We start from the raw sequence: 111638 nt of genomic DNA, 5'->3' as shown, positions 1-111638 counted from the left end.
AAGCCGAGCAGTTCCGCCAGGCGCTTGCGATCCACCGGAAAGCTCGACGTCCCGAGCGCCGCCGCGCCCAGGGGCGAGAGGTTCAGGCGCGCCCAGGTCTCGCGCAGGCGGTCCGCGTCGCGCGCGAGCGCCCCTGCATAGCCGAGGAGATAGTGGCCGAGGGTCGTCGGCTGGGCCTGCACGCCGTTGGTGTAGGCGGGGATGATCGTATCCGCCTCGCGCTCCGCCACCGTGAGCAGGGCCGCCCGGGTCGCATCCAGGGTCTCGGCCAGGGCGAGGAGGCGGTCGCGCTGCTCCAGCTTCAGCACCGTCGGGATGATGTCCTGGCGGCTGCGGCCGGAATGCATCCGCGTGGCGTCCGGACCGGCGATGGCGGTGATCAGCGGCTCGATCCGCAGGTAGTCGTCCGGACGCTCGGCCCCCGGCTTGGCGCCATCGGCGGCGACCTGATCGAGGGCGCGGGCGATGGTCGCCCCAAGGCTGCGCGGGACGATGCCGGTCTCAACCGTCATTACCAGCGAGGCGCGGTCGATCGCGTCGATGCGGGCGAACGTGTCTCGGGGCTCGGCGCGGGCACCGGGGGCGAGCAGCGCCAGAATCGCCCAGATCGTCGTGCGCCGCATCAGTCAGCTCCGTGGGTTTCGCGAAGGCCTGATAGACCGTTTTCTCGCCTCGTTCCTATTCACACCCTCTTGTTGAGGTGCTGCGTGAGCCGCCGCGAAGGAGGGTGTCGTCGGGAAGGCCATGCGCGTCGCCTGATCGGCCGGAACGCAGCGTCTCACGCCACAGCATCCCCGTCGCGGCAGGCCGCCGTGCCCGGGGGCGCATGCGCGCGAAAGAACGCGGCGAGGTTCGCCAGTCCGGCGGCGCGCGGGTCGCTCGCCCGCCAGACCAGCGCGATGGTCCGCCCCGGCCCGTCGACGTCGAAGGCCCTGGTCACGGTCAGCCCGGTCGGATCGGGGCCGGAGGGCACGGCGAGGGCCGGGAGCAGCGTGTAGCCCGCACCCGCCGCCACCATCGAGCGCAGGGTCTCCAGGCTCGTGGCGTGCCGTCCGACCGATGAGCCGGCGCCGCAGGCCGCGATCGCTTGATCGCGCAGGCAATTGCCCTCGTCGAGGAGCAACAGGTCCGGCCCGGCGATCTCCGTCGCCGAGAGTGCGCCGCCCCGGGCGAGGGCGTGCTCGGCCGGGCAGGCCAGCCAGAACGGCTCGACGAAGAGCGGCGAGACGGCGAGCCCGTGCAGCGGCAAAGGCAACGAGATCAGCGCCGCATCGATGCGGCCGTCGCGCAGGCCCTCGACGATCTCGGCGGTGCGCGATTCGGACAGCGACAGCATCAGCAGCGGGTACTGCTCGCGCAGCGGACGCAGCACCAGCGGGAAGAAGTAGGGCCCCAAAGTCTGGATCGCCGCCAGGACCAGCCGCCCCGTCAGCGGCGAGCCCCGTCCCTCGCTGGCGAGCGCCAGCAGACGCTGCGCCTCCGACAGGACCACCCGCGCTTGCCGGACGATTGCCTGCCCGGCCTCCGTCAGCAGGACCCGCCGATTGGAGCGCTCGAACAAAGTCAGGCCCAGCGCGGTTTCCAGCTTACGGACCTGCACGCTGAGGGTCGGCTGGCTCACGTTGCAGCGCTCGGCGGCCCGGCCGAAATGCCCCTCGTCCGCCACGGCGACGACGTATTCAAGGTCGCGGAGCGACAAGCCGGCGAGATTCATAGGCTGCGCCTATCACAACCTTTGCGACGATGCATTTGCCTCGGGGTCACGCCGGGGTCATAACCATTCACCAGAACGGTTCCAGGTTGGCCTCGTCGTCTGCCGAGAGCCTTCGAAATGGAGAGACGGAACGCATGAGCGATCAACGCCCGATCCTGACCACCCGCCAGGGCCATCCGGTCCGCGACAACCAGAGCACCCGCACGGTCGGCGAGCGCGGCCCGGCGACGCTCGAGAACTACCAGTTCATCGAGAAGATCACGCATTTCGATCGCGAGCGGATCCCGGAGCGCGTCGTCCACGCCCGCGGCGCCGGCGCCCACGGCTACTTCGAGGCCTACGGCAAGATCGGCAACGAGCCGGCCTCCAAGTACACCCGCGCCCGCGTGCTGAACGAGACCGGTGTGAAGACGCCGATGTTCGTGCGCTTCTCGACCGTCGCCGGCGCCAAGGAGAGCCCGGAGACGGAGCGCGACCCGCGCGGCTTCGCGGTCAAGTTCAAGACCGTCGACGGCAATTGGGACCTCGTGGGCAACAACCTCAAGGTCTTCTTCATCCGCGACGCGATCAAGTTCCCCGACATGATCCACGCGTTCAAGCCGGATCCGGTGACGAACCGTCAGGAGGCGTGGCGCTTCTTCGACTTCGTGGCCCAGCACCCCGAAGCCATCCACATGGTGACGCACCTCAAGTCGCCGTGGGGCATCCCGGCCAATTACCGCGAGATGGAAGGCTCGGGCGTCAACACCTACAAGCTGGTTAACGACCAGGGCGAGGCGGTGCTGTGCAAGTTCCACTGGATCCCCAAGCAGGGCGTCCGGAACCTGACCTCGCAGCAGGCGTCGGAGATCCAGGCCAAGGATGTCGGTCACGCGACCCGCGATCTGTACGACAACATCAAGGCCGGCAATTTCCCCGAGTGGGAATTTGCCGTGCAGATCATGCCGGACGGCCCGAACGATCACCTGTCGTTCGATCCGCTCGACGACACGAAGCTGTGGCCGGTGGACCAGTTCCCGCTGCTGCCCTGTGGCCGGATGGTCCTCGACCGCGTGCCGGACAACTTCTTCGCTGAGGTCGAGCAGTCGGCCTTCGGCACCGGCGTGCTGGTCGACGGCATCGACTTCTCGGACGACAAGATGCTGCAGGGCCGGACGCTGTCCTACTCGGACACGCAGCGCTACCGCGTCGGCGCCAACTACCTGCAGCTGCCGATCAACGCGCCGCAGCCCGGCGTGAAGGTCTATTCCAACCAACGGGACGGCCAGATGACCTACGGGGTCGACGGCACCGGTCCGAACAAGCACATCAACTACGAGCCGTCGACGCTGGCCGAGGGCCTGCGCGAGGCGCCCAAGCCCGCCAAGGACTACCATCAGCCGGTCCAGGGCAATCTCGGCCGGTATCAGACCTCGCGCACCGAGGACGATTACACCCAGGCGGGCGTGCGTTACCGGTCCTTCGAGGATTGGGAGCGCGAGGACCTGATCGCCAACCTGGTCGGCGACATGAAGCAGTGCCCGGAGCCGATCCAGCTGCGGATGGTCTGGCACTTCTGGCACGCCGACGAGGATTATGGCCGCCGCGTTGCCGAGGGTGCCGGTATCGATCTGGAGAAGGCCAAGGCCCTGCCGCCGCTGCCGGGCCGCGCCGCCCCGGGCAAGCGTCTGCAATCAGAGACCTACTCGGACGGCTCGCAGGCTCATAAGGTCGCCGCGGAGTAAGCCTCGCGGTCTCGACCGCCTGAAGAATGCCCCGCGCGGTCACCCGGCCGCGCGGGGTTCTTGTTTGGAGACGGGGCGAGGGCGGCGATGGCGAGTCTCGTGCACCACGGCCCGGGGCCGGACGCCGTCATCGGCGGGATGCGGATCACGTATCTGGCGCGCAGCGACGAGACGGCCGACGGCCTCGGCATCTATCGGGTCGACATGGATCCGCATGCGCCGGGCGCCGGGCTTCACCGCCACGCCCGGCTGACCGAGACCTTCGCGGTCGAGGCAGGCCGGCTCGCGCTCCGCGTCGACGGTGCAGATCACGACCTCGGGCCCGGCGATTTCGCGCTGATCCCGCCCGGCGTCGCGCACGCCTTCGCCAATCGCGGCAACCGGCCGGTGCGCTTCACCCTGAGCTTCGCGCCGGCGCTGAGCCGCGAGGGCTTCTTCGACGGCTTGGCGCGGCTGGCCGCGGAAGGCCGCCTCGCGGATCAGGCCGCGATGACCGACCTGATGGCGCGCTACGATCAGGAACCGCTGGCCGGGTTTGCCGGCTGGAGCGAGGTCAGCGGCTGAGCCGATGCGCCGTTCGGCGCCGGCTCGACCGCGTTGACCTTGCGGTCGCGACCGGCGGCTTGACCGATCAGGATTGCCGCCGTGGCGATGCCGACGAACAAGGCCCCCGGCACGCCCCAGCCGCCCGTGGCGTCATGGGCAAGGCCGAAGACCAGCGGGCCCAGGCAGGCGCCGGTATAGCCGATGCCCTGCGCCATGGCCGAGAGGCCGGCGGCGCTGGCCGCGTCGGCGGCGCGGAGCACGATCAGGGTCAGCCCGAGGCCGAAGCAGCCGCCGATCCCGAAGCCCAGCGCGCCGGCAGCCGGGATGCGCAGCCAATCCGCCCCGAAGGCGAGGACCAGGAAGGCCGCGGCGGTGAGGCCCGGGATGGCGACGATCCAAGCCCGTTGATCCCGGGCGCGGGCGGCCAGCATGGCGGTCAGCAGCGCCCCGGGCGCCTGGACCAGCGTCGTGAGCGATGCGTAGAGCCCGGCATCGAGTGGACTGAGGCCGCGTCCCTGCAGGAGCAGCGGCAGCCAGCCGAACAGGATGTAGGCGAGCGACGATTGCAGGCCCATGAAGCCCGTCACCCACCAGGCCAGCGGGCTGCGGAGCAGCCGCCCGGCGGAGGGGGCCGCGCTGGACGCCGTCCGGCGGGCGAAGGGAATCCACAGGAAGGCGGCAGCGAGCGCCGGCAGCGACCAGATGGCGAGCGCCGAGGGCCAGCCGCCCGCGAGCGCGTGCTCCACCGGCACCGCCGCCCCGGCCCCGGCGGCCGCACCGAGGCAGAGGGTCATGGTGTAGAGGCCGGTCATCAGGCCGCCGCTGGCGGCGAAGTCGCGCTTCACCAGCGCGGGCAGCAGAACGTTGTCGAGCCCGATGCCGATGGCCGCGAGGGCCGTTCCGGCGAAGAGCGGTACCAGCCCGCCAAGGCCGCGGAGGGTGAGGCCGGCCGCCAGGATCGTCGAGCCGGCGAGGACCGCGAGGTCGGGACCGATCCGCCGGATCAGCGGCGCCGCCAGCGCGCAGGCGATGCCCAGGCACAGGACCGGCAATGTGGTGAGAATGGCGGCCCCGCCCGCACTCAGGCCGGTGCCGTCCCGGATGGTGACCAGCAGCGGGCCAACCGTGCTCAGTGCCGGCCGCAGGTTGAAGGCGACCAGCATCAGCGCGACGCCGAGCAGCAGCCGGCTCGACGTTGCGCGGCTCGGGGCGGCGCGGTTCGGGGTCACGGACGCCGCCGCGCGATGAGAGCGCCGCCGAGACAGGCGGCAAGCATCAGCGCGAACGCCGCGTCGCCGAACCGGCCGTACAGCGTACCGCCGGGGATCCGGGCAGGTAGGTCGGCATCGAGCCAGGTCTCCTCGTCGAGGGGCGTGCGGCCGAGGATGCGACCGTAGGGGTCGATCACCGCGGAGATCCCGGTATTGGCGTCACGGACAAGCGGTAATCCCTCCTCGACTGCGCGCAGGCGGGCCTGGGCGAGGTGCTGGCGCGGGCCCGGCGTGTCGCCGAACCACGCGTCGTTGGTCACATTCAGGATCAGTCCCGCCGGCTCCTGCGCCAGGGCCGCGTGGCCGGCGGGCAGGATCGCGTGCGGGAAGATCGCCTCGTAGCAGATCGTCGCCGCCACCGGCGGCAGGTCGGGCACCGACAGGATCCGCTGGGCGGCGAGGGAGCCCGGGGAGAAGCCGCCCGGGATCGCCACGAACTGGCGCAGGCCGAGCGCCCGAAGGGCGGCGTCGAGGGGCGCCGGCAGGTACTCGCCGAACGGGACGAGGTGGACTTTGTCGTAGCTGTCGGAGATCCGGCCGTCCGGCCCGATCACCATCACGGCGTTGAAGTAGCGCAGGCGCTCGCCGGGCAGGGGCTCCTCGGCGCGGGCCGCGCCGGTGATCAGGTGCTGCCCGGGCTTCAGGCCGGCTGCCACCTTGGCCAGGGCATCGGGATCGCGCTGGATCAGGAACGGAAAGGCCGATTCAGGCCAGACGATGTGGGTCGGCTCGGGCGCGCCGGCCTCCACGGGCCGCTGACTCAGCTCGATGTAGCGGTCGACGATGTCGGCCCGGTTCTCGGGCCTGAACTTGGCGTCCTGCGGCAGGTTGGGCTGGACGAGGCGCAGGCGAACCCCGGCCACGACCGGATCGGGCGGCCCAAGGCGCTCGACCCCATAGGCAGCCATGCCGGCGAGGAGGGCGGCGGCGGCGGCAGGCGGACCGAATCGGCCGAGCGGACGCGGGCCGGTGGCGAGCGTCGCGGGCGCGGCGCAGACGAGCACCGCCAGAATGGTCAGGCCGTAGAGCCCGATCAGCGCGGCTCCCTGCATGAGCCAGAGGTTCTGGGCGAGCGACATCCCGAGGGTGTTCCAGGGAAAACCCGTGAACAGGTGGCCGCGCAGCCATTCGGCGGCGGCGATCCCGAAGGCGAGGGCGGCGATCCGCGCCGCTCCAGGGCTCCATAGCAGGCCGGCGGCGCCGAAACCCGCGCCGTAGAATAGGCCGAGGGCGAAGGGGAGGCCGATCACGCCGAGCGGCAGGGCCCAGAGGAACTCGTCGGCCTCCACCAGGAAAGCCTGGCCCAGCCACCACAGGCCGGCGGTCAGATAGCCGAAGCCCCAGGCCCAGCCGATCAGGAAGCAGGGCCAGAACCGCCGCAGCGGGGTTTGGCCGGCCGCGGCGCCGTCCTGCAGCCAGACCGCAACCGTCAGCGACACGGCCAGAGCCGGCACGATGCCGTAGGGCGGCATCGCCAGGGCACCGAGCGCGCCGACGAGCCACGCGAGCCCGAGCCGGCGCCAGCCGGTCAGGCGCGCGATCGCCAGGACGGCGCCAGGCACGGCCGCGCGGCCGGGTTCAGGGTCCCGTACCGGCGCGCTCGGAACCGCAGCGGACCGTGCGTAGCCGTCCACCAACCGCGTCACGCCGGGACCGTCACAGATGCGGTGTCTCGGCGGCTGGCGGGTTCGAAGGCGGGGGCAGGGCGAGAGGCACCACGTTGCCGATCCGCGCCGCGCCCTTGTGGAAGCGCAGACGCTTGAGGCGGCGGGGATCGGCGTCGAGCACTTCGAATTCCAGATTGCCGGGTCCGGCGATCAGCTCGCCGCGGGACGGCACGCGGCCGACCAGGGTCACGATCATGCCGCCCAGCGTGTCGATCTCCTCGGCCATCTCGCCGACCGCGGCCGCGAGATCGACGCCGGTCGCCTCCGAGACCTCCGCCAGCGGCGTGCGCGCATCGGCCACGAAGACCTCGTCCTCGCCCTCGACGCGCTGGACCTGCTTGTCCTCCGCGACGTCGTGCTCGTCCTCGATGTCGCCGACCACCACCTCGATCAAATCCTCGATGGAGATCAGCCCGTCGGTGCCGCCATACTCGTCGATGACCAGCGCCATGTGGGTGCGGGTCGCCTGCATCCGCACCAGCAGGTCGATCGCCGGCATGGATGGCGGCACGAACAGCACCGGCCGTTGGATGCGAGCGGCCGCCAGGGTCGTCGACAGGTCGACCTTGCCGAGATCGAGGCTGCGCGGCAGACGCGCCGACGGCCGCCGCGGGCGCGCGGCGGCGGACACATCCGCGGCGCCATCCAGGGCCGTGTCGGCGGGTTTCGCCGCGACCGGCGGGCTGCGCCGGGACGGCTCGGCCTTGGCGGCGATGTGGTCGACGAGATCGCGGATGTGGACCATGCCGCGCGGGTCGTCGAGGGTCTCGCCGTAGACCGGAAGCCGCGAATGGCCCGCGGTGCGGAACAGCTTGAGCAGTTCACCGAGGCTGGTGTCGTTGGACACCGCGACGATGTCGGCCCGGGGGACCATCACGTCGTCGACGCGCACCTTGTGCAGGCCGAGGACGTTCTTGAGCATCACGCGCTCGAGCGGGGTGAGGCCGCTCTCACCGGCATCCGGCTCCGCGAGCGCCTCCTCGAGACCTTCGCGCAGGGAATCGCGCGGCTTGAGGTGCAGCGCCTGGAGCAGGCGATCGTACCAGGGCTCCCGGTTCTGGGATTCGCCCTCGGTGGAACTGGGCGCGGCCAGGGCCGCGCCGCGACTTCGATCGTTGGTCATGTCTCTCGGATCTGGGAGCGTTCGGGCGTCGTGCGCTCAGGCGTAGGGGTCCGGGATGCCGAGGGTCGCGAGTGCCGCGACCTCCAGGGCTTCCATGGCGTCGGCCTCGGCCTCGCCGATCTCGTGGTCCTGACCGAGACAATGCAGGGTGCCATGGACGAGGAGGTGAGCGAGGTGATTCTGGAGCGGCTTCGACTGCTCCGCACTCTCGCGCACCAGGGTCTCGTACGCAAGGACCACGTCGCCGAGGGGCGTCGCGGCTTCGTCATGCCGGGGCTGCCGGGCGGCCGGGAAGGACAGGACGTTGGTCGGCTTGTCCTTGCCGCGCCACGTCCGGTTGAGGTCCTGGACGGCGGCATCGTCCGTCAGCAGGACGCTGACCGCGACGGGGCCGTCGGGCTTCTCGGGGGCGATGGCGAGGCCGGCTTCCACGGCGCGCGCGACCAGGGCTTCGAGGCCGGGGATCGCGGTTTCCCACCGCGCGTCCTCGACGGCGAGATCGATCTCGTGCGGCATGCTCACGCCAGCGGCCGGCGCCGGGGATTCGGGTTGCGGTCGGCCTCGCCCTCGCCGTGCGCGGCGCGCTCGTAGGCGGTGACGATCCGGCGCACGAGGTCGTGGCGCACGACGTCGACGTCCTTGAACCGCACGCGCCCGATGCCCTCGACACCGTCGAGCACGTTCACGGCCTCGACGAGGCCCGACTTCTGGCCCGGCGGCAGGTCGATCTGGCTGGGATCGCCCGTGATGATCATGCGGGATCCCTCGCCCAGGCGGGTGAGAAACATCTTCATCTGCATCGAGGTCGTGTTCTGCGCCTCGTCCAGGAGCACCACCGCGTTGGTCAGGGTGCGCCCGCGCATGAAGGCCAGCGGCGCGATCTCGATCGTGCCGGTCTGCAGGCCCCGGTCGACATGGCGCGCCTCCATGAAGTCGTAGAGGGCGTCGTAGATCGGCCGCAGGTAGGGATCGACCTTCTCGCGCATGTCGCCCGGCAGGAAGCCCAGGCGCTCGCCGGCTTCGACGGCGGGACGCGACAGGATCAGCCGCTCGGCATGACCCTGCTCGAGCAGCGACACGGCATGGCCGACGGCCAGCCAGGTCTTGCCGGTCCCGGCAGGCCCCTCGGCGAAGACCAGCTCGTTGGTGCGCAGGAGCTTGATGTATGCGTCCTGCGCCTGGTTGCGCGCCCGCACGGCGCCGCGCTTACGGGTGGCGATCTGGTCGAAATGCGGCTTGTCGGCCTCGGCAGCGACCTCGGCGGCCGGGAACAGGGTCGCCTGGGCGGTGGCCTCGCGGATCGCGCCGTCCACGTCGCCGAGCGTCAGCGTGCTGCCGCCGGTGCGCACCCGGGCGTAGAGCTTCTGGAACACCCGCCGCGCGGTCTCCACCGCGTCGGCTGGCCCCTTGATGACGAGGTGGTTGCCGAGCGCCGTGGCAGTCACCTCCAGCCGGCGCTCGATATGGGCGACGTTCTGGTCGTACTGGCCGAAGACGAGGCTCGCGAGGCGGTTGTCGTCGAAGGTCAGCGGCACCTCGACCGCCTCGTCCGAGCCGGCCGGCCGCGCCGCCGGGCCGCGACCCCGCAGGGCGCCACGCGCGCCCGCACCGTCCGATGCGCTCAAGCCCTCATCCTCGCCATCTTCCTCTCCGTCACGCAGCCGCGGCCTCCGGGACAAGCTGCCCGAACAGGCTGTTGGAGCCCGACTTAATGATCCGCACAGGCACAACCTGTCCGATATGGTGAGACGCGGCGTCGAACTGCACCGCGAGCAGGTGCGGCGTCTTGCCCGCGACCTGCCCTGGATGCCGCCCGGGCTTCTCCACCAGCACGTCGAACACCTGGCCCTCGGCCGCCCGCTGGTAGGCGTGGCGCTGGCTGTCGAGAAGCGCCTGCAGCTCGGCGAGCCGGGCTGCCATCACGGCCTCCGGTACCTGATCGGTGCGGTCGGCGGCCGGCGTGCCGGGGCGCGGGCTGTACTTGAACGAGAACGCGCTCTCGAAGCCGACATCGCGCACGAGCCGCAGGGTCTCGGCGAAATCCGCGTCGGTCTCGCCGGGGAAGCCGACGATGAAGTCCGACGACAGGGCGATGTCGGGCCGCGCGGCCCGGACCCGGTCGATCAGCCGGCGATACGCGTCGCCGGTGTGCTTGCGGTTCATCGCGGCGAGGATCCGATCCGAGCCCGACTGCACCGGCAGGTGCAGGTAGGGCATCAGGGCCGGCACTTCGGCATGGGCCCGGATCAGCGCGTCGTCGAAGTCGTTCGGGTGGCTCGTCGTGTAGCGGATCCGCGCGATGCCGGGGATCCGGGCCACGGCGCGCACCAATTCGGCGAGCCCGACAGGGGCATGATCTGGGCCGTCCCCGTGATAGGCGTTGACGTTCTGGCCGATCAGCGTGATCTCGCGCACGCCCGCTTCGGCGAGCTTCTCGGCCTCGGCGAGCACGGCCGCGACCGGCCGCGAGACCTCGGCGCCGCGGGTGTAGGGGACGACACAGAAGGCGCAGAACTTGTCGCAGCCCTCCTGCACGGTGAGGAAGGCCGACGCCCCGAGGGTCCGCCGCCGAGGCAGATGGTTGAACTTGTCCTCGATCGGAAATTCGGTGTCGACGACGCGGCGCTCGCGGGACCGGGTCAGCAGGTCCGGCAGGCGGTGGTAGCTCTGGGGGCCGACCACGACGTCGACGGCGGGCTGGCGCGCCTGGATCTCGGCGCCCTCGGCCTGGGCGACGCAGCCGGCCACGACGATGCGCGTGTCGAGTCCCTTCGCCTTCCGCTCGCCTTTCAGGACGCGCAGGCGGCCGAGTTCGGAATAGACCTTCTCGGCGGCCTTCTCGCGGATGTGGCAGGTGTTGAGGACCACGACATCCGCATCCTCGACCGCGTCGGTCGCCATGTAGCCCTCAGCGCCGAGGACGTCGGCCATGCGGGCCGCGTCGTAGGCGTTCATCTGACAACCGTAGGATTTGACGAAAGCCTTCTTCAACGCGCGCCGTCCTGAACCAGTCCGCTTTGATCCTCACGGCCGCCCCGCGAGGGCAGGCCGGCGGTGGCCTGTAGCACGGATCGCACGGGCCGTCGCGGAGGATGGACATTTGGGGAGCGGCGATCGCGGAGCCGTCGGCTTGGGGGTGCGCGGAACCAATTCACCCCGTCATCCCGGGGCCGCATAGCGGAGCCCGGGAACCATAATCACCGCCGTGGCAAGTCCTCGCACCGACGGCGGCTCTGGATTCTGGGCCCTGCTTCGCTGTCCCGGAATGACGTGGTGACAGGGCGAGGAAACCGGGCGGGGATCCGTCTTGCGAAAACGTTTCTGCTCCCGGGCAGTCACGCCGGCCGCCCGTGAGCGACCGGCGTGACCCGTTTTGCTTCAGTGGGCTGCCGGCGCCGCCGTGGGCAGGTCGATGACCATGTTCTGGAAGAACGGCACGTAGGCCTGCAGCATCACGAACAGGCCGACGAGGCAGGCGAGCGCGATCGAGTGCCAGAACACGAAGCGCAGGATCTTGCCCTCTTGGCCGAAATAACCGGTGGCCGTGGACGCGACGACGATCGACTGGGCGTCGATCATCTTGCCCATCACGCCGCCCGACGAGTTCGCTGCCGCCATCAGCACGCCCGAGAGGCCGAGCTGCTCGGAGGTGATCCGCTGCAGGCCGCCGAACAGCACGTTCGAGGCCGTGTCCGAACCTGTGAGCGCCACGCCGAGCCAGCCGAGCAGCGTCCCGAAGAACGGGTAGAGGATGCCGGTGCCCGCGAAGGCGAGACCAAGCGTGGCATCGACGCCCGCGTAGCGGGTGAGGACGCCGAGCGCGAGCATCGCCGAGATCGTGATCAGCGAGTAGCGGAGGGCCCAGATCGTCTCGAAATAGGCCGTCACAAGGCGCAGCGGCGAGAAGCGCATGATCAGGCCGGAGATGATCGCGGCGATCAGCACGCCCGTGCCGGTGAACGACATGTAGGTGAACAGGAAGACCGCGCTTTCGGGAGCCGGCTTCGGCACCACCGGCGGCACCTTCATAATCACGTTGTGCAGGCCCGGCACCTCGTACTTCCAGGTGAAGAGCGGGTTGACGATGCCCTTGAACCAGCCGGTTCCCCAGACCGCCACGATGACCGAGAGGACGATCCACGGCACCCAGGCCATCAGGATCTCGCCCTGCGACGCCGTGCGGGCACCAACATGAACCGGGGGCGTGCCGGGCACGCCGGCGCCGAGCGCAACCGGACGGGGACCGGCCACGGCCAGCGACGGATCGTGGCCGCGCAGAGCCGGCGAGGTCCAGATCTCGCGGGGCTGCCAGACTTTCAGGAACAGGACCAGCGCGAGCATCGAGGCGAGCGAGGCGCCGATGTCGACGATCCACGGGTTCACGTAGTTCGAGATCAGGAACTGCGCGACCGCGAAGGTGGCGCCGCAAACCAGGATCGGCGGCCACACCCGGATCATGCCGCGGAAGCCCGCAAACACCCAGATCAGCCAGAACGGCACGATTAGCGAGAACAGCGGCAGCTGCCGGCCGATCATCGCGCCGAGGATCTCGGGCGGGTAGCCAGTCACCGAGGCGAGGCCCTGGATCGGAGCGCCGAGCGCCCCGAATGCGACCGGGGCGGTGTTGGCGATCAGCGACAGGCCCGAGGCGGCGAGCGGCGAGAAGCCGAGGCCGATCAGGATCGCGCCGGTGACGGCCACCGGCGTGCCGAAGCCGCCCGCACCCTCGAAGAAGGCGCCGAATGCGAAGGCGACCAGGAGCAGTTGCAGGCGCCGGTCAGCCGTGATTCCGGCGACCGATTGCTGCAGGATCGCGAACCAGCCCTTCTCCACCGTCAGCCGGTAGAGGAAGATGACGTTGAGGATGATCCAACCGATGGGGAAGAAGCCCGTGACCATCCCGAGGATGGCCGCCCGGGTGGCGAGTTCGGTCGGCATACCGAAGCCGACGATGGCGACCAGCATGGCCAGGCCGAGGGCGATGACGGCCGCGATGTGGGCTTTCACGCGCCCGCTGGCGATCATGGCGAGCAGTGCGATGACCGGCACTGAGGCGGCGATCGTCGAGAGCCAAGCGCTCCCGAACGGATCGTAAACCTGATTCCAGGTTTGCAACGGGCGTCCTCCACAATTCCCGACTGTTCCGGGTTGCGGCCTAGCTAGCAGAGCGGTTCAGCCCGCTCAATGCGCTGCATCATGTATTTCGAGGCCATTTCTACGGAGCTTCGCAGGTACAACCGGATCTAGACACCGGGTTCAGTACGGCCTCTGCCCCTGATCACCGCAAGCGCGGACCTGCTCGGGCACGCGCATCTTGGCCAAACGACAGCTGTCGGCTTTGCTGTAACCTTCGATTGCGACGCGTCGAAAGCCCGGAAGTGCTGCAGGAGCGGCACGATTTTCGAGGGTTACGACATGCGCAGCTGGATCCGTCTCTCCTCCGCCACCCTGCTCGCCGCCGTGGTTGCCGCAGCGCCGGCCCTTGCCGCGGAGGGCCAGGGCCAGGACGCCATGAGCAGGAACGCCATGAGCAAGGACAGCATGGCCAAGGACTCGATGCACAAGGGCAGTTCGGGGAAGCCTGATGCGATGGGAAAGACCGACGCGATGGACAAGAATACCATGAGCCGGAGTGACGGTTCGAAGAAGTAGCGCCGCGCAAGCGCGACGGGAGCAGGTGCGGTCGGAGGACACTCCGGCGCGTCTCGACCTGCCGTGTCGGGCGGGAGGGGGAGCCCGCGCGCAGCGTCAACGTGTGGCCCGCCGGCCCCGGTCAGATCGGCGCGACCTCAGCGCCGCGCAGGCCGAGGTCGGAGGACGCCGGCCTGGTGCCCGGCGCGGGCGCATTGTCTCCGGTCGCCGCACCGACGCCCCGCAGGGCGGCCCGCACCTCGGCCTCGGCGGCGGCCGTGGCCGCCTTCCTGTCGGTGCTGGCCTCGAAGGCGATCGGCGCCCCCCAAACCACATGCACGTCGATGGGACCGCCCTGCACGAAGGCGGCGACGTGCGGCGCGAGCTCCATGTCGCCGTACCAGGCGATGTCGACGCGCTCGGCGCGCGTCACCGGAAGGCCGTTGCGTCGGGGATAGGTGATCGCCAACGGCTGAAGGCGGACCCGACCGCGGCCGGCCTCGGCCTGCAGGGCAGCCCGGGCCGCGCCGACCAGGGAGGAGCGGAACGGCAGGAGCCGGGTGCCATCGCCGGTCGTACCTTCGGCGAACAGCACCACCAGCTCGCCTTCGGCCAGGCGATGTCCTATCGCCGTGCTGACCGCGGCCGTCGCGCCGCGCCGCTGCCGGTCGATGTAGATCGTGCGCTGCAGCGCCGCGAGCGCGCTGATCACCGGCCAGCCGGCGATCTCCGACTTCGCCACGAAGGAGAGCGGGCGCAGCGAGCCGATCGCGACGATGTCGAGCCAGGACACGTGGTTGGCGAGCACCAGAGCCGCCTCGCCGGAGGCGGGCGGCGTCCCGCTCTGCGTCACCCGGACCGAGAACAGGCGCAGGAACACCCGGTGGAACAGGATCGGCGCCAGGGTCGCGCGGCGGCCCAGGAACCGCAGGGCCAGCCAGTGCGGCGGTCCCAGGACCGCGAAGGCGAAGGCGAGGGCCGCGACGCGCCAAGCGATGCCGAAACGGCTCACGGCGTCACAGGTCGGCGCTCATCGTCAGCGCGGTCGCCCGGCTGCCGTCGGCCTTGAGGTAATAGCCGGTGCGCGCACCGACCTGCCGGAAGCCGTTGCGGGCGTAGAGCCGCAACGCCGGGGCGTTGCCCTCGTCCACCTCCAGATGGACCCGCGCGACGCCGGCGAGCGCGAGGCTCGACAAGTGCTCGCGCAAGAGCTTGCGGCTGTGTCCGCCGCCGCGGAGCGCCGGAGACAGCACGACCGTCAGGATCTCCGCTTCGTCGGCCGCTCGACGCGAGAGCACGAATCCCTGCAGAGTCCCGGTCCGCCATAGGCCGTGTGCCTGGGTCGAGCGCTCGCAGAGCATCCGCTCGAACTCATGCGCATCCCAGGGCCGGGCGAAGGCCGTGGCGTGCAGCCGGGCGAGGGCAGGGGCCTGCGCGGCGTCCGTCAGCGGCGCCACGTAGGGCTCCGGGGTCAGCGCGTCCCACCACGCGAACCACCAATCGAAGGGCCAGAACGGAAGCGGACGCGTCATCGCCGGGCGATCCGCGCGTGGTCCTGGGGCCGCGCATCGGGGCCGCGCAGGTAGAGGGGACGCGCCAGCGCCTGAGCCGGATCGGCCACGAGGCCGAGCGATGCGACGGCGGCGATATCCGGGCCGCCGACACCGGCGACACGGGTGGTCACGCCGCGCTCGGCTAACGCGGTCGCGAGGATCGGCGCTCCAGACCCGGTCAGGACCACCGGCCCGCGTCCGAGCCGCTCGGCGGCCTCTTCGACCGCCAGATGAGCGGGCGCCAAGCCCTCGCCGTGACCCAGCGCCTGGACGTAGACGGCCCCGTGCCGGGCATCGATCGCGGCCGCGATGGTCCCCTCGAAGGTCTCGGCCAGAAGCGGCGCGAGCAGCGCCGAGAGCGTGCCAACACCGACGACAGGCTTTCCGGTCGAGAGCCCGATGGCTCGGGCGGCCGAGAGGCCGACACGCAGTCCGGTGTAGCTGCCCGGTCCGACCGTGACGGCGACGCGATCGATCGCCGCGAAACCACCTTCCACACGGGCGATGACCCGCTCGATCAGCGGCAGCAGGGATTCGGCGTGGCCCCGCGCCATCGGGAGCGTCTCGGCGGAGAGCGGCGCCTCGGCATCGTCTGCCGTTACGCAGGCGGCGCAATGGTCCAGCGCCGTGTCGATGGCAAGAATACGCACGCTCACTCCCGCATGCCGGTCCGGACCGGCCGCCGCCTCCCTGCGGCCCCGAGGGGCGCGAAGAGTCTCAAGCGTTAGAGCAAAACGGCCGTCCCGTCAGCGTCGCGGCGGCGGCAGCACCTGCATCTGCGGTGGAGTGTTGCCGGCTTGCGCCGGTCGGCGCGCCTCTGAGAGGCGCGCCTTCGCGAGTCGCGGCGGTCGCGGATCCCGACGCTCTGGTGACGCAGGGTCCGATGCCGAACCGCCGCGCGGCGGCCGCCTAGATGGCCTGGACTTCGCGGATCTCCGGCAGGAAGTGCCGGAACAGGTTCTGCACGCCGTGCCGGAGGGTCGCCGTCGAGGACGGACAGCCCGAGCAGGCGCCCTTCATCTCCAGGTAGACCACGCCCTCCTTGTAGCCGCGGAAGGTGATGTCGCCGCCATCGCCCGCCACCGCCGGCCGGACACGGGTTTCGAGGAGATCCTTGATGGTCACGACCGTGTCGTGGTCGGCCTCGTCGTAGAACTCGTCGCCGGCCTCGATCTCGCCGTGGCCGCCCTCGGCCATCACCGGCGCGCCGGACTGGAAATGCTCCATGATCGCGCCGAGCACGGCAGGCTTCACCTGCGCCCAGTCGGATCCGTCCTCCGCCTTGGTGACGGAGATGAAATCGTGCCCGAAATAGACGCCGGACACGCCCGGCACGGCGAACAGTGCCGCCGCGAGCGGCGAGCGGGCGGCAGCCTCGGCGTCACGGGCTTCGAAGGTCGCTTCAGCGAGGACCACGCGGCCGGGCAGGAATTTCAGGGTCGCCGGGTTCGGCGTAGCTTCGGTCTGGATGAACATGATGGGCTTCACTCCGCTGCGCCGGTTCAAGGCCGGCCGGGACAGGCGCCGCGAGGCACCGCCTCTCATGTGGACCGGCGACCGGATTTTCTCAACCTGGACGTGGGGCCGGGAGAGTGGACATTCCGCCGATCCCACGACAGGACGGCACCAATCATGGTGCCAGAGGAGCCGGCTTTGGATGTGACCGGGGACGAGACGCGCGCGCAGGACCTGGCGACAGAGCTGCGCGCGGTTCAGGCCAGGCTCGAGGCCGCCCTGGCAGAGGCGGCGTCCTTGAAGGTGCTGCTCGCCGTGCGCACGCACCAGCACGATCAGACCTGGCAGGCCAGACAGCGCCTCGCGGCGGAACGCGACGCCGCCGGCGCCCAGGTGGCCGCGCTTGCCGCGGAGCGCGAGGCGGCCGCGTCGCGGTCCGCGGAGGCCGTGGCCGAAGCCGACGAGCGCGCCGAGGCGGTCCGCACGGTTCTGAGCGCCGTCCTCGCGAGCATCGGTGCACGCGCCCTCGATCGCCGACGGTTCCAGGATCTCATCGCCCGCGCCGGGCGTGAGGCGCCCGATGAGGGTCCCGGCGCCGCACGGCATGCCGTGCTGCTGACCGAGGCGCGTCGCGTCCTGGGGATCCCCAGCCAGGGATCCTGAGACCGCACGATGGCTTGCGCGTGTCGGGCGAGCCCTCGTCACCACGGGGGACCTGAACCCGCGCCGAGGCCATTGGACGGGGAGGTGTTCCGGCACGTAGTCCCCGCGGCGTTGTCCGTCGGCGGAAGCACTCGCGGTGCTGCTCCGTACCCTGCGTCGCGCGGCGAACAGCAGGGTTAACCGACGCTTAACCCTCGCCTCCCATCGTTGCATGCGGGACGTTGAGGAGATCACCGCATGCAGATCAGCGAGCACCACGTGCGCGAATGCGCGTACTACATCTGGGAGAACGAGGGCCGGATTCACGGGCAGGCCGCCGCGCATTGGCTCCGCGCCGAAGCCGAGCTGCGCGCCAACGCCATGCTGGCGGCCGGCGTCGCCGCCGAGGCGACCGTGAAGGCTGCGGCCCCGAAGGCTGCCAAGTCCGCGACCAAGACCACGACCAAGACCGCCGCCAAGGCTCCTGCGAAGGCCGTCGCGTCCAAGGACACCGCCGCGAAGGTCGCCGCACCGAAGCCCGCCCCCAAGGCAGCCGCCAAGCCGGCCGCGCCGAAGCCTGCCCGGGCCTCCAAGGCCGCCGTGACGGCGGGCCTCGCCGCCAAGGCGAAGCCCGCGCGCGCTCCGGCCTCGATGCACTGAAGCGCCCGCGCTTCGGCGCGACCGAGCATTCAACGGAAGCCCGCCCTGCGACCCGGGGCGGGCTTCCGCCGTTTAGGCGGTCAGCGACGGAACAGGCCGGTCTCCATCCGGTTGATTGCGCTGATGCGGGCGCCGTGCACCGCGATGAGGCTGCGATGCGCGCGGTGATCTTCGACATCGATGGGACCTTGCTCGACAGCGTCGATCTGCACGCACGCGCCTGGGTCGAGGCGTTCGCGCATTTCGGCGTGGAGACCGACCCGGCGGAGGTCCGCAGCCAGATCGGCAAGGGCGGCGACGAGTTGATGCCCGTCTTCCTTCCGCAGGCGCGGATCGACCGTGAAGGGAAAACGATCGAGGCGTACCGCTCGGACCTCTTCAAGCAGAAGTACCTGCCCGAGGTTCGACCGTTCCCCGGTGTCCGCGCGCTGTTCGAACGGATCCGCGAGGCCGGCTTGAAGATCGCCCTGGCGTCATCGGGCAAGCGCGCCGAGGTCGAGCGCTACACGGAGATTTTGGAGATCGGCGACCTCGTCGACGTCGCCACCAGCTCGGACGACGCGGACCGCTCGAAGCCACATCCGGACATCTTCGAAGCGGCGCTGAAGAAGCTCGACGGGATCCCGCCAAGCGCGATCATCGTCATCGGCGACACCCCGTACGACGCCGAGGCAGCCGCGAAAGCGGGCCTGCGCACGATCGGCGTGCTCTGCGGCGGCTTCCCGGAAGCGGACCTTTCCGCCGCGGGCTGCGTGGCGATCTACCGCGATCCGCAGGATCTGCTCGACGGGTTCGAGCAGTCGTTGCTGGCAACCGACTGAACGGCCGCCCTGGCAAGCCACCGCCGCGCTTTACGCACCGTCATCCACAGTTTCCCGCCTCGCTGTTGCGCTGCGGTAACGGAGCATGATGCCGGCTACGCAATTCGACGAAAGGGGCTGGTGTCACCCGGCCGAAAGGCGTAGCGAGCCGCCCGCCAATCTGGATCCTTTCGAAGGACGAGCGCCTCGTATGCCCCAGACTCACCAGGCCAGCCCGGCCTTGCGCTTCGTGCCGGGAGCCAAGACCCTGCCGGAGCAGATCGCGGAGGCGGTCGGCAGCCGATCAACGCCCTTGAGCCAGCTCCTCCGCCTGATGGCGGCGCTGGAGGCGGAGGGCGGCAACGAGGCGCTGCGCCTTCAGCTGCGCGCCCGGATCGGCGCGCCGCTCAACGCCTGAATGCAGAATCCCGCGCGTCAGTGCCGCCGATGTCGGTGACGATGTCGGCGGCCTGATCGCCGCGCGGTCTGGACCGAGGCTGGGCTGATCCGCTTCATGCAGGTGAAGTAGATCTGCCGCCCGACCTCCTCAATCGCCAGACCGCTTGGATTCGGCGCGGAGAAGACCTTCGCGCGCGCCTCCATCCGGCAGGCCGCGTCCTCGGGACTGCGGATCGGCGGCTCGGCATGCGCCGACCCGACCCACAGGATCGATCCCATGAGGATCCCGGACGCGATCGATGCGGGACGCGTCCCTCTCCACCAAATATTCGGCATACGGAATGCTGTCCTCACGCGGTCGAAAGGCAGAAATAGAGCACCTTTGCGACCCGTGAAGCTTCGTCAGACTGCTGGCCTGGGTCGGCGGGCCCGCCGTGAGCCAGGATCACGGCACGATCCAGAGGCACCGGCCCGCGCCGGCAATGGTCATGCATTCATAGGGTGCGCCGCCGATCATCGCTCGCTGTTCCACGGTCCCGATCTCGCGGCGCGCGATCCGGCGGCATCCGGCCTCCGACGGGCCTTGGTGCCCCGACCCGGCAGCATCGATCCGGCGCGCGGCCAGCAGGGTGTCGCAGGCCGTGACGTCTGCCGCCTGAGCGCAGGCGCCGCTCGACCAGAGCACGACAGGCGCGATCACCAGAACCAGTCGGGACATCATGTTGGTCTCGTCGGAGGGCCGCGTCGGCTGTGGTCAACCTTGCAGCGGCCCTCAACGCAGGGGCATGCGCGAAGGTTGCCGATCGCACAGCTCCGCAAATGCAACGACGCCCGCTTTGTGGGCGGGCGTCGTTTGATCGCGAGACTTCGCTGGATGCCGATCAGCGCTTGATCTTGGCCTTCGCCTTCCGGGCGGCGTAACGGGCGTCGCGCTGCGCCTTCTTGGCCTCAAGGTCAGCCGACTTGCGCTCCTGCGCGGCGGCGAGTTCGGCCGCCTCGCGGGCGAGTTGCGCGGCGAGCTCGGCCTCCTCGCGCTGGCGCTTCTCCTCGGCGGCCTTCAGCTCGGCGGCGATGCGAGCCGCCTCGCGCTCACGGGCGCGCTCCTCACGCGCCTGCGCGACCTCGGCCCGAGCCTTGGCTTTGGCAATCACCTCCGGGTCATCGGCCGGCGGACGAGCCTTGAATTTGGCCAGCAGTGCGGCCTTGGCATTCTGGGAGTTCTGGCGACGGTCGTCGAAGTTCCTGTAGTCGAATGCGCTCATCTGACCTTTCTCGGTTAATACGCTTGGCGTGTCTCAGGGACTTCCGGCACAGCCGGTCACGTCGTCTCTGCAAGCCCCCATGGCGTCCCTGGCCATTGGAACTGCACCGATCCATCGATTCTACCGATGGTCAGACCCGAGCGCTGGCCCACGCCGGAGCGCTCGGGTCTGACCACATGCCGAAAACGGAAAGCCCTTAACCAGAGCGGCGTGTCCTACGCAATCGCGTCGATCCGCGCCCAACGGGTGCAATGCGACAATCCTGGCGATCTCTGTATGGATTTCGCAGACCGGTGCCGAAAAACCTCAAGGCATCCAGGGCACACCTGTCGGGAACAGAGTACGAGGTCATGCCGCTCTCTGATTGCCATCTTCAGATAGGTCGCCCAAGGATGAGCGGCAAGGTTGAAGGGCTGTCTCACCAGCGCTGCTCGATGCGTACAAAGGTGAGCCCGAGCCCGATGCGGGATTGCGGACACGCTCAACAGCAAAGCGCTGTGGCCGCAGCGCATTCGCAAGCAGCAACCCACGTCTGCAAATTTCACATCGGATATTTGATCGCTGTACAAGCCATTGATCGCTGCTGGCTGCCTGTGATGTCGATCGACCCTCGCCCCGGCTTTCCAGGCGACGGGCGGCATCTGGGGCGGAGCTGACCGTGCAAGCACGAACGCCAGCCACATGGTTGGCCCAGTCAGGCCGCAGGTGGACCTGAAAGCGGCGTGGCTCCAGGAAGCCTCAGAATAATCGGCCGCCAAGCCAACAGAGGAACGCCGAGCGAACGCCTACGAAATAGGCAAACCGCGGTGGTGGTTCCATCTCGCTCGAAGGGCGCGCTATTCTGCTGCAAAATGAGGCATACTCGGTGAAAGTCCGAAAAACGCCGTCGGCGGCATGAGCCCTGCTAAAGATCAGTCCCGGCAGCGTACCGAGGACAGCGCGAGAACCCCGATGCCCGACCCATCCGCCACCTTCGATCCTGAAGCTTATGCCGCAGCCGCGACCCCGCTGCTCGGGCTGTCCCTCGATCCACGCTGGATGGATTCCGTCACCGCCAACCTCCGCGTTCTGGCGAAAGCCGCCGAGCTGGTGAGCGATTTCCCGCTTGCCGACGAGGTCGAAGCTGCGCCGACCTTCGAGGCATGAGCGCGCCCCAGCCCCTGAGCGCGGTGGCGCTCGCCAACGCGGTCAATCGTCGGCAGCGCAGCGCGCGGGACGTCGTGACCGAGGCTCTGGCTCGGATCAGGCGCCACGACCCATCCGTCAATGCCTTCACCGACCTGCTTGACGGGCGTGCGCTGGCGCAGGCGGACGCGCTCGATGACGCCCTGAACGGGGGCGGCCTGCCCAAACCGCTCGCGGGCGTGCCCTTCGCGGTGAAGAACCTGATCGACATCACGGGCCTGCCGACCCGTGCAGGCTCGAAGATCAACCGGGAGCGACCGCCGGCCAGCCGTGACGGCACCCTTGTTCGGCGCCTGGAGGCGGCCGGGGCGATCCTGGTCGGCGCCCTCAACATGGGGGAATACGCCTACGACTTCACCGGCGAGAACGTCCACGACGGTGACGCGCACAACCCGCACGCCCTCGGTCACATGACCGGCGGCTCGTCCGGGGGCTCCGGAGCGGCCGTCGCCGCCGGGATGGTGCCGCTGACGCTCGGCTCCGACACGAACGGCTCGATTCGCGTTCCCGCCGCCTTCTGCGGCTGCTTCGGGCTGAAGCCGACCTATGGGCGGCTCAGCCGCGCGGGGAGCTTCCCCTTCGTCGGCAGCCTCGACCATCTCGGTCCGATGGCCCGGAGCGTGAGCGACCTCGCGCTCGCCTATGACGCCATGCAGGGTCCGGATCTGGACGACCCCGTCGCGACGACCCGACCGCCGGAGCCCGCCATGCCGGCCCTTGAAACGGGGATCGACGGACTGCGGATTGCGGTGGCGGGAGGCTACTTCGCGCGCGGCGGCGATCCGGAAGCCTTCGCCGCGGTGGCGCGCGTCGCTGAGGCCCTCGGCGTGCACCGCACCGTCGAACTTCCCGAAGCGGCACGCGCCCGCGCGGCCGCCTACCTCATCACCGCCGCCGAGGGTGCGACGCTCCATCTCGACCGCCTGCGCACCCGACCGCAGGATTTCGACCCGGCCGTGCGCGACCGGCTGATTGCCGGGGCGATGCTACCTGCGCCCCATGTCGAGCGGGCGCAGCGATTCCGCCGCTGGTACCGGGCGCGCGTGCTCGACGTGTTCGACGCCGTCGATGTGATCTTGGCCCCGACCACGCCGTGCCGGGCACCGAAGGGTGGCCAGACGCATTTCGTCCTCGACGGCGTGACGCTGCCCGTTCGGGCCAATATCGGTGTGTTCACGCAGCCGATCTCGTTCATCGGCCTGCCCGTGGTGGCGGCGCCGGTCTGGCTCGATGACGGGTTGCCGCTCGGCGTGCAGGTGATTGCCGCCCCCTGGCGCGAGGATCTCGCCCTGCGCGTCGCGCGCCATCTCGAACGGACCGGCATCTGCACGGCACCCATCGCGGAGCTCGCCTGATGATCATCGACGATCCCGCCGTCAGAGCCGAGGTCGAGGCCGCCTTCCGGTCCTACGAGACTGCGCTCACCACCAACGACGTCCCGACCCTGGAGGCGCTGTTTCGGGACGATCCGCTGACCATCCGCTACGGGATCGGCGAGAACCTGTACGGCATGGACGCGATCCGCGCCTTCCGCCGGGCCCGCTCGCCGGTGGGCCTGGAGCGCGTTCTGGCGCAGACGCAGATCACCACCTACGGGCGCGACTTCGCCACCGCCATGACGCTGTTCACCCGCACCAGCGTGCCCGGAAAGATCGGCCGGCAGAGCCAGACCTGGGTCCGCTTCCCGGAGGGCTGGCGGGTGGTCGCCGCCCATGTGAGCCTGATCGACGCCGAATAGGCGCCGGACAGCCCCGGCACGCGGTGCGGACTGACTGGCCGCGGGCTTGCATACGGTCGAGCGTATCCCGGGTCCGATAGGCCCGGACCAACGCGAGTACCCGACCCAAGATGCTGTCCCGTTTGAGAAATCTCGGTGCCCGTGCGGCGCTGGCCGGTGTCCTGGCGCTCTCCGCGAGCACCGCCGCCCTCGCGCAGGGAACGCTGCGGATCGGCATGACCGCCTCCGACATCCCGCTGACCACCGGCCAGACCGACAATGGCGGCGAGGGCATGCGGTTCCTCGGTTACACAGTCTATGACGGCCTGATTAACTGGGACCTGTCGAGCGCGGAACTGGCCTCCGACCTCGTGCCGGGGCTGGCCACCAGCTGGATTGTCGACCCGAACGACAAGACCAAGTGGACCTTCAAGCTCCGGCCGGGCGTCAAATTCCACGACGGCTCCGACTTCACCGCCGACGCGGTGGTCTGGAACCTCGACAAGCTCCTGAAGGCCGACGCGCCGCAATACGACCCGCGCCAGTCCGCGCAGGGCAAGACCCGCATCCCGGCCGTGGCCAGCTACCGCGCGGTCGATCCCATGACCGTCGAGATCACCACTAAAGCCCCCGACGCGACGCTGCCCTACCAGATCGCCTGGATCATGATGTCGTCGCCGGCCCAATGGGAGAAGCTCGGCAAATCCTGGGACGCCTTCGCGAAGCAGCCCTCGGGCACCGGCCCGTGGAAGCTGACCCTGTTCGCCCCGCGCGAGCGCGCCGAGATGGTGCCGTTCAAGGAATACTGGGACACGAACCGCGTCCCGAAGCTCGACAAGCTCGTGCTGATCCCGCTGCCCGAGGCCAATGCCCGGACCGCGGCCCTGCGCTCGGGGCAGGTGGACTGGATCGAGGCGCCGGCACCCGATTCTGTGGCCTCCCTCAAGAGCGCCGGCTTCACCATCGTCACCAACGCCTATCCGCATAACTGGACGTGGCACCTGTCGCGGGTCGAGGGCTCGCCCTGGAACGACATCCGCGTGCGCAAGGCCGCCAACCTTGCCATCGACCGCGACGGGCTGAAGGAGCTGCTCGGCGGCCTCGCGATCCCCGCCAAGGGCTTCATGCCGCCCGGCCACCAGTGGTTCGGCCACCCGACCTTCGACGTGAAGTACGATCCCGACACCGCCAAGAAGCTGCTCGCCGAGGCCGGCTACAGCCCCGCCAAGCCGCTGAAGCTGAAGGTCGCGATCTCGGCCTCGGGCTCGGGCCAGATGCAGCCGCTGCCGATGAACGAGTTCGTCCAGCAGAACCTCGCCGACGTGGGCATCCAGGTCGATTACGAGGTGGTCGAGTGGAACACGCTGATCAACATCTGGCGGGCCGGTGCCAAGGCCGACATCTCGCGCGGCGTCTCGGCGATCAACTACTCGTACTTCATCCAGGATCCGTTCACCGGCTTCATCCGCCACCTGCAGTGCAACTTCGCCCCGCCGAACGGCACGAACTGGGGCTATTACTGTGATCCGGCGATGGACAAGCTGTTCGATCAGGTCCGCAACACCTTCGACAAGACCGAGCAGACGAAGGTTCTGGAGAAGATCCACGAGAAGTACGTTGACGATGCGCTGTTCATCATGATCACGCACGACGTAAACCCGCGGGCAATGAGCCCCAAGGTGAAGGGCTTCGTTCAGGCGCAGAACTGGTTCCAGGATTTCTCGAAGATCACCATCGCGACGGCGGGGCGGTAGTCGGACCAGAGATCTCTCCTCCCCCGGCGATTCCGGGCCTGCCCGGTTTCGCTCAAGCTTGCGGGGAGGAGCAGAAGGTGGAGGTGATGCAGGATCGCGCGATCGGGTTCCTTGAGCGCCACTCCCACCCCTGACCCCTCTCCGCAAAGGGGAGGGGAGTTGCCTCGGCTGTGTCGACAACAGGTCCTTGAATGCTCCTCTACATCCTCAAACGACTGGTCTACGTGACCCCCGTGGCGTTCGGGGTCAGCGTCGTCTGCTTCCTCCTCGTCCACCTCGCGCCGGGCGATCCCCTGAGCGCCGTGCTGCCGGCCGACGCAACCCAGGCCACCATCGACGAGATGCGGGCCGCCTACGGCTTCGATAAGCCGCTGCCGGTCCAATACCTGATCTGGCTGTGGCACGTGCTGCATGGCGATCTCGGGGTCTCGATCGCCACCGGACGGCCGGTGCTGGGCGAGGTCAGCCGCGCCGTGGTGAACTCGCTGATCCTCGCCTCGGTGGCGACCGTGATCGGCTTCACCTTCGGGACGCTCTTCGGCTTCGTGGCCGGCTATCACCGGAACTCGCTGGCAGACCGGGCGGCCTCGGCCCTCTCGGTCTTCGGCGTGAGCGTGCCGCATTACTGGCTCGGCATGGTGCTGGTGATCGTGTTCTCGGCCACGCTCGGCTGGCTGCCGCCGACCGGCGCCGGGCCCGATGGCTCGGGCAATTGGCGGCCCGATTTCGATCATCTGCGCTATCTGATCCTGCCCGCGGTCACGATGTCGGTGATCCCGATGGGCATCATCGCCCGCACGGTCCGGGCGCTCGTCGCCGACATCCTGTCCCAGGACTTCGTCGAGGCGCTCCGCGCCAAGGGCATGGATGAGCGCGGCGTGTTCCGGCACGTCGTGCGCAACGCCGCCCCGACGGCGCTCGCCATCATGGGCCTGCAGCTCGGCTACCTGCTCGGCGGCTCGATCCTGGTCGAGACCGTGTTCGCGTGGCCGGGCACCGGCTTCCTCCTCAACGCCGCGATCTTCCAGCGCGACCTGCCCCTGCTCCAGGGCTCGATCCTCGTGCTGGCGATGTTCTTCGTGGTCCTCAACCTCCTGGTGGACGTGATGCAGACCGCCCTCGACCCGCGCATCGAGCGCGCCTGAGCCGGAGCCCGATGATGACTGCTCCCGTCACCGCGGCCTCCGTGGCCCTCGACGGCGGCGTGCTCGCCGCCGAGGACGTGACCCACGGTCCCGAAGCCGCCTTCGCCCCCTCCCGCGGCTTCTGGGGCCATGTCGGCCACCGGCTGGTGCGCGACCCCGTCGCCATGGGCGCCGGCGCCCTGATCCTCGCCGTCGCGATCATCGCGATCCTGTCGCCCTGGATCACCCCGATGGATCCCTACAAGGGCTCGATGCTGCGCCGGCTGAAGCATGTCGGCGACGCCACGTACTGGCTGGGCTCCGACGAGCTCGGGCGCGACATGATCAGCCGGCTGATGCTGGGCTCGCGGCTGTCGCTGTTCATCGGCGTCACCCCGGTGCTGATCGCCTTCGTGATCGGCTCGGCCATCGGCATCCTGGCGGGCTATGTCGGCGGCTGGACCAACACGATCCTGATGCGCACGATCGACGTGTTCTTCGCCTTCCCGTCGGTGCTGCTGGCGATCGCCCTCTCGGGGGCGCTCGGCGCCGGCATCTTCAACTCGATCGTCTCGCTGACCTGCGTGTTCGTGCCCCAGATCGCCCGCGTGGCCGAGAGCGTCACCACGGGGATCCGCCGCCGCGACTACATCGACGCCGCCAAGCTGTCGGGGGCCTCGGCGCTGACGATCATGCGCGTGCAGGTGCTCGGCAATGTCATCGGCCCGATCTTCGTCTACGCGACCAGCCTGATCTCGGTCTCGATGATCCTGGCCTCGGGCCTCTCGTTCCTCGGCCTCGGCGTGCGCCCGCCCGAGCCCGAATGGGGCCTGATGCTCAACACCCTGCGCACCGCGATCTACGTCAATCCGGTCGTGGCCGCTCTTCCAGGTGTCTGCATCTTCGTCGTCTCGATCGCCTTCAACCTGTTCTCGGACGGCCTGCGAGCCGCCATGGAGATTCGCCAGTGAGCGTCATCCCGGACGCCTCCGATCCGTTCGCCCGCGACCGCGGCGGACCCGCCCAGCCGCTCCTGTCGGTCTCAGGGCTGATCAAGCACTTCCCGGTCCGCAAGGCCGGCGGCAAGAAACAGGTCGTGCGCGCCGTCGACGGCGTCGATTTCGACGTCCTGAAGGGGGAGACGCTCGGCATCGTCGGCGAGTCCGGCTGCGGGAAGTCGACCACCGCCAAGCTGCTCATGGGCCTGATCGCGCGCGATTCCGGCGAGATGCTCTACGACGGCCAGGCGATCGGCGAGCGCGCCATGCCGTGGCGGGCCTACCGCCGGCAGGTCCAGATGGTGTTCCAGGACAGCTACGCCTCGCTCAACCCGCGCATGACGGTGGAGCAGTCGATCGCCTTCGGCCCGAAGGTCAACGGCGTGCCCGGCCGCGAGGCGGTGGAGCGGGCCCGTGCGCTGCTCGCCCGGGTCGGCCTGGAGCCGAAGCGCTTCGCCGGCCGCTACCCGCATGAGATCTCCGGCGGCCAGCGTCAGCGGGTCAACATCGCCCGCTCGCTCGCCCTCGAGCCGCGGCTGGTGCTGCTCGACGAGGCCGTGTCGGCGTTGGACAAGTCGGTGGAGGCGCAGGTGCTCAACCTGCTCCTCGATCTCAAGGCCGAATTCGGTCTGACCTACATCTTCATCAGCCACGACCTGAACGTCGTGCGCTTCATCTCCGACCGGGTGATGGTGATGTATCTCGGTCGGGTCTCCGAGATCGGCCCGTCCGACACGGTGCTCGACGCGCCGGCCCATCCCTATACCGGGGCGCTGCTCGCCTCGATGCCGTCGCTCGATCCCGACAACCGCACCCAGGCCGCGCTGCTGCAGGGCGACCCGCCGAACCCGATCGACCCGCCAACGGGGTGCCGCTTTCATCCGCGCTGCACCCTCGCGGAGGGGATCTGCAGCCAGAAGGAGCCGCCGCTCGACGCGATCCAGCCGCTGCATCGCGTCGCCTGCCTCGCCCGGCAACCCGGCTCCGGCCATTCCGCGGCACCGACCCAGGCGCTCGCGGCATGAGCAATCCGATGTCGCCTTCAGAACCCGCGGTCGCCCTCAGAAACCTCCGGGTCGCCTTCGGCAAGGTGCAGGTCGTCGACGGCGTCGATCTGACCGTCGAACGCGGGCAGGCCCTGGCGCTCATCGGCGAGTCCGGCTCGGGCAAGAGCGTGACGCTCCGCTCGATCCTCCGCCTGTTCCCGGAGGGGCGCAGCCGCATCGAAGGCCAGATCCTGGCCGCCGGGAAGGACGTGCAGGCGCTGACCAAGCGCCAGCTCGCCGACTTCCGCGGCGGCGCGGTGTCGATGATCTTCCAAGAGCCGTTGCTCGCCTTCGACCCGGTCTACACGGTCGGACGGCAGATCACCGAAGCGATCCTCCGTCATGAAAAGATCTCGAAGGACGAGGCCCGCAAGCGCGCCCTCGCTTTGTTCGAGCGGGTGCGGATCCCCAGCCCGGAGCGGCGTCTCGACAATTACCCGCACGAGATGTCGGGCGGCATGCGCCAGCGCGCCATGATCGCCCTGGCGCTCGCCTGCCGGCCGCAGGTGCTGCTCGCCGACGAGCCGACCACGGCGCTCGACGCCACGGTGCAAATCCAAGTGCTCCTGCTGCTGCGCGAATTGCAGCGCGACCTCGGCCTGTCGATCGTGATCGTCACGCACGATCTCGGCGCGGCCGTGGAAGTCGCCGACCGGATCGCCGTGATGTACGCGGGCAAGATCGTCGAGACCGGGACCGCCCATCAGGTGGTCCTGAACCCGCACCACCCCTACACGATCGGCCTGCTGCGCAGCCGGGCCGAGGGGGCGCTGGCCAAAGGCTCCCGCCTGCAAACGATCCCGGGGAGCCCGCCCGATCTCGCCAATCGCCCGCCGGGCTGTCCCTTCGCGCCGCGCTGCTTCCTTGCCGAAGAGCGTTGCCGCCGGGAGATGCCGCCGGTGGGCGAGATCGCCCCCGGCCATCAGGTCGCGTGCTGGCGGACCGAGGAGGCATCGGCCGCCTACCGCGCCGGCCCGACCCCGGTCCGTGCCGCGGAGCCGGTCCCGGCCTGAGCCGCCTCGCCGCGCGGATCGGGTTCAAGAACCCGGATCCGGCGCGGCGCGCCGTGGCCGGCGTCATTCCAGGGCGCGGCGGGGCAGCCCCGGGATAAGGTCGCAGGATCCGGCGATCCCGCCGTCGTCACACCTTCAGCACGGGTTCGGCGATGTCGCCGCCGCCGCCCCGGGCCTTCAGGTAATCCGGCTGGAACAGGCACATCCGCACGGCGTCCCGATAGCGCCCGTTGACGAAGAATTCGTCCTTCAGCACACCTTCGGGCCGGAAGCCGCAACGCTCGTAGATCCGCACCGCCCGGGCATTGTCCCGGTCGACGTGCAGGTAGAGCTTGTGGATGTTGAGCACGCTGAACGCGTAGTCCATGGCGATCCGGGTCGCCTGCCAGGCGTAGCCGCGCCCCTGGAAGCTCGGGTGGATCGCGATCTGGAACTCGCAGCGCCGGTGCAGGTGATTGATCTCGACGAGCTCGATCAGCCCGGCCGGCTCGCCGCCGGGATCGGCCACGATGAAGCGGCGCTCGGTCTGGTTGTGGATGTTGCGCTCGTAGAGCTGCTGCAGTTCGGCGAAGGACTCGTAGGCCTCCTCGAACCAGTAGCGCATGATGCTGTCGTTGTTGTTGAGCTGGTGGACGAAGCGCAGGTCCTCCCGCTCGAGCGGCCGCAGCTTGATGGTGATTCCGGTCACCGCGTTCATGACGCATAGGCCTCGATCAGGTTGCGCAGGAACCGCTCGCCCTGGCCGAAGGCGTCGAGGGTGATGAACTCGTCGGGCTGGTGGGCCTGCGCGATGTCGCCCGGCCCGCAGACCACGGTCGGGATCCCTGCGGCCTGGAACTGCCCGGCCTCGGTCGCATAGGGAACCGCGATGGTGCGGTTGCGCCCGGCCAGCCGCAGGCAGAGCCGCTCGGCCTCGGATCCCGGCTCGGGGGCGAGGCCAGGAATGTCGACCTCCTCCAGGGTCTCGATCCGCCCGAACGCGCCGTAGCGGTTGAGGCGCTCGCGCGTCACCCGCTCGACCTCCGCCGCGAAGAGCCGCGGGATCTCGGCCGGGTCGAGGTCCGGCAGGCCGCGATACTCCCAGTGGAAACGGCACTCCTTGGCCAGGATGTTCCGGGCGGTGCCGCCGTGGATCGTCCCGACATGGACCGTGGTCGAGGCCGGGTCGAACCGCCCCGACGGGTCGCCGCGCTCGATCATCAGATCGGCGATCCGGTTCAGGCCGGCGACGAGCTCGCAGGCCGCCGTCACGGCGTTCGCCCCGAGGGCGGGCCGCGCCGAATGGGCCTCATGCCCGTGGACGGTGGTGAGGCAGGTGACGATGCTCTTGTGCGCGTCCGCCACCTCCATGCCGGTGGGCTCGCCGACGATCACGGCGCCCGGCCGTGGCAGGTCGGCCCCGAAGCGGGCGATCGCGTCGATGGAGCCCAGGCAGGTCGTCTCCTCGTCGTAGGAGAGCAGGATGTGGATCGGCCGCTTCAGGTCGGCAGCCAGCATGTCGGGCACCAGCGCGAGCGCCAGGGCGTCGAAGCCCTTCATGTCGACGGCGCCCCGCCCGTAGGCCCGGCCGTCGGCGACACGCAGCGTGAACGGGTCGCCGGTCCAGGCCTGCCCCGCAACCGGCACCACGTCGGTATGACCGGACAGGACGACGCCGCCATCGACCACCGGGCCGATGGTCGCGAGAACGGCCGCCTTGTCGCCTGCGGCGTTCGGCAGGCGCAGGTACGGAACGCCCCAGCCATCCAGGTAGCCGCAGACGGACTCGATCAGCGCCAGATTGGACTTGTCGCTCTCCGTGTCGAAGGACACGAGGCGGGCCAGCATGTCGAGCGTGCTCAGCCGCTCGCCGGTCGCAGGCATGGATTCCTCCGGAGCGGGGCCCCGGGCCGGGGCCTCAGTGCAGGCTGCGGCGGACGTGCGGGCTGTCGAGGGAGAAGGCGGGGATCTCCGCCTCGAAGCTCTCACCGGCCACCGTCGCCATGGTGTAGCTGCCGGCCATCAACCCGTCGGGCGTGTTGAGCGGGCAGCCACTCGTGTAGCAGAAGGTCTCGCCCGGCTCCAGCACCGGCTGCTTGCCGACGACTCCGGTGCCGCGCACCTCCTGGCAGGCACCGTGCCCGTCGATGATGCGCCAGTGGCGGGAGCGCAGCTGCACCTGTTCGCTGCCGTTATTTACGATCTCGACCGTATAAGCGAAGAAATACCGGCTCTCGTTCGGCGAGGATTCCTCCTCGACGAAGCGGGACTGGACCGTCACGCTGATTCCCCGAGTCTCGGCCTTGTACATCGCCCTAATAGGCCTTTCTTCGGACGGTTCGATTCGCTGAAGCCGAACGGAACGCGCTTCACCCGGGGGTGGTAGTTGGCGCCGGAATCCCCGTCAATCGCGGTGGACTACCTCGCGGGACGCCGATCCGCCTCGCAGGCTCCGCCGCGCACGGGCCGCGGGGTGCGGCACGATGAGGCGCGGCGCGGGTTAAGCCCGCATTAGCCAGTCCCGGCGGAAAACGGGCGAGGGACGCGGACCTGCCGGGGCGCGCGAAGGAGTCAGGCGCGATGAACGCGGGCGCACGCAGAGGAGCCGCCGATTCGGGCGTGAAAGGCAGCGCCGGGATCCTGCCGGCCCAGGCGATCGCCGAACTCGCTGCGGCGGGCGGCATCCGCACCGCGCGCGCCTTCGCGGTCGATCAGATCCAGCCGGCAAGCCTCGATCTGCGCCTCGGCGACAAGGCCTACCGCGTCCGCACGAGCTTCCTGCCTGGGTCGGGTCGCACGGTCCAGGCCTGCGTCGAGCGGCTGTCGCTCCACGCGATCGATCTGCGCCCCGGCGCGGTCCTGGAAACGGGCTGCGTCTACATCGCCGAATTGCAGGAAGGCCTGGCGCTTCCGGCCGACCTCGCGGCCGCGGCGAACCCGAAGAGCTCGACCGGGCGCATCGACGTGTTCACCCGGGTGATTACCGACCGGGGTGAGGCCTTCGACCAGGTCGAGCCCGGCTACACCGGCCCGCTCTACGCGGAGATCTCGCCGCGCACCTTCCCGGTCCTGGTCCGCACCGGCTCGCGCCTGTCGCAGATCCGCTTTCGCCGCGGCGCGCCGCGCCTGACGGAAGCCGAGCTCGGCCTGCTCCACGCCCGCTCGGCGCTGGTCGATGCGGGCAGCCCGTCCTTCCAGGGCGGCGTCGCGGTCTCGGTCGACCTGTCCGGATTCGACGGGCTCGTCGGGTATCGCGCCAAGCGCCACACCGGCCTCGTCGACGTGGACGCCCCCGGGCGCCACCGGGCCGCGGATTTCTGGGAGCCGCTCGCCGCCGACGGCTCGGGCAGTCTGATCCTCGATCCGGGCCAGTTCTACATCCTGGCCTCGAAGGAGTCGGTGCAGGTCCCGCCCGACCACGCCGCCGAGATGGTGCCGTTCGATCCGCTGGTGGGCGAGTTCCGGGTTCACTACGCCGGCTTCTTCGATCCGGGCTTCGGCTATGCTGGGGCCGGGGGCGAGGGTGCCCGCGCCGTGCTGGAGGTCCGCTCGCGCGACGTGCCGTTCCTGCTGGAGGATGGCCAGATCGTCGGCCGCCTCGTCTACGAGCGGATGCTCGACCTGCCGGAAACCCTCTACGGGGCAGGGGCCGGCTCGAACTACCAGGCCCAGGGCCTCAAGCTCTCGAAGCACTTCGTCCTGTAGGCGGGGTGCGGATCCACCGACGGGAGCCTCGATCGCATGGATGCGGTGGACCGAAAGATCCTGGACATCCTCCAGCAGGACGCGACGCTCCCGGTGGCGGAACTCGCCGAGCGGGTCGGCGTCAGCGCGGCCCCGTGCTGGCGCCGGGTGAAGAAGCTGGAAGCGTCCGGCGTCATCCGCCGCCGGGTGGCGCTGGTCGATCGCCGCAAGGTCAACGTGCCGACGACGGTCTTCGTGGCCGTGAAGGCGCCCCGCCACGCCGCCGACTGGTCCGACGCCTTCCGGCGGGTCGTCGCCGGTTTCCCCGAGATCGTCGAGGCGTGGCGCCTGACCGGCGAGATCGATTACCTGCTGCGCATCGTCGTGCCCGACATCGAGGCCTACGACGCGGTCTATCAGCGCCTGATCGCCAAGCTCGAGTTCTCGAACCTGTCCTCCTCCATCGCCATGGAAGAGATGAAGTACACGACGGCGGTCCCGACGATCTACGTGGCGTAGGCGGAGACGGGCTCGCCCCGATCTGGCGCTCGCACGGTGGGACCCGCGGCCGTCACCCCGCCGCGACCGCGTAGGTGCGGTGGATCGACGAGGCCTGCACCCGGTGGTCGTACCCGTAGACGTGGATCGACACGGCCGCCTCGGGCCCGTCATTGGCGATCCGGTGCAGGTTCGGGCCGGACGGCATCATGCAGGCCACGAAGCCGGGCGTGCGGACCGCGTCCCGGGTCGCCACGGCATGCGTATCGCTGATCGCGCGGTACCAAGTCTCGCGGAGGTTTCCGCGGAGCAGGCCGAAGCAGCACGAGCAATGATGGTCGTGAACCGGCGTAATGGCCCCGGGTGCCCAGACCATTGCCCAGACACTCAACGCCTCGGTGCCGAACAGCAAGTTGCGCGAGAGGCCTTCGCCGTGCGCCGTCAGCCGCGACGGGTCGAGCAGCTCCGGCCGGGCCAGGAGGCGCAGAAGGGTCGCGCGGGCCGAGGCGAGATAGGCGTCCGGTGTGCGGCGGGCCGAGACGGCAAGATCGGCCATCATCGCCGCTACTTCGGCCGAGACGGTTGGCTGCGTCATCACCACGCTCCGAGCACGTTTTGAGGCTGCGCGGAGCGTAGCGCACAGGGACCGCCACGCGTTTGCGAAGTTCGCCGCCATTCCGCTCGCCGGCGCAATCTGATTGCGCATGAGAGGCGAAAAGCGAAATCGGCTGCCGAGGGTCCAATAATTCGCGAAACGATGGCTTCGACCGCCGGCCGCGGGTGCGGCGGCGCTCGTCATCGGCGCTCAGTCACAGGATAGAATGGGCCGCACCGCGGGCTCAGGAGCTGGCGACGGACCGCTCGAAGGCGCGCACCAAGTCGATGTCGAGCTTGCCTTCCATACCGTAGAGGATCTCCATCGCCTTCGCGGACGGCATGGGCGCCCGGTAGGGGCGGCGCTCCACAAGGGCCGCGTAGACGTCGCAGACGGTGATCAGGCGGACGATGTCGCGGATGGCCTCGCCTTTCAGCCCGTCCGGGTAGCCCGAGCCGTCCAGCATCTCGTGATGGTGGCGCACCACCGTGAGGACGGTCTCGTCGAACCCGCCGGCCTTGACCAGGATCTCGTGGCCGAGGGCCGCGTGCTCGCGCATCACCGCGCGCTCGCCAGGATCGAGGGGCCCGGGCTTGTTCAGGATCGACAGGGGGATCTTGGCCTTGCCGACGTCGTGGACCAGGGCGGCGCGGACGAGGTGCTCGCGATCCGCCGTCGAGAATCCGAGGTCGATCGCGAAGGTAGCCGCGAGGCCCGCAACCAGCAGGCAGTGCTGGTAGGTCGCGTCGTCATAGGCGCGCACGGTCTCGAGCCAGGCTTTGAGGCCGCCGGTGCCGATCGCCCCGAGGATCGGCTCCAGGGTGGCGTCGATGACGGCCGCGTCGACGGTGCCGTGGTCCCGCGCCGAGTCGAGCAGGTTGGCGATGGCGGCGCTCGCTCGGCCGGCGGCCTGGACGACGACCGGGCTGCCCGTCACGGGCCGGCTCGGCGTCTGCGGCGCCGCGGGCCGGAGTTGCGTCTGCAGCGCCTCGACCACCGTGGCGACCGGCGTATCCATCGGCAGGCACAGCCGCCCGCCGAGGTTGCGCGCCACCGACAGGCTGCGCTGGCCCATGCTGCGCATCAGGAAGACGCGGGGGAGCCCAGGGTTCGCCGCGATGAGGTTCCGCAGACCGGTGAGCGGCGAGGGCAGCAGGTCGAAGTCGATGACCACGCCAACGCATGGGCCCGGCGGTGGCGGCTCGGAGGCGCTGATCACCGTGCAGGGGGCGATCTGCGCGAGCGCGTGCAGCAGATCGGCGCGGCTGTCCGGCTGGTCGGTGTAGAGGACGAGCGTGCCCGCGCGCATCTGGGTCTTGGCGAGGAAGGACACCGCCGGGTTCGGCCGGGGCATCGGGTTCCGTGTGTTAGCACACGGATCTTGCCAGAGCTTTACGGGCGACGCGCGTCAGCCGGCAGCCGCCGCGTCGAGGAGCCACGCCACCTGGCCTGCGCTGGTCACACGGCCCGCGGGGAGATCCGCGCCCGCGGCGAGGCGGGCGAGCGGCGCCCGCTTGCCGGCACCGGTCACGAGGAACAGCACGTGCCGGGACGAGGCGAGCGCCGTGAAGGTGAGGGTGATCCGCGGCACGAACGGCGCCAGCCCGGCCTCCGGCACGGGCGCGACGAGCCGCGCGGTCTCATCCACGGCCGGCTTGCCGGGAAACAGCGAGGCGGTGTGGCCGTCCTCGCCGAGACCGAGGAGCACGAGGTCGAAGAGCGGCCGTGCGGGGTCGAGACTGTCGGCTCCGTAGAAGTCCAGCAGCGCGCGCTCATAGGCCCAGGCGCCGGTCTCCGCGCCTTCATCCGACGGGATGAAGTGCAGGTGGGTCGGCGGGATCGAAGCGCCGCGACCGAACGCCTCGCGGACCATCCGGACGTTGCTGCGCGCGTCGTCCCACGGGACAACTCGGTCGTCGCCGAAGAACCAGTGGACCCGCTCCCACGGCACCCGTGTCGCGTAGTCCGGGCCGGCGAGCAGCCCGTAGAGCACCTTGGGCGTCGAGCCGCCCGACAGGCAGATCGCGATCCGCTCGGACCGGCTCTCGCCGCAGGCCACGATCAGCCGCTCGGCCGCCTCGCGGGCGACGGCCTCGGGATCCTTCAGGACATGGGTGCCGGCGGGAAGGCTCATGGAACGCCCCTACTTCTTCGGCTCCTGGTGGCCGCCGAAGCCCTTGCGCATCGCCGAGAGGAGCTTGTCGGCGTAGCTCTCGTGCTCGCGGGAGCGGAACCGCCGGTACAGAGCCGCGGACAGCACGGTGGCCGGCACGCTCTCCTCGATAGCGGCATTAATGGTCCAGCGCCCTTCGCCGGAATCCTCCACGTAGCCGGAGAAATCCGTGAGCTGCTCGTCGCCCGCCAGCGCCTGGGCGGTGAGGTCAAGGAGCCATGAGGAGACGACGCTGCCGCGCCGCCAGACCTCGGCGATGTCGCCCATGTTGAGGTCGAAGCGGCGCTCGGCCGGCAGCGCCTCGGAATTGGCGTGGCGGAGGATGTCGAACCCCTCCGCGTAGGCCTGCATCAGGCCGTACTCGATGCCGTTATGGACCATCTTTACGAAATGGCCGGCGCCGGTCGGCCCGGCATGGATGTAGCCCTGCTCGGCGCGTGGGTCGCGGCCGTCGCGGTTCGGGGTCTTGGGAATGTCGCCGATGCCCGGCGCCAGGGTCTTGAAGATCGGGTCGAGGCGGTCGACCGTCGCGGTGTCGCCGCCGATCATCATGCAGTAGCCGCGCTCCAGCCCCCAGACGCCGCCCGAGGTGCCGACATCGACGTAGTGCTGGCCCTTCTCCTTCAGGGCGAGGCCGCGGCGGACGTCGTCGCCGTAGAAGGAGTTGCCGCCGTCGATGATGCAGTCACCGGACTGCATCAGGCCCGAGAGGGTCTGGACCGCCTCCTCGGTGATCGCGCCCGCCGGCAGCATCACCCAGGCCGCGCGCGGCACCTCCAGCTTGGAGACCAGATCCTCCAGGCTCGACGCGCCGACCGCTCCAGCCTCGACCAGGGCGGCGACCGCGGACGGGTTCTGGTCGAACACGACGGCCGTGTGCCCGTCCCGCAGGAGGCGCCGGACGATGTTGCCGCCCATCCGGCCGAGGCCGATCATGCCGAGTTGCATCTTCGATCTCCTCAGATGTCCCCTCCCGCTTGCGGGCAGGGTCAGGGGTGGGCGTGTTTCAGGGTCGCGTGGCGCAGAGACTCCTGCACCACCCTCTCAGTCATCCCGGGGCCGCGCAGCGGCGCCCGGGATCCAGAGCCGCCGTTGCGCTCAGACCTTGCGCCACAGGCGGTTCTGGATTGCCCGCCTCCGGCGTTCCCCGTCGGGTCCGGGCTCGGCTTCGGCGCCCCGGAATGACAGCGGAAGTCATCACCGTGCGAGGAGATGAATTTTCCAACCTTTGTAGCCCGTAGCCGCAGGCGAGCGGAGTGGGGCGGACCTACGCCACCGCCGCCTTCAGCGCCGCCGCGATGCGCTTCAGGCCGGCCTCGAGATCGCCCTTGATGTGGACCCGCAGCGCGCGCCGGCCGCGCTCGGCGAGCACCGCGAAATCGCCCCGCGCCTGCGCGGCCACCACGGTGGCGAAACCGAGCTTGCGGCCGGGAATCGGCAGGTCCTGCGTCGGATCGGCGGTGATCTGGAGGAACACCCCGGTATCCGGGCCGCCCTTGTAGGCTTGGCCGGTGGAGTGCAGGAACCGAGGCCCGAATTCCAGGCAGGTCGCCACCTTCCGCGCATCGCGCACCGCGATCCGCGCCTCCTGCAGGATGCCGGCCGTCGCGGCGTTGCGCGGCACGTAGGCGAGCAGGCCCAGATAATCGCCGTCCTTGAGCCGGGCGAGCTGTGCCTTGAGGGCGGGTTCCAGGCCTTCGGCCGCCTGCTTCAACCCGTCCGCATTCTGCGGGTCGGCGTAGAGCGCGATCGCGTCGTCTGAGAAGAGCGGCGTCTCCGAGGGGAGGGCGCCGCTCGCCTCGGCCTCCGCGAACAGCTTCTTGGTCTCGACCTTGCTGGCCTCAACATCCGGCTGGTCGAACGGGTTGATGCCGATCACCGCGCCCGCAACCGCGGTCGCCATCTCCAGGCGATAGAATTCCTGGGGCAGCTGCTCGATCCGGTCGAGGGTGATGCGGGCGATCGGGTGGCCGTCCCGCTCCAGGGCGCGCAGGGCTTCGTCCTGCGCCGCCTCCGCCTGGCCGTCGAGGCGCAGGTAGATGAAGAACCGGTCGCGGCCGTAGACCGCCGGAACATCGACCGGCTCCCCGTCCACCGGCACGAGGCCCTTGCCCTGCTTGCCGGTCGACTCTGCGATGAGCTGCTCGGCCCAGGCACCGAAGCTGTCGAGGGCCGGCGAGGCAATGATCGTGACCTTGTCGCGCCCGGCCAGAGCGGCCGCGCCGATGGCGGTCCCGAGCAGCACGCCCGGATTCACGGCCGGAGGCACTGCCGGGCCGCAGGAGCGGACCATGATGCGGGCGGTCTCGAGCAGCGCCTTGACGTCGAGGCCCATGGCGGCCGCCGGCACGAGGCCGAAGGCCGAGAGCACCGAGTAGCGCCCGCCGATCTGCTTCACCCCGTAGAAGATCTTCTTGAAGTGGTCGGCCTTGGCGGCGCGCTCCATGTCGGAGCCGGGATCGGTCACCGCCACGAAGTGTTCCCCGGCCTTCTCGCCGAGCACGTCCTTAGCGCGAGCCAGGAAGTAATCGCGAAACACGTTGGGCTCCAACGTCGAGCCGGACTTCGACGAGACGATGAACAGGGTCTTGGCCAGATCGATGCTCGCCTCCAGGGCGCGCACCTGATCCGGGTGGGTCGAGTCGAGGATCTGCAGCTTCGGGAAGCCCTCGCGCGGGCCGTAGGTCAGGCTCAGCACCTCCGGGCCGAGGCTCGACCCGCCCATGCCCAGCACCACCGCGTCGGTGAAGCCTTCGGCCTTCACCCACTCGGAGAAGGCAGCGTAGTCGGCGGCCTTCTCCAGTTCCTCCTCGACGATGTGCAGCCAGCCAAGCCAGTTCGCCTCGTCGTGGCCGGACCAGACCGAGGCGTCCCCCGCCCAGAGCCGGCGGATCGAACCGCTGGCGCGCCAGGATTCGACGGTCTTCTTGGCATCGGCCGCGAGGGTGTCGTCCATCGCGAGGGTCTGGCCGTCGAGGCGCTGGCCGAGCAGGGCCGCGCGCTTGCCGGCCACCGCGCCGAGCAGGTTGTCGGCCGCGTCGATGAAGAGCTGCACGCCCTCGCGCACCAGCTGCTCGGCGACCTTCTCGATGTCGATGCCGGTCCGCGCGAGCCGGGCCATCACGGCCTCGGCGCCGGGCACGTCTTCCTCGATGGTTGCCCGCACCACGCCATGGTCGCGGAACGCGTCCATGGTGGCGGGCGGCATGGTGTTGACGGTGTTCGGGCCGATCAGCTCCTCGACGTACAGGACGTCGGAATAGGCCTTGTTCTTCACGCCCGTGGAGGCCCAGAGCAGCCGCTGCGCCTTGGCGCCCTTCTCGGCCAGAGCGCTCCACTTGGACTCGGCGAAGATCCGCTTGTAGCGCTGGTAGGCGAGCTTGGCGTTGGCGATCGCCACCTTACCCTTGAGCTGCTCCAGGGCGATCTTCTCGTCGGGGTCGTTGGCCTCCGCGATCTTCTCGTCGAGGAGCTTGTCGACCAGCACGTCGATGCGGCTGATGAAGAAGCTCGCCACGCTGGCGATCCGCGAGACGTCGTGGCCGGCCTTCGCGCGCGCGTCGAGGCCGTCGATGAAGGCGCGGGCCACGGCCTCGTAGGCCTCCTGCGAGAACAGCAGGGTGACGTTGATCGAGATGCCCTCGCTGGTTAGCTGCCGGATCGCCGGGATGCCCTGCGGGGTGGCCGGCACCTTGACCATCAGGTTGTCGCGGGAGACCGCCTTGTGCAGGCGCCGCGCCTCCGCGAGGGTCTCCTCGGTGTCGAGGGCGAGGTAGGGCGAGACCTCCAGGCTGACGTAGCCGTCGGCGCCGTCGCTCGCCTCGTAGACCGGGCGCAGCACGTCGGCGGCCGCCTGGATGTCGGCGATGGCGAGGCCTTCGTAGAGGTCGATGACGCGGCTGTCGCCGGTCGCCTGCACGGATTTCAGGCTGTCGTCGTACTCGTCCGAGTGGCCGATCGCCTTCTCGAAGATCGACGGGTTGGAGGTGACACCCCGCAGGCCGTCGCGCTCCACGAGCTGCTTCAGCTCGCCTTTCGCGACGAAGCCGCGGGCCACGAAGTCGAGCCAGACCGCCTGATCCTGTTCGTCGTGCAGGGCCTTGAGCGCGTTCATGTCGATTCCTCGTCTCGCGTACCGCGTCCCGGACCCGGAACGCGCTCTCCTCCCCCATGTGGGGAAGAGTTTGGGGATCGAAGATCCCGCGTGGAGGTGGCGCAAGAACGAGCGCATCGGTGCCTTCCGCACCACCCCCACCTCTAGCCCCGCCCCACTAAGGGGAGGGGGAAAGCCGTTGAGCTACTTCCTGTGCTTGGCCACCTGCGCCTTGGCGGCCTCCAGGACCTTCTCGGGAGTAAAGCCGAACTTGGTCTGGAGATCCTTGATCGGCGCCGAGGCGCCGAAGGTGTGCATGCCGATGATCGCGCCCTCGGAGCCGGCGTAGCGATCCCAGCCGATGACGCTGCCCTGCTCGACGGCGACCCGCGCCTTCACGGCGGGCGGCAGCACCGAGTCGCGGTAGGCCGCATCCTGCCGCTCGAACAGCTCCCAGGACGGCATCGACACCACCCGGGCCTTCACGCCCTCGGCCTTCAGCGCCTCGTAGGCGCCGACGCAGAGCTGCACCTCGGAGCCCGAGCCCAGCAGGATGACGTCGGGCGTGCCCTCGGAATCGGCCAGCACGTAGCCGCCCTTGGCGGTGCCCGAGGCCGCACCGTACTTGGTGCGGTCGAGGGTCGGCAGCGGCTGGCGCGACAGCGCGAGCACCGCCGGCTGGTTTCGTAGCGAGAAGATCACCCGGTAGGCCTCGGCGACCTCGTTGGCGTCAGCCGGACGCAGGGTCACGAGGCCAGGGATGCAGCGCAGCGACAGGAGCTGCTCCACCGGCTGGTGGGTCGGCCCGTCCTCGCCCACGCCGATCGAGTCGTGGGTGAAGATGTGGAAGACCGGCAGCTCCATGAGGGAGGCGAGCCGGATCGGCGGGCGCATGTAGTCGGCAAAGACCAGGAAGGTCGCGCCGTAGGCCCGCAGGCCGGAAAGGCCCAAGCCGTTCACGACCGAGCCCATGGCGTGCTCGCGGACGCCGAAATGCAGGTTGCGGCCGCCCGGCGAGAACGGACCGAACGAGCCCGCGCCCTCGAAGGTCAGGTTCGACTTGTTGGACGGCGCCAGATCCGCCGAGCCGCCGAGGAGGAACGGCACGTGCTGGGCGATCGCGTTCAGCACCTTGCCGGAGGATTCGCGGGTGGCGAGGCCCTTGGCGTCCGGCTCGAAGACCGGGATGTCCTTGTCCCAGCCCTTCGGCAGGCGGCCCTCCAGGAAGGCGTTCAGGTCCTCGGCGTGAGCAGCGTCGGCTTCCTTGGCCTTGGTGAGCAGGCCCCGCCACGCGTCGTAGAGAGCCGCACCGCGCTTGCCGATGCCGTCCCGGAAATTCTCCTGCACGCCGTCCGGCACGAGGAACTGGGCGTCCTCCGGCCAGCCGTAGGCGCGCTTGGCGCCCTTGACCTCGTCCTCGCCGAGGGCGTCGGAGTGGGCCTTGGAGGTGCCCTGCTTCTTGGGCGCGCCGTAGCCGATCACCGACTTGACGATGATCAGCGTCGGCCGGTCGTTGGTGGCGAGGAACGTCTCGATCGAGCCCGCCAGCGCGTGCACGTCGTTGGCGTCGGCGACGCGCAGCACCTGCCAGCCGTAGGCCAGGAACCGGGTCGCCACCTCCTCGCCGAAGGCAAGTTCCGTATGGCCCTCGATGGTGACGGTGTTGTCGTCGTAGATCCAGCAGAGGTTGGCGAGCCGCAGGTGGCCGGCGAGCGAGGCGGCCTCCGAGGCGACGCCCTCCATCAGGTCGCCGTCCGAGCAGACCGCGTAGACGTTGTAGTCGAACAGCGGCAGGTTCGGCCGGTTGAGGTGCTGGCCGAGGAAGCGGCTGCCCATCGCCATGCCCACCGAGTTGGCGACACCCTGGCCGAGCGGGCCGGTGGTGGTCTCGACGCCGGTGGTGAAGTGGTACTCCGGGTGGCCGGGCGTCCGGCTGTCGAGCTGGCGGAACTTCTTGATGTCCTCCAGCGCCACCGCCGGGCTGTTGCCGCCGTCGCTCTCGGCGACACCCGCGAGGTGCAGCAGCCCGTAGAGCAACATCGAGGCGTGGCCGCAGGACAGCACGAACCGGTCGCGGTTCGGCCAGTGCGGATGCGCCGGATCGTAGCGCAGGTAGCGGTTCCACAGAGTATAGGCGACCGGCGCCAGAGCCATGGGCGCGCCCGCATGACCGGAATTGGCCTTCTGCACCGCGTCGATCGCCAGCGTGCGGATCGTGTTGATGCTGAGCGTATCGATCTCAGCCAGGGCCGCCTTGGCGGGAGTGTCAGCACCGCTCATGATTTCACGTCTTCCAGTTCGCCTCGCGCATTCCGCTTCGCGGCTTCGCGCTGCCGCAGGACGGCGGGAGGAGCTCCGTTGGCCTTACCACCCTGCCGATCCGCCGGCCCTTCGCCGCGCGTATAGCTGAGGAGCGTGTTGACGAGCGCGACGTGGGTGAATGCCTGAGGGTAATTACCCACAAGGCGTTTGGCTTGCACGTCATATTCCTCGCTGACGAGACCCAGTTCGTTGCAGATGCCGATCAGGCGCTCGATGATCGCCCGCGCCTCGTCCCGCCGACCGAGGCCGATCAGATTGTCGGCGTACCAGAAGGTGCAGGGCAGGAACGCGCCCTCGTTGCCCGACAGGCCGTCGGTGGTCTGCCCCTCGGTCTCGTAGCGGAGGATGAAGCCGTCCCGCATCAAGCCCCGGCCGATCGCCTCCACGGTGCCGATCACCCGCGGATCGTGCTGCGGCAGGAACCCCGTATGGGCGATCAGCAGCAGGCTCGCGTCGAGCGCCTTCGATCCGTAGGACTGGACGAAGCTGTTGAGCTCGGGATCGAAGCCCTTCTCGCAGACTTCGGCGTGGATCTCGTCACGGACAGCGCGCCAACGCTGGGCATGTTCCTCGGTGGCGCCGGATTCGTGCATCTCGTGCATGCGCAGGGCCCGGTCGAAGGCCACCCAGGCCATCACCTTCGAGTGGGTGAAATGGCGCGGGCCACCGCGCACCTCCCAGATCCCCTCGTCGGGTTGGCGCCAGGCCTTCTCGAGATGGCCCAGGATCGCCAGACCGACCCGCAGCCCGTCCTTGCTGACCGGCAGACCGCGGGCATGGGCCTGATAGAGCGCGTCGAACAGCTCGCCGTAGACGTCGAGCTGGAACTGGCTGGCGGCCGCGTTTCCGATCCGCACGGGCTTCGAGTTCTCGTAGCCGGGCAGCCAGTCGAGCTCGATCTCGGGTAGCAGCCGCTCGCCGCCGATGCCGTACAGGATGTGCGCCTGCTCGGGGTTTCCGGCCACCGCCCGCTGCAGCCAGTCGAGCCAGTTGCGGGCCTCGTCGATGTAGCCGCCGTCCATCAGGGCGATCAGCGTCAGCGTCGAGTCGCGCAGCCAGCAGAACCGGTAATCCCAGTTGCGCTCGCCGCCGAGGCCCTCGGGCAGGGAGGCGGTCGGCGCCGCCACGATGCCGCCGGTGGGCTCGTAGATCAGGGCCTTCAGCGTCAGCAGGGAGCGCTGCAGCATCCGGTCCCAGGCCGTTCCTCCGGCGCAGCGGCTGGACCACGTCCGCCAGTGCTGATCCGTCGCGTCGAGGGCCCGGCGCGGCTCGATCGCCACCGGGTCGTTCTCGTGGGACGGGCCGTAGCTCAGGACGAACCGGTGCTTCTCGCCGGCATGGACGGTGAACTCGGCGACCGTGGTCTGCGCCGCCGAGCCTTTCAGATGGACGTCGGTGCGCAGCACGACCTTGTGGGGTCCCGAGACGGCCCGCAGGTCCCCGAGTTCCGAGCGGGACACCCAGGGCACCGCCGAGCCGTAATCGAAGCGGACCGCCATCTCCATCCGCATGGCGACGCGCCCGTGCACGCCCTCGACGAGCCGGACGAGGTGCGATCCGTCGCCGATCGGCATGAAGTCGGTGACCAGAACCTCGCCCTGGCGGGTGACGTGCCGCGTCTCCAGCACGAGGCTCCCCGGGCGATAGGCCCACCGGGTCTCGACCTGCTCGGCTTCGGGGAAGATCTTCCAGAAGCCGTGCGCCTCGGTCCCGAGCAGGCTGGTGAACAGGGCCGCCGCGTCGAAGCGCGGCCAGCACAGCCAGTCGATGCTGCCCTGCCGGCTGACCAGCGCGGCGCTGCGGCAATCGCCGATCAGCGCGTAATCTTCGATGCGTGCAGCCATCCGGCCCTGGCTCCGGTCTGCGGACGTCTGCCCGAACCGTCCGCTGCAACGCACCTAGGACGGCGGATCGGGAGGTCCAGGGGAGCCGTGAACGGCCGGGCGCTACATCAGGACGGTGGCGCAGCTCAGTCCCAGGCCTGCTCAAGGCGCGTCGCCATGACGGGGAGGGCCGTCCGCGACCGCTGCTCGCTTCGACCGATTCGCGGAAGCCGTCCGCCGCTCAGCGGAGGCAGTCGGCCACCACCAGGGAGACGGACCCTTTCACCGCGGCAGCACCGGTGCGCACGAGATCCGCGGCATCACCGACGACCCGCGCGGCAGGCGCCAGGGTCTCGGCCACTGTCGCGACGAACGGCAGGGCCGGCTCCGGGACCGAACCCTCCCCGCCCGGCTCCGCAGCCTCCGCGTGAGCGGCGGCGAACGGATCGACGGACCGTTGCGGGACCTCCGGGCACCGGCGGCCAGGGCAGGAGCGGCGGTTCGCGGCGAGACGCGGCGACAGCCGCGCCGGCGTTCCCGCATGAACTGCTGCGGCCTTCGCGGCCGAACCGTCGAGCGGGTAAGCCTCCGCGAAGGCCATCGAGGCCGGCAGACGACCGGGCACCGGGACGATTGCGGCCGTCCGCGCGAAATCCGTCGGAGAGGGAGCCGCCCTGGCTGGGGCGGCAATCGACTCGGTCGTGAGGGGATCGAGTTCCGACATCACCGCCTGAGAGACGGGCGGAGCCGGGTTCGACGACGGACAATAGAGCGAGGCCACGCCCAGAACGGCCACGACGGCCAGCGTCGGCAGGAACGGCATCGAGACACGGCCGGTGCCGGTTTCCGTCAGGGCGGGCTGATCTGGCCTGCGCATCCGAATCACCGATCTCCATGACCGCTTCACGAGCTCCAACAGCGGCCAGCATTGCGGCGGAAGCTGGACCATTTCTTTTCGCGACGATTGCAGACCGTTGCGGCGCGGCAGGGCTTCCCCCAAGGCCGACGACTCGCGCTGTCGTTTTCGGACGCCGCAGACGGGCCCGGAGCCAGGCAATCCAGGATCGAGATCGTGCAGAGGCGTGGCGCCTCGGCGTGTCTGGATCCCGCGCTCCGCTGCGCAACTCCAGGATGACAGAGCTGATATCGCCTCAACCAGGTCTCCGATTCAGGACGGGATGCCTCTCCACGGGGCTTTCCGCCACTGCATCCGGAGGGCACAGAGCTTGCTTAGCTTGGGCAGCCCGGACCGGGCTGCCCCGCCCAGACGACCCGCCCCGAACCGGGCTCCAATGACCGAAACCAACCTCACCGTCGCCGTGATCGACCCGAGCCGCGCCCGCGCGGCGATCCTGGAGGAAGGACTGCGCGCGGCCGGCGTCGGCCGCGTCGTTGTCATCCCCGACACCGCGGAGTTGCTGGAGCGCGTCACCGCGCTGAAGCCCGACGTGGTGGTGATCCATCTGGAGAGCCCGAGCCGGGACATCCTAGAGCAGATGTCGGGGGTGTCGCGGCAGGTCGAGCGGCCGGTGGCGATGTTCGTCGACCGCTCGGACACCACCATGATGCAGGCCGCCGTGGATGCGGGGATCTCGGCCTACGTGGTGGACGGGCTGCGGGCCGAACGGATCAAATCGATCCTCGACATCGCGATCCTGCGCTTCAACGCCTTCGCGCGGCTCCAGCGCGAACTCTCGGAAGCGCGGGGCGAACTCGCCGATCGCAAGCTGATCGAAAGGGCCAAGGGCATCCTGATGAACCTGAAGGGACTCAGCGAGGAGGAGGCGTACAAGCAGCTGCGCCGCAAGGCCATGAACGAGAAGCGCAAGATCGCCGACATCGCCCGGGCGATCGTCACCACGGCGGACCTGCTCGGATGAGGCTCCAGCTCGGCTACGTCCCGCTCTGCGACGCCGCACCCCTCATCGCCGCGCACGAGCTCGGCTTTGCCCGGGCCGAGGGGCTCGACCTCGACCTCACGGCCGAGCCGTCCTGGGCGACCCTGCGCGACCGGCTGGCGCTGGGGCACCTCGACGGCGCCCACATGCTGGCGCCGCTGGCGCTCGCCAGCCGACTCGCCCTGTCGGGGCCGCCCTCCGACCTGATCGTGCCGCTGCAGCTCAGCGTCAACGGCAACGCCATCACCCTGTCGTGCGGCCTCTGGGCGGCGATGGATCCGGCGAGCGAGGAGCCGACGGACGTCGCCCGCGCCTTCGCGCGGGCCGCGGAGGAGCGGGCCCGAGCCGGCCGGCCCCTCACGCTGGGCACCGTCCATCCGTTCTCGTGCCACAGCTACCAGCTGCGGCTGTTCGCCGAGGCCGGCGGGCTCGACCCGGCGACATTCCGCACCGTGGTCGTCCCGCCCCAATACAGTGTCGAAACCCTGGCGCGCGGCCTCGTCGACGGATTCTGCGCCGGTGCTCCGTGGAACGACGTGGCGGTCGCGGCCGGGCACGGGCGCATCGCCGTGCAGGGCGGCGCGCTCGCGCCCGACGCCCCCGAGAAGGTCCTGGCCGTGTCGGAGCGGCTCGACGGTGCGATCCTGCCGCTGGTGCGGGCGGTAGCGCGCGCCGGCCGCTGGTGCGGCGATCCGGAGAACCGCGCCGAGCTGATCCACCGCCTCGCGCGCCGCGGCTATCTCGACCTCGACGCGGCTCTGTTGGGACGGGCTTTCGCGGGCGATCCAAACGCGCGATCGGGGCCCGGCCTGTTCCTGCGCTTCGGCGCCTCCGTCGAGGAGCCGCGCCTCGAAGACGCCGAGTGGCTGATGGCGCAGATGCGCGCCGCGCAGCAGGTCAGATCGGGCGCCCTCGAAGGGTCCGCCGCGACGGTTTACAGGCCCGACCTCTACCGGGCCGCGGCGTCGGATCTTTGAGGCCGGAGACAGACAAACAGGTTCGTCATTTTCGTGTGACGGCGGGCCCGCAAATGCTGGAACGTCGGGCGGAGTTGCCCGTTGTGTCTCCGCCATGCCCGGATGCCGCAAGCTCGATACTGGATCGTCGTCGTCGCATCCGCAAATGCGGGTCGAGCTTCGACGCTACGTTTGCCGGGGCGCCAAGCCGCCCCGAGCGTGTAACGACAACCGCCGTCCCGGTATCGGCCACGCGTGGTACTGGGTTCTGGCAGCCGGCGTGATGCCGACGCTGGGCCTGCTGGCGATGCTGTCCTCGCTGATCTGAAGCCGCCTGACCGGCCGGGCGATCCCTCACCCCAGTAGCGGGTGATGCGGGATTCGGCCCGTATAGTCTGGGCCGCCGTCAAGCCGCCAAGGCCTGTGCTGGCAACGTGTGCGAGGGCGCCCGAGCCACGGCGGAGTCCGGGCCGTGACGCGCATCCCGAACCGCATCCCAAGCTCGTAGCCTGCCGATTGGGCCGCCGCGCGCCTGTTTTTTGTGCAGCGCATCGTGCAGAGCCGCGCCGCATCCATCCGCAGCAGTGATCGAATTTTTCTCCGTACCCTGAGGGGTTTGGCGGGGTCGATCCCGCTTGGCACGAAGCCTGCTTGCTTCTCGATGTCCGTCAACGGCGACGGACAGCGCCGTCAGCGAGGCCGCTGATCCGGTTCTCCTGAGGCAGCCCCCTGCCGAGAGACGACCGGCAGCGGCTTTTTCGTGGCGGTCCGCCAACGATCCTGCATCCGGGGTTCCAACACGCGATCGAGCGATGGCGACATCTCCTACGCACACCCGCGTTCCTGATACGGGCGCCGAACCCGGTCCACCGCGCGAGAGGCTCGTCGTGGTCGGCAACGGCATGGCGTCCTTGCGCTTTCTGGAGCGCCTGACCGAGGGCTCCCCCGGCCGCTACGACGTGACCTGCATCGGCGCCGAGCCGACTGCCGCCTACAACCGGGTCCTGCTCTCCTCGCTGCTCGGAGGCGAGGTCGACGAGGCGGCCTGCGCGTTCCGCAACCTCGACTGGTACGTAGCTCACGGCATTCGCCTGATCACCGGCGCGCCGGTGACGCGGATCGACCGGGAGAGCGGGCTGGTGATCGTGGGCGAGACCCACGTCCTCCCGTTCGACAAGCTGGTGCTCGCGGTCGGATCCCTTCCCATCCGCCTGCCGAAGCCCGGCATGGACCTTCCCGGCGTCATCACCTTCCGCGACCTCGCCGACGTCGCGGCGATCCGGAAGGCCGCCGTCCAACACGCCCGCGCCATCGTCATCGGCGGCGGCTTGCTGGGCCTTGAGGCCGCCGTCGGGCTCGCGCGCCTCGGGGTCGACACGACCCTGCTCCACGTCATGGACCGGCTGATGGAGCGCCAGCTCGATCACCACGCCGCCGGGCTGGTGAAGCGCGCCATGGAGGCGCGCGGCGTGCGGGTCATCCTCAAGGCCGACACCGATCGGATCGAGGGGGATGGCCGCGTCGAGCGCCTCGTCCTGGCCGACGGTACCGTTCTCCCGGCCGATCTGGTGGTGATGTCCGTTGGCGTGCGCCCCTCGGTGGCGCTGGCGCAGGCGGCCGGGCTGACGATCGGCCGCGGCATCGCGGTCGACGACCGGATGACGACCTCGGATCCGCGCATCTTCGCGCTGGGCGAGTGTGCCGAGCACCGCGGCCAGATCTACGGCCTCGTCGAGCCCGCCTATGAGCACGCCGAGACGCTGGCCCGCCATCTCGCCGGTCATCCGGCCGAGTACCGGGGGACGGCTCTGTCCACGAGCCTGAAGGTGTCGGGCCTGCCGGTCTTCTCGGCCGGGATCGTGGATACGCCCGACGATGCCGAGGCGATCGTGCTCTCCGATCCCGGTGCCGGTCTCTACCGCAAACTGCTCGTGCGCGAGGGCCGGCTGATCGGCGCGGTGTTCGTCGGCGACATCGCCGAGCAGGGCGCCTGCAAGGGCCTGATCCGCTCCGGCGATCCGATCGAGAGCGTGGACGACTTGATGTTCGGGCGCCCCGTGCCCGAGCCGCTCGCTGCTTGAGGAGGCGCGGATGTCCGAGACCACCACCCAGGGCGCCGCGGGCGCGTTCGAGGCCGAGCAGAAGCGCTACCTCGAAGGCTTCGCTTCCGGCATCGCCGCCGTCCGGCTGACCGGCGGCCTCGCCACGGGCGGGGCTGGCGCGGCAGCACCGCCGGCCGAGCCCACCGGCCCGGACGCGATCCACATCAAGGCGCAGGACCGGACCGTCAAGGATGGCGGCAAGCTCTGCGAGCAGGAGAAATGGAAGCGCGCCGAGAATCCGTTCGACGGCCACAACCGCCTGATCCAGGAGGCCGCCGCCGGTAAGCAGCCGAAGCCGGAGGACAATTTCCGCTGGCGCTACCACGGGATGTTCTGGGTCGCGCCGAACCAAGTCTCGTACATGTGCCGGATGCGGATCCCGAACGGGATCCTGCACCATTGGCAGTTCGCGGGCGTCGCCGACCTCGCCGACCAGCATGGCGGCGGCTACGTCCACGTGACCACCCGGGCGAACCTGCAGGTGCGGGAGATCAGCCCCGAGCACGCCCAGCCCTTCCTCGACGGGCTGACCGATATCGGGCTGACCGCCCAGGGCGCGGGGGCCGACAACATCCGCAACGTCACCGGCTCGTCCACCGCCGGCATCGACGCGCAGGAGCTCTTGGACACGCGCCCGCTCGCCAAGTCCTGGCACAACTGGATCCTGAACGACCGCTCGCTCTACGGCCTGCCGCGGAAGTTCAACGTCGCCTTCGACGGCAGCGGCGTGATGCCGACGCTCGAGGAGACCAACGACATCGGCTTCCAGGCCGTGGAGGTGCTGGACGGCGCCGCCGTGCCGCCGGGGATCTACATGCGCCTCGTCCTCGGCGGCATCTCGGGCCACCGCGACCTCGCCCGCGACACCGGCATCGTGCTGAAGCCAGAGCTGTGCAACGCCGTGGCGGATGCGATCATCCGGGTGTTCATCGAGAACGGCGACCGGACCAACCGCAACAAGAGCCGGATGAAGTACGTCCTCGACGCCTGGGGCTTCGACAAGTACCTCGCCGCCGTCGAGGACAAGCTCGGCCGCAAGCTCGACCGGGTCGCGCCGGAGCACGTCGCGCCGCGCAAGGCCACCGACCGCTTCGCCCATGTCGGCGTTCACGCCCAGAAGCAGCCGGGTCTCAATTGGATCGGCGTGGTCCTGCCGGTCGGCAAGATGACCAGCGATCAGGTGCGGGCGCTCGCCAAGATCGCGGCCGAGTGCGGCGACGGCCAGATCCGCCTCACCGTCTGGCAGAACTTCATCTTTTCGGGCGTGCCGGAGTCCAAGGTGGCGGAAGTCGAAGCCCGCGTGGACGCGCTCGGCCTGACTACGAAGGCGGCGGGCATCCGCTCCGGCCTCGTGGCCTGCACCGGTGCCCGCGGCTGCAAGTTCGCGGCCTCCGACACCAAGGGTCACGCCCTGATCATCGCCGACCACATCGAGCAGGCGCTGCCGAACCTCGACGTGCCGGTGAACGTCCACCTCACCGGCTGCCACCACAGCTGCGCCCAGCACTACATCGGCGATATCGGGCTGATCGGCGCCAAGGTCGTCGTCTCGGAGGAGGGCGACACCGTCGAGGGCTACGACGTCGTGGTCGGCGGCGGCTTCGCCGAGAACCCGAAGATCGGCACCGAGATCTGGAAGTCCGTCAAAGCCGAGGATGCGCCGTCCCGCGTCGAGGCGCTGCTGCGCGCCTACCTCGCCCTGCGACAGGGGCCTGAGGAAAGCTTCCAGGCCTTCACCAGCCGTACCGGCGCGGAGGCGCTCCGCGACGCCGCCGAGGACCAGCCCGCCCTGAAGGCCGCCGCATGACCCAGCACGTCTCGCCCCCCCTCGTCCTGATCCCCGAGACCGCGCCCTTCAACGATGACCAGCGCGCCTGGCTCTCGGGCTACTTCGCGGCCTTGCTCGGCCCCTCCGTTGCGGGTGCCACGGCGCTGGCCCCCGGCGATGCACCCGCGACCGGCCCGAAGCTCGCCGACAACGACGATGCGCCCTGGCACGACCCCTCCGTGCCGATCGGCGACCGGATGGCAATGGCCAAGGACCGTCCCGAGCCGCAGAAGCTGATGGCCGCCATGGCCCAGCAGGATTGCGGCCAGTGCGGCTACAACTGCGCCGACTACGCCAACGCGATCTTCCTGAAGAACGAAGCGCGCCTGAACCTTTGCCAGCCCGGCGGCAAAGAGACCCTGCGCATGCTCAAGAAGCTGGACGAGGAATTCGGAGCCGTCGGAGGCGCCCCTGCCGCGCCAAAGGCGGACGACGCCCCGAAGGCGGCCGATCTCGGTCCGCTGGGCTATTGCCGCGAGAACCCGGTCGAGGCGCTGTTCCTGTCCCGCCGCCGCCTCAACGATCCGGGCGGCGAGAAGGAGACGTGGCACATCGAGATCGGGCTGGACGGCACGCCGATCCAGTACGCGGTCGGCGACTCCCTCGGCCTGTTCCCTGCCAACGCCCCGGCGCTGGTGGACGCGGTGATCGCGGAGCTCGGCGCCCGCCCCGAGCGGGTGATCGGGGAAAAAACCCTGCGCGAGCACCTGCTGATCAACTACGCGCTCGGCGCGGCGCCGGACAACCTCTACCAGCTCCTATCGCTGCTCACCTCGGGCGCGGCGCGCAAGAAGGCGCAGGCGCTCGCCTCCGGCGAGGATCCGGACGGCGACGCCGCCTATCTCGACGTACTCGGCGCGCTGCACAAGTTCCCCGGTGCGCGGCCCGACGCCGAGGTCTTCCTCGAAGCCCTCGATGAGCTGCAGCCGCGGCTCTACTCGATCTCGTCCTCGCCGAAGATGGATGCCGGCCGCGTGTCGCTGACCGTGGACGCGGTGCGCTACAACCACCGCTCGCGGCTGCGGCTGGGCGTCGCCTCCACCCACCTGGGCGAGCGCCTGCCGGAGCAGACCAAGGTGAAGGTCTATCTTCAGAAGGCGCACGGCTTCGGGCTGCCGGCTGACCTGTCGAAGGACGTGATCATGTGCGGCCCCGGCACCGGCATCGCGCCGTTCCGGGCCTTCCTGCGCGAGCGCGCCGCCACGCAGGCGCCCGGCCGCAACTGGCTGTTCTACGGCCACCAGCGGCAGGCCAGCGACTTCTTCTACAAGGACGAGCTGAACCAGTTGAAGGACGACAAGGTGCTCACCCGCCTGTCCCTGGCCTGGTCCCGGGACGGCACGGAGAAGACCTACGTCCAGGACCGGATGCGCGAGAACGGCGCCGAGCTGTGGAAGTGGCTCGAGGGCGGCGCGCATTTCTACGTCTGCGGCGATGCCAAGCGCATGGCCAAGGACGTCGAGCGGGCGATCATCGACGTGGCGGCGCAGTTCGGCGGCAAGAGCCCGGAGGACGCGGTGGCATATCTCGCGGCGCTCAAGAAGGCCGGCCGGTATCAGGCCGACGTGTACTGAACCGCGACGTGCTCTCCTTCCCCTTGTGGGGAGGAGCCGGAGGTGGGGGTGGCGCAGGATGGGGCTCGGGCGGTGCCTTCTGCACCACCCCCATCCCTAGCCCCTCCCCACAAAAGGGAGGGGAAGTGGCGGCGCGAAGCTTGCTCCAGCCCGGAACGACCCTTCGAGGATTCGAGCCATGACCCAGCCAGTGGCGGCGCCGACGGTTCGGACCACCTGCCCCTATTGCGGGGTCGGGTGCGGCGTGCTCGCGACCCCGGACGGGCAGGGCGGAGCCACGATCGCGGGCGACACCGAACACCCGGCCAATTTCGGCCGCCTGTGCTCGAAGGGCTCGGCGCTGGGCGAGACCCTGTCGCTGGAGAACCGCCTGCTCCACCCGCAGGTCGACGGCGCCCAGGTCTCGTGGGACGCGGCGCTCGACACGGTCGCGGGCAAGCTCCGCGCGGTGGCGGACGAGCACGGGCCGGACGCGATCGCCTTCTACCTCTCGGGCCAGCTCCTCACCGAGGATTACTATGTCGCCAACAAGCTCGCGAAGGGCTTCATCGGCACGCCGCACGTGGACACCAATTCGCGGCTGTGCATGTCGAGTGCGGTCGCGGCCCACCGCCGGGCCTTCGGCTCCGACACGGTCCCGGGCTGCTACGAGGATCTCGACGAGGCCGACCTGATCGTGCTGGTCGGCTCCAACACGGCCTGGTGCCACCCGATCCTGTTCCGCCGCATGGCCGACGCCAAGGAGCGCCGCGGCACCAAGTTCGTGGTCATCGACCCGCGCCGGACTCAGACCGCGCAGGAATCCGACCTGTTCCTCGGCATCCGGCCGGGCACCGACACCGCCCTGTTCTCGGGCCTACTCGTCTACCTGTCCGACAACGGTTTTCGCGACCGCGCCTTCATCGATGCCCATACGGCCGGGCTCGACGGCGCCCTCGACCGCGCCCGCCAGATCGCGCCGGATCTCGCGGCGGTCGCCGCGGTCACCGGCGTGCCGGAGGCCGACATCGCGGCCTTCTACGCCCTGTTCGCCGGCACGCGCCGGGTGGTCACGGCCTTCTCGCAGGGGGTGAATCAGTCGGCGCAGGGCACCGACAAGGGCAACAGCATCATCAACTGTCACCTGATCACCGGCCGCATCGGCGAGACCGGGATGGGGCCGTTCTCCCTGACCGGACAGCCCAACGCGATGGGCGGGCGCGAGGTTGGGGGACTGGCCAACATGCTGGCCGCCCACATGCATTTCACCCCCGAGGAGGTGGACCGGGTGCGACGCTACTGGGGCGCCCCGCGGATCATCACCGGCGAGGGCATGAAGGCGGTGGCGCTCTACGAGGCGATCGCCCGGGGCAAGATCAAGGCCCTCTGGGTGATGGGCACCAACCCGCTGGTCTCGATGCCGCGGGCCGACGCGATTCGCGAGTCGCTCGCCGGCCTCGATCTCTACGTGGTGTCCGAGGCGGTGTCGGATTCCGACACCGCCCGGGGCCGGGCCAGGACCACCGTGCTGCTGCCCGCTCAGGCATGGGGCGAGAAGGACGGCACTGTCACAAACTCCGAGCGCCGGATCTCGCGCCAGCGCCGCTTCCTGAAGAGCCCCGGCGAAGCGAGGCCCGACTGGGCGGTGCTGGCCGATGTAGGTCGCCGGCTCGGGCACGGCCGGGCCTTCGCGTTCGACTCCGCCGCGGCGATCTTCCGCGAGCATGCCGGGCTCTCGGCCTATGAGAACAACGGCACCCGCGACTTCGACCTCGGCGCACTCGCGGACATCGGCGACGCCGCCTACGACGCGACCCTGCCGGTGCAATGGCCGATCCCGAAGCGCTCCGGCTTCCGGGGCGCGCCGCAGGGCAAGGCGCGCCTGTTCGGCGACGGCCGGTTCTACACCTTCGACCGGCGCGCCCGCTTCGTGGCCGTGCAGCCGCCGGGCCTCGCCCAGTCGGTCTCGGAGGCGTTCCCCTTCGTGCTGAACACCGGTCGGGTGCGCGACCACTGGCACACGATGACCCGCACCGGGAAGAGCCAGCGCCTGTCGGCGCACCGGGCCGTTCCGTTCGTCGAGGTGCATCCGGACGACGCGGCGATCCAAGGGCTCACGGATGGCGGGATCGCCCGTCTGACCACCGAGCACGGCGAAGCCGAGCTGGAGGTGATGGTCACCGACACGGTGGTGCCGGGCAGCCTGTTCATGCCGATGCATTGGGGCGGCGCCTTCGCGTCGCAGGCTCGGGTCGGCGCGCTGGTGCGCGGCGTGCCGGACCCGGTGTCCGGACAACCCGAGCTGAAGGCGACCCCGGTCGCCATCGCGCCGGTCGCCTACCGGGCCAGGGGCTTCCTGCTGTCGCGGCAGCAGGTGGCGCTGCCCGACGGCTGGTGGTGGGCGCGGGCGGCGGTCACGGGCGGCTGGGGCCTGCAATTCGCCACTGAGGCGAGTTCCCGTGCCGTCGCGCTGATGATCCGCGGACTGATCCAGAGCGGCGCGCTCCCGGGCGGCGATCTGGCCGAGTATGCCGACCACGCCCGGGACCGCTACCGTTGCGCCGTCTACGACGGCTCCCGGCTCATTGCCTGTCTCGCCTACGGACCCACGGAGGCGCAGCCCGACTGGGAGGCGGCGAAAGCGCAGTTCGCCGCCGAGGAGCCGGAGGCCGCGGCGCGACGGGCGCTGCTCTCGGGCCGCGCGGCGACGGCCTCGGCGGGGCCGGTGGTCTGCGCCTGCCACGGCGTCGGCGCCGACGTGATCGCCGCGACCATCGCCGGGGGCGCCGGCTCCGTGGAGGCCGTGGGCGCCGCCTGCAAGGCCGGCACGAATTGCGGCTCCTGCATCCCTGAGATCCGCAAGATGCTGGTCGGGCAGACCGCCCGCGCCGCGTGATTTTCTGATACACTCACCGGAGAGGACGGACCGGGTGATCCCATCCGATCCCCTCATCCCGAGGCGCCCGCGTCGGCGGGCCTTGAAGGAGCCCTCCAGCCGGCCGCGCGATCCCTGGAGCCCTCCTTAGAGGCTGCTGCGCAGCACATCAGGATGAGGGGACGGACGGGACGGACCGACCGAGGACGATTCAGGACAGGCCCGTGACCGAGACCCCCTTGCGCGCCGCCCGCGCACCCCGCGAGACCAAGGCTGCTGGCCTGGAGCCGCTGGCGGTGCTGCCCGTCTTCGTGCCCCTGCGCGGCAAGCGGGTGGTGCTGGCCGGCTCCTCCGGCGGCGCGCCCTGGAAGGTGAAGGTCCTCGCCGCGGCCGGGGCCCATGTCGACGTCTACGCCCCCGAGCCCAGCGAGGAGCTGCGCGCCGTGCCGGGCGAGATCGTCGACGGGCAGGTGGTGCTGCACGAACGCGCCTGGAGCCCCGACGACCTCTGGGGTGCGGCCTTCTGCATCGGCGCCATGGAGGACGAGGCCGAGTGCGTCGCCTTCGTGGCGGCGGCGCGCGGGGCCGGCGCCATCGTCAACGCGGTCGACCGGCCGCATCTCTGCGACGTGAAGTTCGGCGCCATCGTCAACCGGTCACCGCTGGTGGTCGGCATCTCGACGGAGGGCGCCGCCCCGGTCTTCGGCCAGACCGTGCGCGCCCGGATCGAGGCGATGCTGCCCCGCGGGTTCGCCCGCTGGATGGGCGCCGCCCGCGACTGGCGGGACGGCGTCACCGCGCGCTTCCACGGGTTCGCCGAGCGCCGGGCCTTCTGGGAGCGCTTCACCGACCGCGCCTTCGCAGAGCCCGACAGGGCCCCGTCGGATCAGGATCTCGCCGAACTGCTCGGCGAGACCGAAGCGGCTCCGAAGGGCGGGGCGGTCACCCTGGTCGGCGCCGGCCCCGGTGACGCGGAACTCCTCACTCTCAAGGCCCTGCGGGCGCTGCGCAACGCCGACATGATCCTGTACGACGACCTCGTCGCCCCGGAGATCCTCGATTACGCCCGCCGCGAGGCCCGCACCATGCTGGTGGGCAAGACCGGCCACGGCCCGTCCTGCCGGCAGGACGACATCAACGCGCTCATGGTGCAGCTCGCCCGCTCCGGCAAGCAGGTGGTGCGGCTGAAATCCGGCGACCCGTTGGTCTTCGGCCGGGCCGGCGAGGAGATCGAGGCCTGCCGCGCCGCCGGCATCCCGGTGACGGTGGTGCCCGGTGTCTCGGCCGCGCAGGGCGCCGCGGCGGCTCTCGGCGTATCGCTGACCCACCGCGATGCCGCGCGCCGCCTCCAGTTCGTCACCGGCCACGACCGACGCGGGGCGCTGCCCGACGATCTGAACTGGGGTGCGCTGGCCGATCCCAGCGTCACGACCGTCGTCTACATGCCCAAGCGTACCTTGCGAGCGCTGCTCGCCCGCGCGGTCGCGGAGGGGCTGGCGCCCACGACGCCAGCGCTCCTCGTCTTCAACGCAACGCGCCCGAACCAGAAGGCGCTGCGCGGCACGGCGATCGATCTCGCCGACCGGGTCGAGGCGGCGGGGCTCGACGGGCCGGCCCTGCTGATGGTGGGCGAAGCCTTCTCCGAGATGCGGGGCGCGCTTCCAGCCCAGGCAGAGCAGAATCGCGTGGCGGTCTGAGCCTGCTCTCGCCGAGCGCCACCCGCGACGCCCTCATTAAGCGGAGCGACCTGATCCAGGGCAGCGCGACGTCGGTCAGTGTCGCGCCGCCTGTATTGCTTCGCGCCGCTCGCAAGGACGGCAGCGCCGCAATCATCGACCGAAGCTGGCTCAGGTCTCGCCGGCCACGAAGGCGCGCATCAGGTAATTGGCGATCGCCATCGGCGGCGGCGCCTGGATCCCCTCGGGATGGGTGCCGTCCAGCATCGCGGCGACGGCCGCGCGATCGAACCAGCGGGCATCCTCAAGTTCGTTCGGATCGGTGACGATGGCGCCGTCGAGGGCCTCGGCGGCGCAGCCGAGCATCAGAGACGACGGGAACGGCCAGGGCTGCGAGGTCCGGTAGGTGACCGCGCCGACGCGGATCCGCGTCTCCTCGAACACCTCGCGGCGGACCGCGTCCTCGATCGTCTCGCCGGGCTCCAGGAAGCCCGCGAGGCAGGAATACATGTGCGGCCGGAAATGCGGCCCGCGGCCGAGCAGGCAGGCGTCGCCCCGGCGCACCAGCATGATCACCACCGGGTCGACCCGCGGGAAGTGGTGGGCGCTGCAGTTCGGGCACTCGCGCCGGAAGCCGCCGGCCTTCACCGCGGTGGCGGTGCCGCAATTGGCACAGAAGCCGTGACGGGCATGCCAGTCGAGCATCGACTTGGCCACGGCCAAAAGCCCGAGTTCCTCCGCCTCCACGATGGATTCGGTGGCAATCGAACGCAGGTCGAGGGTGCGGATCCCGTCGTCGGCGAACCGCTCCGCGGCCTCGGCCGGCGCCGCGGCGGCGAAGACCGGCTGCCCATCCCGATGCCCTAGGAAGATCCGCATCCCGTCGGCCAGGCCCGTCGCGTCGGCGGGATCGATCAGGGCCGTCGCGCCGCGCAGGACAAGCCGGTCGCCGCAGAGCAGGACCAGGCGCGCCTCCGGCGCGTCGAGGGCGGGGACCGCTTCCTCGGGCTGCTCGGCCGAATGCCGATCGAGACGGTTCCGGACGAAGCCGAGGGTGTCGCGGGGATCGGTCATGCGTTTCGTTCAGGCCGCCGAGAACAGGGCGCCGGCGCGCTCGATGAGCTGCGCGCGGGCGTGAAGCGGGTAGGGCGTGCGGGTCCCGACGCCCCAGACCGGTCCGGGCCAGGCCGGGTCCGAGCGGAAGCGTCCGACGACATGAACGTGAAGCTGCGCCACGACGTTGCCGAGAGCCCCGACATTCACCTTGTCGGGCCGGGACAGGGCCTGCATCACGCCGACGGCGATGCGGGTCTCCTGCCAGAGCGCCTGCGCGTCCGGCTCTGCCAGATCGGTGATCTCGACGAGATCCGGACGGCGCGGCACGAGGATCAGCCAGGGAAACCGGGCATCGTCCATCAGCAGCACGCGGCACAGGGCGAGGTCGCCGACCTCGACGGTGTCGGCGGCCAGGCGCAGATCGAGGGTGAAGTCCGAGTCGCTCATCGGTGACCGATGTAGCGCAGCTTCGACCGCGGCGCGCGGTCCGTTCGCCGGAACGGTGACGCATCCCACGCGCGGCGGCGGGCCGGCCCGGTCAGAGGCCCGGCACGACGCCCTGACGCCCGACCGCGATCGTGCCGGCGTCGAGCGATCCATCCGGGGCCGATCGGGCGAAGATGGTCACGGCCGCACCGGGTTCGAGCAGCGCCTTCTCGCCGGGTGACAGCTGGGTGACCGGCGTGTCGCGCGGGACTTCGAAGGCGGATCGGCCGCCGGTGTAGGACAGCGCCACCCGCAGGGGCGATCCGGTCTGCAGGTCGGTCACCCAGCCGGCCGTCAGGCTCGCGCCGGGGGCGGTGTCCCAGGGTTGGCTTCCCGCCTCGAAGCCCCGCTCGGACGGCGAGTACAGCGTCACCGCCGTGGCGCGCTGGGGCTCCGATCCGGGCGCACCGACCACGCTGACGTAGCTCTCCGGCTTGATCGACCACAGGCTCGACTGGTTCACCGCGTAGATCCGGGTCCGCGGCCCCATCCGCAGGGTGAGGGTGCTGCCGCTGGACCGCCGGATCTCCAGACGGTCGGCCTCGGCCCGGATGATTGTGCCGCGGAACCGGGGAGAAATCGGCTCGGCGCGGACGGCGGCCGTGGCGGCCAAGGCCAGCACGGCGGCAAGGAGAAGGCGTTTCACAGGACTCACGGGCTCCTTGTCGCTCAGGTCCGGGAGCCGAACGTCAGGCGCCACGCCCGGTTCCCGGCTGCAGGCGTGCCATCCGGGAGGCCGCCGCTCAAGGTCGGGGCCGTCAATGCGCCATCAGGACCGGCATGTCGGCGTGGGCGAGCACGTGGCTGGTGACACCGCCGAAGATCATCTGGCGCAGGCGGCTCTGAGTGTAGGCGCCCTTGATCAGCAGGTCGCATCCGAAGGCCTGCGCCTCGGTGAGGAAGGTCTCGCCGGGCGCGCGCCGACCGGCCGGCAGCGCCCGGTGGGACGCGTCCACGCCTTCGCAGGCCAGCGCCTGGGCCAGATCCTGCGCGGTCGGGCCCGGCACCATGCCGCCCTCGACGCTGAGCACCAGCACCCGCTGCGCCTTCCGCAGGAACGGCATCGCGAAGGCGACGGCGCGGGCGGTCTCGGTGGAGCCGTTCCAGGCGATCAGGATCGCCTCGCCGAGACTCGCCGGCGGGGTCGGCGGCGCGAGCAGGATCGGCCGGCCGCTCTCGAACAGGGCGGTCTCGAAGGTGGTCATGCGCGGCGCGTTGTCGGTGGTGCCCGGACGGCCGACCACGGTGGCCGAGAACAGCCGCGCGTACTGGCCGAGGAAGGCGTCGCCGGTCGGCACGTCCTGCCGCCAGCGAAAGCGCGGTCCGGCCTCCGCGACCCGCTCCGGGATGCACAGCCCGTCACGGGCATGCCGGGGAATGCCGGCCGCATCCATGAAGGCGACGAAGCGGCCACCCGCCTCCTCGGCCTCGGCACGGTCGGCCTCCTCGTCGCGCAGCCACGTCATGCCCCCGACCATGTCGACCGGCACGTATTCGGCCAACGCAGGACGCAGGGACACGCCCTCGATGAGGCTGCCGAAGCGCGAAGCCGCCAGCCGGGTCGTCTCGAACACGGAGGGCAGGGCGTCGTGCATTGCGACGGGTACGAGCAGCGTCTTCATGGCAGCGTCCTCCTCGGGGGGCGAGGCTAATCCGGGCGGCCGCTCTGTGGAACCGGGCACGGCACGGCGCGCACACGGTTTTGCGCGTCGCCTGGATCGAGACGGGACCGGGCCCACCGGGTAAGCGGCCGCTCGACGAGGCGGTGGACCAGCAGGGCGGCAGCGACGCTGCCCGCGAGCATCAGGGCCATCCCGCCCCAGGGGTGCACGGCCGGCGCGAGGCCGAGCCGGAGCAGCGCCTCGCGGACGAGGCGCAGCGCGAAGGGATGCACGAGGTAGAGGGCGTAGGACGCGTCCCCGAGGATCACGAGGCCCCGCACCGCGGCCGGTAGGCGTGAGACCTGCGCGGCGTCGCTCTCCGGCCCGAGCGCGGCCGCCACCAGCAGCGCCGCCGGCACGCCGACGAGCAGCGGGCGGAGGACCCCGTCGGCCCCGTCCAGGCCGGCAAGCCAGCGGGCCGCCAGGACAAGACCCAGGGTGCCGAGGGCCGCGAGGACGAGGCGGACCGGCAGCCCAGGCCGGAATCCGTCCCGATAGGCGAGGGCGAGGCCGGCGCCGGCCGCGAATTCCAGCACGATTGGATCCGCCCAGAAGCGCAGCGGCACCGGCAGGTCGGGCATGAGTCTCCCGGCGGCAACCAGAAGCGCCAGGGCCAGGGCCAGCCAAGCCACCGCGCCGCGTCGGCCGAAGCCGAGTCCGGCCGCGAAGAGGACGTAGAAGAAGGCCTCGTAGTTCAGGGTCCAACCCAGGCCGTAGGGGGGCTGGACGGTGCCGTCGGGCCGGGCCGCCGGCCAGAACAGGAACCCGGCGACGAGCGCCCCGGGATCATGGGCCAGCGCGGCGGCCTCGCCGAGAAGCTCCGGGCGGGCGAGGGCGAGGCCGAGATAGGCGAGGCTCACCAGCCAGTAAAGCGGCACCACCCGGGCGACCCGGTGCGCCAGGAAGCGCCCCCGGCTGCCCGGCTGTCCGAACAGGCGCCCGGCCGCCAGGACGATGACAAGGCCGGAGATCACGAAGAACAGATCGACCCCGCCCCACCAGGGCAGCAGCGTGCCGGGGTCGAGGGCCGGGCCGGCGCCGCGCCCGGCGAGCAGCCCGGCCTCGTGCCGCGCGTGGTGCCACACCACCATCAGCGCCGCCGCGGCGCGCAGGATCTGGACGGCGACGAGGCTCATGCAGCGGCCGCGGCCCGGTCGCGACGAGCCGCCCGTCCGAGGTCGGACGATCGCGCCGTCATTGCGGCGCGCCGGGAGCGAGCCCGAAATCCATCACCCTGGTTGGTCGGTGACACGTGTCTCCAAGGCCGCCAATCCATCGTAGATCCTGCCTGGCGCGAAGCAAAAACAGCAGGAACCATAAGCCGATGGCCTCGTTGACGCACCAATTCGCGAACGCGCCGGCGTGAGGTCTGCGATCTCCGCGTGCAGCGTACCATGCCCGTTCGCGCGTCCACATTGACAAGAGGTTCCGATGCTCAAGAATTATGCTGCTGCCTCCGCGCTCGTCCTGGCGCTGTCGACGCCGGCTCTCGCGCAGAGCGCCAACGACTTCCGCGTCCAGTCGATGCAGGCGAACGCATTCGAGATCCAGTCCTCGCAGATTGCGCTGTCCAAGTCGCGCAATCCGCGGATCCGCTCCTACGCCCAGGAAGTGCTGCGTGACCATCGCGCCGCCAACGTCGCCCTCGCCGGCGGCCAGACCGGCGCCATGGCGGCCGGCGATCCGGGCCTCGGCGGCCTGATCACCGCCCCTGTCGCTGTAGCGGGCAGCGCGGTCGGCGCCGGTGTCGGCGCGGCGACCGGCGTGGTCGGCGGCACCCTGTCGGGCGGCCCGGTCGGCGGCCTCGAGGGCGCGGGTGCGGGCGCAGCGCGCGGTGCCGCAGCGGGCAGCCAGATCGGTCGTGGCGAGGTCATGGCCACCGGCGCCTCCACCATCGTGCCGCCGAACCCCGAGCAGCAGGCGATGCTGTCGGAGCTCTCGGCTGCCCCGGCCGGCGCGCGGTTCGATCGCCTGTACGCGACCCAGCAGATCCAGGCGCATCAGATGAGCCTCGCGATGACCCAGGCCTATGCCCAGGGCGGCCCGAACCCGGCCCTGCGCAACTACGCCCAGCAGGCCCTGCCGGCCCTGCAGATGCACCTCCAGATGGCCCAGCGTCTGCCGGGCGCGATGTAAGACACGATCCGGCATAAGGCCCGGCTTCGCGCCGGGCCGATCGGCGGCGGGCGCAAGCCCGCCGCCTTTTTTATGTCCGCGTCGCGCTCAGTCGCATGCGATGGCGGCGACCGAACGGACCGCCAACCCGGCGGTGTCGAGCGGCGGCTTGAACTCGCCGGTCTTCGGATCGCAGACCAGCAGCGAGCCGGTGGCCACGCCGAAATGGGCGCCGTGGAGCTCGATCCGGCCGTCGTCAACCCGCTCCTTCACGAACGGGAAGGTTAGCAGGTTCTCGATGCTCTGCTTGACGACGGCGAGTTCCAGCTTGGTCAGGTAGTCCGGCGCGTCGGGATCGCCCGCCTTGGACTCGGCCTGCCCCACGAGCGAGACCCACTTGCCGATGAAGTCGCCTGGGGAGAGCGGCTTGGCCTTGTTGGCATAGGCCTTGATGCCGCCGCAGGTGGCGTGGCCGAGCACGACGATGTGCTTCACCTCCAGCGCCTGGACGGCGAATTCCAGAGCCGCCGAGGTGCCGTGGTACTGCCCATCGGGCTGGTAGACCGGCACGATGTTGGCGACGTTGCGGATCGTGAACAGCTCGCCCGGACCGGCATTGAAGATCGCGCTGGGCGAGACACGGCTGTCGCAGCAGCTGATGATCAGGATCTCGGGATTCTGGCTGGAAGCGAGCTGCGCGAAGCGGCGGCGCTCCGTCGGGAAGCGGTCCTGCAGGAAGGACCGGTACCCTTCAGTCAGGTAGATGGGGAACATCAATTCGTCTCCAGTTAGAGGATTCCGCGTTGCGCGGAGTGGAACTCAAGGATCCTGCCAAGTCAGAACGCGCGGCTGGACCGGAATAGTCCCGCTCGCGACTTCGGCTGCAAGCTCGGCGAGGCCCACGGGCTCGACGCGCTCGCCGCTGGCGCGCAGTTCATCGAGCGGCCACCAGCGCGTGCCGATCAGGGGGTTGTCCTCGGTCTCGGCGAGGCGGCTGGTATCGACCCGGTCGTCCGGCAGGCGGACGAGGAAGTAGCGCTCGCGCGCGTCCCGCGACTGGCGGAACAGGTGGAACGGCCCGTCGCAGGCGGCGACCTGTGGGCCGATGGTCGCGTCGGCGCGGCCGATCTCCTCCTCAAGCTCGCGCCGGCAGGCGGTGACGTGGTCCTCGCCGGGCTCCAGACCGCCGCCGGGCATGAACCAGAACCGGAGCGGCGCCCCGTCCGGACCCTTGGCGTGGACCGACGTGTAGGCGATCAGCAGGATCCGGTCCTGCGGATCGAGGACGATCGCCCGGGCAATATGACGGATCGGAAGCGGGGTTTCTGCGCTCATGGCGGCTGAGCTAGAGCGCGCGGTTCGCGATGAACACCGGTTCGGTGCAAATGATCACCGTTCCGGCGGGGTTCGATCGTCCGCCCGTGAGGCCGGCGCCCAGATCACCACCGGCAGCCCGTGCGCGTCGCGCTCCGGCCGCACCGGCAGCGGCACAGCGCAGCCGTCGAGAATGTCGCGGGCGACGACCAACGCCGCGAGGGCGTCGAGATGGTCATCCTCCGGGACACCTTTGACCCGGCCGACGACCAGCGCCGCGGGCAGGCCGGCGGCAGCCAGGAGGGTCCGCCGCAGGGCGAGACCCGCCTGCGCGTTCCGGCCCTTCTTGGGCAGGCCGAGGGGCCGGTCGCCGTTGAGCGCGTGGAACGCGACCTCCGGGTGGACCTCGTGGAGCCGGTCGCGCGCCTCCGGGCGCTCCCGCAGGAGCGTGTCCACCGCGCGGACGTAGCGGAAGATGTTGAAGCCCTGGATCGAGGGCGCGAAGGGCGGCTCGCTGCCGGCGCGGGAGGCCGCCTTCGCGGATTCGTAGTCCGGCGCGTACACCGCGGCGCGGGGCGGCATTGGGAAGACCGAGGAGCGCGCCGGCCCCAGGCGCGCGCGGGCGGCGCGATCGGCGGACCGTCCGCCACCGAAGATCCGGTCGGGCAATCCGATCGGCACGTCGATTCCGACGATCAGCGGCTGTTCCGGCGTGTCGAGGAGCGCGGCGACGTCGGGGAACAAGGCGCAGCGGTGGCGAGCCGGATCGTCAACGTCGATGAGGGCGCCCGCCCAGGCGCCCCGGCAACCGTCCAGCCCCGCGATCCAGCGCGCCATCCTCGCTCCCTCTGCCGATCCCGCGCCGCGCCTCTGGCCCGGAACCCGAAGCCCGCGATGGTCTTGTCTGCCTTGCCCGTCCGGGCGCGGAAAGCTATCCGCGCCCGGACGGGCGCCGCAGCCCCGGGAGAAGCGTGATGAGCGAGATCCGTCCCCGCCGCAGCGTGCTGGCGATGCCCGGCTCCAACGCCCGGGCGCTTGAAAAGGCGCGGACGCTGCCCGCCGACGTGATCTTGATCGACCTTGAGGACGGCACCGCACCCGCGGTGAAGGCTCAGGCCCGCGCGCAGGTCGCTGCCGCGGTTGCGGCGAGGGGCTTCGGCCAGCGCGAGATCGTGGTCCGCATCAACCCGCCCGAGACCGAGGACGGCGAGGCCGACCTCGTCGCGCTCGCGCCGGCCGCCCCGGACGCGATCCTGGTGCCGAAGGTCCGCGCCTCCGACGCGCTGATCGCCGTGGGCTCGCGCCTGCGCCGCCTCGGCGCGCCGCTGGCGACGCGGGTCTGGGCGATGATCGAGACGCCGATGGCGGTGGTGAACGCCGCCGAGATCGCGGGCGCGGCCCGGGACGTGGACGGGCGGCTCGGCGCCCTGGTGATCGGCCCGAACGACCTGCTGAAGGCGTCCCGGATCCGGCCGCCCGGGCGGGCCGCGCTGATGCCCTGGCTGATGAACGTCCTGGCCGCCGCCCGAGCCTACGAGATCGAGGCGATCGACGGCGTCTTCACCGACCTCACCGACGCGGCCGGGTTCGAGGCCGAGTGCGCGCAAGGGCGCGACCTCGGCTTCGACGGCAAGATGCTGATCCACCCGAGCCAGATCGGCCCGGCCAACGCGGCCTTCGGGCCGGACGCCGAGGAGATCGCGCAGGCGCGCCGGCTGATGGACGTCTTTAACACGCCGGAGAACCGCGAGCGCGGCGTGATCGCGGTGGACGGCAAGATGGTCGAGCGCCTTCACGTCGAGGCGGCCCGGCGGACGCTCGCCATGGCCGAGGCGATCGCGCGGCTCTCCGCGTGAGCGACCTGCCCGAGGTCGGCCTGCGGCTGCTCGACCCGCGCCTGCCGGGCTGGGGCTTCCCGCGCTGGGGCTCGTCGGCCGCGGCAGGCCTTGACCTGCATGCCTGCCTCGATGTGCCCCTGGTTCTCCCGGCTCAGGGCAAGCCGGTCTTGATCCCCGCCGGCTTCGCCGTGCTGATCCGCGATCCCGCCTGGTGCGGGCTGATCTTCCCCCGCTCGGGCCGCGGCCACCGGGAAGGCTTGGTGCTCGGCAACGGCACCGGGGTGATCGACGCGGATTACGAGGGCCCGCTGATGGTCTCCGCCTGGAATCGGGACGAATCCGAGCCTGTCCGGATCGAGCCGGGCGAGCGGATTGCGCAGCTCGTCTTCACCCGGATCACCCGGCCGGTGCTGACCATGCTGGAGGGCGCGCCCGGCCCCGGCTCGGACCGGGGCGCCGGCGGGTTCGGATCAAGCGGGCGCTAGGCCGCCTCTCAGTCGAGGGTCTTGCCGAGCCGCCCCGCAAGATCCTGGATGAACTGGAAGGCGGTGCGGCCCGAGCGCGAGCCACGGGTGGTGGCCCATTCGAGGGACTCGGCGCGCAGCTGCTCCGGCGGCACGGCGAGACCGTAGCGGTCGGCATAGGCGCGGATCATCGCCAGGTACTCGTCTTGGCTGCACTTGTGGAAGCCGAGCCAGAGGCCGAAACGGTCCGAAAGCGAGACCTTCTCCTCCACGGCCTCGCCGGGATTGATCGCCGTCGAGCGCTCGTTCTCCATCATGTCGCGGGCGAGGAGATGCCGGCGGTTCGAGGTGGCGTAGAACAGCACGTTGCCCGGCCGCCCTTCGATGCCGCCGTCGAGCGCCGTCTTGAGCGACTTGTACGAGGTGTCATCGGCGTCGAAGGAGAGGTCGTCGCAGTAGACGAGCCAGCGGTGCGGGTCCGGCCGCAGCAGGGCCATCAGGTCCGGCAGCGCCTCGATGTCCTCGCGGTGGATCTCCACGAGCTTCATCGGCAGGCTGCCGGCAGGCCGGCGGGCGTTGATCTCGGCATGGGCCGCCTTGACCAGCGAGGACTTGCCCATGCCGCGGGCGCCCCACAGCAGGGCGTTGTTGGCCGGCAGGCCGCGGGCGAAGCGCTCGGTGTTCTCCACCAGGGTGTCGCGTGCCCGGTCGATGCCGGTAAGCAGGCCCATCTCCACGCGGGCGACCTGCGGCACCGGGGTCAGCCGGCGCTCGGGGCCCCACAGGAAGGCGTCGGCGGCGTTCGGGTCGAAGGCCGGCGGGATTGCGGGCGCGGCCCGCTCCAGCGCGGTGGCGATGCGCTCCAAGAGCGGCATCAGGGCGTCGAGGGTCGCGGGGCTCGTCATCGGATCGGGGGGTTCGCGTGCAGGTCGGTCAAGCGGCCGGTTCTACGGGGAAGATTCCGGGAAATCATCCGTATCCGGACGCATGACGCAGGTCTTCCGAACGCGAACCCGGATCGGGCGTTGAGTCTCCCGGCGGGGTGGGCGCGATGACGCCGGGGAGCACGATGGAAACAGGACCGACGATCCGGATCACCCAGGTCGCCGATTACGTCTTCACGGTGGATTTCGGTTCGGCCCTGCCGGCGCTGATCACCGACGAGGCACCGCCGATCGGCGGCGGGACCGGGCCGTTCCCCGAGCAGCTCCTGATCTCCGGGGTCGCGAACTGCCTCTGCGCCAGCCTCGTCTTCGCCCTGGGCAAGTTCCGCCAGGAGGCGCGGGGTGTGGCGGCCGAGGCGTTCTGCCGGGTGGAGCGCAACGCCGAAGGGCGGCTGCGGGTCACCGGGATCGGCGTCCACATTCAGCTCGGGGCCAGCGCCGCCGAGATGCCCCGGATCGACCGGGTGCTGGAGCAGTTCGAGCGGTTCTGCACCGTCTCGGAGAGCGTGAAGGCCGGGATCCCGGTAGCCGTCTCGGTGACGGACCGCGACGGGACGCGCCTGAAATGACTCAGGCCGGGGAAAAATCGGCGGCCCGGCGCATTTCCGCAGGACCAACCGGTCGCCACGGCCGGACGAGGAGACGCCATGTCGGACCAGACGCGAGAGCCCGCCCGCGCCCCCGAGGAGCTTGCCGCCCTGTTCAACCGACGCGCCAATGCCGGCGACGTCGAGGGCCTCGTCGCCCTCTACGAACCCGACGCGGTGCTGGCAGCCGGCCGCGTGGTCGCCACCGGCCATGCCGAGATCCGGACCTTCTACGCCGACCTGCTGGCGCGCAAATCCGACTTCCCGGCGCCGGAAACGCCGCCGCCCCTGCGCAACGGCGCGCTCGCCATGACCTTCGCGCAGCTGCCCAAGGGCGCATTCTCGGTGGAGGTCGCCCGTGAGCAGGCGGACGGGACGTGGCTCTGGGCGATCGACCAGCTCAAGCTCGCGCCGCCGAAGGCGTGACGGCCGGCTTATAGGCCTCGTCACCACGCGGCCGCGCAGCGGAACCCGGGGTTCAGACGCACCAACGCGCCAGGTTCCGGTGCGCGTGGCGGTTCTGGATTCCGGGCCCGCCCCCGGCGCCCCGGAATGACGGTGAGAGAGAATGCCGATCCGAGTCGGACCGGTCCGACACCCGCGCTTGTCCCACCGGACGCGATGCGGCAAAGCGGGGCCCGCGCGCTCGACGCCGCGCAGAAGACCCGAGCCGACTCGATGCACGACATCCGCGCCATCCGGGAGAACCCGGACGCCTTCGACCGCGACCTCGCCCGCCGGGGCCTCGCGCCGCTCTCGGCCGAGCTGATCGCCCTCGACGAGACGCGGAAATCGTCGGTCTCGGCCGCGCAGGCCAATCAGGAGCGGCGCAACGCGCTGGCCAAGGAGATCGGCGGCGCCAAGAAGGCCAAGGACGAGGACCGTGCCGCCGCCCTGATGGCGGAGGTCGCGGCCCTGAAGGAAGCCGAGCCCGAGCTGAAAGCCGCGCAGGACGCGGCCGACAAGACCCTGGCCGACCGGCTCGCCGCGATCCCGAACCGGCCGAAGGCCGACGTGCCGGAGGGCGCCGACGAGCACGGCAACGTCCTCTACCGCAGCCACGCCTCCACCCGCGAGCGGCTGACCGAGGGCAAGGAGCATTTCGAGCTCGGCGAGGCCGTCGGCCTGATGGATTTCGAGGCGGCGGCCAAGCTGTCCGGCTCGCGCTTCGTGGTGCTCAAAGGCCAGCTCGCGCGGCTGGAGCGGGCGCTCGGCCAGTTCATGCTCGACCTGCACACGCAGGAGCACGGCTACCTGGAGGTGGCGCCACCGGTGCTGGTGCGCGACGCCGCCATGTTCGGCACCGCGCAGCTGCCGAAGTTCGAGGACGACCAGTTCTCGGTCTTCAAGGGCCTCGATTACGTCAAGGCGCTGCAGGGGCAGGCGGGCGCGGACTCCGCGCCGGTCAGCGACGAGCATTTCTGGCTCGTCCCGACCGCCGAGGTGCCGCTGACGAACCTCGTGCGCGAGTCGATCCTCCGCGAGGAAGAACTCCCTCTGCGCTTCACCGCGCTCACCCCCTGCTTCCGCGCCGAGGCCGGGGCGGCGGGGCGGGACACCCGCGGCATGCTGCGCCAGCACCAGTTCAGCAAGGTCGAGCTGGTCTCGATCACGACGCCGGAGGAATCCGCCAACGAGCACGAGCGGATGCTGACCAGCGCCGAGGCGGTGCTGAAGAAGCTCGATCTGCCCTACCGGGTGATGACCCTCTGCACCGGCGACATGGGCTTCGCCAGCCAGAAGACCTACGACATCGAGGTCTGGGTGCCGGGCCAGCGCACCCACCGCGAGATCTCGTCCTGCTCGGTCTGCGGCGACTTCCAGGCACGGCGGATGAACGCCCGCTACCGGGGCAAGGACGGCAAGCCGGCCTATGTCCACACCCTCAACGGCTCGGGCGTCGCGGTCGGCCGCGCGCTCATCGCCGTGATGGAGAACTACCAAAACCCGGACGGCAGCATCACGATCCCGTCGGTGCTCCACCCCTACATGGGCGGGCTCAATCGGATCGAGGGCACCCGCTGATGCGCATCCTGGTCACCAACGACGACGGCATCCACGCGCCGGGGCTCAGTACCCTGGAGGAGATCGCCCGGGAGCTCTCGGACGACGTCTGGGTCGTGGCGCCGGAGAGCGACCAGTCCGGCGTGTCGCACTCGCTCTCGCTCAACGACCCGCTTCGGCTGCGGCAGGTTTCGGAGCAGCGCTTCGCCGTGAAGGGCACGCCGTCGGACTGCGTGATCCTGGGCGTGCGTCACATCCTGGGCGATCACGGCCCGGACCTCGTCCTGTCGGGGGTCAACCGCGGCCAGAACGTCGCCGAGGACGTGACCTATTCGGGCACGATCGCGGCCGCCATGGAGGGGACGATCCTCGGGATCCGCTCGATCGCGCTCAGCCAAGCCTACGGCGCCGGCGGGCGCGGCGCGCTCAAGTGGGACTGCGCCCAGACGCACGGCGCGAAGGTCATCCGCAAGATCCTGGAGACCGGGATCGAGCCCGGCATCCTGGTCAACGTGAACTTCCCGGACTGCGAGCCGGCCGAGGTGCAGGGCGTCGCGGTGGCCGCACAGGGCTTCCGCAACCAGGCGCTGCTGTCGATCGACGCGCGGGTCGACGGGCGCGGCAACCCGTATTTCTGGCTGGCCTTCGCCAAGGCGCGGTTCGAGCCGGGCCACGGCTCCGATCTCAAGGCCATCGCCGAGAAACGGATCTCGGTGACGCCGCTGCGCCTCGACCTCACCGACGAGCCGACGCTGACGCGCTTCGCGCAGGCCTTCGCCGGGTGATCGAACGGACGTCGATCGATCTGGGCAGCCTGGAGGCGGCTGCCGGCAACGCGGCCTTCGTGATGGCGCTTCGGGGCCGGGGCCTGCGGGACACCGCAGTGCTGCGGGCCATGGAGCAGGTGCCGCGGGACGCCTTCGCGCCGCAACCGCATCGGGAGCATGCGCGGCGCGACATTGCCCTGCCGTTGCCCTGCGGCGCGTCGATGACGGCACCGTCCACGGTGGCGCTGATGCTGGCGCTGCTGCGGCTCGAGCCGGGTCAGCGCGTCCTGGAGATCGGCACGGGCTCGGGCTACGTGACCGCGTTGCTGGCCCAGCTCGGCGCCGGCGCGGTTCTGAGCTTGGAGCGTTACACGACGCTGGCCGGGATGGCGACGCGACAGCTGGCGGCCCTCGCCGAGGTGCATGTCGTCCGGGCGGACGGGCTCGCCCCGGAACTGCCCGATGGAGGCTTCGACCGGATCCTGGTCCACGGCAGCGTCGCGGCGATCCCGCCGCACTGGCGCGCGGCCCTCGAACCGGGCGGGCGGCTGGTGACGGGGCTTAGCGGCGACGGGATTTGCCGGGCCGCCGTGCTGGCTTCGCCGGAGGCCGATGCGGAGTTGGGCGCGCAGGTCCGTCTCGCGGCGCTGGTCCCGGTGCTCGCGCGCGTACTCTGACAACGTTCCGACATCGCGAGCGCAGCGAAGCAATCCAGCGGCGCGACATCCATGGGCGTGGCGCCGCTGGATTGCTTCGCTCCGCTCTCAAGGACGCCGAAGCCGCAGCTATCTCACCCGCCGCGCCGCCCGCCAGAGGCGCCACAGCCGCCGCCAGCGCGGCAGCTCCACGGGCGTGTTGAGCGGGTCGTAGGACGCCCGCTCCATGGCGGCGAGATAGGGCTCCACCAGGGCTACGGGCAGGAATGCCGCCCCGGCCGACGGCGCGATGGTCGGGCGCGCCGCCTCGAAAGCCTTCAGGTGCTGCCGGGCGAGGGCGCGGAGGTCGGCGCAGGCCCGGCGCAGGCCCGGCCCGCCGCGGCCCGTGACGATGTCCTCGCGGGTGACGCCGTAGCGGCCGAGGATGTCGGCTGGCAGGTAGACCTGCCCCGAGCGGGCGTGCCAGGGCAGGGCGCGCAGGAGCCCGGTGATCCCGTAGGCCACCCCGGCATGACCGGCCGCGCCCGCGCCGCCCGGCTCGGTACCGTTGGCGATCACGAGGCTCGCCAGCCGGAACAGGGCCGAGGCGGTCTCGCCGCAATACCCCTCCAGATCGTTCACCCGGGGCATCGGGTCCTCGTAGAGGTCGAACACACGGGCATCGATCAGATCGACGAAGGGCTGGCGCCCGAGGCGGTTCACCCGGATCGCCTCCTCAAGGGCGGCCGCCACCGGGTTGGCCCGCACGTCGCCCCGTGCCTCGCCCTGGAGGGCGTCGCGCCACCATTGCAGGCGGATCTCACCGGCCATGGGGGTCGACACCGCCTCGCGCACCCGCGCGACGGTCAGGCTGAAGGCGTAGAGCGCGAAGAGGTGGGGGCGGGCGGCGGCCGGGGCGAACAGGGTCGCGTAGTAGCGGTCCGGGTCGCCGGCCCGCACGAGATCCTCGCAGTGGGACTGCGCGAAGGCGAGCCCGGTCTCCGCCGTCTTGCCGTCGGCCTCCGGCATCAGGCCACCGCGATCAGCGCGGCCGCGACCTTGCGGTTCTCGGCCACGAGGATGTTGTAGGTGCGGGCGGCGGCGCCGGTCTGCATCACGTCGAGCCCGACGCCGAAATCCTTGAGCCAGCCCCGCAGCGCCGGGTCGATCGCCGCAATGTCGAGGCCGGTGCCGACGAGAAGCAGCTCGATCCCCGCCGCCTCGGCCTGGACCGGGCGGAGCGCCGTCCGATCAATCGCCCGAGGCTCGGTGACGTCCCAGGCGCGGACCCCCGAGGGCAGCATCAGGATCGAGCCGCGATGGGACATGCCGGCGAAGCGAAAGCCGCCATTGCCGTAGGTGTCGATGATGTGGCGGCCCGGCACGAAGCCGGACTCGAAGCTCTTCGGGGTCTCCCGCTCGGCCATGTCCGAAACAAACTACTCCGCCGGTTGCGGGACGCTCGACCGCTCGGCCGCCGCGCGGGCGCCCGAGAGCATCAGCCCCAGGTAGATCAACACCGGCGTCGAGATGAAGATCGCCGAGTAGGTGCAGATCACGACGCCGCAGAGCATCACCACGGCGAAGCCCTTGATCGCCTCGCCGCCGAACAGCACCAGCGCCAGCAGCGACAGGGACGACGAGATCGACGTCATCACGGTGCGCGACATGGTCGAGTTGATCGACAGGTTGAGCAGATCGACGGTGGGAATGGTCTTGTACCGGCGCATGAGCTCGCGGGTCCGGTCGAACACCACGACCGTTTCGTTGAGCGAGTAGCCCACGATCGTCAGGATCGCGGCGATCGAGGTCATGTTGAACTCGATGCGGGTGATGATGAACACGCCGACCGTCAGCACGATGTCGTGGAGGGTGCCGACGATGGCGCCGAGCGCCAGTTCCCGCTCGAACCGGAACCACAGGTAAAGCAGCACGGCCACGACCGAGAGCACGACGCCGAGCGTGCCGGACTGGACCAGCTCGCCGGAGACGCGCGGGCCGACGGTCTCGGTGCGGCGGAAATCGTAATCCTTGTCGAACGCGGCGTGCGCCTTGTTCATCACCGCGGTCTGGCCCTGCTCGCCGGGCTGGAGCGGCAGGCGGACAAGCACGGTGCCCTGGTTGCCGAGTTCCTGCACCTCCGGCTCGCCGAAGCCGAAGCCCGCGGCGGTGTGCCGGATCGACGCGACGTCGGCCGTGCCGGACTTCGCCTGCAGCTCGACCAGGGTCCCGCCCTTGAAGTCGATGCCGAAGTTCAGCCCGATCGTCAGGAACAGGGCCACCGTGGCGAGCGAGAGCAGCGCCGAGAGCGGGAAGGTGAAACGCCGGAATCGCATGAAGTCGAAATGCGATTCATCGGGCCAGAGGCGGAGCAGGCGCATGGTCGGTCTCGATAGGCGGGGCCGCTGTACGGTCTCGCTGATCCGCCGTCATTCCGGGCCGCCCGAAGGGCGAGCCCGGATACCAGAACCGCGGCCGCGCCAGGGCCGGCGCCGTCGGCGTGTCTGGATCCCGGGCTCTGCTGCGCAGCCCCGGGATGACAGGGTGGGCCGCCCGGTCGGGCGATCAGACGAGAGACGCTTCGCCAACCTCCTGAAAAAGCACTTGGGTGTGCGACGACCCCGTCGTCAGAACGGCAGGGCCTTGGGCCGAAAGGTCTTGTACCACACGGCGATCATCATCCGGGTGAGCGTCACGGCGGTGATGACCGTCGTCAGGATGCCGAGGATGAAGACCACGGCGAAACCCTTCACCGGGCCCGAGCCGAGGAAGAACAGGATCAGGGCGGCGATCGCCATGGTCGAGTTCGAGTCGATGATGGTGGCGAAGGCCCGGTCGAAGCCGGCCTGGAGCGCCGAGATGAGCGAGCGTCCGGCATGGCTCTCCTCGCGCATGCGCTCGTAGATCAGCACGTTGGAATCCACCGCGGTGCCGATGGTCAGCACGATGCCGGCGATGCCCGGGAGCGTCATGGTCGCCTCCAGCACCGACATCAGACCCAGGATCAGCCCGACATGGACCATCAGGGCGATGTTGGCGATGAAGCCGAAGGTGCCGTAGGTCGCGAACATGAACGCCACCACGAGGGCCGCCGCCACCAGGGTCGCGAGCTTGCCGGCCTCGATAGAGTCGCGGCCGAGACCCGGTCCGACGACGCGGCGCTCGACCACGGTGAACTTAGCCGGCAGCGCGCCGGCCCGGAGCAGCACCGATAGGTCGTTGGCCTGCTGGACCGTGAAGTTGCCGGTGATCTGGCCCGAGCCGCCGGTGATCGCCGAGCGGATCACGGGCGCCGACACCACCTCGTTGTCGAGTACGATCGCCATGCGGCGGCCGACATTCTCCGAGGTCGCCTGCCCGAAGCGCTGCGCGCCGCGCAGGTTGAACTTGAAGCTCACCATCGGCTCGTGGGATTGCTGGTCGAAGGCCGGCTGCGCGTCGGTCAGCTCGCCGCCATCGGCCATGACCCGGCGCTCGACCGGCACCTTGGCGCCCTTCTCGTCCTTCGACGGCAGCATGTCGACGTCGCCGGACGGGCTGTCGGCGAGCATCCGGAATTCGAGCTTGGCGGTTGAGCCGAGAAGCTTCTCCAGGCGCTCAGGATTCTGCTCGCCCGGCACCTGGATCAGGATCCGGTCGGCGCCCTGCTGCTGGATCGACGGCTCGGTCGTGCCGGTGGAATCGAGGCGGCGTCGGATGACCTCGATGCCCTGGCTCACCGCCCGGCGGGTCCGGTCGGTGATCCCGGCATCGGTCAGCGTCAGGCGGATCACGCCGCCGGGCTGCTCGGAGACGTCGAGGGTCCGGGCCGCCGTCTGGCCGAGCGACGTGGTGATCGGCAGCGACAGTTCCTGAAGCTTCGGCAGGACCTTGGCCCGGGCCGCGTCGTCCGCGACCTTCACCTGGACGCCGCGCTGGAGCAGGCCGATGCCGCCGTCGGCACGGACGTTCTCCTGCTGAAGCACCCGGCGAACGTCGTCGCGCAGGGCCTTGGCCTGGGAGGCGATCAGCTCGTTCTGGTCGACCTCGAGCAGGAGCTGCGAGCCGCCCTGGAGGTCGAGGCCGAGCACGATGGCCCGGGTCGGCACCACCCAGCTCGGGAACCAGGAGGGCAGGCTGGCGACGAAGCCCTTGCGCTGCTCGGGCGAGAAGAAGCTCGGCACGGCGAGCATCAGCCCCACCAGGATCAGGCCCAGCGTCGCGATGATCTTCGCACGGGAGAAGCGCAGCATCGGCCGTCTTTTTCTCTTGTGGGCCGGCGCGTTACGCCGGCCAGTTCAAACGGAAGCTCAGGCGGCCTTCACCGAGCCCTTGGCGCGGACCTCGGAGATCATCGTGCGGACCACGCGCACGCGGACGTTGGGGGCGATCTCCACCTCGATCTCGGCCGCGTCATCGGCCGCCTTGGTCACGCGCCCGACGAGGCCGCCATTGGTCACGATCGTGTCGTCCCGGCGCACGGACTTGAGCAGAGTCTGGTGGTCCTTGACCCGCTTCTGCTGCGGCCGCAGGATCAGGAAGTACATGATCACGAAGATCAGGACGAACGGGATCACCTGAAAGGCGATCTCCGCTCCGCCAGCGGCCGTACCGGCCCCTTGCGCGAAGGCGGGGGTGATCAACGAGCGTCTCCTGCAAATGGCGATCGGGCCTGCCGCCGGTTTTCGGCGTGGGCAGACCTGTCGAAAAGCGCGCGGACTATAGCCAGGGGCTTCCCGAAAGCAACGTCGAAGCGACGGGCATCGGCTGCGGCCTCACAGCAGGGCGCGCACCGCAGCCGCGAAGGCGTCGGGTGCCTCCTGGGGAAAGTTGTGGCCGACCCCCGCGACGATCTCACGCCGGTACGGGCCGGTGAAGCGGCGGGCCTCCGTGTCGGTCGCGGACGGCGGCGCGACGCCGTCGTCGGCGCCGAGCAGCACGATCGACGGCACGGTGATCGCCGGCTGGGCGGCGAGCCGGGCCTCGATCTCGACCAGCGCCGGATCGCTCGGCACCAGTCCGAAGCGGTGGCGGTAGGAATGCACCACCACGTCCACGAAGTCGGGATTGTCGAAGGACGGAGCGGTTTGCGCGTAGGTGTCCGCATCGAAGGCCCAGGTCGGCGACCAGAGCTGCCAGAGCAGGCGGCAGAACGCGTCCCGGCCGCTCGCGAGACCGGCGCGACCGCGCTCGCCGTGGAGGTAGTACTGATACCAGAGCCGGTGCTCCGCCTCGGGCGCAACGGGCCGCCCGGAGGCCGGGATGTTCTGGATGTTGTAGCCGACGCCGCAACTCACCAAGCCCCTGGCCCGGTCCGGCCAGAGCGCCGAGACCACGCAGGCCGCCCGGCCGCCCCAATCGTACCCGGCCAGCACGGCGCGCGCGATGCCGAGGGCGTCAAGGAAGGCCAGCAGGTCGGCCCCGAGCGCCGCCTGCTCGCCTGAGCGCGGGGTCGCCGGATCCAGGAACCGCGTCGGCCCGTAGCCGCGCAGATAGGGGACGAGGCAGCGAACCCCGGTGGCGGCGAGCCGCTCGGCCGCCGCGGTGCAGGCGCGGGCATCGTACGGGAAGCCGTGGAGCAGCACGGCGGGCGGTCCGTCCGGCGGACCGAATTCCAGATACGCAACGTCGAGGACGCCGGCCTGCACACGCTTCATGGATGATTCCCGCGATGCCGAGACAGGGATCCTAATCGCTCCTCGTGCAATTGCCGCACGCGCTTGCCGGCGCCGATCCGCGCCCGACCTTCCCGCGCGATCGACCAACACGACGGAGGAGTTTGATGAGCCTGCTTGACGGTGCGAAGAATCTGATCGGCGACGTCGCTGCTGCAGCCGACCGGGTCCTGGAGCAGACCGGGAGCGGCAAGCTAGCCCTGACGATGGCCAAAATCTATCCCGGCGGTCTCACTGCCTTCCTCGACCGCTTGCGAGAGGCCGGTCACGGCGACGCCGTCGCGTCCTGGCTGGCCTCCGGGGCGGGGCCGGAGGCGCGGCGGCCGGTGCCGGCGGCCGCCATCGCACGATGCCTGCCGGAGGGGGTCGCGGAGCGTCTCGCCTATGACCTGGGTGTGCCGGAAGGCCGCGTGGCCGTTGTCCTGTCGGAATTCCTGCCGGCCGCCGTGGCGGAGCAGAGCGAGAACGGGCAGCTGAAACCGCAGCCGAATTTCAGCACGCAGGTGCGATCAGCACCCGACGCTGCTTAAGGGGTCGGGCATTTCATCAGCGGCGGCGCGGTCGCGCAGCTCAGGTAGCAGGTCTGTTTCGCAAAGCAGAACCAGGAGAGCTCACCGCTCTTGAGGCAGGCCCCACCACAATGCCGGTACGTGCCGAAGAGCGGTCGGACAAAGACGACGTCGGTGAGAGGACGCGCCTCCGCGTGCCGGGTCGTCTCGGGCGGCGCCGCCGGTGCCGCACCCGACCAGACCGAGAAGACGACGTCGGTGAGAGGACGCGCCTCCGCGTGCCGGGTCGTCTCGGGCGGCGCCGCCGGTGCCGCACCCGACCAGACCGAGACAAGGAAGGGCAGGACCAGCGATCGGATCGGGATTCTCCCGACCGCGCGACCGTCGGACGTGTTGCGGGCCGTCATTCCGGGCCACGGCCGAATCTCTGTCGACCAAATTGCGGTTCACGGAGTCCGGTCGCGCCGCGGGTCTCTCGCTCTTCAGGCGATGTGCTCTAGTATCGCCGCCGACGTTGCACGACGGGAGACCCGCATGAGCCTGCTCAATTCCCTCGGGGAGATCGCGCTCAAGGCGTTGCCCGGCGTCATCCAGCAGGTTCTTCCCGGCGGTCTCAACGCGCTGGTCGATCAGCTCCGCCGCTCGGGCTACGAGAGCCAGGTCAATTCCTGGCTCGGCCGCGGACCGAATGAGCCGATCAAGGCGGAGGATCTGCGCAAGGTCCTCGACAACGATCAGGTCCGCCAGATCGCGCAGAAGCTCGGCATCCCGATGGATCAGCTGTTCCCGACGCTGGCACAGGCGCTGCCGGAGGCGGTGGACCGCCACAGCCCAGACGGCACCCTGCAGGCGCCGAAGGCCTGAGCGCGCCTGTTCTCGCGGCCGGTCGGGCGGAGACGCTTCGGAGATCGCGGCGACGGGTCTGCCGCCATTCCCGGGGTAATCGCTCCGGCAGCACCGTCTTTGCGAGCGGAGCGAGACAATCCAGTCGGCGCGACGATGCCTGAAGTCGCACTTCCCTGGGTCACTTCGCTGGGCTCGTGACGACGAGGAATACACCGCCCGCGGTCTTCAGCCGGAAACCGTCTGGATCCGGCATCCCCCGCGCCCTGGATCGCCGACGCGCAGCAATTCCGGTCGAGCCTGTGCCGCAGACGCGAACGGCGGCCCCTCTCGGGACCGCCGCCGGACACAGGCAGCTCCGCGCCGCTCAGTTGCTGGCGAGCTGGGACATCGGATCCACGGGCGAGCCGCCCTTGCGGATCTCGAAGTGCAGCTGCGGCGAGGTCACGTTGCCGGAGGCGCCGGACTTCGCGATCGTCTGGCCGCGCTTGACCTTCTCGCCGGGCTTCACGTCGATCTCGCCGTTATGGGCGTAGGCCGAGACGTAGCCGTTGGCGTGACGCACCAGCACGAGCTTGCCGTAGCCCTTCACGTCCGAGCCGGCATACGCGACCGTCCCCTCCTCGGCCGCCTTGACCGGCGTGCCCTCTGGCACGGCGATGTTGATGCCCTCGTTGCCGGAACTGCCGTAGCCGGCGATCACCCGGCCCTTGGCGGGCCAGCGGAAGCTCTCCGACGGCGTCGCGTCGGCCACGGAGCTGGTGGTGACGGGCTCGGACTTGGCCTGGGCCGGAGGCATCACCGCCGCAACCGGCTTCGGAGCTTCCTTGGCGGCGACCTTCTCGGCCTTCTCCGCGGCGGCCGCCTTCTGCGCAGCCTCCTTGGCGGCCTTGGCTTCCGCGAGCTTCTGCGCAGCCTCGGCCTTAGCGGCGGCCTTCGCCTCAGCCTTGGCCTCAGTCGCCTTCGCCTCCGCCTTCGCCCCAGCCTTGGCCTTCGCCTCGGCCTTCGGATCCGCCTTCTTCTCGTCGGCCTTGGCGACCTGTCCGGGGCGCACGTGCCGCGGCTTCTCGTCGTCCTTCGACGCGCTGTCCTTGCGGGACTTGGCCTCGGCGACCTTCCGGGCCGCGGCGTCGCGGGCGAGCGCCTCCTTGCGCTCCGCCTCCTTCTCAGCGGCGGCGCGCTTGGTCGCCTCTTTCGCGGCTTCCTTGGCAGCCTGCTTGGTCTCCTCGCGCTTGGCGTCCTCGCGCTTGGCGGCTTCCTTGGCCTCGTCGCGCTTCGCGGCGAGCTTGCTCTCGACCTGCTTGGCGTCCTCGCGCTTCTCCTCGGCCGCGCGGGCCGGGCGAGCGGTCATCGGGGCCGCGGCCGGGTTCATGCCGGAGGCGTTGTAGACCGGGATCACGAGCTGCCGACCCGGGGTGATCTGGCTGGCGCTGGTCAGGCCGTTGGCAGCCAGGATCGCCGAGGCGGGCACGCCGAAGCGGGTGGACATCTGGTTCAGGCTGTCGTTCTGCGACACGGTGATCTGCGTGCCGCCCTGAGCGCTCCAGCCGACCGGGCCGGTGGAGGCGACGCGGGTCGCGGGTGGGGCGGCGTGCGTCTGCGCCGGCGTGGCGGCCGCGACCGGGCGCGAGGCGCCGGGCGGGCTCAGCGCCTCCGACTGGATGCGGCCGGTGCGGATCGCGGGCACGGACTTGAGGCTGCCATCCGGCAGGCTCCCCGTAGCAGCAGGCTCCGACTCGAACGGGTTCGAGAAGGGGTTGCTCAGGCGCGACGCGTCCGAGGAACAGGCGGCGGCTGCACCGCCAATGATGCCGATGAGGGCGACCCGCGACAGCGTCCGCAACATCTGACCCGTACCGCGCACCCGCATCGACGCACCCGTTTGCCTGACGCAACTTGATGCGCCAATGAAGACGGATTCAGGTTAAGCAACCGTTCCCGTTCAGCATGTCTGCGACCGTGGCGCGAAGACTTCTTCGGCCTTTCGCGCAGCGCGCGGGATGATCCGAGGGGCCGCCTTCGTGCCTTTTCCGTCCCGGCCGGCACCCCACATCGAGGGGATGTTCACCATCCGCGCCGCCCGCGACAGCCTTGCCGATCTGCCCGCGATCGAGACCGCGCGCCTGTCGATCGCGGGACTCCGGACTGAGGATGCACAGGCCCTCCGTCGGCTAACGGACGATCCGGCGATCACCGCGGCGGTGGACTTCCTGCCGACCCCGTTCACCATCCAGGATGCCGAGGATCTGATTCGCAGCGGCTCCCGCGGCCAGGACCGCTTCCTCGGCGCCTGGACGCGGGAGACCGGCGGGACCGGGGCGCAGCAGGCGTCGGCGGGGCGCGACCTCGTCGGGGTGGTCGGAACGCATCTGCGCGGCGCCGGCGTGATCGAGATCGGCTACTGGATCGGCGGTGCCGCCCGCGGGCGCGGCTACGCCTTCGAAGCGGTCTCGGCGGTCATCACCTTCCTCGGCGGGCGATTCCCGGCACGCAGAGTCGTCGCGGAGTGCCGCCCGGCCAACGTCGCGTCCTGGGGCCTTCTGGAGAAGCTCGGCTTCCGCGATACCGGGGAGGAAGGCCACCGGCCGGGACGCCGCCTGCTCCGGCGATCCTGATCGCCGGAAGCGTCACGCAGGCCGCAGCACGCCCGCGCAGCGGCGGACGGTGCTGCTCTTGCCGGGGACCGACCGGCGCCAGAACATAAAAAGCCCTCGGCGGTGAGCCGAGGGCTTGTCCGGAACCGGCCCGAAGGCCGGCCGTCAGACCGGATCAGAAGGTGATGCCGGTCTCGACCATGTAGCGGTCCTGCGAGGTGCGGTTGCCGTCCCGGCCGAAGCCGGTGCCCAGCGTACCCTCCGCGAGGTTGCCGCGGGTGATGCCGCCGAGCTCGACGTGCGCGTACTCCACCCGGAAGAAGTAGCGATCGAACGTGAAGGTCGGCGTGACGGTGACTGAGAACGCGTTGCTGCCGGCCCCGAAGCCCAGCAGGTTCGTCCCGCCCGAACCCCGGACGCCCGTCTGCTCGGTGTACTCGATGCGGCCGGCCAGCGAGAAATTGTCGGTGAACGAGCAGGCCGCCAGCAGGGCGCCGCCATAGGTCGAAGCCGTGTTGCCGATCCCGACGCGCAGGTCGCGCTCGACATTGGTGAACTGGAAGTACGGCGAGATGATCCAGGGGCCGTTCGCGTAGGTGTAGTTGATGTTGAAGATGCCGCTGTTCTGCTGCGCGTTCGGCGTGGCGAACTGGTAGCGGGCGCTCCGGTCGAGGGCGTTGGTCCGGCCGACGTTCAGGCCGCCGTTGACGCCGATCGTGTTGTAGTCGTCGAGCTTGTAGGCGACGTTGCCGGTGAACCACGTGATCTCGTTGGAGAAGAACCCGTCGGTGCCGGCGAGGGAGACCGAGAGCGGGCCGCTGCTGTAATTGACCTGAACGCCCTGGTTGATGAAGTTCTCCTGCACGAACAGGAGGCCGCGGTTGATGTTCAGGTTCTGGTAGGTGAAGAGCAGCTCGGTGCCGATCAGGGTGAACATCCGTCCGCCCTGGATCGACCATTCATCGTTGATCTGAATCTTGCCGTAGGCGACCGGCACCGGGCCGAACAGCAGGTCCGTCTGCGTGAAGGTCCCGAGGGTCGGGAAGCCAAGCTGCGGGATCGAGTAGCCGCCGGCCTGGATGTAGAACTGGAACGCGCCCTCGGGCTTCTGGATGATGCCCTGGATGTTCGAGAAGTCGAATCGCGCGGACCGGTCGCGGTCGTTGGGGGCCGCCGGGGTCGAGAACGACGCGAACGGGTTGGTCTGCGTGTAGCCGTAGCCCGTGACGGCGCCGCCTACGTAAAGGTCGCCGAGCGGACCCGCGGCGAAGCAGGTCGGGTTCGGGTTGGCCTTGATCACGCCGCTATAGACCGGGCCGAGGAGCGTGGCCTTGCACGGTTCGGCGGGGGGCGGAACAGGCGTCGGAGCCGGGGCGGCCAGATCGGCCGCGAGGATGCTGGTCGAGGACAGCAGCACGGTGGCCAGGCCGGCCAGGGTGGATCGCTTCAGCATGGTGTCGCAGCTCGTTCGGGTTCGCTCACGGCCAAGCTGACATCGCGTTGCGTTTGACACAAAACTAAACATAGAGCATTTGCATATTTTTTGAGCAGATCGATATCCCTAACAACGATCGCTCAGGAAATGTGACTTTGCAGCCACATTTGCCCTGTCGGCCGCCTGCCTTGACTGCGAAGAGCACCGAACAGCTTGGCGAGACCTGTCCAATGCTGTCGCGTCAGGCCGCCGCACCGATCGGGTCGCAACGAAATCCTCCGAACTCATGGCGGGCCAATCGCTCGGCAAGAGCTGGAAGGAAGGTCGTTGCTTCCTCGGCGAGGCGCCAGGGCGGGTTGACGACGATCAGGCCGCTGCCGGTCAGACGCGTCGGGTCGTCGGGCCGGTCGATCAGCAGGTCGAGGCGCAGCGCCGGGCGGGGGAGGGCAGCGTCGAGGTCCCGGACCATCCGTTCGAGGGCGGCGGCGTCCTTGATCGGGTACCAGGCCAGGAACAGGCCGGTCGGCCACTTCGCCACCGCCCGGACGAGGTGGGCCCCCAACCGCTCAATCTCGCCGGGGACCTCATAGGGCGGATCGATCAGCACGAGGCCGCGCCGCTCGGGCGGCGGAATTTGGGCGTTGACCGCGATCCAGCCGTCAAGGTTCAGCACCTTCGTGCGCGTGTCGCGCTCGTAGCGCGCCCCGAGGGTGACGGCATCCGCCGGATGCAGCTCGACGAACACGCCCTTGTCGCCGGGGCGGAGCGCCTCGCGGATGATCGCGGGCGATCCGGGATACGCGGTCGCCCCGTAGCGTGCCTGAACCGCCGCCACCGCCGCCCGGTAGGGCGCGAGCAGCGCCTCGACGTCCGACGCGAAGGGCGTATCCATCCGGCCCCAGCCGTCCCGCCACTCGCCGGTGCGCGACGCCTCGTCGGCCTCCAGGTCGTAGATGCCGAGACCCGCGAAGGCGTCCAACGCCCGGAACGGCTTGTCCTTGAGGCGCAGGTGGTCGAGCACGCGCGCGAGCACGAGATGCTTGAGGACGTCGGCGTGATTGCCGGCGTGGAAGGCGTGCCGATAATTCATGGAGACGCGCTGAAGCCGATCCCGCGTCTCGGGTCCAGCGCCGCGCGCCGAAACCGCCGAAAAATCTCAGCGCGCGGCGTCGAGGGTGATCTCCGGCGCGCGGCAATTGGCGCGGGCGACCTCGGGGCAGGGGGTGAAGCCGCGCAGGTCCTTGCCGAAGCAGATCCGGACCTCCTGCAGCTGGCCGCGCGTGCAAGTGACCGCCATCATGTCGGGACGCAGGCCGCGATTGGCGGCCACGAATTGCCGGGCGATCTCGATGGGCGCCAGATTCTGCGTCGGGCCGCCGCCCTTGAGGCTCTCCGGGATCGTCACGGCGAGCCGGGCCTCCCGGGCCGCGTTGAAATAGGCGGCCGGGTCGAGCCCCGAGCAGGTGCCGTGCTTGCGCCACTCGTAGCGGGCGAGGCCTTCGCTCGGATAGACCTGCCCGGCCACCTCGATCGCCTGCCGGGTCGGCTGGCGCGCGACCGCCGAGCAATTCTCGGGATAGCCGCGCGCATATTGCGGCCACAGCCCGTGCAGGACGAAGCCGAGACCCCGCCCCGGCGCGCACTGGACATCGTCCCGGCGCTCGCCCGCCCCGGCGCAATAGGTCGGCGACCACGACAGGGCCAGCACGTAGAAGTCGAAATCGCCGGGCGAGCCCCGCCGGGCGAAGCCGCCGTAATCCTGCGCGGCGGCCGGGCCGGCGAGCAGCAGGCCGGCGAGGCAGGCGGCGAGGCCGCGCATGATCAGGGCCGCGCCATCCGGCAGGCCGTCGCGTAGGCGTAGGCCAGGTCGCGGTCGAGGCCGTGGACGCAGAATTCCACGCCCCAGGTCGCCCCGATGATGCCGAGGCTCTCGCGCACGGAATAGTCGACCTTCCGGCGCAAGCCGTCCGACGTGGTCACGGTCGCGGTGCAGAAGCGCCGGGGATAAGTGTCGAGCCCCCAGGGCCGCCAGGCGGTGCGCTCGATCCTGTCGAACGAGACGATCGTCATCGACGAGTTCCAGAACTTCGCCTCCTTCTCGGCGAAGTTGGTCGAGACCCGTTCCAGCACCGACGGGTCCTGGCAGCCGGGGATCTGCGCGTCGAATGGAAATTCCCGCTCCTCGGCGGGCTCGATATCCTCGCGCGCCGAGCGGGCGAGGGCCGGCTGAGCGAGGTGGAGGAGGGCCAGCCCAAGGGCGAGGCCGTTCAGGATCGGGCGCATGGCGCGAGTCTCGGCGGGTGTGCGGTCCAGCATCCCGGAACGATGGCCCCGCAGACCCGCCAGTCAAGCGTCAGAGGCTCAAGGGCCGCCGTTGGGCCGTCGTTTGGCGGAGGGTGCGGCGCGGCCGCTACACTGGGCCGCCGGATCCGATGCGAAGGCCGAACCAGCCCGCGCTCTGTCAGCTCAGGCGGCGGACCGCGTATCGATAGCGGCGGCCGTGCGCGTCCAGAAGCTCGCTGTCAGGGCCTTCCTGCCAGACGACCTCGTCGTCGGGTCGCGCGGCGTTGGTCAGGGTCGCGCCGCGGACGATGTCGAGGCTGAGGCCGAAACCATAATTGGTGGCGGTCGCGTCTGTGATCGCGGCCGTGATGTCGGCCTCGTCGGGCAGGCAGGCGAAGAGGACGCCGTCGGCAATTGCGAGGGTGTAGGTTTGCACGAATGGGCTCCAGCGAACGCGACGGGCATGGACCAGCATGCGAGCGCCCGAACCTAGGCATCACGACGGGGATGTGAACCCTTCGGATCGCGATGCTGCATTGCACCATTTCGTGAGCGCAAGCTCGGCGCAAGCCCGCCGAGCTGTTCGCGCGAGACCGGGAGGACAACAACGCCGACAACAGCCCGGGTCAGGATTCGAGGCCCGGGAGGACGGCCGGCTTCTCAGGTGCGACCACGACGGTCGCCGGCACGGCGCCGTCGCCCGCCAACGCATCCGCAACCGCCTCCGGTGCGATCGGCGTGTCGACCGCGTCACCGTCAGAGCCCGGCGGCCCCGGAATGATCCGGGCCGTCTCGCGACGCGGCCCGGTCTCGGCGTCGGCGGCGTGCTCGTCGGCGACGCCGGCCACGGCCTCAGGCGCGATCAGGCCGAGGGATGCCGCGTGCTCGGCCACCGCGACGCTGTCGGCCGCGAGAACCAGGCTCGAGCCCGCCCGGGCCACGGCTCCGGCGAGCCGGACGATCTCCTCGATTCGGCCGGCGTCGCGCGAGACGTTGCGGATATACACCGCCAGCACCCGCCCCGGATTCTCCTCGACGATCTGCGCGTAGACCTCCGGATCGTGCTGGCCGCTGTCGCCGATCAGCACGAAGGGCAGGTCGCGATAAAGGGCGAGCATGTGCCGGATCAGCGCCTGCTTGTGGTCGGTCGCCCGGCGCGGCAGCGGGTGCATCCATGAGAGTCCCCATTCCCGCAGGAACAGCACCGGCCCCGCCGGGATGCCGTGGCGCTGGAAGAACTCGGACAGCATCTCGTAGAGGCCCCAGGGCGCGCGGGAGACGTAGAGCATGGGGTTGCCCTCGTCGCCGCTGGCCCCGGTATGCAATGCGCGGTAGAGGGCGGCGACTCCGGGAAACGCCACGCGACTCTCGGCGTCCTCGACGAACAGCCGCCACAGCATCTTCAGCTTGTTGGCGACGCCGGTGCGCATGACCGTGTCGTCGATATCGCTCACGACGACGTACCGGCAGCCAGTGGGCGGAATGAACACTGCGCCCTGGGCCGGGATCGGCGGGTCCGCCTCAAGCACGAGATCGACCCCATGCCACTCACCTGCGCCGGTCGGGAGGCCGCGGGGATGCAGGTTCAGACGGAAGTAGCCGTCGCGGTCGGTCTCGACTCGGGCGGCATCACCGCCGAACCGAGCGGTGACGGCGGCACCCGCCACCTTCCGCCGGGCGATGCGGCGGCGCAGGTCCCGCCACTGGGCCCGCAGGGATTCGGGATCCTCGCCGGGTATGCCGGCCGATTGCCGGAAAACCCGGCCGATCAGGAAGATCTCGTCATGCGAGCCGTAGCCGCGGTAGGGCTCGACCACGAGCCCACCGCGGCCCTTGCCGCCATAGCCCTGCGCGCGCCGGACCGGCCGGATGAGAACCCGCAGCGCCTTGGTGGCGCCCCTGCGCACGCGTGAGGCCATCGCATCCGCGACCCTTACGGCCGCTCAGGCCTGCGGCAGTTCGGGGCTGAGCCCCAGCGCGTCGAGACCCTCTTCGAGCATGTCACCCGCGATCGGCGAGCCGAGCAGGGTCTTCACCGTGCCCTCTCCGGCAGCCTCGCGTTCCCGGGCAAAGCGCACCGCCTCACCCCATTCCTCAGGCTCCATGTCGCCGCGCCCGACATAGAACAGGGCCAGCAGCTCCGCGCGGGAATCGTCGTCGAGCCCAGCGATGAAGCTGCGAACCTCCGATTCCGTGGCATCGTCGGTGCCCGAGATCAGCACATCCGTGGCTCCGTCATCGATCGGGTTCGAGCCCGAATCCGGATCGGTGTTGCCTTCCTTCACCTCGATGGCGCGCAGCCTCATGACGATGTCGATGACGGTTTCGACGGCGATATCCATGCGTGGGTCTCCGAACGCTGACGGGGTCGGGCCGATCGGGCCCTCAAGCCGCGACAACGGACGAGCGGGGCAACGGGTTCGCCGCCTTCCCCATCGAAGGCGGGCTGCGTGGTCCGCGCCCCTTCCCGGCTCAACAACCTTCCGCTAGAGGCTGCGAGACTTCTTCGACACCCGTGTCAACATCGGCGATAGACGTGGATTCTTCAAAGAGTACCGAAGCGTCGCCTGCCGATACCGTCGAACCCGCATCACGCGACGTCCAGTCCCGGGGCGGCGCGCCGCGCGCGCTGCTGGCAGCCGGATCCGCACTCTGCGCCCTGACCGCGCTCGCGTCGGTCTCACCGCAGCCCGCCGCTGCCCGCCCCACCACCTACGAGGGCAGCGCGCCGAGCTGCTTCATCACCGGCGGCGGCAACCTTGAGATCTGCCGCGAAGGCTCGGAGGCCGAGGGCGTCCTGATCTCGCCGGCCCCCTGCGCGTTCGTCCGCGGCGTCCAGATCCTGCGGCTCGGGCGGTCCGAGGCACCCGGCCCGCTGCAGGCGATCTTCCAGGGCCAGACCCCGATCGCGTCCCGCCGCCGCGACGAGCCCTGCCCGGAGCGGCGCGCCACCGACAGTCGCGACGGCGGCTCGCTGCGCACAGGCCGTAACCTGGAAGCCCTCGCGACGACGCTGCCGCCCTCCGCCGACCGGTTCTGGGTCGATCTGCCGGAGGAGCGGGCGCAGACCCGCGGCTGGTCCGAGCCGACGCCCTCGGCCGAGGGGATCGGCCCGCGCGATCCGATCGCCATCTCAGGCCGGGATTGGGCCGGGGAAGCCTACAGCTACGTCTTCCTGCTCGGGCAGGAGCGGGTAGGTGCCGCGGCTCCGGGAAACGACGCGCCGGAGAGGCGTCGGCGACGCGGCCGCCGGCAGGCCGAGCCGGACGACGGCGGCGCGGGCCCGGCCGATGTCCGGCGCCGCGTGCAGATCGAGGCCCGGACCCTCGACTTCCAGACCTTCGAGATCCGCACCCGCACCCCTGACGGGTACGGCCTGACCTGGACGCCGTTCGAGGCCGGCTCGGGTCGCGGACGGAGCGATCCGCCCACCCCGGCCGCGGTGATCGACGAGACCGGGAAGTCGGTGGCCTCGGCCTGCACGGCGCCGGCCTTCGAGACGCACGGCCTCGCCGGCTCGATCAGCATCGTCGATCGCACCTACCACTACATCTACACCGACGTGCTCCCTGAGGATTGCGGCCTCGCGCCCGAGAAGCGCCGCACCGCGCTCTACCTCCGCACGGCCCAGGACTTGGCGGGGCCAAAAGTCTGGTCCGCGGCACGGAAGCTCGCCGGTCCGCTGCCGCCCGGGACCCTCGTGCGAATGGCGCGCGGCAAGGGCATGCAGCGCTGGGCGATTGCCTATACCTGCCAGCGCCCGGCCAATGCCCCCGGCGGCCCGGTCGCCGATATCTGCCTGCAATACACGGTCGACATGAATCTCGACGGGATCGGTGCCCTCAAGCTGTACGCCGATCCCGTGGAGGCCGGTCGCTCGCCGGCCTATCTCGGGCTGCGCTCGGGCGGCGACGGCAGCGGTCGCTACGACCGGAGCGCGCATTTCTGGATGACGGATGCGGAGGGCAACCTCGACACGCCGTCGATTTACCCGGGCAAGGCCGGTTTCCTGACCTGGCTCGACCGGCTGGCGCCGACCGCCGCGGGCCGCGACACATCGAGCCTCTACGGCCGCCCGGTCTATTGGGCGACGTGGACGGTGCGCCGGATCGACGCGCAATAAGCCGCGGGACTCGCTATATGGGCGGCCGACCCGCCACAAAGGGCGCCCCCTGACGGACCCGATGGAAACCCATATCGACCTGTGGTTCGCCGCGAGCATCGTGGTGATCTCGCTGCTGCTCTCGGCCTTCTTCGCGGGGGCCGAGACCGCCTTCACGGCCGCCTCGCGGGCGCGGATGCACGCCCTGGAACAGGCGGGCGATCCCCGGGCCGCGATCGTCAACCGCATCCTGGCGATCCGCGAGCGGTTCATCGGCGCGATGCTGATCGGCTACAACATCGTGGCGATCGGCGCCTCGGCCTTCACCACCAGCGTGCTCACCGCCCTGTTCGGCAAGAGCGGCGTGATCTACGCCACCGTCGGCATGTCGGTGCTGGTCATCGTCTTCGCCGAGGTGCTGCCGAAGACGCTGGCCATCTCCAAGCCCGACAAGGCGGCGCTGCTCACCGCCCGGCCGGTGGCCTTCGCGGTGGCTCTGATGGGCCCCCTCGCCATCGCGATCGAGCATCTGGTGCGCCTGATGCTGAAGCCCTTCGGCGTCACCATCGGCGAGCACCAGTCGATCCTTACGGCCGCCGAGGAGCTGCGCGGGCAGGTGGCGCTGATGCACCGCGAGGGCGGGGTCGCCAAGGCCGAGCGCGACATGCTGGGCGGCCTGCTCGACCTGTCGGACCTGACGGTCTCCGACGTCATGGTCCACCGCACCAAGATGCGGGCGATCGACGCCGACCAGCCGTCCGAGGACATCGTGCGCGCGGTCCTGTCCTCGCCCTATACGCGGATGCCCCTGTGGCGCGGCACGCCGGAGAACATCGTCGGCGTGCTCCATGCCAAGGACCTGCTGCGGGCGCTCGACGCCGCCGGGGGCGACGCCTCGGGTCTCAAGGTCGAGGCGCTGGCGCTCGAAACGTGGTTCGTGCCGGGCACGACGTCGCTGCGCGCCCAGCTCAAGGCCTTCCTCACCAAGAAGACCCATTTCGCCCTGGTGGTCGACGAGTACGGCGAGGTGATGGGCCTCGTGACCCTGGAGGACATCCTAGAGGAGATCGTCGGCGACATCGCCGACGAGCACGACGTCACCGTCTCGGGCGTGCGTCCGCAGGGCGATGGCTCGGTGAACGTCGACGGCGGTGTGCCGATCCGCGACCTCAACCGCGCCATGGACTGGAACCTGCCCGACGAGGAGGCCACCACGATTGCGGGCCTCGTCATCCACGAGGCCCGCACGATCCCCGATCAGGGCACGGCCTTCAACTTCCACGGCTTCCGGTTCCAGGTGCTGCGGAAGGCCAAGAACCGGATCACGACCTTGCGCATCACGCCGCTGACCCCGGCGGGGCTCCAGGCGGCGGGCCAGCCTGAGGCGCAGCGCGACGCGATGTGATTGGGGCCATCTCTGCGGCCGGCTTCTTGATGCGCATTGCCACACCGGACGCCGTCATTCCGAGCCCGCGAAGCAGAGCCCGGAATCCAGAGCCGCCGACGGGCCTAGGTCCGCAGCGATGGTGTTTCTGGATTCCGGGTTCGCCTGCGGCGCCCCGGAAAGACGGCGTTGGACTCCCTAATCTCCGAAGCGCGCGGCAGATGCCGCTTACCCCGGCATCGCCTCCAGCCCCTCGGCGCGGATCCAGTCGCGGGTGCGGTCCAGCGCCCGACCCAGCCTGTCGAACAGCGCGTCGATCTCGTCCGGGGTGATGATCAGGGGCGGGCAGACGGCGACACGGTCGCCGGCGAGCGCCCGCACGATCAGCCCCTCGCCTTGCGCGAAAGCGACGCAGCGGGACGCGACGCCCGCCTTCGGGTCGTATTGCCGCTTGCTGGCCTTGTCGGCGACGATCTCCAGGCCGCCGATCAGCCCGATGCCGTTGGCCTCGCCCACGATGGCGTGCTCGGCGAGGGACGACAGGCGGCGCTGAAACTGCGGCGCCTTCTCGGCGGCGCCCTCGATCACCCGGTCGCGCCGGTAGATCTCGATCGCCTTCAGCGCCACCGCGGCCGCAACCGGATGGCCCGAATAGGTCGTGCCGTGGCCGAACGTGCCGATCTTCTCGCTCTGTGCGATGAGCGCCTCGTAGAGGGGCTCGTCGATGCTCACGCCGCCGAGCGGCATGTAGGCGGAGGTGAGCGCCTTGGCGAAGGAGATCGAGTCCGGCCGGACGCCCAGAGCCTCGCTGCCGAACCACGTGCCGAGCCGGCCGAAGCCGCAGATCACCTCGTCGGCGATCAGGCGGACGTCGTATTTCGCGAGCACCGCCTGGATGGCCGCGAAATAGCCCCGCGGCGGCACGATCGCGCCGCCCGCGCCCATCACCGGCTCGGCGATGAACGCCGCCACGGTCTCGGGCCCCTCGCGCAGGATCGTCTCCTCCAGCTCGGCGGCGAGCCGAGCCGAATAGGCCTCCTCGCTCTCACCAGGCCCGGCGCCCCGGTAATGGTGCGCGGGAGCGACGTGCAGGAAGCCCGGCAGCGGCAGGTCCCAGTCGGCGTGGTTCGCCGCGAGCCCGGTCATCGAGGCGCTGGCCACCGTGACCCCATGGTAGCCCTTCTGGCGGGCAATGATCTTCTTCTTCTTCGGCCGGCCCAGCGCGTTATTGTAGTACCACGTGAGCTTGACCTGCGTATCGTTCGCCTCCGAACCCGAGGAGGTGAAGAAGATCTTCGAGGTCGGGACCGGCATCAGCTCCTTGAGGGTTTCGGCGAGTTCGATCCCCGGATCATGGCTGCGGCCCGAGAAGAGATGCGTGAACGGCAGCCGCGCCATCTGCGCGCGGGCCGCCTCGACAAGCTCCGCGTTCGAGTAGCCGAGCGCCGTGCACCACAGGCCGGACATGCCCTCGATGTAGGGGCGGCCCTCCGTGTCGTAGACGTAAACGCCTTCGCCACGCTCCAGCACCAGCGGGCCGGTGTGCCGATGGGTGGACAGGTTCGTGTAGGGGTGGAGCAGGGTTTCGACGTCGCGGGTTGCGAGGTTCGACAACATGGATCGCACGGTCCTCTTGCGGAGGGGAGAGCGGCCGCCACACTACCGACCCGATGCCCGTGCAGGTAGTCCGGCATGCGGCCGGCCGTTGCCGGACGCATGCCGGAAGCGACTGCCTCTCGCGACGCACGAACCATGCTCAATCCCGAAGCTTTCGTCGCGCAGCCCGCGCCCGGCCGCACCTGCGGCGCCTGCACGCTCTGCTGCAAGGTCTACGACGTCCCGGCGGTCGAGAGCATTGCGGGGCAATGGTGCCGTCATACCAAGGCCGGCCAGGGCTGCGCGATCCACGCCACCCGGCCCGACCATTGCCGGGCGTTCCACTGCCTGTGGATGACGGAGGGCTGGCTCGGGCCGGAATGGAAGCCGGACCGCGCCAAGATGGTGCTGAGCCTCGATCCCGTAACCCGCAACATGAACGTGCAGGTTGATCCCGGGCAGGCCAACGCCTGGCGCCGCGAACCCTATTACGGCCAGCTCAAGCGCTGGGCCGTGGCCTCGGTGCCGCTGCGGCGGCACGTGCTGGTGCACATCAACAAGAGCACCACCGTCATCCTGCCGGACCGGGACGTCAGCCTCGGCGTAGTGGGTGCCGACGAACGCATCGTATCCCACGACAGGATGACTCCGCAGGGACCAAGCTTCGACGTTCAGAAGGTTCCTGCCTGAAGGCGACGGGCGTTCGGACTTGCGTTCCCACGCCGCCCCGTCGCAACGCACCGATGCCCGCGATCCAGACCCGGCGAGCCGGCGGATTGCGGCGATCAGCGACGAAGCCCCTCAGCTCGGTTGAGCGCCGCGCACCGGCTCCCTGCGCAAGGCCGGGGATTCGATCACGAGGAACGTCATTTGGAACAGGATCAGGCCGGCGCCGTCGGTCACCTCGATGCGCCAATCCTCACCCAGGGCAATGCGGTGTGCGTCGTGCTTCAGGATGTCGCCGGCAAGGCGGATGGCCTCCAGCCGGGCGGCCTGCCAGTCCGCGAGTTCGGTGCCCTCGATATCCAGAGCGGAATAGCCGTCGTGGACGTGGAAGTGAAAGCGCGGCATCCACGCACCCCGGTCAAGTCTAGGCAGGGGGATGCAGCCAACCCTCACTCGCGGCCGTGCCGATAAGTGTCGCCGCGATTGTCGAGCTTGTATGCCGGCTGTACCGTATTGGCTATAATCCACATTAAAATTTGATGCATCGCTCGGCTAAGACAGCCAGGGCGCTTCGTCGGTCTTGCGGGCGCACCGGAGCGGACCGGGCCATGAACCTTGCATGCGCGGTCCCTTTGGCCAAGGGATCGGGCATGACAACACTCCACGACCTCACCGTCGCCGCCGCCGATGGCACACCCTATCCACTCGCGCAGCATCGCGGCCAAGTGCTGCTCATCGTGAACACCGCCTCACGCTGCGGCTTCACTCCGCAATACGAGGGGCTCGAGGCTCTCTGGCGCCGCCACAGGAAGGCCGGCCTGACGGTTCTGGGCTTTCCGTGCAACCAGTTCGGCGCCCAGGAACCGGGCAACGCCGCCGAGATCGAACGCTTCTGCTCGCTCACTTACGACGTCACCTTCCCAGTGCTCGCCAAAGTTGCCGTCAACGGGCCTGGAGCCGACCCGCTCTACGCCCATCTCACAAAGGCGCGTCCCGGCCTGCTCGGCACGCGCGGGGTGAAGTGGAACTTCACCAAGTTCTTGGTCGGCCGGGACGGCCGGGTGCTGGACCGCTTCGCACCGGGAACCAAGCCTGCCGCCCTGGAGGCGCGGATCGAAGCCGCCCTTGCGGCGCCCCGATGAGACACCTGTGCCCGTCAGCAATCCTCGATCTCGGCGGCCTCCGGAGCCCGGACGACCGTGCGGCCGTTCCTGCGCTCACGTACGCGGAGGATCGTCCGCAGAGGCACCGTCCGGTATGGACGCACGGCCTCGCGCAGGATTCCGGTGAGGAACCGGATCTCCGCGATTTTGCGCAAGGTCAGGTCCGAGGCACCCTCCGTCCGCGCCCGACCTTCGAGGTCCATGAGCGCGTCGAACAGCGCATGGCGGGCACGCTCGTCGCCACACGTCCGCAGAGGCGCAATAAGCGCCGCCAGCTCACCTTCGAATCTGCATTTAACGGACTGATCTCTGCGCATGGGCGACCTGAACACAACAGGTTCAGACCCTAATTCAGTCTTCGTGCAGAGTCAGCCAGCAGCGGAGGCCGCCCACCGCGAGTTCGGGATTGTTGCGCAATTGCATCTGCGCAAACGACCCAGGCCTTGTGACCTCGTCAGCGACGGGCACCGACGAAGTCGGCCGCAGCCTCGAATTCCGAGCGGCGGGCCTCCAGACGCGCCTCGGCCTCGGCATCCCGGCCCCAGACCTCCGCCTGATAGGTCTCGTCGACATGGGCGGCCGCCCAGGCCTCCGCCGGGGTCAGATGACCGCGCAGAACGGCCAGCGCGATCAGCAGGGATCCGCTGAGGGTCGTCAGGGTGTGCAGGCCCGCGAGCTGGAACGGATCGGTCACGGCCGCCACGGCGTCGGAGAGCGCCCGCACGGTGGCGGGCGGCTGCTCCACGTGCCGGATGCCCTCGCTCAGGATCACCTGCACGCCGAGTTCGTCCCGGGCCCAGGCGAGGATCGGGTCCCAGGCCGCCCCCTGCGCGGCCACGAGCCGCTCCGGATCGCCGGCGCGATAGGCCACGAGGTCGGTGCCCGCATAGGCGCAGAGATCGTCGACCACGGCCGCGTGCCGGGGTGCGACGCCGTCGATGGCCGTGTTCGCGAGCCGCGTGAGCGGCATCCGCGCCGGATCGATCTGCGTGTCCTGCGCCGCCCATTCGGCCGCGACCTTTTCGGCCAGCACCCGGTTGGGCAGGCGCAGCGGATTGCGGGCCGGCGTGTTCGCCGGACGCCCGTCCAGGGTCAGGCGCAACCCGCCCGCCTCCTCGGAGAAGCCGGTTTCGGTGTAGAAGCGCCGGGGCAGGGCGGGCTTGGCATGGCCGCGGGCTGCCCGCACCGGATCCGGTCGCTCATTCTCGCCCGGTCCGCCGAGCCAGTCCGTCGTCTCATCGCTCATGGACACGAGATAGGCGTTCCCGGCCTCGCGCGCGAGCCTTCGCGTGTGCTCGCGAGCCTTGCAGTCTCAGCGGATCGTATCCGCACCGTCGAGGAGTTGCGCCTCCAGCGCGCCAGCACTCGGCACCACCGTGACGGCGCCGGCTCCATAGAGCGCTTCGGGCGGGTGATAGCCCCAGGCCACCCCCACGGTGGCGGCGCCGGCCGCCACACCCATGGCGATGTCGAAAGTGGTGTCGCCGACCATCACGGTCGCCGCCGGCTCGCAGCCGGCCTCGCTCATGGCTTGCCGCAGCATGGCCGGATCGGGCTTGGACGGCGCATCGTCGGCGCTCTGCGTCGTCACGAACCAGTCGTTCCAGCCATGATGCGCGATCAGCCGTTCGACGCCGCGCCGCGACTTGCCGGTGGCGAGGCCGAGGAGCACGTCGTCGCGGGCATTCAGCGTGGCGAGCAGCTCGGCCATCCCGGGAAACAGCGGTTCCTCGTAGGCGGGGTCGATCCGCAGCCGGTTGTAGGCCTGCTTGTAGCTCTCCGAAAGCGCGGCGACCGGTCCGTCCTCGCCGACGAGGCGCCGGAACGCCTGCGGCAACGAGAGGCCGACCACCGACAGAGCCTCCTGCCGGCCGGGGGCCGGCAGGCCGTTCTCCGCAAAGGCAAGGCCCTGGGCCGCCACGATCAGGTGCTGGCTGTCGACGAGGGTGCCGTCGACGTCGAAGACCACGAGCCTCATCGGCCGCCGGGGATTCGCGGTCGCCCAGAGGCCGCGCGCGGATCACCCGCGCTCACGGCTTGCGGGCCGGCTGCACCGGCTGGCCGGCCGGGGCGGGCTGCACCGCCTGAGCGCGCGTGCGCTCGTAGCCGAGCCGGCACCGGATCAGGAATCGCCGACGCTTGCCGCCGCGCAGGCCGCGCTGGTGCGAGGCGCGGTTGCAAGCCGCGTAGGAGCGACGCCGACGCTCGGCCCGGCCGGCGGAGGCCGGGCGCGGGCTGGCCTGCGCCGCGGCCTCTCCGGAACCCGTGGCCGGATGCGGGGCCGCCGCATCGGCCGGGCGAGGGGCGGTCGCCGGGAGGGCGGGTCTGGCCTGCTCGCCCGGCGCGGCGTGCGCGATCGGCCCGGTGAGGCACAGGGCGGCGAGGCAGGCCAGCATCGCGAGCTTCATGCGTCAGGGTCTCGAACCGCGGGGAACCGGCCCCGCGACGGATCGGCGGGGCATGGCGAAGCATATGAGGTGGGGCGACCGGTTGCCAAGGCATGCGCGGCGCGAGACTTTCGGAAGATGGCGCGAACTTTACCGGCGGCAGCGTAGCGCGGTCGATCAGGCGCGCAATGGCTCTCCAGCGGCAGGGGTCGCGATCCGGCGATGAACCTCGTTCTGCTTCCCGGCTTCATGACCGATTCCGACCTCTGGACCGACTTGGAGGTTCAGCTCGCGCGGGTCGGCGCGATCCACCACGCCGATCTGAGCCGTGACGCCGCGATCGACGACATGGCGTTCCGGGTGGCAGCGGAGGCGCCCGAACGCTTCGCCCTGGTCGGCTTCTCCATGGGCGGCTACGTGGCCCGCGAGATCGCCCGCCTTGCGCCAGAGCGGGTGCAGGCGCTGGTCCTGATCGCCACTTCGGCCCGGGCCGATACCCGCGCCCAGGCGGCGCGGAAGGCGATCGCCGTCGCACATGTCCGCGAGCAGGGCTTCGCCGGCCTCAGTCGTGGGGCGATCTTCCAGTCGGTACATCCCGAGCGGGCGGGCGACGCCGACCTCACCGGCCGTATCCGGCGGATGGGCGACCGGCTCGGCGGCCCGGTCTTCCTCCGTCAGGCCGGCCAGGCCCGCGCGAGCGATCTCGACCGGCTCGGCGCGATCCGCTGCCCGACCCTGGTCGTGGCGGCGGCTCAGGACGCACTGCGCGGCCTCGACGAGGCGCGGGAGCTTCGGGACGGGATCCCCGGCGCGACCCTGACGGTGATCGACGGGTCGGGGCACATGCTGCCGCTTGAAGCGCCCGACGCCCTCTCCGCCGCGATCGTGCCGTGGCTCCTGGCTCAGGCCTCCGGCGCCTCGACGATCGGGTCGTAGCGGGTGGCGTCGAAGCCGAGGAGGTTCCAGCTCTGGGCCATGTGGGGCGGCAGCGGCGCGCTCACGTCCACGGGCTTGCCGGTCCGCGGGTGCGGGATCACGATCCGGCGGGCGAGCAGGTGGAGCCGGTTCTGGATGCCGCCCGGCAGCTCCCAGTTCTCCACGGAAAAGTATTTCGGGTCCCCGACGATCGGGTGGCCGATATGGGCCGCGTGGGCGCGCAGCTGGTGCGTGCGGCCGGTGACCGGCTTGAACGACAGCCAGGACAGCTTCTGAGCGGCCTGATCGACCATCGCGTAGTAGGTCAGGGCGTGGCTCGCGCCCTCATCCCCGTGCTTGGCGACGCGCATGCGCGCATCGGCATCGGTGGGCTCTTCCTTGGCGAGATAGGTCGAGACGCGGCCCTGCCGTACCCGCGGCACGCCGGCGGTGAGCGCCCAGTAGATCTTCCGCGCCGCCCGGGAGCGGAAGCTCTTGGCCAGCGTCGCGGCGGCGAGCCGGGTCTTGGCGATGATCAGGCAGCCGGCCGTGTCCTTGTCGAGCCGATGGACGAGGCGGGGCTTCTGCCCGTCCGGGCCGGTCAGCGCGGCGAGCAGGCCATCGACGTGGCGGACCGTGCCGGATCCGCCCTGGACCGCTAGGCCGAAGGGCTTGTTGAGGATCATCATGTCAGCGTCCTCGTAGAGGATCAGCGACCGGATGAATTCGGCGTCGTCCTGCTCGCGGGCGGCGTTGCGCGGGCGCTCGGAGGGCTGATCGAGGCGCAGCGGCGGCACGCGCACGCTCATGCCTGGCTCCAGCCGGTCGTTGGGCTTGGCGCGCTTGCCGTCGACCCGCAATTCGCCCTTGCGGACGATGCTCTGAACCCGAGTGAAGGGGAGGAGCGGGAAGCGAGCGGTGAGAAACCGGTCGATGCGCATGCCGGCTTCGTCCGGCTCGACCATCAGGGTCTGCACCCCGGAGGCGAGGGTCGCGGAAGCGGCGGCGCGCTGCTCGCGCCGGGTCGGGCCGGGGGCGGGAGCGGGTCCTTCGTGCCGCTTCGGCGCAGGTCTCGGTCCGGGCTTGGCGCCCGGTGCACCGCGCCCGGCCGGCGCCGTGTGGCGTGCCAGCGCACCGTCCGCGGCGGCACGGGGTTTTGGCGCCCGGGCCGGCGCGGCGGGTGCCGCACCGCCCCAGGGATCGCGCGCGCCGGCATCGTCGCCGCGGTTGCGGGCGGCGCGCTCGGCAGCGTCGCGGGCGCTGGTGCGCGGGCCGGTGCGGGCACGGCCGTTCGATTGGACCTTGCCGGCCTGTGGCTTACGCCCCTTCGGGCCGCCGCTTCTGGGAGGTCGTGTGTTCATGATTCCGCCGGCACCCGTCACCGCCTCGGACGGGACGTCCGGGCGCATAGGCCGCGGCGTCGCGGACGTCGGGACCGACGGGGTTGCCCGGCTGTAGCACCGCCCCGGCGCAGCGGCAAAGGCGGAGAGAGGGACGGGAGCGGCGTGAATAAACCGGTCTCGTCCGTCCGCGCCGAAAACGCGCCGCTTCTTGCGGCGTCTATGCGCCGTGGGTTCGGACGAACCTCAGCCGAACACGTGCCCACGTCGGATGATCGTCGGGGGCGGAGCGCTCGTTTCCTGAGCCTCCGATGCAGCCAAGTGGGATCTTGCCTTGGCGGCGAGTTCGCTCCGGAGGTTCTGACAGCGCTTGCGCACGTCGGCGATGTCGAACTGGGTCTGCATCTCCATCAAGGTCTCCATTTCGACCCCGAACACCATCTCGATCCGCAGAGCCAGTTCCGGAGACAGCGCGGCCTCCTCATTGAGGAAATCGAACAGCGTTTGACGCGGCACATCGAGCAATCCGGCTGCGTCCATGACGGTCAAGTTGCGCGGCTCGACGATATTCCGCCGCACATATCCACCCGGGTGGCCGGGATTTTCCAATCTGTAGCTCATCTCTATCGGCCCTCCTTTACTGGTCCCCGTTCGAAAGCGCTACCGACCCGCTCTGATCCGAGACCTGTGTTCGGATAATCCCGATCCTTCCATCGGCACGACACGCGTTCAGTACGCAGCAGCACGTAAAAAGTTCCAAGAGCATCCTACGGGATCGAACGTCTTCCTTTCTGGTTTAATATGAAAAAATACTCGATGTATTGCTTATTATTGAGAGCCTATATCATTATAAACAGAAATTTACTATCAGTACGCGCCTCTTCACCCTCGCGCGCTGTGGGCACGAAGCCCGCCATCGCCGTCTGATCTGCCCCCATGAGAACCGACGGGGTCCTCGGCCCACGCCGCCACCTCGTTCGGCTTGACGCGGATGAACCGTAAGGCCAAGCTTATCGGCGACGGTTCCCTTCGGGGATCAAAAGGGAACGCGGTGAGGGGCTCGCCCCGAGGCCGCGGCTGTCCCCGCAACTGTAAGCGGCGAGCCCTTCACCACCACGTCACTGGGTCACTGACCCGGGAAGACGGTGCGAGGGCGGCGACCCGCGAGCCAGGAGACCTGCCGTCAGCCGTGGTCACACGCGAAACGCGCTGGGCGGGGTTGTCCTGGCGGGTGTCGAGACGCCCGTGCATCCGCGCGGTCGGCGAGACCTCGTTCGCGGTGACGTGCCACAGCAAGCGCGCCCGCGACACCGCTCCCGATGCCCGTCCTGACCGTATCGATCGCCTTTGGGGTAGCCGCACGCACCTGCGCGTCTGCGCCCACCGAGCTTCCGATGATTCCGAGCAATTGTAATGTTATTACACTGCTTGTAGGACGAGCCGGCTGGCCCGCGCCGCGCACGGACCTCCTCTGCCATGTCACCTACGAACAATCGCACCAGATCGGGCGGGCCCGCACCGCTCTGCGGCGTGCTCCTCGCGCTCTTCGCGAGCCCGGCCGCCGCGCAGGAAACCGTCACCCTCGAGCAGCTCTCGGTTGAGGGGGATGGTGGCGGCTCGGACCGTGCCGTCCCGAACAGCCTCAACCTGCGCACCCGTGACCGGACCGCGAGCCGGATCGGCCTGACGCCCCTGGAGACGCCGGCCAGCCTCGACATCGTGTCGGGCGAGACCGCGCGGCTGCGCGGCCAGGACACGATTGCCGAGGCCGTGACCCAGGACGCCACCGGCATCACCACGATCGCCGCCCCCGGCAACGGCAACGGCGCGTTCACGTCCCGCGGCTTCGCCGGCCCGAACTCGATCCAGCAGCTCTACGACGGCACGCGCTTCTACGTGGGCGCCAACACCGTAACCTTCCCGTTCGATACCTGGAACGTCGAGCGGATCGAGGTGCTGCGCGGGCCGTCCTCGGTGCTCTACGGCGACGGCGCCATCGGCGGCGTCATCAACGTGGTGCCCAAGAAGCCGGTCTTCGTGCCGATCAACGCCGCGCGCGCGGTGGTGGGCACCGACGGCGTCGCGCGCCTCGCCCTCGATTCCGGCGGCGCACTTGGCCAAGCGGAGTTCGGCGACACCTTCGCGTACCGCCTCAACGTCAGCGGCAACCGCGCCGACGGCTGGATCCGCCCCGAGGGCGATTTCCGCAACCTCGCGGTCTCGGCCGCCCTGCTGTTCCAGCCGAGCCCGGACCTGGCGTTCACGCTGAGCCACGACCTCGGCTACCAGGAGCCCGCCCGCTATTGGGGCACGCCGCTAATCGAGGGACGGATCCCGGACCTGATCCGGTTCAACAACTACAACGTCCGCGACGCGAAGATCACCTGGGCCGACAACTGGACCCAGCTCAAGACCGAGTGGTCGCCCTCGGCCGACATCATGGTGCGCAACACCGCCTACCGGCTCACCAGCCGGCGCCACTGGCTCGACGTCGAGCAGTATTCCTACAATCGCGGCACTGGGCTGGTGGACCGGGGCGACTATCTCGAGATCTACCACAGCCAGGAGCAGGTCGGAGACCGGCTCGACGCGACGTTCCGGGGCAGCCTCTTCGGTTTCGCCAACCAGTTCGTCGCCGGGTTCGACGTGAACCACATCGACTTCCGGCACACCAACAACTTCTATTTCGACGCTCCGACAACCAGCGTACCGCTCACTGGCTACGATCCGGGCTTCTTCCCGCAGAACGGCCAGGCGCGTCCGGCCTACGCCACGCAGACGAGCCAGGCCTCGGTCTTCGCCGAGGACCGGGTAATCCTGTCGGAGAAGCTGTCGTTCCTCACGGGCGTGCGCCTCGACGTGCCGACGCTGCACCGGGAGGATCTGCAGACGGGCTCGCGGTTCGAGAAGACCTACCGGGCGCTGGGCTACCGGTTCGGCCTCGTCTACAATCCGACGCCGGACAGCGCGCTCTACGCCCAGTACAGCTTCGCCACCGACCCGGTGAACAGCCTGATCACCCTGTCGCAGTCGCTCGCGGGGTTCCAGCTCGCCACCGGCACGCAGGTCGAGGTCGGCGCCAAGGGGCTCGCCTTCGACGGCGCGCTGGAATGGACCGTCGCCGGCTACCGCATCGTCAAGGACAACCTGATCTCGGCCGTGCCAGGGCAGCCGACCCTCTCGACGCAGGTCGGCCAGCAATCGTCGCACGGGTTCGAGCTGGCGCTGGGCTGGCATTTTGCGCCGGGCTGGCGGCTCGACGGCAACCTCGCGCTCCTGCACGCGCAGTATGACAAGTTCGATCAATCGGTGAACGGTGCCACAATCTCGTATGCCGGCAACCAGCCGATCGATGTGCCCGAACGCGTGGCCAACCTCTGGCTGACCTGGGACGTTGCGCGCGACTGGACCGCCCGGATCGGGCTGCAGAATGTGGGCCAGGTCTACAGCGACTTCGGCAACACGGCGCGGCGGCCGGCCTACAACCTCGTCAACCTTGTCCTCGACCATCAGGTCACCGCGGAATCCCGCTTGTCCCTGCGGGTCTACAACCTGTTCGACAAGGTCTACGCGATCAGCGGCAACGCCGTGAACGGGGCCGGCACCAACTGGCTGCTCGGGCGGCCGCGCTCGGTCGAGGTCGCCTACACGGTGACGTGGTGAGGCTGTCACGGCGGATCGGGAAGGCGGCCCGGCGCTTCCTGCTGCTGTTCCATCGCTGGTCCGGGATCGTCATGGGGCTGCTTTTCGCCGCATGGGTCGGCTCCGGGCTGGTGATGCTCTACGTGCCGTTCCCGACGCTCACCGAGGCCGAGCGTCTGGCGCGGCTTGCGCCGCTCGTCTGGGACCACGTCGCGGTCGCGCCGGACGAGGCGCTCCGCGCCGGCGGCCTCTCGGGCGTCCCGGCCGCCTTCGACCTGGAAATGCGGGGCGCCGAGCCCGTCTACCGCATCGCCGGCCGCGACGGCGGCCGGGCAACGGTCTCGGCGCGGACAGGTGAGCGGCTCGGGCCCGTGACGCCCGAAGCGGCCCTGCAGCTCGCGGCCTCGGGATCCCCGAACGCCCGCGTCACGCCGGTCGAGCGCGACCAGTGGACCGTCACCGCGCGGTACGACCCGCTGCGGCCCTTCCTCAAGGTCGCCCTGGGCGACGCTGCCGGGACCGAGCTCTACGTCTCGGAAGTCACCGGCGCCATCGCCCTCGACACGACCCGGTCCGAGCGTGCTTGGAACTGGGTGGGTTCAGTGGTGCACTGGATCTACCTGACGCCGCTGCGCGCCCGCGCGGAGCTGTGGCGGACATTCCTGCTGTGGCTGTCGGGCTTCGCCGCCCTTGGGGCGGTGAGCGGGTTCGCGATCGGGATCTGGCGCCTGCGCCTTCGTCGACGCTATGCGGGCGGCGCGGTGACGCCCTATCGCGGGCTCGCGCGATGGCATCACCTGCTCGGCCTCGCGGGCGGGCTCGGGCTGAGCACCTTCATCCTCAGCGGCTGGATCTCGATGAATCCGAACCGCTGGTTTGCGGCGTCCAGCCCGCCCGCGGACCTGCGCGCCGCCTATGCCGGAACTCCGCCGGCGCTCGGGCTCGACCCGCCGCGCCTTCGCGCCTCCGCTGCGCCGGAGACGCGCGCCCTGCGGTTTGCCGCCATCGGAGGAGCCTGGTGGGTCATCGCCGAAGCGACGGGCAATGGCCGCGCGGTCAGGGCGGATGGTGCGTCGGCGCTCGACGCCGACACCATCGCGGCTGCAGCCGTGGAGGGCTTCGCGGATGGCCGGCTGCGGTCGATGCGCCAACTGACGGCCTACGACGCCTATTGGTACCTCCATGGCACCGATCCACGGCCACTCCCGGTGCTGCGCCTGCGCTTCGGCGACGCGGCCGCGACCTGGCTTCACGTCGATCCCCGGGACGGCACGATCCTCCAGCGCCTCGACCGCTCCGGCCGGATCAACCGCTGGCTGTTCGACGCCCCGCATCGGCTCGACCTGCCGGGCCTCACCGGTAACCGGCCCCTGCACGATGCGGCGCAGTGGGTCCTGAATCTGCTGGCGGGCGGCATCGCGATCACGGGGGTCGTGTCGGGCTGGCGCAGGCTGCGGCGGACGCTGTCGGCCTGAGCGTCGTTCCGCGTGTTCCGTCGAGCGGTTGAGGTCGGCACGGCGGCAGATTCCGACACAACACAGCCGCTGAGACCACGGTCCGCGCTTCCCCAAAGCGGCCGTTCGTCGGTGGGCCGGCAACGTTGGCTCAGGGTGGGATCCTGCCATCGGCTGCCGGTCCGTAAGCGGACAGGTCGTCTCTCACATCGGCGATCGAGCGGCGTGTCCACCGATTCAAGCTGCGCGAGGCACATGCCGGTGCTGCCGGCCTATCGTCAGAAAGGCCGCGACCTGGTCCCAGCGGCTGAGGAACGCCTCCACGACGCGGGGATCGAAGTGAGCACCGGCATTCTCGGCCATGTGAGCGCGGGCACGCTCCGGTGTCCAGGCCTCCTTGTAGGGGCGCGCGGTCGTGAGCGCGTCGAAGACGTCCGCCACCGCAACAATCCGGCCCGACAACGGGATCGCCTCACCTTTGAGATGGTGCGGGTATCCCGCCCCATCCCAGCGCTCGTGATGGCTCACCGCAATCTCGGCCGCGAGCCGCATCACCGACGAGGCGCTGCCGCCCAGGATGCGCTGGCCGCGCTCGGCGTGAAGCTCCATCTCCCGGCGTTCCTCGGGCGTGAGCGCACCGGGCTTGAGCAGGATGGAATCCGGCACGGCGATCTTGCCGACGTCGTGCATGGTTGCGGCGAGACTCAGCTGCCGGCACTCAGCCGCGGACTGGCCGAGCGCCTCCGCGATCAGCCCCACATAGGCGGAGACCCGGACGATGTGGTCGCCGGTATCCGCATCCCGGTGTTCGGCCGCCCGCATCAGGGTCGAGACGATCTCGCGCTCGCGCTCCTCAACCATGGCCACAGCGGTCGCAACCTCGCGGGCGAGCTGCGCCGCGTGCTCGCGCTGAACGCGATGAGCGGTGGAGAGGGCCAGAAGGTTCGACACGCGTGCGCGGATCTCGACCGGGTCGGCGGGCTTGGCCAGGAAGTCGGTCGCCCCGGCCTCCAGCGCCGCGCGACGGAGGCTGCGCTGGTCGAAGCTCGTGACCATGACAACCGGCACGGTCGCAAGCTCCGGAATGCGGCGCAGCGCCTGGATGAACGCGATGCCGTCCATCCCGGGCATCTCGTAATCGGTGATCACCACCCCGATCTCGCAGGCGCGCGCCTCGGCGAAGGCGAGTGCCTCTTCCGGAGCTGTGAAGTCGTGCGGAGTGCACCCAGCAAGCGGCCGAAGCGCGGCCACGATCACCAGGTTGTTCATCTCCGCGTCGTCGAGAATGAGAGCTAACATGGCGGAACATGCTTCATCGTTGTTCTGTCTTCCGATGCGATGCGTCTCTTTCTCGTGGCCGCGCTACGCGGCCGCCCGTAGGCCGGGTGCTTTCGACGCCTCGAACGAGCGCACGCAGTTGCGCCCGCCCGACTTGGCCGCGTAGAGGGCGCGGTCTGCCCGTTCGATCGTGTGGTCGACATCACCGTCGGTGAACTCAGCCTCGGCCATGCCGATGCTGATCGTTGCCGTGATGCATTGGCCTTCGGGCTCGAACACGGTGCTGGCCACCGTCTGACGGATCCGGTCCGCGAAGATGGCCGCGCCTTTCAGGTCGGTCTCGCGCAGCAAGACCACGAATTCCTCGCCGCCGAAGCGCGCGACCTTGTCGGTGGTTCGGATCGCCTCACTGACGATATGCCCGACCTGGCGGATGACCTCATCGCCCGCGGCATGCCCGTACAGGTCGTTGACGCGCTTGAAGTGATCGATGTCGATCATCAGGATACAGATCGCACGCCGATAGCGCTTGAAGTAGCTCATCGCGTCGCTCGCCAAAGGCAGGAACGCGCGTCGGTTGAGCAGGCCTGTCAACGCGTCGGTGTCGGCCAGAACCTGCATGGCATGGAGGTCGGCCCCGATGCGTCTGACGCGGTCCTCCGCGGCATTGACTGCGTTGGTCGCCTCCGCCTCGATGAGGCGCGCATCCGCCTCTGCCGTGCCGATGCGCCTCAGAAGCGATCTGACCGAGGCAGACAGACGCAAAACCTCGGGCGAGCCGTGAACATGGCGCGTCATCCGCGCATCCGGCTCGCGGCCGATGCGGTCGACGGCCTCGGTGAGCTGCGTCAAGGGACGGGACAGGCGCGCCGCGACCCACCAGATCGCAGCAATGCCCAGTACAGCCGTGGAAAGCCCGAGCAGGAGTATCAGGCCGGTCAGACGATTCGCCCCGGCCAGCGCGGTGTCGACCGGCTGCAGCGCGACGACGATCCAGCCCAGGCCCGGGTAGTCACCCCGTCCGCGCGTGGCGGCGGCCGTGGCGAGACGATCGCCTTCAGCGCTGTGGACGATGAAATGGCCCGATGTCAGATCTGCGGCCGTGTACGGCGTCACCCCGAGCTCGGATCCGAGCAGAACCTGGCCGGTGTGATCGAGGACGATGACGTCCTCCCTCAGCTCAGGTCTGCGAGACGACAGCACCTCGCGCCGGACGACGTCGGCCCATCGCCAGCTGAGATGAGCGCCGAGAACACCGAGGGTCTGGCCCGCGGCGTCAACGACCGGAACGGCCACATCCACAAACCGGAACGGCGCGCCATCGCTGTTGGGAGGAAGCTTGGATGCCAGCAAGGCCGCCGCGTGCACGTCCTCGACGGCGGCTTGCCGAAGGCCATTGATGAACCAGGGACGCTGGCTGACGCTCGCTCCTTCAAGAAGGCCGCCGGTGGCAGCACGCACTTGGCCGTCGCGATCGGCAAACCCGATCCAGGCGTAATCCGGCAGCGTTCTCTGCATCGTCTCGAGGACTTTGCGCAGGCTGCCGGTCTTCTCCATCCAGTGCGGCTGCAGCGGCTCAAGCGCACCGACGTTGCGGATTTCCCGCAGACGCTCGGCCATGTCCTGATCGAGCCGATCGGCCATCGACCGGGCGACCTGCAAAAGGGCGTTCTGGGCCATATCGGTGGCCTGCCCGCGCGCCAGCAGGGCGGATCCGATCGTGGTCACGCCGACGATCGCGAGACTGATGGCGCCTGCGAGCAGGCTGATCTGACGCCGCAGTGAAACGCGGTCCGCGAGCAGCTTGAACATCTTGAACCATCCTCGAAGAGCGAGGAATATGCGGCTCAATTCATGACGGCGCGTGAAATTTGTTCGTAAACAACTCCTGATTGCATGGCTCGACAGCCGTAGCGTAACCGCCCGTCCCTGCTGTAGATCCTTGCTTCACCAAGCAACCGACCAGCGGATGTTCCACGCTTCTGCGAAGGGTAGAGAGCGGGCGAAACAGCGATGCCCGCTTCGATGCCACCCCCGCCCGGAAGCAGACAGGCCGAAATCCACCCGTCTCGGACAACACCACAATCAAGCGGCCTGACGTCAAATCCTAGAACCGCGCGGTCAGGAACAGCCGGACGTTCCGCCCGGGCAGCAGGATCTCGTCCTTCTTGAACGAGGTCGAGTTGCGGATGTCGTCGTTGAGCAGGTTACGGCCCTGGAGTCCGAGGGTGATCTCGCTCGCGCCGTACACCGCCGGATCGACGGCCTTGGTGTAGCTGACCTCGGCGCGCAGGTCGTCCCAGCCTGGGGTCGGGGTCTCGAACACCGCGGTTGCGAGATGGTCGAACGCGTGGAGCAGGTTCACCCGGGCGAACCACCCGTCGGCCCGCAAGTAGACGCCGCCGCCGAGGCGGTAGGGCGGGATCCGCGGCACGTTGGTGCCGTCGTCGAACTTGGCGCGGACGAAATCGAACTGGGCCTCGATCCCGGCGAAGCCGTTGCCGACCGGGACGAGATCGTACTGGCCGATGATCTCGGCGCCGTAGAAGGTGGCGTTCTGCTGCTGATAGACGATCTGCCGGTTTTCCGTGCCGGTGCCGCAGGAGGCGAAGTCGTCGTCGCAGGTGAGCCCCGTGTAGTTGCGGTAGATGAAGCCGGTGTAGCGCGTGTAGTAGCCGGTGGCGTCGAGGCGCAGCGGTCCCTCCGCGCGCCGGATTCTGGCTTCCATCGTGCGGGCGCGCTCCTTCTTCAGATTCGGATTGCCGATCTCGAAGGTCGCGGTGGCGTCGTGCGGCCCCTGCGAGAACAGCTCGTAGCCGGTCGGCCCGCGCTCGACATAGGAGCCGGTCAGGCTTGCCACGAACCCGTAGGGCAGGTCCTGCAGGGCGCCGAGGCTGGCGCTCTTCGGGGCAAAGCGCCGGGTCAGCGGGTACTGGAACGGCTCCTGCCCGTCGACCGGCACGTAATCGGCCGGGAACTGAGCGGCCGTGCTCGACAGCCGGTCGACCTCGTAGCGCCCGGCGGCCTGCAGCCGCGTGCCGGGGCGCAGCTCAAGCTCCTCGAACAGGTAGACCGCATTGGCGCGAGACTCGGTCTTGGGCAGGAAGGATTCGAGCTGCGTGTTGATCACGCGCCGGTCCGACTGGAAGCCGAGCGCGCCGGTCAGCGTGCCGAATTTCGTGAAGACCGGGACGTGCTGGAGCTCCAGGCGGCCTTCCGCCTCACGGTTCTTGAAGATCGCCTGGACACCCTCGATCCCGTCCTCGCCGATGCCGACCTCGTTGTGGCGATAGACCGAATAGCCCGCCCAGTAGCGGATCACCTCGAACGGGCCGTCGAGCGGGCGGTACTCGCCGCGAGACAGGACGCGGTCCTGGTTCGGGGTGAGCCGGGTGCGATCCTGCTCGGCGACCCCGCCGGGAATGGCGTAGACCGCGTCGTAATGGCTGAAGGAGATGCCGACGAAGCCGCGGTCGCCGATCGCCGAGATGCCGACCGCGCCGCCCTGCGACTCGTTGTAGGAGTTGCGCTGGATCCCGCCGGGGATTGCGTAGCTGTCGTTGGCGGTCTTGAACCCGTCGGCATGGACCGCGATGCCGTCGCCGCCAGCATCCACGGTCGCCGCCCCGAGCCGGCCATTGTCCACGCTGGAGAAGCCGCTGGTGACCTGCCCCTGCACCCCGTTCGCCGGGATGAAGGTCGGCACCCGGTTGTTGTCGGCCGAGACGACGCCGCCGATGGCGCCCGAGCCGTAGCGCAGGGTCGCGGGGCCGCGGATCACTTCGACCCGGTCGGCGACCAGCGGGTTTACCGGGACCGCGTGGTCCTCGCCGAGATCCGACACGCCGCCATTGACGATGCCGTTTTCCTGGATCCGCACCCGGGCGTTGTCGAGGCCGCGGATGATCGGCCGAGACGCCGCGCCCGGCGCGTAGGTCGTCCCCGAGATGCCGGGCCGATCGAACAGGGCATCGCCCAGCGTCCGCGGCTGGTCGCGGGCGATCTGGTCCTGCGTCACCACGGTGACCGGCGAGAACGTGTTGGTCGCCACTGGCAGGATCCCGACCGGTACCGAGAGATCCGGAATCGGCGCCGTGCGCGGGGCCTGGATCGGGCTCGGACTGGTGACGCTGATCTCTTCGAGCGCGACGGCTTGCTGCGCCCGCGCAGCGGACGAGGCCATGAGGCCGATGCCGAATGTCGAGGAGAGGACCGTGCCGGCCAGGAAGCCGAAGGAGCGCGCGAGAGGCATCGAGACCCACAGAGTGTTATATCGTTTCATTGTTGCGGTGCCTCGGTCTTGCGCAAGGGATAATCCGGACTGGGATCAACAGCCGGTAGAAACGTTACATCGTTGCAACAACTCGGTGCGCGGCCAACCGGGCCGGCGATCACACGGATCGGACAGGGAGTCGTGCGGGCTCCGCGAGATCCAAGCCGGATCGGAAAATCATCTGCCGTGAACTCGGCTCGTCAGCCCGGGGACGCGGAGCAACGTCGGGGACCGATCTGCGCCGGGGGGCGATGTCGGGGCGCGTCCACGGCTCTGGATGGCCCTCCGGCGTAGTCCTGCGGGTCGGGGCTCGCATACGGCGTCCCGGAATGACGGCGCGGAACGCCGATCCTGCCTGCAGTGTCTGGCCGCTGCGGCGCTTCGCCGGCCCGGCTTGGCGGCGCCGGTCAGGCCGGCAGCCCCTCCGTCTCGTCCTCGGCCTCGATCTCGGCGTCGGCCTCGGTCACCTGACCGGACGCACCCGCCGCCTCCGCCAGACCGCGTGCGGCCTTGCGCAGGAGCTTGCGGAGACGGCGGCGGTCGGTCTTGTCGAGATGGTCGAGCAGCTCGGCCTCAACCTCCTCCTGGATCCGCTCGATCGCTTCGGCCTTCGCCAAGCCCGCCTCGGTGAGCTGGACCCGCACCACGCGGCCGTCGCCCGATTCGGCCCGGCGCTCGACGATGCCGAGGGCGGCGAGCCGGGTCACGGTCTTCGAGGCGGTGGGGGGTCGCACGCGCAGCAGCGCCGCAAGGTCGCCCATGGTCATCGTGCCGGCCGCGGCCAGAGCCTGAACCACCTGCTCCTGCCCAGCGAACAGGCCGAGCTTGGCAAGCCGGTCGCCGGTGCGGGCCCGGTGCAGGCGCGCCGCCTGCACGAGCGCCCAGCCGACGGAGCGGACGCCCGGCGGCCGCATCCGCTTGGAGGACGGATCCGGGGTCGCCCCATCCCCATCCTGACGATCGCGTTTATGCTTGTCGCCCACCGGAGCGCCCGAGTTCGTGCCGGCGGCCGCCGGATGATCCTGAATCTGCACCGTCCGCCCCCGTCACCGGCCGCCCCAGACCCTGTGGCGACGACCGGTGACGCTGCGATGACGGGACCGGACCAGCCGGCCGTTCAGCAGTGCATGAGGCGCTGGAGCCGGTCCAGGATATCCTCGCCCGTGCAGGGTCGGGCGATGAAATCGGCGTGCTCGGGCATGCGGGCGGGGTCCGGTGCCGCCCGCCCCGAGACGATCAGGATCGGCAATTGCGGGCGCGCTTCCGCCACCGAGCTGGCGAGGTCGAAGCCGTCCGTCTTGCCCGAGAGCTGCACGTCGGTGACCAGCCCGCAGATATCCGGGCGCGCCTGCAGGATGCTGAGCGCCCGCTCGGCGGAGGCGCACTGAACGGTGTCGTAGCCGCCTTCCTCCAAAACGTCCCCGAGGTCCATGATCGTCAGCGCCTCGTCCTCGACGAGGAGGATGACCGGCCGATCGCCGCTTGAACCCGTCTGCTCGCTCGCCACTGTGTACTCCCTCTGGCAGCGTCCGGCCGCGCGGGGCCGCCGCACGCGTCTTCAGCCGTAGGCCCAACGGCAGAAACGGTCCCGGGTTGCAGCCGAGTCCGGCGCCCGCGCCCCATCGATGGAACAATCCGACGTCAGGCCATCGCGGAAGCCTGCTCGGTCACGACCGCCGCGACCGCGTCGATCAGCCGGTCGAGATCGGCGCCCGGAATGGTGAGCGCCGGCGTGAGGTAGACGATGTCGCCGAACGGCCGCACCCAGACGCCCCTGTCGAGGAGCCGGGCCTTCAGGACAGCGAGGTCGGGCGTGCGCGCGAACTGCACCGCCCCGATCGCACCGAGAACCCGGACCTCGGCCACGCCGGGCACCTGCCGCAGCGGCGACAGACCGTCCCGCAGCCGGGCCGCAATGGCGCGGGCCTGATCCAGGCGCGGCTCGGTCTCGAACAGGTCGAGGCTGGCATTGGCCGCCGCGCAGGCGAGGGGATTGGCCATGAAGGTCGGCCCGTGCATGAGCGCGGCCGCTGGATCGTCGGACCAGAACGCCTCGAACACCTCCGTGCGGGCGATCGTGGCGGCCAGCGCCATCGTGCCGCCGGTGAGCGCCTTCGACAGGCACAGGATGTCGGGCACGATCCCGGCCTGCCCGCAGGCGAACAGGGTGCCGGTGCGCCCGAAGCCGGTGAAGATCTCGTCGGCGATGAGCGGCAGACCGTGGGCGCGGGCGAGCCGGGCCACGGTGGCGAGCACCTCCGGGGGATGCGTGCGCATCCCGCCCGCGCCCTGGACCAGCGGCTCGATGATCACGGCCGCCAGGGTCTCGCGATGCGCCGCCATCGCCGCATCGAGCGCCTCGGTCTGCACCCGAGTCCGCGGCAGGTCGCAGAACAGCTGCGTCGGCAGGTAGGCGCCGAACCGGCGGTGCATGCCCTCCTCGGGATCGCAGACCGACATCGCCCCCATCGTGTCGCCGTGGTAGCCGCCGCGGAAGCTCAGCACCTTCGTCCGTCCGCTCACGCCGCGGTTGAGCCACATCTGCGCAGCCATCTTCAGGGCGACCTCCACGGCCACCGATCCCGAATCGCTGAGGAAGACATGGTCGAGGTCACCGGGCAGAAGCGCGGCCAGCCGCGCCGCCAGCCGCTCGGCCGGCGCATGGGTCAGGCCGCCGAACATCACGTGGGGCATGCGCGCGAGCTGGTCGGCCACGGCGCCGGCTATGTGCGGGTGGTTGTACCCGTGCACTGCGGTCCACCAGGAGGCGATGCCGTCCACGAGTTCGCGGCCGTCGGCGAGCACAATGCGGCTGCCGTGGGTGGCCACCGCCTCCAGGGGCGGGGCGGCGACGCGCATCTGGGTGTAGGGCCGCCAGAGATGATGCGCGGGCGTATCGGAATTCATGTG

The 111638-nt window shown here is 70.0% G+C and carries 108 protein-coding genes and 1 riboswitch (1 of these 109 only partly in view); of the genes, 43 read left to right on the top strand and 65 right to left on the bottom strand.

Annotation, left to right across the window (positions count from 1 at the left end):
* Positions 1-623: the 5' end (the start) of an argininosuccinate lyase gene (locus ABIE45_RS24815; protein ID WP_192708970.1), read on the bottom strand. 865 nt of this gene lie to the left of the window's left edge; only the first 623 of its 1488 coding nucleotides appear in the window; it begins with the start codon at positions 621-623; the stop codon falls past the left edge of the window.
* Positions 624-778: 155 nt separating this feature from the next.
* Positions 779-1714 (bottom strand): LysR substrate-binding domain-containing protein, encoded by a 936-nt coding sequence (locus tag ABIE45_RS24810; RefSeq protein WP_192708969.1) that lies wholly within the window; start codon positions 1712-1714, stop codon positions 779-781.
* 134 nt (positions 1715-1848) lie between these two features.
* On the opposite strand from ABIE45_RS24810, the gene ABIE45_RS24805 reads away from it, so the two are divergent.
* Together ABIE45_RS24805 and ABIE45_RS24800 are read left to right on the top strand one after the other, a co-directional pair.
* Positions 1849-3438: a catalase gene (locus ABIE45_RS24805; protein ID WP_192708968.1), complete on the top strand. Its 1590-nt coding sequence runs from the start codon at positions 1849-1851 to the stop codon at positions 3436-3438.
* Between the two features lie 87 nt (positions 3439-3525).
* Positions 3526-4002, top strand: a complete 477-nt coding sequence (locus ABIE45_RS24800; protein ID WP_192708967.1) for a cupin domain-containing protein — start codon at positions 3526-3528, stop codon at positions 4000-4002.
* Here ABIE45_RS24800 and ABIE45_RS24795 read toward each other — a convergent pair.
* The 7 genes from ABIE45_RS24795 to ABIE45_RS24765 all read right to left on the bottom strand — a co-directional run bounded on the left by ABIE45_RS24795 (position 3954) and on the right by ABIE45_RS24765 (position 13160).
* On the bottom strand, positions 3954-5213 hold the full coding sequence (locus ABIE45_RS24795; protein WP_373622615.1) for an MFS transporter: 1260 nt from the start codon (positions 5211-5213) through the stop codon (positions 3954-3956). The genes ABIE45_RS24800 and ABIE45_RS24795 overlap by 49 nt on opposite strands.
* Positions 5210-6889, bottom strand: a complete 1680-nt coding sequence (gene lnt / locus ABIE45_RS24790) for an apolipoprotein N-acyltransferase (RefSeq protein ID WP_373622900.1) — start codon at positions 6887-6889, stop codon at positions 5210-5212. The genes ABIE45_RS24795 and lnt overlap by 4 nt, the downstream gene beginning before the upstream one ends.
* A gap of 22 nt (positions 6890-6911) precedes the next feature.
* A complete protein-coding gene (locus ABIE45_RS24785; RefSeq protein ID WP_192708965.1) occupies positions 6912-8045 on the bottom strand; it encodes a hemolysin family protein in 1134 nt (377 codons plus the stop codon).
* Positions 8046-8081: 36 nt separating this feature from the next.
* Complete coding sequence (gene ybeY / locus ABIE45_RS24780) at positions 8082-8561, bottom strand: rRNA maturation RNase YbeY (RefSeq protein WP_192709074.1); 480 nt, start codon at positions 8559-8561, stop codon at positions 8082-8084.
* 2 nt (positions 8562-8563) lie between these two features.
* On the bottom strand, positions 8564-9670 hold the full coding sequence (locus tag ABIE45_RS24775) for a PhoH family protein (RefSeq protein ID WP_192708964.1): 1107 nt from the start codon (positions 9668-9670) through the stop codon (positions 8564-8566).
* A gap of 28 nt (positions 9671-9698) precedes the next feature.
* The gene (miaB, locus tag ABIE45_RS24770; protein WP_192708963.1) at positions 9699-11036 is read right to left on the bottom strand and encodes a tRNA (N6-isopentenyl adenosine(37)-C2)-methylthiotransferase MiaB; all 1338 of its coding nucleotides are present in this window, start codon (positions 11034-11036) and stop codon (positions 9699-9701) included.
* Between the two features lie 387 nt (positions 11037-11423).
* Positions 11424-13160, bottom strand: a complete 1737-nt coding sequence (locus ABIE45_RS24765) for an L-lactate permease (RefSeq protein WP_192708962.1) — start codon at positions 13158-13160, stop codon at positions 11424-11426.
* A 300-nt stretch (positions 13161-13460) separates the two neighbouring features.
* Between ABIE45_RS24765 and ABIE45_RS24760 the strand changes: the two genes are divergently transcribed.
* Positions 13461-13697, top strand: coding sequence for a pentapeptide MXKDX repeat protein (locus tag ABIE45_RS24760; RefSeq protein WP_192708961.1), 237 nt, complete (start codon positions 13461-13463; stop codon positions 13695-13697).
* A 121-nt stretch (positions 13698-13818) separates the two neighbouring features.
* Here the strand turns inward: ABIE45_RS24760 and ABIE45_RS24755 are convergent, their stop codons facing one another.
* The 4 genes from ABIE45_RS24755 to ABIE45_RS24740 all read right to left on the bottom strand — a co-directional run bounded on the left by ABIE45_RS24755 (position 13819) and on the right by ABIE45_RS24740 (position 16705).
* Positions 13819-14688 (bottom strand): lysophospholipid acyltransferase family protein, encoded by an 870-nt coding sequence (locus tag ABIE45_RS24755; protein ID WP_192708960.1) that lies wholly within the window; start codon positions 14686-14688, stop codon positions 13819-13821.
* 4 nt (positions 14689-14692) lie between these two features.
* Positions 14693-15208 (bottom strand): GNAT family N-acetyltransferase, encoded by a 516-nt coding sequence (locus ABIE45_RS24750; protein ID WP_192708959.1) that lies wholly within the window; start codon positions 15206-15208, stop codon positions 14693-14695.
* Positions 15205-15879: a tRNA (adenosine(37)-N6)-threonylcarbamoyltransferase complex dimerization subunit type 1 TsaB gene (tsaB, locus tag ABIE45_RS24745; RefSeq protein ID WP_192708958.1), complete on the bottom strand. Its 675-nt coding sequence runs from the start codon at positions 15877-15879 to the stop codon at positions 15205-15207. The genes ABIE45_RS24750 and tsaB overlap by 4 nt, the downstream gene beginning before the upstream one ends.
* Before the next feature lie 259 nt (positions 15880-16138).
* A complete protein-coding gene (locus ABIE45_RS24740) occupies positions 16139-16705 on the bottom strand; it encodes a NifU family protein (RefSeq protein WP_192708957.1) in 567 nt (188 codons plus the stop codon).
* A gap of 156 nt (positions 16706-16861) precedes the next feature.
* Here ABIE45_RS24740 and ABIE45_RS24735 point away from each other — a divergent pair, with 156 nt between their 5' ends.
* From ABIE45_RS24735 to ABIE45_RS24720, 4 genes are all read left to right on the top strand, one after another.
* Entirely contained in the window at positions 16862-17347 is a 486-nt protein-coding gene (locus ABIE45_RS24735) for an atp-dependent helicase (protein WP_210331808.1), read from the top strand.
* Positions 17348-17584: 237 nt separating this feature from the next.
* Positions 17585-17986 (top strand): DUF2934 domain-containing protein, encoded by a 402-nt coding sequence (locus tag ABIE45_RS24730; RefSeq protein ID WP_192708956.1) that lies wholly within the window; start codon positions 17585-17587, stop codon positions 17984-17986.
* A 155-nt stretch (positions 17987-18141) separates the two neighbouring features.
* Complete coding sequence (locus tag ABIE45_RS24725) at positions 18142-18807, top strand: HAD family hydrolase (protein WP_192708955.1); 666 nt, start codon at positions 18142-18144, stop codon at positions 18805-18807.
* A gap of 190 nt (positions 18808-18997) precedes the next feature.
* Entirely contained in the window at positions 18998-19204 is a 207-nt protein-coding gene (locus tag ABIE45_RS24720; protein ID WP_192708954.1) for a hypothetical protein, read from the top strand.
* Between the two features lie 17 nt (positions 19205-19221).
* Here the strand turns inward: ABIE45_RS24720 and ABIE45_RS24715 are convergent, their stop codons facing one another.
* The 3 genes from ABIE45_RS24715 to ABIE45_RS24705 all read right to left on the bottom strand — a co-directional run bounded on the left by ABIE45_RS24715 (position 19222) and on the right by ABIE45_RS24705 (position 20447).
* Complete coding sequence (locus tag ABIE45_RS24715; RefSeq protein WP_373622614.1) at positions 19222-19464, bottom strand: hypothetical protein; 243 nt, start codon at positions 19462-19464, stop codon at positions 19222-19224.
* Positions 19465-19630: 166 nt separating this feature from the next.
* The gene (locus tag ABIE45_RS24710; RefSeq protein ID WP_192708953.1) at positions 19631-19906 is read right to left on the bottom strand and encodes a hypothetical protein; all 276 of its coding nucleotides are present in this window, start codon (positions 19904-19906) and stop codon (positions 19631-19633) included.
* 160 nt (positions 19907-20066) lie between these two features.
* The gene (locus tag ABIE45_RS24705; RefSeq protein ID WP_192708952.1) at positions 20067-20447 is read right to left on the bottom strand and encodes a DUF6481 family protein; all 381 of its coding nucleotides are present in this window, start codon (positions 20445-20447) and stop codon (positions 20067-20069) included.
* 951 nt (positions 20448-21398) lie between these two features.
* Here ABIE45_RS24705 and ABIE45_RS24700 point away from each other — a divergent pair.
* The 8 genes from ABIE45_RS24700 to ABIE45_RS24665 all read left to right on the top strand — a co-directional run bounded on the left by ABIE45_RS24700 (position 21399) and on the right by ABIE45_RS24665 (position 29284).
* Entirely contained in the window at positions 21399-21593 is a 195-nt protein-coding gene (locus ABIE45_RS24700; protein ID WP_192708951.1) for a DUF4089 domain-containing protein, read from the top strand.
* Positions 21590-22987 (top strand): AtzE family amidohydrolase, encoded by a 1398-nt coding sequence (locus ABIE45_RS24695; RefSeq protein WP_192708950.1) that lies wholly within the window; start codon positions 21590-21592, stop codon positions 22985-22987. The genes ABIE45_RS24700 and ABIE45_RS24695 overlap by 4 nt, the downstream gene beginning before the upstream one ends.
* Complete coding sequence (gene hpxZ, locus ABIE45_RS24690) at positions 22987-23370, top strand: oxalurate catabolism protein HpxZ (RefSeq protein WP_192708949.1); 384 nt, start codon at positions 22987-22989, stop codon at positions 23368-23370. The genes ABIE45_RS24695 and hpxZ overlap by 1 nt, the downstream gene beginning before the upstream one ends.
* A 110-nt stretch (positions 23371-23480) precedes the next feature.
* The gene (locus ABIE45_RS24685) at positions 23481-25103 is read left to right on the top strand and encodes an ABC transporter substrate-binding protein (protein ID WP_192708948.1); all 1623 of its coding nucleotides are present in this window, start codon (positions 23481-23483) and stop codon (positions 25101-25103) included.
* Between the two features lie 191 nt (positions 25104-25294).
* Positions 25295-26248, top strand: a complete 954-nt coding sequence (locus tag ABIE45_RS24680) for an ABC transporter permease (RefSeq protein ID WP_192708947.1) — start codon at positions 25295-25297, stop codon at positions 26246-26248.
* A gap of 14 nt (positions 26249-26262) precedes the next feature.
* Positions 26263-27198, top strand: a complete 936-nt coding sequence (locus ABIE45_RS24675; RefSeq protein WP_192709072.1) for an ABC transporter permease — start codon at positions 26263-26265, stop codon at positions 27196-27198.
* Positions 27195-28250 (top strand): ABC transporter ATP-binding protein, encoded by a 1056-nt coding sequence (locus ABIE45_RS24670; RefSeq protein ID WP_192708946.1) that lies wholly within the window; start codon positions 27195-27197, stop codon positions 28248-28250. Before ABIE45_RS24675 ends, ABIE45_RS24670 begins: the two co-directional genes overlap by 4 nt.
* Before the next feature lie 8 nt (positions 28251-28258).
* On the top strand, positions 28259-29284 hold the full coding sequence (locus ABIE45_RS24665; RefSeq protein WP_192708945.1) for an ABC transporter ATP-binding protein: 1026 nt from the start codon (positions 28259-28261) through the stop codon (positions 29282-29284).
* A gap of 127 nt (positions 29285-29411) precedes the next feature.
* Here ABIE45_RS24665 and speG read toward each other — a convergent pair whose 3' ends face one another.
* Genes speG through apaG form a run of 3 tightly spaced genes read right to left on the bottom strand, consistent with a single transcriptional unit; the run spans position 29412 to position 31574 of the window.
* On the bottom strand, positions 29412-29963 hold the full coding sequence (gene speG, locus ABIE45_RS24660) for a spermidine N1-acetyltransferase (protein WP_283214836.1): 552 nt from the start codon (positions 29961-29963) through the stop codon (positions 29412-29414).
* Between the two features lie 14 nt (positions 29964-29977).
* Entirely contained in the window at positions 29978-31147 is a 1170-nt protein-coding gene (gene argE / locus ABIE45_RS24655) for an acetylornithine deacetylase (protein ID WP_192708943.1), read from the bottom strand.
* Positions 31148-31181: 34 nt separating this feature from the next.
* Positions 31182-31574: a Co2+/Mg2+ efflux protein ApaG gene (apaG, locus tag ABIE45_RS24650; protein WP_192708942.1), complete on the bottom strand. Its 393-nt coding sequence runs from the start codon at positions 31572-31574 to the stop codon at positions 31182-31184.
* A gap of 269 nt (positions 31575-31843) precedes the next feature.
* Between apaG and ABIE45_RS24645 the strand changes: the two genes are divergently transcribed.
* Complete coding sequence (locus ABIE45_RS24645) at positions 31844-32968, top strand: 2'-deoxycytidine 5'-triphosphate deaminase (protein WP_192708941.1); 1125 nt, start codon at positions 31844-31846, stop codon at positions 32966-32968.
* Between the two features lie 36 nt (positions 32969-33004).
* Positions 33005-33466: an Lrp/AsnC family transcriptional regulator gene (locus ABIE45_RS24640; protein WP_192708940.1), complete on the top strand. Its 462-nt coding sequence runs from the start codon at positions 33005-33007 to the stop codon at positions 33464-33466.
* 52 nt (positions 33467-33518) lie between these two features.
* Here the strand turns inward: ABIE45_RS24640 and ABIE45_RS24635 are convergent, their stop codons facing one another.
* The 8 genes from ABIE45_RS24635 to ABIE45_RS24600 form a co-directional block, all read right to left on the bottom strand.
* A complete protein-coding gene (locus ABIE45_RS24635; RefSeq protein ID WP_192708939.1) occupies positions 33519-34040 on the bottom strand; it encodes a cysteine dioxygenase family protein in 522 nt (173 codons plus the stop codon).
* Positions 34041-34284: 244 nt separating this feature from the next.
* Positions 34285-35394, bottom strand: a complete 1110-nt coding sequence (locus ABIE45_RS24630) for an HD-GYP domain-containing protein (RefSeq protein WP_373622609.1) — start codon at positions 35392-35394, stop codon at positions 34285-34287.
* A 54-nt stretch (positions 35395-35448) separates the two neighbouring features.
* Positions 35449-36174 (bottom strand): 6-phosphogluconolactonase, encoded by a 726-nt coding sequence (pgl, locus tag ABIE45_RS24625; protein ID WP_192708938.1) that lies wholly within the window; start codon positions 36172-36174, stop codon positions 35449-35451.
* A 9-nt stretch (positions 36175-36183) separates the two neighbouring features.
* On the bottom strand, positions 36184-37161 hold the full coding sequence (gene gnd / locus ABIE45_RS24620; RefSeq protein ID WP_192708937.1) for a phosphogluconate dehydrogenase (NAD(+)-dependent, decarboxylating): 978 nt from the start codon (positions 37159-37161) through the stop codon (positions 36184-36186).
* 319 nt (positions 37162-37480) lie between these two features.
* On the bottom strand, positions 37481-40327 hold the full coding sequence (locus ABIE45_RS24615; protein ID WP_192708936.1) for a bifunctional transaldolase/phosoglucose isomerase: 2847 nt from the start codon (positions 40325-40327) through the stop codon (positions 37481-37483).
* Positions 40328-40510: 183 nt separating this feature from the next.
* Positions 40511-42586, bottom strand: coding sequence for a transketolase (gene tkt / locus ABIE45_RS24610; protein ID WP_192708935.1), 2076 nt, complete (start codon positions 42584-42586; stop codon positions 40511-40513).
* Positions 42583-44472 carry a glycoside hydrolase family 15 protein gene (locus ABIE45_RS24605; protein WP_192708934.1) on the bottom strand — a complete coding sequence of 630 codons (1890 nt, stop codon included), beginning with the start codon at positions 44470-44472 and terminating at the stop codon, positions 42583-42585. Before ABIE45_RS24605 ends, tkt begins: the two co-directional genes overlap by 4 nt.
* Before the next feature lie 220 nt (positions 44473-44692).
* Positions 44693-45328, bottom strand: coding sequence for a hypothetical protein (locus tag ABIE45_RS24600; RefSeq protein WP_192708933.1), 636 nt, complete (start codon positions 45326-45328; stop codon positions 44693-44695).
* 415 nt (positions 45329-45743) lie between these two features.
* On the opposite strand from ABIE45_RS24600, the gene ABIE45_RS24595 reads away from it, so the two are divergent.
* From ABIE45_RS24595 to cysG, 8 genes are all read left to right on the top strand, one after another.
* The gene (locus ABIE45_RS24595) at positions 45744-46331 is read left to right on the top strand and encodes an ANTAR domain-containing protein (protein ID WP_192708932.1); all 588 of its coding nucleotides are present in this window, start codon (positions 45744-45746) and stop codon (positions 46329-46331) included.
* Positions 46328-47326, top strand: coding sequence for a CmpA/NrtA family ABC transporter substrate-binding protein (locus ABIE45_RS24590; protein WP_192708931.1), 999 nt, complete (start codon positions 46328-46330; stop codon positions 47324-47326). Before ABIE45_RS24595 ends, ABIE45_RS24590 begins: the two co-directional genes overlap by 4 nt.
* A gap of 145 nt (positions 47327-47471) precedes the next feature.
* The gene (locus ABIE45_RS24585; protein WP_192708930.1) at positions 47472-47633 is read left to right on the top strand and encodes a hypothetical protein; all 162 of its coding nucleotides are present in this window, start codon (positions 47472-47474) and stop codon (positions 47631-47633) included.
* A gap of 484 nt (positions 47634-48117) precedes the next feature.
* Positions 48118-49386, top strand: coding sequence for an FAD-dependent oxidoreductase (locus ABIE45_RS24580; protein WP_192708929.1), 1269 nt, complete (start codon positions 48118-48120; stop codon positions 49384-49386).
* Positions 49387-49396: 10 nt separating this feature from the next.
* Entirely contained in the window at positions 49397-51214 is a 1818-nt protein-coding gene (locus ABIE45_RS24575; RefSeq protein WP_192708928.1) for a NirA family protein, read from the top strand.
* Positions 51211-52809, top strand: coding sequence for a sulfite reductase subunit alpha (locus ABIE45_RS24570; protein WP_192708927.1), 1599 nt, complete (start codon positions 51211-51213; stop codon positions 52807-52809). The genes ABIE45_RS24575 and ABIE45_RS24570 overlap by 4 nt, the downstream gene beginning before the upstream one ends.
* A gap of 178 nt (positions 52810-52987) precedes the next feature.
* On the top strand, positions 52988-55684 hold the full coding sequence (locus ABIE45_RS24565; RefSeq protein WP_192708926.1) for a nitrate reductase: 2697 nt from the start codon (positions 52988-52990) through the stop codon (positions 55682-55684).
* A gap of 203 nt (positions 55685-55887) precedes the next feature.
* Complete coding sequence (cysG, locus tag ABIE45_RS24560) at positions 55888-57360, top strand: siroheme synthase CysG (protein ID WP_192708925.1); 1473 nt, start codon at positions 55888-55890, stop codon at positions 57358-57360.
* Between the two features lie 150 nt (positions 57361-57510).
* Here cysG and nudC read toward each other — a convergent pair whose 3' ends face one another.
* The 5 genes from nudC to ABIE45_RS24535 form a co-directional block, all read right to left on the bottom strand.
* Positions 57511-58413 (bottom strand): NAD(+) diphosphatase, encoded by a 903-nt coding sequence (nudC, locus tag ABIE45_RS24555; RefSeq protein WP_192708924.1) that lies wholly within the window; start codon positions 58411-58413, stop codon positions 57511-57513.
* 9 nt (positions 58414-58422) lie between these two features.
* A complete protein-coding gene (locus ABIE45_RS24550; protein ID WP_192708923.1) occupies positions 58423-58842 on the bottom strand; it encodes an HIT domain-containing protein in 420 nt (139 codons plus the stop codon).
* A gap of 91 nt (positions 58843-58933) precedes the next feature.
* Entirely contained in the window at positions 58934-59527 is a 594-nt protein-coding gene (locus tag ABIE45_RS24545) for a hypothetical protein (RefSeq protein WP_192708922.1), read from the bottom strand.
* Between the two features lie 112 nt (positions 59528-59639).
* Positions 59640-60503, bottom strand: a complete 864-nt coding sequence (locus ABIE45_RS24540; protein WP_192708921.1) for a universal stress protein — start codon at positions 60501-60503, stop codon at positions 59640-59642.
* A 26-nt stretch (positions 60504-60529) separates the two neighbouring features.
* Complete coding sequence (locus ABIE45_RS24535) at positions 60530-61678, bottom strand: acyltransferase (RefSeq protein ID WP_192708920.1); 1149 nt, start codon at positions 61676-61678, stop codon at positions 60530-60532.
* Between the two features lie 295 nt (positions 61679-61973).
* On the opposite strand from ABIE45_RS24535, the gene ABIE45_RS24530 reads away from it, so the two are divergent.
* The gene (locus ABIE45_RS24530; protein WP_192708919.1) at positions 61974-62678 is read left to right on the top strand and encodes a DUF4142 domain-containing protein; all 705 of its coding nucleotides are present in this window, start codon (positions 61974-61976) and stop codon (positions 62676-62678) included.
* Between the two features lie 87 nt (positions 62679-62765).
* On the opposite strand, the gene ABIE45_RS24525 is transcribed toward ABIE45_RS24530, so the two are convergent.
* The 3 genes from ABIE45_RS24525 to ABIE45_RS24515 are packed head-to-tail and all read right to left on the bottom strand — an operon-like array spanning position 62766 to position 64808.
* The gene (locus ABIE45_RS24525) at positions 62766-63431 is read right to left on the bottom strand and encodes a carbonic anhydrase (RefSeq protein ID WP_192708918.1); all 666 of its coding nucleotides are present in this window, start codon (positions 63429-63431) and stop codon (positions 62766-62768) included.
* Between the two features lie 45 nt (positions 63432-63476).
* Positions 63477-63992, bottom strand: a complete 516-nt coding sequence (locus ABIE45_RS24520) for an NUDIX domain-containing protein (protein ID WP_192708917.1) — start codon at positions 63990-63992, stop codon at positions 63477-63479.
* Between the two features lie 54 nt (positions 63993-64046).
* Positions 64047-64808, bottom strand: coding sequence for a DUF429 domain-containing protein (locus ABIE45_RS24515; protein WP_192708916.1), 762 nt, complete (start codon positions 64806-64808; stop codon positions 64047-64049).
* Between the two features lie 137 nt (positions 64809-64945).
* Here ABIE45_RS24515 and ABIE45_RS24510 point away from each other — a divergent pair, with 137 nt between their 5' ends.
* Together ABIE45_RS24510 and dut are read left to right on the top strand one after the other, a co-directional pair.
* A complete protein-coding gene (locus ABIE45_RS24510; protein WP_192708915.1) occupies positions 64946-65827 on the top strand; it encodes a CoA ester lyase in 882 nt (293 codons plus the stop codon).
* The gene (gene dut / locus ABIE45_RS24505; protein WP_192708914.1) at positions 65824-66294 is read left to right on the top strand and encodes a dUTP diphosphatase; all 471 of its coding nucleotides are present in this window, start codon (positions 65824-65826) and stop codon (positions 66292-66294) included. Before ABIE45_RS24510 ends, dut begins: the two co-directional genes overlap by 4 nt.
* 8 nt (positions 66295-66302) lie before the next feature.
* On the opposite strand, the gene ABIE45_RS24500 is transcribed toward dut, so the two are convergent.
* Positions 66303-67178 carry an ATP-binding protein gene (locus tag ABIE45_RS24500; protein ID WP_192708913.1) on the bottom strand — a complete coding sequence of 292 codons (876 nt, stop codon included), beginning with the start codon at positions 67176-67178 and terminating at the stop codon, positions 66303-66305.
* A 164-nt stretch (positions 67179-67342) separates the two neighbouring features.
* Here ABIE45_RS24500 and ABIE45_RS24495 point away from each other — a divergent pair, with 164 nt between their 5' ends.
* The 5 genes from ABIE45_RS24495 to ABIE45_RS24475 all read left to right on the top strand — a co-directional run bounded on the left by ABIE45_RS24495 (position 67343) and on the right by ABIE45_RS24475 (position 71252).
* Positions 67343-67786, top strand: coding sequence for an OsmC family protein (locus tag ABIE45_RS24495; protein WP_192708912.1), 444 nt, complete (start codon positions 67343-67345; stop codon positions 67784-67786).
* A 78-nt stretch (positions 67787-67864) separates the two neighbouring features.
* Entirely contained in the window at positions 67865-68230 is a 366-nt protein-coding gene (locus ABIE45_RS24490) for a nuclear transport factor 2 family protein (protein WP_192708911.1), read from the top strand.
* 252 nt (positions 68231-68482) lie between these two features.
* A complete protein-coding gene (gene serS, locus ABIE45_RS24485; RefSeq protein WP_192709070.1) occupies positions 68483-69829 on the top strand; it encodes a serine--tRNA ligase in 1347 nt (448 codons plus the stop codon).
* Positions 69829-70593 carry a 5'/3'-nucleotidase SurE gene (gene surE / locus ABIE45_RS24480; RefSeq protein ID WP_192708910.1) on the top strand — a complete coding sequence of 255 codons (765 nt, stop codon included), beginning with the start codon at positions 69829-69831 and terminating at the stop codon, positions 70591-70593. Before serS ends, surE begins: the two co-directional genes overlap by 1 nt.
* 62 nt (positions 70594-70655) lie before the next feature.
* The gene (locus ABIE45_RS24475; RefSeq protein WP_192709069.1) at positions 70656-71252 is read left to right on the top strand and encodes a methyltransferase domain-containing protein; all 597 of its coding nucleotides are present in this window, start codon (positions 70656-70658) and stop codon (positions 71250-71252) included.
* A gap of 108 nt (positions 71253-71360) precedes the next feature.
* Here ABIE45_RS24475 and ABIE45_RS24470 read toward each other — a convergent pair whose 3' ends face one another.
* The 6 genes from ABIE45_RS24470 to ABIE45_RS24445 form a co-directional block, all read right to left on the bottom strand.
* Positions 71361-72239 carry a phytoene/squalene synthase family protein gene (locus ABIE45_RS24470; protein ID WP_192708909.1) on the bottom strand — a complete coding sequence of 293 codons (879 nt, stop codon included), beginning with the start codon at positions 72237-72239 and terminating at the stop codon, positions 71361-71363.
* On the bottom strand, positions 72239-72637 hold the full coding sequence (locus ABIE45_RS24465) for an MTH938/NDUFAF3 family protein (protein WP_192708908.1): 399 nt from the start codon (positions 72635-72637) through the stop codon (positions 72239-72241). Before ABIE45_RS24465 ends, ABIE45_RS24470 begins: the two co-directional genes overlap by 1 nt.
* A gap of 12 nt (positions 72638-72649) precedes the next feature.
* Positions 72650-73591 carry a protein translocase subunit SecF gene (gene secF, locus ABIE45_RS24460; RefSeq protein WP_192708907.1) on the bottom strand — a complete coding sequence of 314 codons (942 nt, stop codon included), beginning with the start codon at positions 73589-73591 and terminating at the stop codon, positions 72650-72652.
* 246 nt (positions 73592-73837) lie between these two features.
* Positions 73838-75442 (bottom strand): protein translocase subunit SecD, encoded by a 1605-nt coding sequence (gene secD / locus ABIE45_RS24455; protein WP_192708906.1) that lies wholly within the window; start codon positions 75440-75442, stop codon positions 73838-73840.
* Between the two features lie 57 nt (positions 75443-75499).
* The gene (gene yajC / locus ABIE45_RS24450; RefSeq protein WP_192708905.1) at positions 75500-75832 is read right to left on the bottom strand and encodes a preprotein translocase subunit YajC; all 333 of its coding nucleotides are present in this window, start codon (positions 75830-75832) and stop codon (positions 75500-75502) included.
* Positions 75833-75964: 132 nt separating this feature from the next.
* Positions 75965-76846, bottom strand: coding sequence for an alpha/beta fold hydrolase (locus ABIE45_RS24445; RefSeq protein ID WP_192708904.1), 882 nt, complete (start codon positions 76844-76846; stop codon positions 75965-75967).
* 125 nt (positions 76847-76971) lie between these two features.
* Between ABIE45_RS24445 and ABIE45_RS24440 the strand changes: the two genes are divergently transcribed.
* Positions 76972-77394, top strand: coding sequence for a YidB family protein (locus tag ABIE45_RS24440; RefSeq protein WP_192708903.1), 423 nt, complete (start codon positions 76972-76974; stop codon positions 77392-77394).
* Here ABIE45_RS24440 and ABIE45_RS24435 read toward each other — a convergent pair.
* Complete coding sequence (locus ABIE45_RS24435; protein ID WP_192709084.1) at positions 77391-77780, bottom strand: hypothetical protein; 390 nt, start codon at positions 77778-77780, stop codon at positions 77391-77393. The genes ABIE45_RS24440 and ABIE45_RS24435 overlap by 4 nt on opposite strands.
* 127 nt (positions 77781-77907) lie before the next feature.
* On the opposite strand from ABIE45_RS24435, the gene ABIE45_RS24430 reads away from it, so the two are divergent.
* Positions 77908-78237 (top strand): YidB family protein, encoded by a 330-nt coding sequence (locus ABIE45_RS24430; RefSeq protein WP_209578375.1) that lies wholly within the window; start codon positions 77908-77910, stop codon positions 78235-78237.
* A gap of 346 nt (positions 78238-78583) precedes the next feature.
* On the opposite strand, the gene ABIE45_RS24425 is transcribed toward ABIE45_RS24430, so the two are convergent.
* On the bottom strand, positions 78584-80086 hold the full coding sequence (locus ABIE45_RS24425) for a peptidoglycan DD-metalloendopeptidase family protein (RefSeq protein ID WP_192708901.1): 1503 nt from the start codon (positions 80084-80086) through the stop codon (positions 78584-78586).
* Positions 80087-80276: 190 nt separating this feature from the next.
* On the opposite strand from ABIE45_RS24425, the gene ABIE45_RS24420 reads away from it, so the two are divergent.
* A complete protein-coding gene (locus tag ABIE45_RS24420) occupies positions 80277-80831 on the top strand; it encodes a GNAT family N-acetyltransferase (protein ID WP_192709068.1) in 555 nt (184 codons plus the stop codon).
* A gap of 154 nt (positions 80832-80985) precedes the next feature.
* On the opposite strand, the gene ABIE45_RS24415 is transcribed toward ABIE45_RS24420, so the two are convergent.
* The 7 genes from ABIE45_RS24415 to ABIE45_RS24385 all read right to left on the bottom strand — a co-directional run bounded on the left by ABIE45_RS24415 (position 80986) and on the right by ABIE45_RS24385 (position 86870).
* Positions 80986-82263, bottom strand: a complete 1278-nt coding sequence (locus ABIE45_RS24415; protein WP_192708900.1) for a porin — start codon at positions 82261-82263, stop codon at positions 80986-80988.
* A 223-nt stretch (positions 82264-82486) separates the two neighbouring features.
* Positions 82487-83335, bottom strand: coding sequence for a 23S rRNA (adenine(2030)-N(6))-methyltransferase RlmJ (locus ABIE45_RS24410; RefSeq protein WP_192708899.1), 849 nt, complete (start codon positions 83333-83335; stop codon positions 82487-82489).
* Positions 83336-83401: 66 nt separating this feature from the next.
* Positions 83402-84064, bottom strand: a complete 663-nt coding sequence (locus ABIE45_RS24405) for a ribonuclease T2 (RefSeq protein ID WP_192708898.1) — start codon at positions 84062-84064, stop codon at positions 83402-83404.
* A gap of 2 nt (positions 84065-84066) precedes the next feature.
* The gene (locus tag ABIE45_RS24400; RefSeq protein WP_192708897.1) at positions 84067-84528 is read right to left on the bottom strand and encodes a hypothetical protein; all 462 of its coding nucleotides are present in this window, start codon (positions 84526-84528) and stop codon (positions 84067-84069) included.
* A 178-nt stretch (positions 84529-84706) separates the two neighbouring features.
* The gene (locus tag ABIE45_RS24395; protein WP_192708896.1) at positions 84707-84964 is read right to left on the bottom strand and encodes a hypothetical protein; all 258 of its coding nucleotides are present in this window, start codon (positions 84962-84964) and stop codon (positions 84707-84709) included.
* A gap of 190 nt (positions 84965-85154) precedes the next feature.
* Positions 85155-86447 carry a phosphatase domain-containing protein gene (locus ABIE45_RS24390; protein WP_192708895.1) on the bottom strand — a complete coding sequence of 431 codons (1293 nt, stop codon included), beginning with the start codon at positions 86445-86447 and terminating at the stop codon, positions 85155-85157.
* Positions 86448-86471: 24 nt separating this feature from the next.
* A complete protein-coding gene (locus ABIE45_RS24385) occupies positions 86472-86870 on the bottom strand; it encodes a DUF3775 domain-containing protein (protein ID WP_192708894.1) in 399 nt (132 codons plus the stop codon).
* Between the two features lie 194 nt (positions 86871-87064).
* Between ABIE45_RS24385 and ABIE45_RS24380 the strand changes: the two genes are divergently transcribed.
* Both ABIE45_RS24380 and ABIE45_RS24375 read left to right on the top strand, forming a co-directional pair.
* Positions 87065-88651 carry a hypothetical protein gene (locus ABIE45_RS24380; protein WP_373622603.1) on the top strand — a complete coding sequence of 529 codons (1587 nt, stop codon included), beginning with the start codon at positions 87065-87067 and terminating at the stop codon, positions 88649-88651.
* Positions 88652-88712: 61 nt separating this feature from the next.
* A complete protein-coding gene (locus tag ABIE45_RS24375) occupies positions 88713-90035 on the top strand; it encodes an HlyC/CorC family transporter (RefSeq protein WP_192708893.1) in 1323 nt (440 codons plus the stop codon).
* 207 nt (positions 90036-90242) lie between these two features.
* Here ABIE45_RS24375 and ABIE45_RS24370 read toward each other — a convergent pair whose 3' ends face one another.
* On the bottom strand, positions 90243-91631 hold the full coding sequence (locus tag ABIE45_RS24370; RefSeq protein ID WP_192708892.1) for an aminotransferase: 1389 nt from the start codon (positions 91629-91631) through the stop codon (positions 90243-90245).
* Between the two features lie 135 nt (positions 91632-91766).
* Here ABIE45_RS24370 and ABIE45_RS24365 point away from each other — a divergent pair, with 135 nt between their 5' ends.
* Positions 91767-92300 (top strand): hypothetical protein, encoded by a 534-nt coding sequence (locus ABIE45_RS24365; RefSeq protein ID WP_192708891.1) that lies wholly within the window; start codon positions 91767-91769, stop codon positions 92298-92300.
* 111 nt (positions 92301-92411) lie between these two features.
* Here the strand turns inward: ABIE45_RS24365 and ABIE45_RS24360 are convergent, their stop codons facing one another.
* Entirely contained in the window at positions 92412-92681 is a 270-nt protein-coding gene (locus ABIE45_RS24360; protein WP_192708890.1) for a hypothetical protein, read from the bottom strand.
* Between the two features lie 245 nt (positions 92682-92926).
* On the opposite strand from ABIE45_RS24360, the gene ABIE45_RS24355 reads away from it, so the two are divergent.
* A complete protein-coding gene (locus ABIE45_RS24355) occupies positions 92927-93418 on the top strand; it encodes a glutathione peroxidase (RefSeq protein WP_192708889.1) in 492 nt (163 codons plus the stop codon).
* Between the two features lie 14 nt (positions 93419-93432).
* On the opposite strand, the gene ABIE45_RS24350 is transcribed toward ABIE45_RS24355, so the two are convergent.
* The 4 genes from ABIE45_RS24350 to ABIE45_RS24335 form a co-directional block, all read right to left on the bottom strand.
* Positions 93433-93642: a hypothetical protein gene (locus tag ABIE45_RS24350; RefSeq protein WP_192709083.1), complete on the bottom strand. Its 210-nt coding sequence runs from the start codon at positions 93640-93642 to the stop codon at positions 93433-93435.
* Between the two features lie 251 nt (positions 93643-93893).
* Complete coding sequence (locus tag ABIE45_RS24345; protein WP_192709066.1) at positions 93894-94685, bottom strand: ATP12 family protein; 792 nt, start codon at positions 94683-94685, stop codon at positions 93894-93896.
* 66 nt (positions 94686-94751) lie between these two features.
* A complete protein-coding gene (locus ABIE45_RS24340; RefSeq protein ID WP_192708888.1) occupies positions 94752-95417 on the bottom strand; it encodes an HAD-IA family hydrolase in 666 nt (221 codons plus the stop codon).
* A gap of 52 nt (positions 95418-95469) precedes the next feature.
* Entirely contained in the window at positions 95470-95847 is a 378-nt protein-coding gene (locus tag ABIE45_RS24335; protein ID WP_192708887.1) for a hypothetical protein, read from the bottom strand.
* A gap of 201 nt (positions 95848-96048) precedes the next feature.
* Between ABIE45_RS24335 and ABIE45_RS24330 the strand changes: the two genes are divergently transcribed.
* The gene (locus ABIE45_RS24330; protein ID WP_192708886.1) at positions 96049-96762 is read left to right on the top strand and encodes an alpha/beta fold hydrolase; all 714 of its coding nucleotides are present in this window, start codon (positions 96049-96051) and stop codon (positions 96760-96762) included.
* Here ABIE45_RS24330 and ABIE45_RS24325 read toward each other — a convergent pair.
* Positions 96729-98102, bottom strand: a complete 1374-nt coding sequence (locus ABIE45_RS24325; protein WP_192708885.1) for an RluA family pseudouridine synthase — start codon at positions 98100-98102, stop codon at positions 96729-96731. The genes ABIE45_RS24330 and ABIE45_RS24325 overlap by 34 nt on opposite strands.
* 225 nt (positions 98103-98327) lie before the next feature.
* A complete protein-coding gene (locus ABIE45_RS24320; protein ID WP_192708884.1) occupies positions 98328-98702 on the bottom strand; it encodes a HigA family addiction module antitoxin in 375 nt (124 codons plus the stop codon).
* Between the two features lie 382 nt (positions 98703-99084).
* A riboswitch (cobalamin riboswitch) is annotated at positions 99085-99281 on the top strand.
* Between the two features lie 276 nt (positions 99282-99557).
* On the opposite strand from ABIE45_RS24320, the gene ABIE45_RS24315 reads away from it, so the two are divergent.
* Both ABIE45_RS24315 and ABIE45_RS24310 read left to right on the top strand, forming a co-directional pair.
* Positions 99558-101744, top strand: coding sequence for a TonB-dependent siderophore receptor (locus ABIE45_RS24315; RefSeq protein WP_192708883.1), 2187 nt, complete (start codon positions 99558-99560; stop codon positions 101742-101744).
* Positions 101738-103198, top strand: a complete 1461-nt coding sequence (locus ABIE45_RS24310; protein WP_192708882.1) for a PepSY domain-containing protein — start codon at positions 101738-101740, stop codon at positions 103196-103198. The genes ABIE45_RS24315 and ABIE45_RS24310 overlap by 7 nt, the downstream gene beginning before the upstream one ends.
* A 216-nt stretch (positions 103199-103414) precedes the next feature.
* On the opposite strand, the gene ABIE45_RS24305 is transcribed toward ABIE45_RS24310, so the two are convergent.
* The 6 genes from ABIE45_RS24305 to ABIE45_RS24280 form a co-directional block, all read right to left on the bottom strand.
* Positions 103415-104476 carry an HD domain-containing phosphohydrolase gene (locus ABIE45_RS24305; RefSeq protein WP_192708881.1) on the bottom strand — a complete coding sequence of 354 codons (1062 nt, stop codon included), beginning with the start codon at positions 104474-104476 and terminating at the stop codon, positions 103415-103417.
* Positions 104477-104539: 63 nt separating this feature from the next.
* On the bottom strand, positions 104540-106267 hold the full coding sequence (locus ABIE45_RS24300; RefSeq protein ID WP_192708880.1) for a sensor domain-containing diguanylate cyclase: 1728 nt from the start codon (positions 106265-106267) through the stop codon (positions 104540-104542).
* Between the two features lie 295 nt (positions 106268-106562).
* Entirely contained in the window at positions 106563-108707 is a 2145-nt protein-coding gene (locus tag ABIE45_RS24295) for a TonB-dependent receptor domain-containing protein (RefSeq protein WP_192708879.1), read from the bottom strand.
* 428 nt (positions 108708-109135) lie between these two features.
* Entirely contained in the window at positions 109136-109762 is a 627-nt protein-coding gene (locus ABIE45_RS24290; RefSeq protein WP_192708878.1) for a MarR family transcriptional regulator, read from the bottom strand.
* 83 nt (positions 109763-109845) lie between these two features.
* Positions 109846-110235, bottom strand: a complete 390-nt coding sequence (locus ABIE45_RS24285) for a response regulator (RefSeq protein WP_192708877.1) — start codon at positions 110233-110235, stop codon at positions 109846-109848.
* Between the two features lie 134 nt (positions 110236-110369).
* Entirely contained in the window at positions 110370-111635 is a 1266-nt protein-coding gene (locus tag ABIE45_RS24280) for an adenosylmethionine--8-amino-7-oxononanoate transaminase (RefSeq protein WP_192708876.1), read from the bottom strand.
* Positions 111636-111638 lie beyond the last annotated feature (3 nt).

It is taken from the genome of Methylobacterium sp. OAE515 (assembly GCF_041806315.1).
In the GTDB taxonomy this organism is placed as follows: domain Bacteria; phylum Pseudomonadota; class Alphaproteobacteria; order Rhizobiales; family Beijerinckiaceae; genus Methylobacterium; species Methylobacterium tardum.
Note: the sequence above shows the minus strand (reverse complement) of the source record. Positions and strands in the feature narration are given on the sequence as shown.

Coding starts and splice junctions, on each gene's coding strand:
- ABIE45_RS24810 (WP_192708969.1), bottom strand. CDS start 1,714: ATGAATCTCGCCGGCTTGTCGCTCCGCGACCTTGAATACGTCGTCGCC.
- ABIE45_RS24805 (WP_192708968.1), top strand. CDS start 1,849: ATGAGCGATCAACGCCCGATCCTGACCACCCGCCAGGGCCATCCGGTC.
- ABIE45_RS24800 (WP_192708967.1), top strand. CDS start 3,526: ATGGCGAGTCTCGTGCACCACGGCCCGGGGCCGGACGCCGTCATCGGC.
- ABIE45_RS24785 (WP_192708965.1), bottom strand. CDS start 8,045: ATGACCAACGATCGAAGTCGCGGCGCGGCCCTGGCCGCGCCCAGTTCC.
- ybeY (WP_192709074.1), bottom strand. CDS start 8,561: ATGCCGCACGAGATCGATCTCGCCGTCGAGGACGCGCGGTGGGAAACC.
- ABIE45_RS24760 (WP_192708961.1), top strand. CDS start 13,461: ATGCGCAGCTGGATCCGTCTCTCCTCCGCCACCCTGCTCGCCGCCGTG.
- ABIE45_RS24750 (WP_192708959.1), bottom strand. CDS start 15,208: ATGACGCGTCCGCTTCCGTTCTGGCCCTTCGATTGGTGGTTCGCGTGG.
- ABIE45_RS24740 (WP_192708957.1), bottom strand. CDS start 16,705: ATGTTCATCCAGACCGAAGCTACGCCGAACCCGGCGACCCTGAAATTC.
- ABIE45_RS24735 (WP_210331808.1), top strand. CDS start 16,862: ATGGTGCCAGAGGAGCCGGCTTTGGATGTGACCGGGGACGAGACGCGC.
- ABIE45_RS24730 (WP_192708956.1), top strand. CDS start 17,585: ATGCAGATCAGCGAGCACCACGTGCGCGAATGCGCGTACTACATCTGG.
- ABIE45_RS24725 (WP_192708955.1), top strand. CDS start 18,142: ATGCGCGCGGTGATCTTCGACATCGATGGGACCTTGCTCGACAGCGTC.
- ABIE45_RS24720 (WP_192708954.1), top strand. CDS start 18,998: ATGCCCCAGACTCACCAGGCCAGCCCGGCCTTGCGCTTCGTGCCGGGA.
- ABIE45_RS24715 (WP_373622614.1), bottom strand. CDS start 19,464: ATGGGATCGATCCTGTGGGTCGGGTCGGCGCATGCCGAGCCGCCGATC.
- ABIE45_RS24710 (WP_192708953.1), bottom strand. CDS start 19,906: ATGATGTCCCGACTGGTTCTGGTGATCGCGCCTGTCGTGCTCTGGTCG.
- ABIE45_RS24705 (WP_192708952.1), bottom strand. CDS start 20,447: ATGAGCGCATTCGACTACAGGAACTTCGACGACCGTCGCCAGAACTCC.
- ABIE45_RS24700 (WP_192708951.1), top strand. CDS start 21,399: ATGCCCGACCCATCCGCCACCTTCGATCCTGAAGCTTATGCCGCAGCC.
- ABIE45_RS24695 (WP_192708950.1), top strand. CDS start 21,590: ATGAGCGCGCCCCAGCCCCTGAGCGCGGTGGCGCTCGCCAACGCGGTC.
- hpxZ (WP_192708949.1), top strand. CDS start 22,987: ATGATCATCGACGATCCCGCCGTCAGAGCCGAGGTCGAGGCCGCCTTC.
- ABIE45_RS24685 (WP_192708948.1), top strand. CDS start 23,481: ATGCTGTCCCGTTTGAGAAATCTCGGTGCCCGTGCGGCGCTGGCCGGT.
- ABIE45_RS24680 (WP_192708947.1), top strand. CDS start 25,295: ATGCTCCTCTACATCCTCAAACGACTGGTCTACGTGACCCCCGTGGCG.
- ABIE45_RS24675 (WP_192709072.1), top strand. CDS start 26,263: ATGACTGCTCCCGTCACCGCGGCCTCCGTGGCCCTCGACGGCGGCGTG.
- ABIE45_RS24665 (WP_192708945.1), top strand. CDS start 28,259: ATGTCGCCTTCAGAACCCGCGGTCGCCCTCAGAAACCTCCGGGTCGCC.
- argE (WP_192708943.1), bottom strand. CDS start 31,147: ATGCCTGCGACCGGCGAGCGGCTGAGCACGCTCGACATGCTGGCCCGC.
- apaG (WP_192708942.1), bottom strand. CDS start 31,574: ATGTACAAGGCCGAGACTCGGGGAATCAGCGTGACGGTCCAGTCCCGC.
- ABIE45_RS24645 (WP_192708941.1), top strand. CDS start 31,844: ATGAACGCGGGCGCACGCAGAGGAGCCGCCGATTCGGGCGTGAAAGGC.
- ABIE45_RS24640 (WP_192708940.1), top strand. CDS start 33,005: ATGGATGCGGTGGACCGAAAGATCCTGGACATCCTCCAGCAGGACGCG.
- ABIE45_RS24635 (WP_192708939.1), bottom strand. CDS start 34,040: ATGACGCAGCCAACCGTCTCGGCCGAAGTAGCGGCGATGATGGCCGAT.
- ABIE45_RS24630 (WP_373622609.1), bottom strand. CDS start 35,394: ATGCCCCGGCCGAACCCGGCGGTGTCCTTCCTCGCCAAGACCCAGATG.
- pgl (WP_192708938.1), bottom strand. CDS start 36,174: ATGAGCCTTCCCGCCGGCACCCATGTCCTGAAGGATCCCGAGGCCGTC.
- gnd (WP_192708937.1), bottom strand. CDS start 37,161: ATGCAACTCGGCATGATCGGCCTCGGCCGGATGGGCGGCAACATCGTC.
- ABIE45_RS24615 (WP_192708936.1), bottom strand. CDS start 40,327: ATGAACGCGCTCAAGGCCCTGCACGACGAACAGGATCAGGCGGTCTGG.
- tkt (WP_192708935.1), bottom strand. CDS start 42,586: ATGAGCGGTGCTGACACTCCCGCCAAGGCGGCCCTGGCTGAGATCGAT.
- ABIE45_RS24605 (WP_192708934.1), bottom strand. CDS start 44,472: ATGGCTGCACGCATCGAAGATTACGCGCTGATCGGCGATTGCCGCAGC.
- ABIE45_RS24600 (WP_192708933.1), bottom strand. CDS start 45,328: ATGCGCAGGCCAGATCAGCCCGCCCTGACGGAAACCGGCACCGGCCGT.
- ABIE45_RS24595 (WP_192708932.1), top strand. CDS start 45,744: ATGACCGAAACCAACCTCACCGTCGCCGTGATCGACCCGAGCCGCGCC.
- ABIE45_RS24590 (WP_192708931.1), top strand. CDS start 46,328: ATGAGGCTCCAGCTCGGCTACGTCCCGCTCTGCGACGCCGCACCCCTC.
- ABIE45_RS24585 (WP_192708930.1), top strand. CDS start 47,472: ATGCGGGTCGAGCTTCGACGCTACGTTTGCCGGGGCGCCAAGCCGCCC.
- ABIE45_RS24580 (WP_192708929.1), top strand. CDS start 48,118: ATGGCGACATCTCCTACGCACACCCGCGTTCCTGATACGGGCGCCGAA.
- ABIE45_RS24575 (WP_192708928.1), top strand. CDS start 49,397: ATGTCCGAGACCACCACCCAGGGCGCCGCGGGCGCGTTCGAGGCCGAG.
- ABIE45_RS24570 (WP_192708927.1), top strand. CDS start 51,211: ATGACCCAGCACGTCTCGCCCCCCCTCGTCCTGATCCCCGAGACCGCG.
- ABIE45_RS24565 (WP_192708926.1), top strand. CDS start 52,988: ATGACCCAGCCAGTGGCGGCGCCGACGGTTCGGACCACCTGCCCCTAT.
- nudC (WP_192708924.1), bottom strand. CDS start 58,413: ATGACCGATCCCCGCGACACCCTCGGCTTCGTCCGGAACCGTCTCGAT.
- ABIE45_RS24550 (WP_192708923.1), bottom strand. CDS start 58,842: ATGAGCGACTCGGACTTCACCCTCGATCTGCGCCTGGCCGCCGACACC.
- ABIE45_RS24540 (WP_192708921.1), bottom strand. CDS start 60,503: ATGAAGACGCTGCTCGTACCCGTCGCAATGCACGACGCCCTGCCCTCC.
- ABIE45_RS24535 (WP_192708920.1), bottom strand. CDS start 61,678: ATGAGCCTCGTCGCCGTCCAGATCCTGCGCGCCGCGGCGGCGCTGATG.
- ABIE45_RS24530 (WP_192708919.1), top strand. CDS start 61,974: ATGCTCAAGAATTATGCTGCTGCCTCCGCGCTCGTCCTGGCGCTGTCG.
- ABIE45_RS24525 (WP_192708918.1), bottom strand. CDS start 63,431: ATGTTCCCCATCTACCTGACTGAAGGGTACCGGTCCTTCCTGCAGGAC.
- ABIE45_RS24520 (WP_192708917.1), bottom strand. CDS start 63,992: ATGAGCGCAGAAACCCCGCTTCCGATCCGTCATATTGCCCGGGCGATC.
- ABIE45_RS24515 (WP_192708916.1), bottom strand. CDS start 64,808: ATGGCGCGCTGGATCGCGGGGCTGGACGGTTGCCGGGGCGCCTGGGCG.
- ABIE45_RS24510 (WP_192708915.1), top strand. CDS start 64,946: ATGAGCGAGATCCGTCCCCGCCGCAGCGTGCTGGCGATGCCCGGCTCC.
- ABIE45_RS24500 (WP_192708913.1), bottom strand. CDS start 67,178: ATGACGAGCCCCGCGACCCTCGACGCCCTGATGCCGCTCTTGGAGCGC.
- ABIE45_RS24495 (WP_192708912.1), top strand. CDS start 67,343: ATGGAAACAGGACCGACGATCCGGATCACCCAGGTCGCCGATTACGTC.
- ABIE45_RS24490 (WP_192708911.1), top strand. CDS start 67,865: ATGTCGGACCAGACGCGAGAGCCCGCCCGCGCCCCCGAGGAGCTTGCC.
- serS (WP_192709070.1), top strand. CDS start 68,483: ATGCACGACATCCGCGCCATCCGGGAGAACCCGGACGCCTTCGACCGC.
- surE (WP_192708910.1), top strand. CDS start 69,829: ATGCGCATCCTGGTCACCAACGACGACGGCATCCACGCGCCGGGGCTC.
- ABIE45_RS24475 (WP_192709069.1), top strand. CDS start 70,656: ATGGCGCTTCGGGGCCGGGGCCTGCGGGACACCGCAGTGCTGCGGGCC.
- ABIE45_RS24470 (WP_192708909.1), bottom strand. CDS start 72,239: ATGCCGGAGGCCGACGGCAAGACGGCGGAGACCGGGCTCGCCTTCGCG.
- ABIE45_RS24465 (WP_192708908.1), bottom strand. CDS start 72,637: ATGGCCGAGCGGGAGACCCCGAAGAGCTTCGAGTCCGGCTTCGTGCCG.
- secF (WP_192708907.1), bottom strand. CDS start 73,591: ATGCGCCTGCTCCGCCTCTGGCCCGATGAATCGCATTTCGACTTCATG.
- secD (WP_192708906.1), bottom strand. CDS start 75,442: ATGCTGCGCTTCTCCCGTGCGAAGATCATCGCGACGCTGGGCCTGATC.
- ABIE45_RS24445 (WP_192708904.1), bottom strand. CDS start 76,846: ATGAAGCGTGTGCAGGCCGGCGTCCTCGACGTTGCGTATCTGGAATTC.
- ABIE45_RS24440 (WP_192708903.1), top strand. CDS start 76,972: ATGAGCCTGCTTGACGGTGCGAAGAATCTGATCGGCGACGTCGCTGCT.
- ABIE45_RS24435 (WP_192709084.1), bottom strand. CDS start 77,780: ATGACGGCCCGCAACACGTCCGACGGTCGCGCGGTCGGGAGAATCCCG.
- ABIE45_RS24430 (WP_209578375.1), top strand. CDS start 77,908: ATGAGCCTGCTCAATTCCCTCGGGGAGATCGCGCTCAAGGCGTTGCCC.
- ABIE45_RS24425 (WP_192708901.1), bottom strand. CDS start 80,086: ATGCGGGTGCGCGGTACGGGTCAGATGTTGCGGACGCTGTCGCGGGTC.
- ABIE45_RS24420 (WP_192709068.1), top strand. CDS start 80,277: ATGTTCACCATCCGCGCCGCCCGCGACAGCCTTGCCGATCTGCCCGCG.
- ABIE45_RS24415 (WP_192708900.1), bottom strand. CDS start 82,263: ATGCTGAAGCGATCCACCCTGGCCGGCCTGGCCACCGTGCTGCTGTCC.
- ABIE45_RS24410 (WP_192708899.1), bottom strand. CDS start 83,335: ATGAATTATCGGCACGCCTTCCACGCCGGCAATCACGCCGACGTCCTC.
- ABIE45_RS24405 (WP_192708898.1), bottom strand. CDS start 84,064: ATGCGCGGCCTCGCCGCCTGCCTCGCCGGCCTGCTGCTCGCCGGCCCG.
- ABIE45_RS24400 (WP_192708897.1), bottom strand. CDS start 84,528: ATGCGCCCGATCCTGAACGGCCTCGCCCTTGGGCTGGCCCTCCTCCAC.
- ABIE45_RS24390 (WP_192708895.1), bottom strand. CDS start 86,447: ATGGCCTCACGCGTGCGCAGGGGCGCCACCAAGGCGCTGCGGGTTCTC.
- ABIE45_RS24385 (WP_192708894.1), bottom strand. CDS start 86,870: ATGGATATCGCCGTCGAAACCGTCATCGACATCGTCATGAGGCTGCGC.
- ABIE45_RS24375 (WP_192708893.1), top strand. CDS start 88,713: ATGGAAACCCATATCGACCTGTGGTTCGCCGCGAGCATCGTGGTGATC.
- ABIE45_RS24370 (WP_192708892.1), bottom strand. CDS start 91,631: ATGTTGTCGAACCTCGCAACCCGCGACGTCGAAACCCTGCTCCACCCC.
- ABIE45_RS24365 (WP_192708891.1), top strand. CDS start 91,767: ATGCTCAATCCCGAAGCTTTCGTCGCGCAGCCCGCGCCCGGCCGCACC.
- ABIE45_RS24360 (WP_192708890.1), bottom strand. CDS start 92,681: ATGCCGCGCTTTCACTTCCACGTCCACGACGGCTATTCCGCTCTGGAT.
- ABIE45_RS24355 (WP_192708889.1), top strand. CDS start 92,927: ATGACAACACTCCACGACCTCACCGTCGCCGCCGCCGATGGCACACCC.
- ABIE45_RS24350 (WP_192709083.1), bottom strand. CDS start 93,642: ATGGACCTCGAAGGTCGGGCGCGGACGGAGGGTGCCTCGGACCTGACC.
- ABIE45_RS24345 (WP_192709066.1), bottom strand. CDS start 94,685: ATGAGCGATGAGACGACGGACTGGCTCGGCGGACCGGGCGAGAATGAG.
- ABIE45_RS24340 (WP_192708888.1), bottom strand. CDS start 95,417: ATGAGGCTCGTGGTCTTCGACGTCGACGGCACCCTCGTCGACAGCCAG.
- ABIE45_RS24335 (WP_192708887.1), bottom strand. CDS start 95,847: ATGAAGCTCGCGATGCTGGCCTGCCTCGCCGCCCTGTGCCTCACCGGG.
- ABIE45_RS24330 (WP_192708886.1), top strand. CDS start 96,049: ATGAACCTCGTTCTGCTTCCCGGCTTCATGACCGATTCCGACCTCTGG.
- ABIE45_RS24325 (WP_192708885.1), bottom strand. CDS start 98,102: ATGAACACACGACCTCCCAGAAGCGGCGGCCCGAAGGGGCGTAAGCCA.
- ABIE45_RS24320 (WP_192708884.1), bottom strand. CDS start 98,702: ATGAGCTACAGATTGGAAAATCCCGGCCACCCGGGTGGATATGTGCGG.
- ABIE45_RS24315 (WP_192708883.1), top strand. CDS start 99,558: ATGTCACCTACGAACAATCGCACCAGATCGGGCGGGCCCGCACCGCTC.
- ABIE45_RS24305 (WP_192708881.1), bottom strand. CDS start 104,476: ATGTTAGCTCTCATTCTCGACGACGCGGAGATGAACAACCTGGTGATC.
- ABIE45_RS24300 (WP_192708880.1), bottom strand. CDS start 106,267: ATGTTCAAGCTGCTCGCGGACCGCGTTTCACTGCGGCGTCAGATCAGC.
- ABIE45_RS24295 (WP_192708879.1), bottom strand. CDS start 108,707: ATGCCTCTCGCGCGCTCCTTCGGCTTCCTGGCCGGCACGGTCCTCTCC.
- ABIE45_RS24280 (WP_192708876.1), bottom strand. CDS start 111,635: ATGAATTCCGATACGCCCGCGCATCATCTCTGGCGGCCCTACACCCAG.